We start from the raw sequence: 115,343 nt of genomic DNA, 5'->3' as shown, positions 1-115,343 counted from the left end.
GGCCGGTACTGCAGATCTGGTCGGGCGGGGATTATTTCGGCGAGCATCAGCCTGGAGGGAGTGGGGAGCACACCGGCAACTTCAAGGACGGTGTTGCAACGACGCTCGTGCCGGCCGTCTCCCACAGCAGGATCCCGAACTCGACAAGTTTCTACATCGCACCGTGGTTCACTGATCCAGCCTTGCAGTTCGATCCGGCCAAAGAGTATGTGCTCGGGTGGGGCTTCACCAGTTCAGCGCAACAAATGGCGGCGGGCGCGAACGAGGTGTTTCAGTTCCCAGGCTGGTCTGCCGCAACGAATCCAGCGACAACCGGCGGTGTTGCGGGCGCAGGAAGCACTTACCGCGGGACGCCGATCGACTTTCAGATCGAGTACTCAGATCGAGTACAAGGTGACCTCACGCAAGAAAGCATTCCTGTGGCTCGGTGACTCCATCTCCGAAAGCGCGACAGGTGTTGTCGGTACCTCGTATCCGACCACGTGTCGGCCGTGTTCGATCCAGGACAGCTACCCGGCACGCTGGGCGAGGGCGAACGGTTTTCTGTAGCAGAACATTGCACAGTCGAACCTGTATGCACGTGATTGGGCGGTGACGTCAGCGGATCGTTGGAATCGAACGGATCTTGCTGCCGGAAAGTTCGACGGGGCGTTCATCGCTGCAGGGTCGAACGACTACGCCAATAATCGATCTCTGGCGCAGTACCAGGCGGACGTGGCGACGATCATTTCGAAGATCAGGGACACCATCGGATCTGACAAGCCGATCTACCTCGTCGACATCATTCCGAGAACCGATGCATCCATTCGTGAATCGTTGCGGACCTAGTACAACAACTGGCTCTACACCCTGCCTCACGGAACCGCCGGCATCGTCCGGGCTTCCGACGTCTTTGCCGCTACCCCCGGCGCAAGCACCGTTATTTCGGCGATGACGTGCGACGGCGTGCATCCCAGTTTCGCCGGGATTCTTGCGCTCACCGACAAGACCACCATGTACGTCCCCACTAGCTAGACCTTGCGCGACGAAGTCCCCAACCTTTCGAGGTTGGGGGCTTCGTCGTGCGGATTGCCTGTTACGTCCTCTAGCAGGAACTCCGCAGGAAATTGCCAGGAATAGAGTTGCGTTACTCAAAACTTCAACCGAAAGCCGGAACTGTGAGCACTGTGCATCCCCGTGTCGACGAAATCATTAAGCGTGTCATCGACGAGGAGCGCATTGCACGCCGGAAATCCTGCAACGATGCTGAACTGACCGACGAGACTGCCCAAGCCGAGCTTGTCGCCGCCACGCGCCAGCTCGCCAAAGCCGTGGAGATGCTGTCAGAGATGTAGACCGCACGACAAAGTCTCGGCCTTTCGAGCCAGTGAGACAATCGGGATATGGCTTTCGACCCTGACCCTGACACCCGCCAACCCGGCACAGTGAAACTCGCTGACGGCCGTTAGGCGTACCGCTGGAAAGATGCACCGGACGCCGAACTGACCATCATGAAGCAACCGGAAACACCCGCGGAACCTGCAGGGTAACAAGCGAGTGACGCCCCATCCTCATCGCGAGGGTGGGGCGTCTTTGTCGTTTTCGGGCCAACAAATGTGGGTTCACCTGCAGGTTTCGTTTAATGTCATCTGTTTGGATGACTGCCCAGACTGGTTTTTCCTCGGTAGCGTCTGCCACTTCCATGCCTACAGGTGGCAGAAGACGAAGGGAAAGCTATGCGCGCAAAGGGATTGGCCACGAAGGCTGCGATTGTTGGCGCTGTGGCGGCAGCTAGCGTGATGGTTCTTCCGGGACTGGCTAGCGCCGACGTCATTGAAGGTCCGCGACCAGCGGAAGCGACCGCTACCGCGGTCGAGAATGGCGTGAAAATCAAGGTTACGAAAGGTGAGGTCGAGGATCAGGGGTATTGCACACCAATTGTTCACACCCAAGCTGTTGCGGATGAATTGAACAACGATCCAGTGGGTCCCATTTCGTTCGTGCCTGAGAATTGGCACCGCATTGACCCAACTTGGCCGGTTTGGGACGATGAACATGGGAATAATCGCGTTTATGTCTATCCCGGTGAGTCGTTCGAGACGACTATCAATCTTGCAGACGGCAAATACGTGCTGGGTGTCTACTGCTACATGAACTACCCTCCAGAAGGTATGCGGTCGGACTGGGTAACTCAAATCCCCTTCGTCGTAGGCGAAGAGGGAACTCCTCCCGTGGGAGGATTCGGATCCATCCAATTCCCTGCATTCGGCTCGTAAGCGTCTCGACCACGAAGCCCCCGAACCTCACTGGAGTTCGGGGGCTTTCGCCATGAGGGGTGAACCTCCCGGGCATCGTGTGCGTCCAAGGATGCATGGACGACTACGAGTAGGACCTCGAAACATGCCGACTCCACGGATGGACGCTCGACGAACTCGAAGAAGCCAGAGCGTTTCATAACTCGTGGTGGGCGACGAGGAATGATCCCGAAAACTGGCAGAAGATGGCAGAAGATGTGGCCGCACCGACCGATGCCGTACGTGATTTGCGAGGCCGAGGTGGCGATTCCGCTCCTCGCCCGACCCTCCCTACACAGGCAAAGCGCGGCGCGGGCAGATCAGTGACGCTTCTCGTCGCGCCACTCCTTCGGGGAGCGCGGCAGTTGACGTATGCGAGGCTTGGGGTTGTCCGGGTCCGCCGGTGTGAATCGGCCATAGATTCCAGCGTCTTCACCCTGAAGGTATTGCTTGTGCTGTTCCTGCGCTCGCTGAGCCATGCGTTCATCCTCGGCTCGCTTGGCCGCTAGACGATCCTGGCGAGACCGCCACATTTTTCGAACGATGACAAAGCAAATCCATACTGCGAGCGCAATTCCGCAGATGAGCAGAATTTGTCGCCAGAAATTGATGAGTAGAACGATCGCGACGATCACACCGACGATGATTGCGATCCCTACCGCTGTATCTGAGTTATTGGCAGCACCGGTCGGTCGAGACTCCCGTCCGGCCGTCCCGCTGGGCTTCTTCGTCGACTGCTTGCCGCCGATCACCTTCGTGTCCGAGATACCTGCACCGGGAACCCTCACGGTTCGTCGAACTTTGCCGTCGGCGCCGCGACCAACCCGCACAGGTCCACTGCCGGCGCTGATCCCAAAACCCTTGGTGGATGCAGTCACTCGGACAGGACCGAACTTCTTAGATTTCCGAAAGCTGACCATGTGTCATCTTCCCTGTCTATCGAGCCGCGCAGTCGCGCTCATTCTCACGTACATCTCGACATCCAACCAGAAATACTGGACATAACAGGAATTTCGGTCGGTTTCGGTCCGAAGTATCCGAAGTAGCAGAGGGGACCAGTTGACGGATAACCCGGTTTCGGTGTGACGGTCCATCCCTCGGCGCTTGATCAGCCGCGGAAGTGGCGTAATCCTCGTGTCGTGTTCGTGAATTCGATGAGTGACCTCTTCCATGCCAAGGTGCCGATTGGATTCGTGCGAGATGCCTTTGGCGTGATGCGGGAAACTCCTCAGCACACCTATCAGATTTTGACGAAACGATCACTCCGACTGAGTCGGATGGCAGACAAGATCGAATGGCCCGAGAACCATGCGGAGGTGAGCGATCAAGAGATGGTTCTTCGTGTCACCACGCTCGCGGGTTGCTCCCCGCGATCGCGACCGAGCTTGGGGTCTCGGTTGGCACTGCGGGCCTGCTGTTCTCAGCATTTGCGGTCGGTACGGTCATCGGTGCGACAGTTATGGCGGTCCTCTCTGCGGTGCCAGGCTGGCGCGTTTCCTTTCGCGGCCAAGACTTCGAACGCATTAGCAGTACTCCGGAAACAAGTGCACGCAAGCCTCTGCGCCGAGCACCATTGCAACGCCGTCACGCGAACGTGCCACTACCCAACCGAGCCACGACCTCCCCTCAGCGCCCGCTCGTCGAAGCTTTCGTTGCGCCGGTTGCGAAGTGGTGCATCCCATCCGCGTCGAGCCCTCGATGCGCCCAACCGAGCTCGCTGAAGAAGCGGTAAGCGGGCTCGTTCCCCTGGTCAACGAACGCAACCCACCCCGTCGTCGGCGGGTGCTCGGGCCACGAACGGACGCAGTCGATCGTTGCCCGGCCGAGCCCGTTCCTGCGCCGGCGCGGATCGATCGCGAGATCAGTGATGCCATGCTCGTGTCCGTTTGGGTCCCAAGCGCAGCCGACGAGCGCGACCGGATCGACACCGTCGAGCACCACAAGCTGCACACCCGAGTGGGTGGCGAGGACATACTCGAGCCACTCGTCGTCAAGCGGACCCAGCTCACGGTCTAGCGTCTCATCCTCGTACCAGCGCTGGATCCACGGCCAATCGGCATGGGTCATTAGCCGCGCCGCGAGGGTCTGCTCAGTCATGAGGTCTATTCTCTCGTTCTCGTTCTTTTTCAGGGCTTACTCTCATTCGGCGTTGGCAGCAGCTTGATCACGCGTGTGCCGTATGCAGCACAAGAATGCCGCCAGCCTCACCCGAGATAAGGGAGACGCGCCCTAGTCAAGTTTCGCCGGCGGATAGTCCCCGTAGACGCCTTCGTCGCGGCCGGCTAAGTACTTGCTGATGCTGCAGATTCGTGCGCTCGTCGAGGCCTTTGTAGTAGTCGGTCTTCACCTTGCGCATGTCGGCGCGGTACTTGCGAATGAACTTGAAGCCTTCGTGCGTCATCGGGATAACGAACGCCGCGATTACAACCCACAGCAGGATCCACAGCAATGTCTGCCAGTAGTTCGTAATGAAGACAATCAGCAAGAATGCCACGATGAATCCGACGGGCGTCCGTTATTTCGAGATGTATTCCGCGAAAAGTTCTTTATCTGATCGTGCATCGCAATCGTACGCGTGAGTACGGCGACCGTTATCGGTCGTGCGTTTCATGATTCGCATCGATGCGTCAGTTCGCTCTTCCAAGCTTGAACCCTTGTCGCTAATAATCTTTTGGTCCGCTTGAGTCTCCAGATATCCGGGCGTCAGTTCGGCGAAACCCGCACACTGAGTTGCCCTCGCTTCCTCGGCGGTGGGACCCGCGGGCTCGCTACTGCATCCGCTGATGAGTAGCGCCGCTCCGATAGCCGCGACTGCGGCGAACGGCATTTTCATGCCGGAATAGAACCAGACGGACCGGTCGTAACTGACATTTGATCTGCCTCAGTTGGTCGTAGTCTTCGGCTCCAGTGGCTTCCTGTTCGGCGACCCATGCGGGTGCGACACTCTTGCGCCAGACGCGCCGGCGTCCGAGTTTGAAGCTAGTGTCCCGCGCCGGTAGTAAGTTTCCGATATGGCTCTCGGAAACGGGTTGGTCGCTCGGATCGAGCGGACCGTGGACTTCTACGGTCCCGGCCGTCCGATTCCGGGAGACGAGCTTCACGCGCGATTGCATGCGCTCGACATCGTCCCGGACAAAGACTTCACCGAGTTCGTGGGACGTTGGGGTGGATGCTTCGTGGGCGTGTCAGTGCACGCATGGGACAACGCCGAGCTTATCGGTCGTGAGACATGCATCGAGCTGACCATTGAGGCGCGTGACGCATATGGTGCCCTCATCGACGGGGTGGTGTTCGCTGACGACGGGTCGGGGAATCCGATCTGGATCGCTGCGGACGGAAGCGTGTGCTTGGTCGACCATGACAACGGGAACACAGTTGTCCGACTGGCGGCCAGTTTCCGCACGCTGTTGGAGGAGAACGTCGACGACTGACTCGCGCGACTAACCCTTCCTCGGGGGTCGGATCTTCTCGGCTTACTTGGTCCAGATGAACGGCTTCGGGTTCTCATTCCATCCCTTGACCCCTGCCGTTGTTCGGCAAGATAGTCGACGATGAGTCGGAATTCGGCGCCTAGCTTGCGTCGAGAGACGTACACGCTCACCTGCGAACCGCTCAACACTTACTCAACACTTTGGTCGGGATTGCGCGGGATAACGCAGGATTATTGCATTGGTCGTATCTACGTACATGCTGGCCTAGAAGGTATTGAGTCCTGCGTAAACGGTACGAAAAGTGCCCCCGGCAGGATTCGAACCTGCGACCAAGAGATTAGAAGGCTCTTGCTCTATCCCCTGAGCTACGGAGGCGCGTGGAACATCATACTCGAGGGTTCGGGATGTGACGCGCGCCGCCCAACTCCGACGCGTTGTCGTAGTCGGTTCGCGAAGGTCCTACCCTTGAGGTATGGCTACACCCGACCTCGCGCCGACAGATTCCCCACCGGAGTCCACACAGCACAGCGGTGCACCCGCTTCGTCGACCGCGATATTCGTGGTCAGTGGACTAATCGCAGGGCTCACCGCAGCCATCGTGGTGGGATTCTCCGCGTCGCAGGCACTGACTCTTCTGGGTATCCCGGATCCAGGTCCGATCACCACATACGGCCTCCCCGCGATGCGCGCACTGGGGGAGATCGCCGCGGTCATCGCGATCGGGTCACTGCTGCTGGCCGCGTTCTTCGTACCGCCGCAGAAGTCGGGCGTCCTCGACGTCGATGGCTATCGAGCAGTCCGAACTGCATCGCACGCCGCGATCGTGTGGGCGATCTGTTCGTTCATGATGGTGCCCCTGACGCTCTCCGACACGTCGGGTCAGCCGTTCGCCGAAGCGATCAAACCGGCAAACCTCTGGTCGGGACTCGATCAGGTCGAGATCGCCGGCGCCTGGCGCTGGACGGCGATCATCGCGGTTGTTCTGGCGATCCTGGCCCGACTGACACTGCGCTGGTGGTGGACTCCGCTCCTGCTGCTGGTCGGTCTTCTCGGACTGATGCCGCTCGCTCTCACCGGTCACTCGTCTTCGGGCGGGTCGCATGATATCGCTACCAACAGCCTGATCCTGCACCTCGTGGCGGCTTCGCTCTGGGCCGGCGGCTTGTTCGCGCTACTGGCACACGCGCGGCGCGGCGGCGATTACACCGACGTAGCGGCTCGACGCTTTTCGACGGTCGCATCCATCTGCTTCGTCGTCATGGGATTCAGCGGCGTCATCAATGCGATTGTCCGTCTGCCTCTCGACGACGTGTTCACCACGACCTACGGACGATTGATCGTCGCCAAAACAGTTGCACTGATCATCCTCGGGTTCTTCGGTTGGGCTCAGCGGAGTCGGGCGCTACCGGCGCTGGCGGAGAACCCGAAGAGTCGCTCTGCCCTGATTCGATTTGCCGGCGCCGAAACGATCGTGATGGCGGCGACCATCGGTCTCGCGATCGGCCTCGGTCGTACCCCGCCGCCTCCGCCGCTGTCGATTCCCTCGATTCCCGAGGTCGAACTCGGTTACAACCTTCCGGACCCGCCGTCGTTCATGGCGTTCGTGACGGACTGGCGATTCGACCTCATGTTCGGCACCGCCGCAATTGCTGCGGCGATTCTGTACGGCATCGGCCTGCGCAAGCTGGCCAAGCGTGGAGACTCCTGGCCCGTCGGCCGAACCATCGCCTGGATGAGCGGTTGCGCGGTGCTCCTGATCGCCACGTCGTCCGGTGTCGGCAAGTACGCGCCGGCAGTCTTCAGCGTTCACATGGGCGCACATATGGCGCTGTCGATGTTGGGCCCAGTCCTGCTGGTTCTGGGTGCGCCGATCACTTTGGCTCTGCGGGCGCTCGATCCGGCGGGCAAGGACGGCGTGCCAGGCATTCGCGAGTGGATTCTGACCGCGCTGCACAGCCCGTTCTCACGATTCATCACCCACCCGATCGTGGCGGCAGTTCTCTTCGTCGGCGGTTTCTACGCGCTGTATCTCGGCGGAATCTACGGCGCGACCGTCGACTCGCACAGCGCTCACCTGCTGATGAACCTGCACTTCATCCTCAGCGGCTATCTCTTCTACTGGGTGGCGATCGGAATAGACCCGTCACCACGCCAATTGCAGCCGGTGACCAAGCTGGCGATGGTCTTCGGCTCACTTCCGTTCCACGCGTTTTTCGGCGTGGCATTGATGAGCACCACCGCCGTCATGGGCGGCGCGTACTTCCGCTCGCTCGGACTCGGTTGGAACAACGACCTGATCGGCGATCAGCAGCTGGGCGGCAGCATCGCGTGGGCGACCGGCGAGATCCCACTCATGGTGGTCATGCTCGCGCTGCTGGTTCAGTGGTCGCGCAGTGACGGAAGGACCGCGCGCCGAACGGACCGTGCGGCCGAGCGTGACCACGACGCCGACCTCGCTGCTCACAACGCTATGTTCGCAGAATTGGCCAGGCGGGACCGCGAGGGGTGGAAACCGCGTGAGGCTGCTGACGCGGAGACTGCAAGCGAGGACTCTGCGGGCGAGACACCCAGCGAGAAGAAATCCGACGAATCCTCCACTAGCACTTAGTTCCGACACTGCCCGGGCCGTTTGGCTCGGGCAGTGCTGTTTCTCCACAGCTGTCCCGCCGATGCACAGGTGGAAATCGAAATCCCGAGCCAGGCGTTTGCCGTTCCACAATCGAAACTGCCGACGCAATGATCGGCCCCGCGGCAGTTGGCGGGTTCTGGAGTTCGAAGGGGGATCGGACATGTACGAAACGCATGCAACGGTTGTCGGAACCGTCATCACCAATCCGGTGAAGCGGCAGACAACCAATGGCGAAGAGGTGCTGAGCTTTCGGATGGCGAGCAACACGCGACGCAAAGACGCGGTGACCGGAGAGTGGACGGACGGAGCGACCCTCTATCTCACGGTCAGCTGCTGGCGGCGGTTGGTCACCGGCGTCGGCGCATCCATCATGAAGGGTGATCCGGTCATGGTGGCGGGGGAGTTGCGCACCAACGAGTACACGACCAAAGAGGGTGTGCCTCGTTCCGATCTCGAGCTACGGGCGACTGCGGTAGGCGCGGACCTTGCTCGTTGCATCTCGAAGATCGAGCGTCAGAGCAAGCCGACGTCGGCGGAGAATGTCGAGGACGCAGTCGACACCGTCGCTGCGTGAGAACTCAGATCGAGGGTTTCGGGCAGTCGCGGGGCCGAGAGTCGTGCCCCGCGTCCACTCGCTCGAGAAGTTCGGTGAGAGTTGCTCGCTCCGATTCGTCGAGGTCGTCGAACACATCCGAGGATTCGCGTCGTTGAGCTTTCGCGACGTCGGCAGCCAGCGAAGCGCCGGCGTCGGTGAGCTCGAGTAATACAGCTCGCCGATCGTTCGGATCGGGAGTGCGGCGCACCCATCCGGCCTCTTCGAGGGAATCCACGACGTCGGTCGCCGACCGCGGAACGATGCGCAATCGCTCGGCAAGAAACCCGAGTCGAACCGGCTCGCCCACTCGGGTCAGTACTTGCAGCGCTCGGCTTTGCGACGGCGAGAGACCGAATGGTTCCAGCGCTGCCACTTGGCGTCGGCGGATGAGCCGTGCCACGGACATCACTACGTCGGTGAGTTCGCGCTCTCGGGAATGCATGGCGTCAGTCTAGCGTTGTTGGTGTCAGCCTCATAGTGAGGTAACCTCATCAATATGAAACTAGGGTGAGAAAGCCTCCAGGAGGTAGAACGTGAAACCAGATCACATGCGAAACATCGAACGATCCGCTGTCGAGATCACTCCGGCGGACTCCGTACCGGCAAAGCGCGTACTCGGACTGTTCGCGCCGTATCGAACTCAGATCGCCATCGTCACCGCGGTCATCACACTCAGCGCGATCGTGGCGTTGGGCAGTCCGCTGCTCCTACGCGAAATGCTCGACAAGGCGATCCCGGACAAGAACCTCGGACTCGTCAGCGTTCTGGCCATCGGCATGATCGCCATTGCCGTGATCACGAGCTGTCTCGGCGTGGCGCAGACTTGGATGTCCAACAGCATCGGCCAGAAACTGATGCACCAACTGCGTGTGCGGGTCTACTCGCATCTGCAGAATCAGTCGCTCGGATTCTTCGCTCGAACCCGAACCGGAGAAGTTCAGTCGCGCATTGCCAACGACATCGGCGGTATGCAGTCGGTGGTCACCAACACGGCAACGTCCATCGCGCAGAATGCAACGACCGTGGCAGCCACCATTGTTGCTCTGTTCCTTCTGGATTGGCGGCTTGCCATCTTTTCGCTGGCGATCTTGCCGGTGTTCATCCGTATCGCACGCAAGATCGGTGACGAGCGCCGCAAGATCTCGGGTAAGCGGCAGAAGCTACTCAGTGATCTGTCGGTCCAGGTGGAGGAATCTCTCTCCGTCAGTGGCATTCTCCTCGGCAAGACGACCGGCGCGAAGTCGGCTCTGACGGATCGATTCACCGAGCGTTCAGCGGAAGTCGCGGACGTCGAACTCCGGGCCATGATGGCCGGCAAGTGGCGCATGGCGACCATGTCGATCACTTTCGCGGCCATGCCCGCACTGGTCTACTGGTTTGCCGGTTTCACTCTCGATCACGGCAACACCATCACCGTCGGCACCCTCGTCGCATTCACCACACTGCAGACCCAATTGTTCCGCCCCACCATGATGCTGCTCAACACGGGCGTCGAGGTGCAGAGTTCGATGGCACTGTTCAGTCGCGTGTTCGAGTACCTGGATCTGCCGATCGACATTGCGGATCCGGAAGAGTCGAAGAGCTTCGACCGCACCAAGATGTCCGGCGAACTTCGGTTCGACCACGTCGACTTCTCGTATCCAGGAACCGACAGCAAGACTCTCGACAACATCGACCTCACGGTTCCGGCCGGCGGAACCTTGGCGTTGGTCGGCTCCACAGGTTCGGGCAAGACCACCCTCGGATACTTGGCGGCACGTCTGTACGACCCGACTGCGGGATCGGTGAGAATCGACGACATCGATCTGCGGGACCTCGATCTGGCGACGGTCTCCGATCTGGTGGGCGTGGTGTCGCAGGAGACGTACCTCTTCCATACGACGATTCGTGAGAACCTTCGGTTCGCGAAACCCGATGCCACCGACGCCGAGATCGAGCAAGCAGCGCGCATCGCGCAAATCCACGAGTTCATCTCCGGTCTCGACGACGGGTACGACACCATGGTCGGCGAGCGCGGCTACCGATTCTCCGGTGGTGAGAAACAGCGCATCGCGATCGCGCGCACAGTTCTGCGGAATCCGCCGATCCTGGTCCTCGACGAGGCGACGAGCGCCTTGGACAATCGCACTGAACGTGCGCTGCAGGACGCGCTCGACGAGCTGATGGTCGGACGCACCACTCTTGTTGTAGCGCACCGACTCTCCACGGTTCGAGATGCGGATCTCATCGCGGTCCTCGACCAGGGCGTGGTTGTGGAAAAGGGCACCCACGACGAACTGGTGAAGCAAGGCGGGCGGTACGCGCAGCTGCTTGCGGCTTCGGGTAGCGACGCGGTCGAACTGCCTGCGGAATTGCAGACTGTGTGACAGTGCGTCCATCGCGTTGGCGAGTCACCGAGCACCGACCAGAGGTGGCATGGATGGTTCGTCCAGGCCACCTCCGCGTGGTTGTACGTCGTGCCGACGGGAACGGGAACGACTCCGATCTATCGCGGGTCCTGTCGGCGGTCAGCTGCGTGGCGCGCCGCGATGTATCCGAAAACCATCGCCGGCCCGATGGTCGCGCCTGCCCCGGCGTAGTCGTTGCCCATGACCGCGGACGAGGTGTTGCCCGTCGCGTAGAGACCTGCAATCGGTTCACCGGAACTGTGCATGACCTGTGCATGTTTGTTGTAGACGAGCCCGCCTTTCGTTCCCAGATCGCCGGTTCGTAGTCGAATCGCGTAGTACGGACCTTCGTCGATCATGTCCATCGAGGGGACTGGCAATGTCGGGTCCCCGTAGTAGTTGTCGTACGCACTTTTTCCACGCTCGAAGTCTTCGTCTACACCGTTGTGCGCAAACCTGTTGTATCGATGCACAGTGAGAGCTAATTGTTTCTTCGGAAGTCCGAGGCGGCCGGCCAACTCGTCGAGCGTGTCGCCGGTGTAGAGGAGTTCGTTGTCGAACCAGGATTTCGGGAACTTCTGCCCCGGCATGATCGCTCCGATCTGATAGCGATTTTTGGCCTTCGCGTCGAAGATGAACCACGCTGGGTCGTGACCCCCGGCAATCTGGTTGTGGACGAATGTCACGTAGGGAGCGGATTCATTAGTGAACCGAACTCCGTTCTGGTTCACGATGATCGATCGGGGAACCGACCGTTCGGAGACCAATCCGTGCATGATCCCGTCAGGTCTCTTGAACGAGGGCATCCACCACGCGTCATCCATCAGGTCAACTGAGGCACCGATTTGTTGTCCCGCGCGGATGCCGTCTCCAGTGTTGTCGACTGAACCGAGGCTGTAGTTGGCGCTGGCGTTTTCCGGGAGATATTGCCGACGCATCTCGTCGCTCTGTTCGAAACCGCCGCAGGCGAGCAGTACGCCTTTGGAAGCTCGGATTCTGACAGTGCGGCCGTTGCGCTCGGCCACCACACCCACCACGCAATCATCGTCGTCGGTGATCAGCGATTCCATCGCAGTGTTCAGCCAAAGCGGAACGCCGGCTTGTTTGATCGCCAGGCGCAGACGGCCGACCAGGGCCTGCCCGAGTGTCTCCATGTGCCTTCTGGTCAGAACACTCTTCGCTGCACGCCACCCGGTTGCCAGCGCGGCACGTCGCCCTGCCCAGGTACGCATGACCATGTTCAGTTTCACGAACTCTTTGGATGTGATGTACAGACCGGCGGGAGTCGGAAGTGCGCCGGGGCGCAGACCGGACTCGTCGGTGCCGAGCATTTTCAGGTCGAAAGGAAGCGGTTCGATGGTACGTCCACGTGGGCGACCGCCCGGCTTCTCCGGGTGATAGTCCGAATAGCCCGTACACCATTGGAATCGCATGAGCGGGCTGGTCTTCTCGAGGAACTCGAACACGCGTGGACCTTCGTCGACGAATGCGTCGATGTTGTCCTCGGGAACTCCATCACCAACGACAGCTCGCATGTACGCCCGGACGTCGTCACGGCTGTCCGAGAGCCCTTCGCGGATGAGAGTTGGATTGTTGGGCACCCAGATGTTGCCGCCCGACAGCGCGGTGGTGCCGCCATAAACGTCTGCTTTTTCGATGACGAGGGTGTTCAGACCATTGGCGGCGGCTGCCAACGCCGCGGTCAACCCACCGGCACCGCTGCCGACAACGAGGAAGTCCACTTCGTGATCGAAGGACACTTCCCTTGATTTTGACGCGCGAGGCATTTGCCTCTCCTATTCAATTGGTTGAGGTTTTCTCTTCACGGGCCGCAGCCCGAAGGGGTTGACCGAGGTCAACCATGCGCTCGAGTGGACGAAGGCTGATGATTCAGCAATACAACGGCTTTCGCGGGCCTCGAACACCAATCGCCGTCAGCGGTGCTTGCGCAACTCGTGGCGTGCGACGCTCCTGATATGCACTTCGTCTGGTCCGTCGGCGATACCGAGGATCCGGGCACTCGCCCACATTCTCGCGATCGGGAAGTCGTCGGTGACACCGCCCCCTCCGTGGCACTGGATCGATCGATTCAGGACGTTGCGCGCGACACGAGGACCGATGACTTTGACTGCCGCGATCTCGATCTGAGCGCCCTTGGCTCCGACCTGGTCGATGAGCCATGCTGTCTTCAGCACCAGGAGGCGGGCCTGCTCGATTTCCATTCGCGATTCGGCGATCCAGGTCCGGACAACTCCTTGATCCGAGATCGGCCCGCCAAAAGCGTTACGAGACTGGGCACGTCGAACCATCAAGTCCAATCCGCGCTCCGCCATGCCGATGCAGCGCATGGCGTGGTGAATTCTGCCTGGACCCAGGCGCGCCTGTGCGATGGCGAACCCGTCTCCTTCGGACGCAAGCATATTTGTTGCCGGTACTCGAACGTTATCGAACCGAATTTCACAGTGGCCGTGTTGGTCGTGGTATCCGAATATCGGTAAACTGCGCACGATTTCGACTCCAGCGGTGGCGACGGGCACCAAGATCATCGATTGCTGCTTGTGTGGCTCTGCCTCGGCATTCGTCTTCCCCATGACTACCAGAATTTCGCACCGTGGGTCTGCTGCACCGGTCGTCCACCATTTTCGACCGTTCACGATGTATTCGTCGCCGTCCCGAACAATCGACGTCATGATGTTTCGGGCATCGGAGGACGCAACATCGGGTTCAGTCATGGAGAAGCCCGAACGCATTGTGCCGTCGAGCAGTGGTTGAAGCCATCGCTCCTTCTGCTCGCGGGTTCCCACCAGGTGCAGGATCTCCATGTTTCCGGTATCGGGCGCCGCGCAGTTGAGGGCTTCGGGGGCAATGTAGGGCGAGCGTCCCGTCACCTCGGCGATGTGGGCGTAGTCGAGGTGAGACAGTCCTGAGAGCGCCGGCATGAACAGATTCCACATGCCCTGGCGTCTCGCTTCCAACTTCAGCGACTCGACTACGGGTGGTAAGACGTGACTGCGAGGTCCTGCGGCCTCGAGTTGTTCGGAGTAAACCGACTCAGCTGGGTAGACGTGTTCGTCCATGAATGCTTCTAGACGCGCGATGATTTCGCGCGCAGCGGGGCTCGGAGCTAAGTCCATTGACGGCACCTTTTGTCGTGAATTGTCATTCGGGGTTGGTTGAGAGGATGACTTTGCCCAGCGCTCGTCGACTCATGACTTCCTCGAGTGCGGTAGGAGCATTGATCAGCGGGTGGATGCTGTTCACATGAGGAGACAGAGCGCCACCGTCGTACATGTCGAAGAGCGCTCGCATGTTGTCCGCGTTGCACTCCGGATTACGCTTCGCCCATGCGCCCCAGAGAACTCCATGTAGCGCCCCGCCAACGACGAGGAGGCGATTCATGCCGATCTTCGGAATCTGCCCCGAAGCGTAGCCAACCGTCAAATATCTTCCTGCGGTGGATAATGCGCGCACCGCTGTAGCGGCGTGATCTCCACCGACCGGGTCGTACACCACGTCTACACCGGACGGTGCGACCTGTGCGACTCGTTCGCGAAGGTTGCCCGTTGTGTAGTTGATCAACTCGTCTGCTCCATGTTGCTTACAGACCTCGAGTTTCGCTTCGGAGGACGCCGCCGCCACCACGCGTGCACCCAATGCTTTGCCGATCTCGATTGCGGTGAGCCCGACGCCCCCGGAGGCACCCAGGACGAGCAATGTCTCTCCTGGTTGGATCGCAGCTCGGTCGACGAGTGCGTGGTAAGACGTTCCGTAGGTAACCACGAATCCGGCAGCGTCGGAGAAACTCATGGAATCAGGGATGACAAAGACCTTGTCACTGGTGACCGCCACGAGTTCCGCGTATCCGCCCATGCCGCAGAAGGCCATGACTCGCATCCCCGGGGTGACCCCTTGGACGTCCGAGCCGACACTGTGCACTACACCCGCGACTTCCGACCCTGGAATGAAGGGGAGTGGGGGTTTAGTTTGATACGTTCCGGCGACGATCAACCCGTCGGGAAAATTGACACCCGCCGCCTTGACCGAGACGAGAACTTGGTTCGGTGTCGGCGTGGGATCGTCAATTTCTGTGAACTGCAGTTGATTCGGCAACCCCAGCTGGGTACATACGTGCGCCTTCACGGCCGCTCCGACGGTACGAGGGGCGTCCGCACGAAGGTTGCCCACGCCTTGACCGCCAATCCGCCGGTCTGCCGCGTGCAGGCGAGTTCGACGTCGATCTTGTCACCGTCGTCGTCCGCATAGGTTCGTTCGACAAGCGCTGAGCATGTCAGAGTGTCTTCGGGCCAAACCTGTTCGAGGAACCGAACTCGTATCGCTCGGATGTTCTCTGCACCCAGCCAATCGGTGGCGAAGGTGGCCAGGAGCCCAGCTTGGAACATCCCGACCGAAAACGGACTCGGGTACCCCGCCGCCTCGGCGAAAACCTGGTCGTGATGAATCGGATTCATGTCTCCCGACGCACCCTGGTACCTGACGAAATCGGTGCGGGATACCGGACCGACAACCCACGGGGTCGGGACTGACACTGTGTTGATCAAGATTCCTCCACAGTCGGTCGAGCAGTTTCTACTCCGGTCATAGTTGCCCGAGCAATGAGATTTCCCTGTTCGTCTTCGAAATCCGTTGTCATCACGGCAAAAGTCATCTCGCCGCCCTTCCGTCCCTGCTTCGTGTAGATGTCGACGATCCGCGAAGTGCAGTTCAGGCGAGTACCTGCGCGGGGAGGAGGACCGAAGAACTCGTACTTCTGTTCGGCATGGAGTCCGCGTTTGCCGTCGAGTTCGACCTTTTGCCACGGGTCCGAGCCCTCTGTCTGCCAGAGGAGGGTTGTGGTGAGGAAAGTCGGGGGCACTACCGGGAACTCGTCTTCGACATAGTTCCGATTGCTCGAATACGTGGCAGCGGCGAACTCACGAATCTTGCCACGCTCGACGTCCATACGGAACGGGATGCCCGAGATACCTACTGACTTTTTGTCGACCACAGCTTCTCCTTCAGACCCCATGTGCGGCTATGCATGTTGGCTACTTACCGAGACCACTTCGCCCGTCATGTACGACGAGTAGTCGCTTGCAAGAAAGACCATGACGTTGGCGACCTCCCACGGCTGTGCCGCGCGACCGAAAGCCTCACTCTTGCTGAGCTGTTCGAGCAGTTCGTCGCTGGTCACCTTGGCAAGGTGAGGATGCATCGCGATGCTCGGTGCAACGGCGTTGACCCGGATTCCGTGCGGTGCGACGTCGAGTGCAGAGCATCGTGTGAGCGCCATGACGCCGGCTTTTGCTGCGGCGTAGTGCGACTGCCCTTCCTGCGCACGCCAGCCGATGACCGACGCGTTGTTGACGATCACCCCCGAACCTCGTGGAATCATGACTCTCAACACTGATCGTGTGGTGCGGAAAGTGCTCGTCAGGGTCACATCGAGTACCGAACTCCACTGCTCGTCGGTCATGCTTTGAATGCTCGCCGTCCCGCCGAGGCCTGCGTTGTTGATGAGGACGTCGATGGATCCATGCTCGGCAACCACCCGATCGACCATTGCGTCGATCTGCTGATTGTCGGTGACATCGCAGGGAACAGTGAGTGGACGAGTGCCGAACTCGGACTCGATGCGGTCGGCGGCCGCGATCAATCTGCGCTCATGCCGGTCACTGATTGTCAGCCGGGCACCTTCGGCAGCAAAGCGTTGTGCCGCTGCGAATCCGATTCCAGTTCCCGCTGCTGCCGTCACCAGAACGGATTTGCCTTCAGCAAGGCCGTGTCCCGGGCCAGGGATCGGCGCAGTCGTCTCAGACAATTTCACTCATCGCCTCTGTCAACTCTTCCACCGACCATCGCGAGTCTCTGACGATGGTCTTCCCGTACTGCCACCCGAGAAACTGGCGGACTTCGCCGCCTTTCGCGTAAAACACCTGACCAGTAGCAGGGCAGCTCTCGGTGAGCAGATAGGCCACAACCGGCGAGACGTTGCCTGGATGATACGTATCGAATGCACTCGGATCGTCAGGTGCTGCAACAAGTTCCTTGATGCCGGGGACGTTCTCGGTCATCCGTGTCCTGGCCACAGGGGTAATTGCGTTGACTCGCACACCGTATCGGCCGACTTCCTGCGCGAGGATCGTTGTCAGCGCAGCGATCCCGGCCTTCGCGGCGCCGTAGTTGCTCTGACCGACGGCACCGAGCAGCCCGGAAGTACTCGATACGTTCACAATCGACGCCGCTACGGGTTCGCCCGACTTCGAACGCTCGCGCCAGTAGTTGCCGAATACCGTGCAGGGCGCGAATGTAGCGCGTAGTTGTCCCGAGATCACGTCGTCCCAATCGGCCTCTGGCAAATTCAGAAACATTCGATCACGCAGGATGCCGGCATTGTTGACCAGGCCGTCGACCGAGCCGAATGCCTCGAGGGCCAGGTCCAGGAGTTCGCTCGCGCCGTCGATCGTCGTGACGTCCGCGACACTGGCAACTGCAATTCCTCCGGCCGCGACGATTTCGTCGACGACCGATTTAGCAATGGTGATGTCGTTTCCGTGCCCGTCCGGTCCGGAGCCGGTGTCGTCGACAACTACTTTTGCGCCCTCGGCTGCTAGTAGCAGGGCGTGCTCGCGGCCCAAACCACGTCCGGCGCCGGTTACTACGATTACTCGATCTTTGAGCTGATTCATTTCAGTTCGTTGTTCCTTTCACGTTTTCAGCCGACAAGACTCGGCTGTCCAGTTCGGGTTCGGGTGCGGGTGCGGGTGCGGGTGTGAGTCGAGCAAGAACGGCCTCCGCGTCCTGCATGATGCGTTCGACGAGTTCGGCGCTACTGGGGATGTCGTCGATCAGTCCGACAACCTGCCCGGTCGCCATGACGCCGATGTCCGTGCGGCCGTCGAGGAGTGCGGATCGGTACAGCATCGGTGCGTTGGCGGCCATAACAACTTGCCGCCAGCCGAGTTCGTGGCTTTTCCGCATTTCCAGACCTTCACGAATCAGCCTTGACCAGGGCGTGCCCGAGAGACGTTGGAAAGCAATAGCATTGCGGGCGGCGCGCAACATGCGCGTCGGTCCGTGGCTTGATTCGAGTTGATCGATCGTTCCTGCGCGCAGCACACGCTGAGGAACCCCGTCGATCTCGAGGGTGACGACGGTGTCGTTGACTGACTTGGAGAGGTAGACATCTTTGACTGCCTGAGACACGGGTGAATCGCTGGTGAGCATGAAGCGAGTGCCCATCGCGATTCCGTCTGCACCGTAGGCGAGCGCTGAGACGAGACCTCGGCCGTCGAAATATCCGCCTGCCGCGATCACCGGGATGTCTACGGCGTCGACTACCTGTGGCAGAAGCAAACTTGTGGGGACTGCGCCTGTGTGTCCACCGCCCTCGCCGCCTTGAACGACGACTGCGTCGACTCCCCATGCCGCAACTTTCTCGGCATGCCTGCGGGCTCCGATCGACGGCACGACGACAAGGCCTGCATCTTTGAGTCGGCCGATCTGCGCCTGGTTCGGTGCGAGCGCAAAGGAGGCGATCTTGACCCCCGATTGAATGAGAAGTTTGATTCTGCGATCGATGTCGTCCTGGTTGGCTCGCAAGTTCACGCCGAATGGTTGGTCGGTGCGGTCTTTGACGTAATCGATGGCGCTGCGGAGTTCGTCGTAGGTCAGCATCGCCCCGGCGATGATGCCCAAACCGCCGGCTGTGGTTGTGGCCGCCGTAAGTCGGGCGTCTGAGACGTACCCCATGCCGGTCTGCACGATCGGATACTTCACACCGAAGAGTTCGCAGATGCGAGTGTGAAGTGGCCCGGTACCTGAGTTCAGCACGGTCATGCCGGTACTTCCTTGTCACGTAGGTTCCGTGGATCGATGACGTTGCGAATCAGGTCGAGTTCTTCGCTTGTGGGGGTTCGAGTAGTGGGCACGGCTTTGGGTAGGTGGAGTTCGAACCCGGTTGCGGCTACTACTTCGTCGACGGTTACGCCGGGGTGAGTCGACACCAGACGCAACTGTCCGCTATCCGGCTCGAAGTCCAAAACTGCGAGATTTGTTACAACTCTTCGCAACTCGTGGTAGCGGCTGGCCGACGGTCCGGCCTTGCGCGCATTGTCGTTTCCGACACCGGAGACCATGTCGACCTGCGAAGTGAGAACGCGTGCACTGTGTTTCGGTACCCAGTAACTTGTCGGGTGATGCACGGTATTGCTCGGCGCTCCGCGGACTCCCAAGAGTTGCACTGTCGGCCGCGAATGATCACCTATCGCGGAGATGTTGCAGTTCCCATAGGAATCGAGCTGCGTGGGAATCATCATGATGTGGCGTTTGCCATTCCAGACGAGATTGAAGATCTGGTTGAAGGGCAACCACGATTCGACCTCGCCTGCCGGAGTTCCGTCGACGGCCCAGGTGCCGCGCACGGCTGACGCCTCTCCGTCGGACAAAACGAGATCGGGTTCGAAAGTGTGACGCGCCAATCGCACACCGATTGCAGGTATCACGCCGAATGCGCTCGCGATCACTTCACCGTTGCCTCGGTACGCCTCGGCGCACGCGATCGCGCAGACCTCTGCCCGAGTGGCGGCGCTCATGCCGGCACTCCTTCGAATTCCGCAGCGACGAGTCGCTGATAGTCGGCCTCGGAGCCGGACAGATATCGGTCGACGAAGCGTTGCCAAGCTTCTGGATCTTTTGCTGCAGTGGCATATTCGCGTTGGAAAGCCTCGTCACGGTCGTAGTCGGGTACGCAGGATGTGAAATGCGCACCACCTGGAGCGTGAACGACGCCCGATACAAGCAACCGGGGAATTCGAATCGTCGACGGATGTGCATCCGCGGTCAACTCCGCAGTGGGAACCACTTGTTCGCAAGAGACATAGACCGATTCGGCAGCTAGGCAGAACAAGTCGTCGAAGTACAGGTCCGGCCCGAGGTATTGGGCATTGCCATGTATGTCCGCGCGGTTCATATGTACCAGCGCGGCATCGAGGGGGAGTGCCGGCATCGCAACCAATGATTCGCCCGCATAAGGATCGACGATCGTCTGCAGTTCCGGATTGACCCGGAGAACGTCGGAACCGAGTCCCGCGCGAGTCGGTAGGTAGGGCATGCGGATCCCGGCCGCGTACAGACCCCATTGGAGCATGCCCTCGTCGTATTCGTTGACCTCGATACGACCAGCCTGTCGGGCTGCTCTGAAATGAGGGTCCAGGGGTATCGAGTCCAGCGAGACGAAACCGAACACAACCCTTCGAACCTTTTCGGCTGCGCACAACAACCCCACATCAGCTCCGCCGTACGACACAACGGTTAGATCGGTCAGTTCTGACTTGAGGATCTCTCGGACGAGTGACATCGGCTTCCGGCGCGAACCCCACCCCCCGATTCCGATTGTCATTCCCGATCTCAGTCGACTTACGACATCTGCTTCCGACATTGTCTTGTCCGACACGCGTCCGTCCTCTCCTGGTATTTCACGAGCACTCTAAATCTCGTATCAAACGTTTGCTACGCGGTACGGAGCGACTGTAGCAAACGTTTGATGCGGGGTATAGAGTCAAAATTGCAACCTCGTCAGAGGTGACACGTTGAAGACTCATCAGGAGGACTTGAATGGAATGGTCGGATCGCCACGACTTGATACTCGAACACGCTGCAGAACTGTTCGCCACCAAGGGAATTGCGGGGACGAAGGTTCGCGATATCGCTGATGCGGTGGGAATCCTGTCTGGAAGCCTTTATCATTACTTTCCATCGAAAGACGCAATCGCGAATACGATTGTCACGCGTTACCTTCAGGCGCTCACGAGCGCATACGGATCGATTCTGGAATCCGCCGGTGACCCACGTGGTCGCCTCGGTTCGCTGGTACGAGCTTCGTTCCAGGTAAGTCAGGCGCACCCACACGCTTCCGAGATATATCAGAACAACAGCACTTATCTCCGGAAGCTCGACTCGTATCACGACATCCGTGAGGCCGCCCGTAGCACCAAGGATGCCTGGATCGCGGTTATCGAATCCGGTATGAGCGCAGGCGAGTTTCGATCGGACTTGCCGGCTGAGATTCTCTACGGCCTGATTCGTGACGCTGTGTGGTTGTCGCTCCGATGGTTCAGCCCCACAGAGGAGTTCGGTCTTTCAGAGCTCGCCGATGCCGTTGTTTCGGTATTTCTCGACGGCATCGATGCGCCGCTGAAATCAGCATCTGTCGGAAGTGGTTCCGCGCGAGAGGGTGCGAGGTCGTGAACCCGGCACCGCATGGCGACAACGGTTTGTGTGAGCCCCTGGTGGCGGCGTGGTTCCGTGAGTATCTGCCCGAGGCCACGCAAGGATTGGTCGAATTCGAACGGATCGCCGGTGGACGTTCGAATCTGACTTACTCGGTGAGAGACGAGGTAGGTTCTCGATGGGTGCTACGTCGGCCCCCGCTCGGAATCAGGCATGCATCCGCCCATGATGTAATTCGCGAAGCTGACATTCTCGAGCGACTGCAGAACGTGCCGGTTCCGACACCGATCGTTGTAGGCAAATGCATTGACGAATCTGTGACTGGTGCTCCGTTCTTTGTCATGGACTTCATCGACGGCGCAGTCCTGCGTGATCCGGAGGTAGTACGCGCGAAAATCCCGTATGAAACTCGAGCCGGATTGGCCGCGGAACTGGTTCGCAATCTGGCCGCGCTGCACTCGGTCGACCCTCGTGAGATCGGATGGAATGCTCTGGCCGATCGGACGGACTACATCGATCGTCAGTTAAATCGGTGGTTGCGGAACTGGAAGGGTGATCGTGTGCGAGATAGCCTCGACCTCGAACGCACACATGCCAAGTTGTCTCAAAATGTTCCCGCTCAGCGCGGTAGTAGGGTCGTGCACGGTGACTTTCGTCTTGACAACTGCATTGTCGGCGCCGACGGCGCGATCGCCGGAATACTGGATTGGGAACTGGCCACGGTGGGTGACCCCTTGGCAGACCTGGGTCAACTGTTGGTCTATTGGGCCGAACCCGATGACGATGTTTGTGCATTGGAGAATGCTCCGACTCGAATCGAAGGTTTCCCGTCGCGCGATGAGTTGTTGGACGTCTATATCTCTGCGGCCCAACCAGTTTCGGACTTCAATATCGACTTCTACATTGCGTTCAACTGGTGGAAGATCGCATGCATTGTCGAGGGTGTGTACAGCCGGGCGCTGCGTGGCGCGATGGGCGAAATCGAGCGGTCGGCGGAATCGTTCGGCGCCCAGGCGGACAGGCTTGCGGCACAAGCGTGGCGAATGGCCCAACGGGTTTGACGGATATCTTCCGTCCGACTTTCTGGCCTAGTGGAATTTGCTTCCGGGGCAACGTGTTTCGATCTTCTCTGTTCATATTGTGGCGTTGACGTCCACTGTGATCCTTCTGTGAATGCTCCTGAAGTTTTTCTCGCTACACCCTATGCCAACATGGCACAATGTGTCACACTGGGGTTGCTCGAACACTCGACAGTGACGGACGGCCTGGTGTCGCGGTGCTGTTGCAGCGGGCGGTAACCAGTAAGCCCGGGTAGCGCTTTTCGGCTCCACGTGCCCCATATGCACCATCAATTGTGGGAATAACTCCAAGGAATTCGCATGCAAGCTTTCGCTCTGGCAGACGCTACTACCCCGGTGGGGGTCCTGGATCGACTGGCGTCGATCATGGATGCTTTCGAGGTGTCCGGACAGCTCACCCTCCGTCAAGTTTCGCGAATTACCGGCTTGCCTCGTTCGTCGGCACATCGCATGCTCGAACAACTCGTCGCCAAGAAGTGGTTGCGGCGGGATGGTAGTGATTACACGCTTGGAATCAGGTTGATGGAGCTGGGAAGCCTTGCAATACACCAGGATCGATTGCATTCGGTCGCCTTGCCCTTTCTCCGTGAACTGCATCGAGTGACCGGACTGGTAGTGCAGTTCGGAGTGCTGGACGCATCGGATGTTGTGTACCTCGACAAGATCGGCGGAATGCTGGCCGGTGTAGTTCCTACTCGGGTCGGCGAACGTTCTTTGGCTGAGAGGTCAGCCCTTGGGCGCGTGCTCCTTGCGTTCGGAGGCTTCCCTGTTGGCGCTGAAGCGCCGATGGGTCTGAGACAGGAACTCAGTCGAATCCGTGAATCCGGCGTTGCGTATGGGGCCGGACTGTTGAGTCCCGGCGTCAATTGCGTTGCAGCGCCGGTTGGGTCGCAAGGAAGTATCATTGCTGCCGTTTCCGTTTCCGGACCGCCGGCGATGCTCAAACTTGACTACCGAAGTGCGGTACCTGTCCGCCTTGTAGCGTCATCGATTTGGAGAGTGGTCGGCCAATCTGGGACTCAGTTCGACGTTCAACGCAGCATGCGGGAACTCCGTTCCTTGCCATCGGCAGGGTCGCAGGCGCTTGCATTCATGAACGTCAATGACAGGCATGTCGGGCCTTCGCAGCCAGCTCGAATCTCGACTAACGGTGACGGGGGAGAGACGAGGCTGGCCTGACGGCTCGATGTCCGGCCGGTGGCGGAACTGATCGAAGGTGAATCGGACGTTCCATGACTTCCGAAGTGGACGAAGCGACCCTTCCCGTTCTGCTCCCAGAATGGGTGGCGCACCGTGCCATACTGGCATGATGGATGATTCAGCGTCTACCGCCCCGTCGCTCACTCAACGGCGGAAGGATCAGACAAAGCTGGAGATATCACGTTGTGCCGCAGAGCTGTTTGTCGCTCGCAGCGAGAATCCGGTGACGGCCGACGAGATTGCACGCGCAGCCGGCATCGGACTTCGCACATTCTATCGGTACTTCCGTACTAAGGAAGATGCAGTGAGGCCGATACTCGCCAACGGGATCGAGGATTGGCTCGGGTATATCGCATCCAGTTCGTCGGGTATGCCGGTTGTCCAGGCGCTGGAATCCGCCGCCCGCGTCGCGCTGAATTCACCTGCTGCAACACCCGATGCGATTGCGTTGATTCGCCAACTTCAAAGGATTATTCCTGGCGATCCGGCGCTTCAGAACGTGTGGTTGAGTTTGGTCGACGACACCGAGACTGCATTGGTACTCGTACTGCGTGAATTGATCGGACCCGGCGCAGATCCACTGGAAGTTCGTTTGCTTGCAATTGCAGCGAACACGGCCCAGCGGATGGCCGTTGCCGCGTGGGTTGACGGGGAGTCCCCGGCGTATGGCGACGGCTCGCCTGCGGAAGTTGCGGTGAGGTGTATTCGCATTCTGACCGCGGGACTGGGGCACGTGTCGACCTGAACGCCGCTGACCTTGTCGCGTTCATATTGATCGGCGCTGTAAAGAACTACCGTTCTACTTCCGCATTTTTCTAGAACGTGTTCTACTTTATTGAAGGTTGGCGGGCTATCAATGGAGGCGGAAGATCATGGGTCAGGTTCTGGACAACATCTCACAGTTCGCCGACGAGATCCGCGCCGACGGAGTCGAGGGCGACAAGCTGATGCGCTTGACGGACGGCAGCGCGAAGCGCCTGCGCGACGCTGGGGTCATCCGGATGTTGCAGCCGAAGGAATTCGGAGGCCTCGAGGCACATCCGCGTGAATTCGCCGAGACGGCAATGGCTATCGGCGCGATGGACGGTGCTACGGGTTGGGTCAGCGGCATCGTCGGTGTTCATCCGTGGGAGCTTGCGTTCTTCGACCGCAAGGCTCAGGAAGAGGTGTGGGGAACCGATCCTGATACGTGGATGGCGTCGCCGTATGCGCCGATGGGTGTGGCGAGGCCGGTCGAGGGTGGGTACATCCTCAACGGTCGCTGGTCGTTTTCCTCCGGTACCGATCATTGTGACTGGATCATGATCGGCGCGATGGTCGGTGACGAGTCCGGCAAGCCGTTGATGCCGCCGAAGCACCTGCACGTACTGCTGCCGCGCTCCGATTACGACATCGACCAGGACAGCTGGAATGTCGTGGGGCTGCGCGGAACCGGGTCGAAGGACCTGATCGTCAAGGACGCGTTTCTGCCCACCTACCGCACGATCGACGCCGGAAAGGTGTACGACGGGACGGCGTGGAAGGAAGCGGGCCGTACGGAGACGTTGTACAAGTTCCCGTTCTCCTGCATTTTCCCGTTGGGGATCACTTCGTCGTTGATCGGTATTGCTGAGGGTGCGTTGGCGTGCAACATGGCGGCGCAGCGTGAGCGTGTGACGGTCAGTGGTGTTCCGATCAAGGAAGATCCGTACGTGCTGTTCGCGATCGGTGAGGCGGCGGCCGAGATCGCTGCTTCTCGGGCTGCGATCTTGGAGACGGTGGATCGTTTCTGGGACATGACCGAGAAGGGGCAGGAAGTTTCGTTCGAGCTGCGTGCGATCGGTCGGCGTACGCAGACTGCTGCTGCGTGGCGTGCGGTGCGGGCGGTGGACGAGATCTTTGCTCGTTCCGGTGGTGGCGCGTTGCAGTTGAACACGCCGATGCAGCGGTTCTGGCGTGACGCTCATGCCGGTCTCGCGCACGCGATCCACGTACCCGGTTCCATTTTCCACGCGTCGACGCTCTCGCAGCTCGGTGGCGAACCGCAGGGCATCCACCGGGCAATGATCTGAATCAGCTCGATCGGACCAGCGCGGCCGGGTCACTTCGTGGCACGGCCGCACTGGTCTTGTTGTCAGTTGGTGGCTACGACGTCGGATCGATTCGGATTCGATTCAGTCGGCTTGCGCAATCGTTCAATTGACCTTGGAAGCATGAACGCGACAACGACGCCGAGAGTGGTGGCTGCAGCACCTATCATGAATGCCATCTGGAATCCGGTATCAGTATAGAAGACAACGCCTTTCGTTACTTCGGGGGAGAGTGGCGCAATGTATGCGACATTCATGACGCTGAACGCGACGACGGGAAGCACTGCCGGAAATACGCTCTGAAACACTCCCACGATGCTTGCTGTAGTCGCCTGGAGTTCCGCTGGCACAGCTTCTATCAAGAGATTTGGAATAGACGCATAGGCGAGGCCCATTCCGCACCCGAACAGTGCGGCGAAAAAAACGAGCAGAATTCTGTTGTCGTGTACGAGTGACGTCAGGACAAATCCGAGTGTCATTGCCGACAATCCTGCGATGAGAAGTCCTCGAGGGCGTACCCCTCTGCTGACGAGTAGTCCGACGACAATGCCCCCGATTACCACCATGCCGCCGATAGGCGCCTGAAACACAGCGAAACCCTCTGCGGTAACCCCGAATCCGTAGCCCAGCCCCAAGGTCGCGGGTGTCATGGCCAGCATTGGGAGCAGGATCGAGTACAAGCCGGCAGCGGCATAGGTGAAACCGGCGCCGACGGCGGTGAGAAGTACCGGTCGATTGCCGAGAACATGCAGGTCGATCAGCGGATCCTGGACAAGGCGTGCGGAGATGAGCCACGCTCCCAACAGAATGATTCCACCGGCCAAGTAGCCGACGGTCGAGATATGTGTCCATCCGTTCGAGGGGCCGATGCTCACCGCAATCAAGACACCGGCAATTCCGGCGCCGAGAAGGGCGGCGCCGAGCAGGTCGAGCGTGGAACGCAACCGAACCGACGATTCGGAAGTAGTTGCAGCGATCATGCCGAGCAGAAGGACCAGAACGATCACGAAGAACCAGAAGATGCTTCGGAAGCCGTAATGATCGATCAACCATCCGGTGAGAAATGGCGCAGGTATGGCGATCAATCCCATTCCGCTCGTAGCAATACTCACCGCTAGCGCCACTTTCTTCGGTGGGAATACATCTCGTATGAGTGAGTAACTCAGGAAGAGGCAGGGAATGAGCAGGCCCGATACAGATCGTCCGACGAGCATCACCGTGTAACTGTCGGCGACGGCGCAGATGAATGCACCCACCGCTGCGATCGTCACGCACGCCAAGAGGAGTCTGCGCTTGCCGTACATGTCGGCGAGCTTCCCGACGAGAGGTGCCGTGATGGCTCCGACGAGGAGGAACGCGGTCAGGAGCCAGGCCCCTTGAGTGGTTCGGTAGTGCGCTGCAATCGAAGGAATCGCCATCGAAATCATCAGGTAGCTGATGGTGAGCGTCTCGAGAAGGAGCACCAGAGCCGCAAGGGAGAGGACGAGGCGAGGCGTCCACCGTTGAGAGGTTGGAGGACTGTCAGTGGATGAGTCCGGTGGATCGGTTGGGCACGGCATAGAGGTCATTGGGGCGGTCCTTCCGGAGTGCGCGGACACAGTTCTCGGGGTGCGAGGTCGACTTCGGTCCGGCGAGCAATGAGCTGAGGTGCGGACGACGCGATCCCTGCCGTCCGTGTAAGTCACATCACAGTTCGCCTAGGGTCTTGTTCGCCATGGCGTTTTCCATCTGTTGGGAGAAAGCTTCTGTCTACGTGCCCAATTCGAAAGTTCCAGCGAGATATCGAATCTCTGTCGAAGCGCACCACGGGGCTCGAGCGCACCCGGGAGAGACCCTGATCGGAAAGTGCGTACCTCGGATGGTGCGGATCCCTGGGACAGCGCTCCCATCGCAGAACTCGTGGGTCTCGAGAAGCCTGTCGGTGAATCTGGTCGATGACCTCGGACTGTCCGCAGAACCCGGATCGGAGTGAGCGCCAACGCGCAATGTGGGTTATAGGACAAACACCGATAGGCTGGCGGTCATGGCTGAGTTCATTTACACGATGAAGAAGGTGCGCAAGGCGCACGGTGACAAGGTCATCCTCGATGACGTCACGATGAGCTTTTACCCCGGCGCGAAGATCGGTGTCGTCGGACCGAACGGCGCTGGTAAATCCAGCATCCTCAAGATCATGGCCGGACTGGACCAGCCGGGCAACGGCGAGGCATTCCTGGCTCCGGGCGCGACCGTCGGCATCCTCATGCAGGAGCCGGAGCTCGACGAGACCAAGACGGTTCGCGAGAACGTCGAGGACGGTCTCGGAGAGACGATGGTCCAGCTCAAGCGGTACAACGAGATCGCCGAGCTGATGGCCACGGATTACTCCGACGAGCTCATGGAAGAGATGGGCGAGCTGCAGGAGAAGCTCGATCACGCAGACGCGTGGGAGATCGACTCGCAGCTCGAGCAGGCTATGGACGCCCTGCGCTGCCCCCCGCCGGAAGAGATGGTCACCCACCTCTCCGGTGGTGAGAAGCGACGCGTTGCGCTCTGCAAGCTGCTGCTGAGCAAGCCCGACCTCCTGCTCCTCGATGAGCCCACCAACCACCTCGACGCCGAATCTGTCCTGTGGCTCGAGCAGCACCTCGCTGCTTACCCCGGCGCAATCCTCGCCGTGACCCACGATCGTTACTTCCTCGATCACGTCGCGCAGTGGATCTGTGAAGTCGACCGCGGACGCCTGTACCCGTACGAGGGCAACTACTCCACCTACCTGGAGCAGAAGGCTGCACGCCTCGAAGTTGCCGGCAAGAAGGATCAGAAGCTGCAGAAGCGCCTCAAGGACGAGCTCGCATGGGTTCGTTCCGGCGCCAAGGCCCGCCAGGCCAAGAACAAGGCTCGTCTCGATCGCTACGAGGAAATGGCGAACGAAGCCGAGAAGACCCGCAAACTCGACTTCGACGAGATCCAGATCCCGGCACCGCCGCGCCTGGGTGACGTGGTCGTGGAGGTGTCGAACCTCGACAAGGGCTTCGACGGCCGCGTGCTGATCAAGGATCTTTCGTTCACGTTGCCGCGCAACGGAATTGTCGGCGTCATCGGCCCCAACGGCGTCGGTAAGACGACGCTGTTCAAGACCATCGTCGGTCTCGAGGAGCCTGACGCCGGTGAGGTCAAGATCGGTCAGACGGTCAAGCTGAGCTACGTCGACCAGAACCGTTCCGGAATCGACCCCAAGAAGACGGTCTGGGAGACCGTGTCCGACGGGCTCGATTTCATCGTCGTCGGCCAGACCGAGTTCCCCTCGCGCGCGTACATCAGCTCGTTCGGTTTCAAGGGCCACGATCAGCAGAAGCCGGCCGGCGTCCTCTCAGGTGGTGAGCGCAACCGCCTGAACCTGGCGATGACGCTCAAGCAGGGCGGCAACCTGATCCTGCTCGATGAGCCCACCAACGACCTCGACGTCGAAACCCTCGGCTCGCTGGAGAACGCTCTCGAAGAGTTCCCCGGCTGCGCCGTCGTGATCTCGCACGATCGCTGGTTCCTGGACCGGACCTGTACCCACATCCTCGCGTGGGAAGGTGGCTTCGGCGACAACGAGGCAGCTTGGTACTGGTACGAGGGCAACTTCGAGGGCTACGAGGCGAACAAGGTCGAGCGACTCGGCCCCGACGCCGCACGCCCGCACCGCGTGACTCACCGCAAGCTCACCAGGGACTGATCCGGTGTCCGACGTATACACAGCGCAGATCCAGGTCCGGTGGGGCGATTCCGACCGGTTGGGTCACGTCAACAACACGCGTTACGTCGAGTACATGCAGGAAGCTCGCATCCAGTTCCTGGAAGCGAAACTGGCGCCGCTCGGCGGCCGGCCGGGATACCTCGTGGTTCGAAAGATGACCATCGAGTTCCTCAAGCCGGTCACCGATCGGTCCGGTCCCTTGAACGTGGAGATCTTCACGACTCACGTCGGGACTTCCTCGTTCACGGTTCGGCACGTCATCCGTGACAACGCGGGTGTCGAATGCGCCTTCGGCGACGCGTTGATGGTTGGATTCGACACCGTGTCCGAAAAGTCCAGACCGCTGGCGGACAGCGAACGTGCGGTGCTCGAAGCATCGCTTGTTCAGATGACGACATCGTAGATTTCGTTTCTCAGTTCACCCTAGGTACTGGTTGCCGCGGCTAGTCTCGAGTCAGAGATTGGTCGCGGCGATCAGAACCCACAAGGATGTGAGCCAGGAATGACAGACCGTGTACGGCAGCAGGGCACAGGCCTCGACGAAGCGACGTTGTTGACGCGTCTTCGCGAGGCCTTTTTCACGCACATCGACGAGGGTGACAGCGACGACGTCATCAACGGTCGATCGGATCGAGTCCTGCTCGCGCATCTCGCGCTCGGGAGGCAGCGGACGCCAGGCACGGCCGTATGGCGTGTGTACCGCCCGTCAGGATCCGAGGGTCTCGGCGCTGCTGTCCAGATCGTCACCGACGACATGTCGTTGCTCGTCGAGTCCGTTACCGCGATGCTCAACCGACAAGGCGTGGGAATCAGTCAATTCGCCCATCCGATCCTGACGGTTGAACGCGACAACGCGGGCAATCTGATTTCCTTGGGCGACAGCGGTATCCAAGAATCCTGGATGCACGTCCAGTTGGACTCCGAAGTCGAGGATTCCGATCTCGACGCGATCGAAGCCCACCTCGGCAAAGTGCTCGCGGACGTCCGCCAGGTGGTTGGTGACACCCCGGACATGAAGGCACTGCAACTGCGCGTTGCCGACGAGTTGGAGAGTGCTGCAGAAACTGCCTCCGGGAGGATCACCCCCGAAGAATTCTCCGATACCGCTCGGCTGCTCCGGTGGATGGCGGACGGAAACTACGCCGTACTCGGATACCGGCGATTCGAGGGCACGAAGGACGGCTCACGCACGGTCGCCGGCAGCGGGCTCGGCGTGCTGCGCTCCGACGCGGTCACCGAAGGCCCGATGAGTTTGCCTCCAGTTGCAGATCTCCCGGATCGACCGCTTCTGGTCCTGACGCAGGGATCGTTCCCCGCCACGGTGCACCGCGCTGTCTACCCGTACTTCGTGGGTGTCTCGATCCTCGACGACGAGGGAAACATCGTGGGGGAGCACAGATTCCTGGGTGTGTTCACCGTGGTCGCACTCCACGAGAACGTCCTCGCGATTCCTCTGATCGAGCGACGCGTCCGCGAAGTCATCGCGCGTGCCGGTGTCGACCTGCATTCGTACTCCGGGCAGGCGATGCTCGAGGTCATCCAGTCCTTCCCGCGCACCGAGTTGTTCTCGAGCGATGCCGAGACCTTGTTCGAGACCGTCCACGCCGTGCACAGCATCGGGCTGCGTCGACAGGTGCGACTCTTTGTCCGCGAGGACACGTTCGGACGGTTCGTATCCTGCTTGGTGTATCTGCCTCGCGACCGGTATACGACGCGGGTGCGACTGTCGATGCAAAACCTGTTGTGGCGCGAATTCGGCCCAGGCACAGTTGATTACACCGCCCGGGTTACCGAGAACGATCTTGCGCTGTTGCACGTGACGATCCGGCGCGATCCGGACAGTGAGCCGGTTCACCTGGATGTCTCCGAGGCCAACCGCGAGCGAGTTCAGGCCCTGCTGACCGAAGTCAGTCGTAGCTGGGACGACCGCATCAACGACCTTGTTCGCGACATTCCAGGTGTGGATCCGGAACTGGTGCAACGGTATTCGCGGGTACTTCCCGATGGATACAAGGAGGACTTCGAACCGTCACGCGCGTTGGCCGACATCGCCAGACTCGAGGCGTTGGCGCCAGGCGCGATCGACGTACTGCTCTATCGCGCCGTGGACTCCGCGCCCGGTGCCTGGCGCTTCACGCTCTTCGTCGGCGGCGACGGTATCTCGTTGAGCCAGGTGCTACCGGTGCTGCAGTCACTCGGCGTCGAAGTTCTCGACGAGCGACCGCACGTCGTGCAGCGACTCGACGGCGTTCAGTGCTGGATCTACGATTTCGGGTTGTCGGTACCGGCGGATCTTCGGGCGTCGGTCGAGATCGACCTCGATGCGCAGGTGCCACTCGAGACCAGTACCGCCCCGCTGACCGAGGTCCAGAAGCGATTCACGGCTGCATTCGGTGCAGTCTGGTTCGGCCGGGCAGAAGCTGACCGATTCAACGAGTTGGTGCTGCGGGCCGGAATGTCCTGGCGGCAAGCCGTGGTGCTGCGTGCTTACGCAAAGTATTTGCGCCAGGCCACATTTCCGTACAGTCAGTTCCACATCGAAGGAATCGCGCTAACGCACCCGCAGACCGCGTTTGCATTGGTGCAGTTGTTCGAGGCGATGTTCGACCCCGAGAAACAAGACGACATCCGCGTCGCTGAATTGGACGAGCAGTTGCGTGCGTCCATCGACGAGGTACTCAGCTTGGATGCCGATCGCATTCTGCGTGGAATGTTCTCCTTGGTGAAGGCGACCTTGCGTACCAATTTCTACGTCGTCGACGCCGATGGCCGCTCTCGCGACTACCTGTCGGTCAAGCTCGATCCCTCGCGGATCAGCGAGCTGCCCAAGCCGCGGCCGGCTTTCGAGATCTACGTGTACTCACCCGAGGTCGAAGGCGTCCACCTGCGATTCGGCGCAGTCGCGCGCGGCGGGCTCCGCTGGTCCGACCGGCGCGAGGATTTCCGCACCGAGGTGCTCGGCTTGGTGAAGGCTCAGGCCGTCAAGAACGCGGTGATCGTGCCGGTCGGCGCCAAGGGCGGCTTCGTCGTGAAGAATCCGCCTCTGCCGACGGGTGATCCGGCCGCTGATCGAACGGCGACGCTGGAAACCGGCAAAGCCTGCTACACCACGTTCATCTCCGGATTGCTCGACATCACCGACAACGTGCACGCGGCCACCGGCGAAGTTGTGACGCCGGATCGAGTGGTGCGCAAGGACGATCAGGATCGCTACCTGGTGGTCGCCGCGGACAAGGGCACGGCGACGTTCTCGGATCTCGCGAATTCGGTTGCCGCCAAGTACGACTTCTGGCTCGGCGACGCGTTTGCCTCCGGTGGCTCCGTGGGATACGACCACAAGGGCATGGGAATCACCGCTCGCGGCGCCTGGGAAAGCGTCAAGCGGCACTTCCGCGAACTCGGGGTCGACACGCAGACGCAGGATTTCACGACGGTAGGCGTCGGCGACATGAGCGGAGACGTGTTCGGCAACGGAATGCTCCTCAGTCGGCACATTCGTCTGGTGGGCGCTTTCGACCATCGACACATCTTCCTCGATCCGAACCCGGATGCAGCGAGCTCGTTCGTCGAACGTCAACGACTTTTCGAGTTGCCACGGTCGTCATGGGCCGACTACGACAAGAGCCTGATCAGTGAAGGTGGCGGCGTCTGGGACCGCACGGTCAAGTCGGTTCCGATCGCCGAAAGCGTCAGGATCGCACTGGGTCTGGCCGAGGGGGTCACGAAGCTCTCGCCGCCGGAATTGATGCAGGCGATTCTGTCGGCACCGGTGGATCTGCTGTGGAACGGCGGAATCGGTACATACGTCAAGGCTTCGACCGAGACGAACGCGCAGGTCGGAGACAAGAGCAACGACGCGGTGCGAGTCGACGGTCAAGACCTGCGGGTCAAGGTGATCGGTGAGGGCGGCAACCTCGGCGTGACTGCTCTGGGACGAATCGAGTTCAGCGCCAACGGTGGTCACATCAACACCGACGCCATCGACAACTCGGCCGGGGTCGACTGCTCCGATCACGAAGTGAACATCAAGATCCTTCTCGATTCGCTCGTGCGTTCGCAGTTGCTGCCGACGCAAGAACGGAATCCGTTGCTGGCGTTGATGACCGACGACGTGGCGGCGCTGGTGTTGGCGGACAACATCGCCCAGAATGCGCTGCTCGGAATCTCCCGCGTGACGGCGCCGCAGATGCTCGGTGTTCACCGCCGTCAGTTGACGGATCTGACCAAGGCACGTGGCCTTGACCGCAAGCTCGAGGCGTTGCCGACCGACAAGGAGATCGAGCGTCGACTCGAGGCCGGTGTGGGTCTGACGTCGCCGGAATTGGCGACGCTGACGGCGCACGTGAAGCTTTCACTCAAGGACGATCTGCTCGCAACCGAGTTGCCGGACAACGATTTCTTCGCCCAGCAGATCCCGCAGTACTTCCCGACCGCTGTTCGCGATCGGTTCGAAACGGAGATCAAGGCACACCCGTTGCGGCGGCAGATCGTCGCGACGATGCTCGTGAACGAAGTGATCGACAACGGCGGAATCACGTACGCCTACCGCTTGGCCGAGGAGACCGGAGCGAGCAGTACCGACTCGATCCGTGCCTACGCCGCTGTGCGAGAGGTCTTTGCGCTCGACGAGGTGTGGTCGCGAATCCGCTCGGCCGGCGTCAGTGCAGAGATCGAAAACGAGCTGATCGTGGAGTCCTGCCGCTTGCTCGACCGCGCGTCGCGGTGGTTCCTGGCCAATCGGCCCCAGCCGATCGCGGTCGGCGCCGAAGTTGCGCGCTACTCGGCGGCGTATCGGGCGACGGCGCCGCTGGTTCCGGGGCTGCTCGCCGGCCACCAGCTCGACGATCTGCTCGTGCGCGCTCAATCCGTGATCGATCGCGGGGCTCCGGAAGCGTTGGCGCTGGACGTGTTCCGACTGCTCGACGTCTACTGCCTGCTCGACATCGCGGATATCGCCGACATCGCCGATCACGACATCACCGAAGTCGCGGAGCTGTATTACGCCTTGGATGCGCATCTGGGAATCGACTGGTTGCTGAGCGCCGTTTCGGGACTCGAGCGCGGGGATCGCTGGCACTCGCTTGCTCGGCTTGCGTTGCGAGACGACCTCTACAGTTCGCTTCGGCAGCTGACGATGGAGGTTCTGGCCGGCGGCGAGCCGGGGGAGTCACCGCAGGAGAAGATCGACGAATGGGAATCGACCAACGCCTCGCGGCTGAGCCGAGCGAGGGCAGCTCTCGTCGAGATCTTCGAGTCTGGGACGCTTGACCTCGCGACGCTCTCGGTGGCGGCGCGTCAGGTTCGTAGCATGGTGCGCAGCATGGGCACCCGATCGGAGGTAGGACGTTGAGCGAAGGATTCCACGCCGAAGTTGTGGTTCGGTGGTCCGACATGGATGCCTTCCAGCACATCAACCACGCACGGATGGTGACGTTGCTCGAAGAGGCGCGGATTCCTTGGTTGTTCGAAGACTCGCGCCCGACGGTCACCCTGCGTGACGGGGCTGTGATTGCCGATCTCCATGTGCGGTACCGCGGGCAACTGCGGCACGACGATTCACCGCTCGATGTCTTCATGTGGGTGGAAAAGGTTCGCGCGGTGGACTTCACCATCGCGTACGAGGTTCGCCCCCGCGGCGCCGATCTCAGCGTCCCGCCGTCCATCGTGGCATCGACTCAGATCGCGGCCTTCGATATCGACACTCAACGTCTGCGCCGCCTCAGCGGGCCCGAGCGGGAGTACTTGGAGAGCTGGCAACGTGTATGAACGTGTCCTGACCGTGCCCGAGGAGGCCGAGCGAAAGAACTTGGCCGGCTTCATCGGTCACGCCTTGCGTTTGGACGAGTCCGCGGTCATCCGAATGCGCCGACGCGGCGATGCGCACCTGAGCGTCTGGGCGTCAACGGGTTTCGACGCTCTGGCGACGCGAACCGTGGCGGGCACCATCAACCCTGACGACACGTCGGCTGCCGGCGATCAGTTGCTCTCGGCGGTGGAGCAGGCAACAGGTGAGCTGATCGATCCGGGGTTCGCCATGGATTCGGCATGGCGTGGGGCGTTGCCGCCGATGGACGGCTTCGAGCACCTGGACGACGTACCCGCCCGGGTGCTGATCGAACTGGCGCAGCGGGGCAACGCCTTGGCGCTCGAGCATGGAAGTAGTCACGGGCCGCCGGCGTCGTTGCTCGATCAGGACGTGCTCGAGGTCAGTGGTCCGTCAGGCACGGTCGGGATCTCGATGCGAGTTGTTTTTGCCTTGACCGCAATGGGATTCGTTCCGCACGCCGGATCCGAAGCGATGACTGCGGACATCGATCTCGAACAGATCGACGCGTCGGAACTGGTTCGGGTGCGGGCGAGTCGATCGTGGGTGCGCCTCGATGCACGGTTTGGTTCGATCTACCGTCACCGCGGTGGTTCGATACCGCTGATGGTTGCGCGGTAGGAGTTCAGGCGACGGCCACCACCAGCGCGATGGGGCCGCCGCCTGACGACGTGCGAGAGTGTTCGGTCAGATCAGCCACGCCGCAGCGTTGACGGGCAACTGACCGTCGACGAGTGGTGCGCTGCTCAACAGCAGCTGCCCGCTCGGCAGTGCGATCGGCACCTCCGTGGTGTTGAGAGCACAGATCAGACCGCCGCGTCGACGGAAAGCGAGGCAGCCGGGGGGACTGCCGTACCAATCGATGTCGGTGCCGGAAAACTCCGGCCTGGCGCTACGAAGTTCGAGGGCGGCGCGATACAGCGAGAGCATCGAGTCGACGTCCTCGATCTGAGCCTCCACGGTGAGCGTCGACCACTCGGCCGGCATCGGCAGCCAGGTGCGCGCACCGGTGGTGAATCCGAAAGGCGGCTCGGTTCCTTCCCAGGGAAGGGGCACTCGGCAGCCGTCGCGTCCTCGCTCGGCATGTCCGGATCGTTCCCAGACCGGGTCCTGTAGTGCATCGTCGGGCAGGTCGACGTTCGGCAGGCCGAGTTCGGCTCCGTTGTAGATGAAGCTCGCGCCCGGAAGCGCCAACTCGACGAGGATCATCGCCCGTGCGCGTTGCGTTCCGATCTCGCCCCCGCCGTAGCGCGTGACTTCACGTTCGACGTCGTGATTCGACAGTGTCCACGTGGGCACACCCCCGACCTCGGCGACGGCCGCGAGGGAGTTCTCCACGGCCTCTCGGACGGACTCGGCGGAGAATTCGGTTTCTGCAAGCCGGAAGTTGAATCCGAGATGCAGTTCGTCTGGCCGGATGTATTCGCCGAACTTCTGGTTGTCCTTCACCCAGATCTCGCCGACGGTCATCGCCTCCGGGAACTCGTCCATGACCTTGCGGATGCCGCGGTGGATTTCGTGAACTGCCGGATTGTTGAACCGCGGGTCGTCGTCGGAATTGCGCATGAGCTCGTTGAGCTCCCAGTCGTGGTCCGGCAAACCGTCGGGCTTGGCCATTCCGTGGGCCACGTCGATGCGGAATCCGTCGATTCCGCGTTCGAGCCAGAAGCGCAGAGTCTTGGCGAGGTCGTCGAAGACCTCGGGGTTGTCCCAGTTCAGGTCCGGCTGTTCCTTGGCGAAGATGTGCAGGTACCACTGGCCGGGTGTTCCGTCGGCTTCGGTGACGCGGGTCCATGCCGGGCCGCCGAAGATGCTCGGCCAGTTGTTCGGCGGTTCGTTGCCTTTTTCACCTTTGCCGTCTCGGAAGATGTAGCGGGATCGCTCCGCAGAACCGGGCGCCGACGCCAGGGCTGCCTTGAACCACTCGTGCTGATCACTCGTGTGGTTCGGGACCAGGTCCATGGTGACCTTGATTCCGCGCTCGTGGGCTGACGTGATCAGCGAATCCATCGTCGCCAGATCACCGAACAGGGGATCGATGTCGCGAGGATCCGAGACGTCGTAGCCGTGGTCTGCCATTGGTGACTTCATCACCGGGCTCAACCAGATCGCGTCGATGCCGAGCAGTTCGAGGTAGCCGAGTTTCTCCTCGACTCCGCCGAGGTCGCCGATACCGTCACTGCCCGAATCGGCAAAGGAACGCGGATAGATCTGATAGAAGACCGCCTCGTTCCACCACGGGGCTTCGGGCCGGCTTACAGAGGACGAATCCGCGGGGGTGCTCACAGCAGTTCATAGTGCCAAACGTCTGGCACTCTCACGACTTGGACACGGCAAAAGCGTGACTCTTTACCTAGCCTTGGTGTACTTTGCATTTACGCGGTGACTCCATGTGGCAACTTTGGTGTTACTGCCGGGGGAGAAGTATCGAGAATTCAACCAAGGGGGCTTGGCCTTGACTTTGTCGGCAATCGAAGCGGTCAGTTTGGATCACGTACTGCTCGACGATGATCCGATCAACCGTGACTGGATAATCTTCGGCACACCGGTTGCACGGTCGGCGCAATGGTCGGCGAGTAAAGACGGGACCACGACTACGCACGTCTGGGATTGCACGAAGGGGCGCTTCCGCTGGTACTTCCATGCGGACGAAATCGTGCACATCATCGAAGGGTCGGTCACCGTTCAGGGCGACGGAATCGCGAAACGAACCCTGGGCGTCGGCGATGCCGCACTCTTCCGGGCGGGCAGCTGGTCGGAGTGGGAGGTCGAAGAGTACGTGCGCAAGCACGCAATCTTGAGTTCTCCGCTACATCCCACGGTGTCGTTCGGGGTACGAGCGGCCCGCCGGATCGCGCGTGTGTTCAGGCCGAAGGCGAAGTAAACGGTCAGATGGCGGAGTTCACCATGGACGCAGCAGCCATCTCCATGTAGTCGATCAACTGCTTGCGGTGCACCGGGCTCAGGGTCTTCTCGTCGATGGACGCGATGGCGACGTGCATGCACCGAAGCCACGCATCACGCTCGATCGGGCCGATCACGAAAGGATTGTGGCGCATCCGCAGACGCGGGTGCCCACGCTCCTCCGAGTACGTGTGCGGCCCGCCCCAGTACTGCTCGAGGAACATCCGCATCCGCCGCTCGGCCGGACCGAGATCGGCCTCGGGGTAGAGCGGGCGCACAACCTCGTCCTTCGCGACTTCTTCGTAGAATCGCGCGGTGAGCTTGTGAAACGTCTCGGCTCCGCCGACGGCGTCGTAGAAGGTCTGCTGCACGTCGTGCTGTACGTCATTCATGGCAAGTTCCATTGTGCCTGACGGCCGTAGTGGTCGGTTTCCGGGTCGACGACGGTTGCATCGGGTCGGAATGCGTACCCATTCACCGGAAATTCACCGGCCGTCCTGGCAATTTTGTTCGAAATGGGAGTGCGTAACGCGATCATCCGTGGTCAACTTGGGGGCAGTCTCCCGGAGGTCGTATGAAGAACCGACATGCTGCACGCAATCACCGACAACTCCAGCCCACTAGCGCGCGGAACGACCACGCGTTAGGGGCTGTTCTGGAAGTTGTTCCTGACGGGTTCGCGCACACTGCTGACCCACTCTTTTCCGAAGAGCATTCTCACCTCGAGATGTTCCCTCCCGATCGCGTTGTGCCCGAGTGGGTAAAACGTCGGGTGCTACTGCTCAACGTCACGTACGAACCGCTGACCGCCCTTCCTGCCAGGCGCGCGGTCGTACTGATGGCCTGCGGCAAGGCCGATACCGTCCACGAGGACGAACAGGGCCCGGTAGTCCATTCTGCGGACTGGTCGGTGCAGGTTCCCTCGGTCATTCGATTGCGCACCTACGTGCGCGTTCCGTATCGCGCCCGCATCCCCATGACCCGTGCCGCACTGATGCATCGTGACCACTTCCGATGTGCGTACTGCGGAGCCAAAGCCGAAACCATCGACCACGTCGTTCCTCGCAGCCGAGGTGGCGGGCATTCGTGGGAGAACTGCGTCGCGTGCTGTGCCCCCTGCAATCACCGCAAGGCCGACAAGATGCTCAGCGAACTCGGATGGACTCTCCGTGCGGAATTGGTTCCCCCGTCCGGTCCGCATTGGCGTCTGCTCGCGGCGACCAAGGAATTGCATCCGGCGTGGATGCCGTATCTCGGCGTGGGCGCAGCCTGAGCTATGTGTCGGCGTGGGCGCAGCCTGAGCTATGTGTCGGCGTGGGCGCAGCCTGAGCGGCGTTCTGTCGTCGCCGAAACGAAATTGCCCGAGAATTTGTGGCCCTGACGCTTTCCTTCCTGGCGTTCTGGGCTACGTTATCTGGTGTGAGCATTCTCGAGGTAGTACTGATATACGTTGGGATTCCGGCCTTGATCACCGCGTTCTTCGCGGCTGCGTCCTTCCTCGGGAAGAAGACGCCGGGACCGGTTCCGCCGGCGTTCCATCTCGGTGAGTCGTGGGATCACGCTCCCGTGCTGTGGAGTGCTGTCGACGAAGTCACCGTTCGCGGTGGCCATCACGGCAGTGCACACGCAATCGAAGCCGGTTCGGCTGATCTGATCGGAGGGTCCGCAAGTGGCAAGTGGTGATCATTCGACCGCGCTCGCAGTAGCGCCCGAGGACCTGCCCGTCGGCAGCGTCGTCACGTCCAGCGGACGCGTTTCCGGTGTGCACCGCATCGGCGAGCCGTTCACCGACGATCTTCCGTTCGAGACCATGGATCTGGTCGCGCTCGACGTCGCGATGACCGAAGCGACGCGGGCCACCAAGGTGCGATTCAACGCCTACATCGGTGATCTCGGTTCTGATCCGGCAGCGGGTGCCGACGCACTGTTCCCGACCACGCCCGAAGCCGAGCGTTCCGTGCTGATCGCCGTCTCGCCCAACCAGCGCACCGTCGAGGTACGCAGCGGGCGGGCAATCGCCGATCGGGTCACTGATCGCGTTACCCAACTCGGAGCAACGGCAGCTGTTGCATCCTTCAGTGAAGGCAACCTTATCGACGGACTGATCAGTGCCATCCGCGTTATGGCAGCCGCAATTTCAGCGCCGTAACTGTTTGTCAGACACAGGCCGGTGCCCGCGTCGATTCGTGAGAATCGACGCGGGCACCGGCCTTTCGCATGTCAGCTCGCGTCGAACTTTCGTGCTGCCAGTGAACGAACCACACCAGCCTGGCCTTCGACGACCAGACGACGTAACGCGGGAGGGATGTCGCCTTCGAGGAATCGGTCTGCCGCCGCGACGGATTCTGCGGAGATCGACCACGCCGGGTAGAGCCCGATGACGACGGTCTGTGCCACTTCGCTCGAGCGTCGTTCCCACACCGCCGCGATGTCGGCGAAGTAGCGGGAGACGAAGGGTTCGAGCAATTCGTCCTGGCCTTCGCGAGCGAACCCGCCGATGATCGATCGTGCGGTGATGTTGGGCACCGAGTCGTCGCCGACGACCTTCGCCCAGACCTCTTCCTTGACAGCGGCCTGCGGACGTCCGGCCGCGGCCGCCGCGGCTTGACGAGCGCCCGCAGCGGTCGGGTCACGCTGGGCTTCGGCGTCGATGAACGGAGTCGCGGTTCCTTCGGCGTCGATCTCACCGGCAGCTGCCAGTGCCCCGACGATGCGCCAGCGCAGGTCCGTGTCGACGATCAGGCCGTCGAGCCCAACGGTGGAGGGATCGGCGTCGAGCAATTCGCGCAGTACCTCGGTGTGCCACGGGGAGAGTGCTGCACCGGTGAGTGCGTTGACGAATGCCAGCTGGTGGTCGGACCCGGCCTCTGCCTCACGTGCGAGTTCGAGCAACCGATTGGCGAAGCTCGCCGCGCCTTCGGCCTCGGCCCAGGCCGGATCTGCGTAGGAGCCGATGGCGGTTTGGGCTTGGAGCAAGAGACGTTGCACCACACCGACTTCGGTCTCCGAACTGATACCGCGCTCGACCAGTGCGACGAAGTCGCGTGCCTTCAGTTCGGCCTGACGGGTCATTTCCCACGCCGCCGACCAGACCAGGGTGCGGGGGAGTGAGTCGATGATGTCGCCGACCCGCTCGATCGCCGTCGCCAACGATTCGGGATCGAGTCGCACGGAGCCGTAGGTGAGATCGTCGTCGTTGACCAACACGAGTGCACCGCGGGCGACGCCGACAAGTTCGGGGACATCCGTGCTTTCCACGGCATCGAGGTCGAGTTCGGCGCGATGGCTTCGTACCAACTTGCCGTCGACGTCGTCGTAGATGCCGATGGCGATCCGGTGGATTCGCCGCTCGCCGGCGCCTGGTGCAGCACCGTCCTGCCGGACGGCGAAGCGGGTGAACTTTCCGTCTGCGTCGACATCGAAGTCGGGGCGCAGGATGTTCAAACCGGTGGTCTTGAGCCACTGTCGACCCCAGTCGGAAAGGTCACGGCCCGAGGACTTTTCGAGTGAGCCCAGCAGATCGTCGAATGTTGCGTTTCCGAATGCATGCTCACGGAAGTACTCACGCAGTCCGGCGAGGAACGGCTCGAGTCCGACGTATGCGACCAACTGCTTGAGGACGCTGGCGCCCTTCGCGTAGGTGATGCCGTCGAAGTTGACCTCGACGGCAGCCAGGTCCGGAATGTCCGCGGCAATCGGGTGCGTCGACGGCAACTGATCCTGGCGGTATGCCCACGACTTCTCGACGTTGGCGAACGTCGTCCAGGCGTTCGTGTACTCCGTGGCCTCGGTCTGGCACAGGACCGAAGCGAAGGTCGCGAACGACTCGTTGAGCCACAGGTCGTCCCACCACGCCATCGTGACGAGGTCGCCGAACCACATGTGCGCCATTTCGTGCAGCACCGTTTCGGCACGACGCTCGTAGGAGTAGCGGGTCACCTTGGACCGGAAGACGTAGTCTTCGAGGAACGTCACGGCGCCGGCATTCTCCATCGCACCCGCATTGAATTCGGGGACGAAGAGCTGGTCGTACTTGCCGAAGGCATAGGGAACACCGAAGTTGCGGTGGTAGAAGTCGAATCCCTGCTTGGTCTCGGTGAAAAGCCGCTCTTCGTCCATGAACTCGGCCAGCGAAGCGCGGCAGAAGATTCCGAGCGGGATGTCGCCGTGCTCGTCGGAGTAGTTGTCGGTCCACTGCGCGTAGGGACCGGCGATGAGCGCCACCAGGTACGTGCTCATCTTCGGGGTGGTCCGGAAAACGTGCTTGCCGGGATCGGCGGCAAGGGTCTCGACGACCGCGGAGTTGGAGATGACCTTCCACGACGTGGGAGCGGTGACGCGGACGTCGAACGTGGCCTTCAGGTCGGGCTGATCGAAGCACGCGAACATGCGCTTGGCGTCAGCCGTCTCGAACTGTGAGTAGAGGTAGACGGCGTCATCGGTCGGGTCGACGAATCGGTGCAGCCCCTCGCCGGTGTGGGAGTAGATGCAATCGGCCTCGATGACCAACTCGTTGTCGGCAGCGAGGTCGGGAAGGCTGATGCCCGTCGACTCGTCGTAGTCGGAGACGTCGAGTGCGGTGCCGTTGAGGACCGCCGAATGGACTCGGGCCGCGACGATGTCGATGAAGCTGCTTGCTCCGGCCGTAGCCGTGAACGTGACGGTGGTCCTCGAGGAGAACGTCTCCTCGCCGGGTGCGTCGTTGCCGTCGGTGAGATCGAGTTCGATCAGGTAGTTCTCGACGGTCAGGATTGCTGACCGTTGCGCTGCGGTTTCGCGTGTCAGGTTCGGTGCGACCACAAAGATCTCCTCGTAGATGGTGCGGATCTATTACGTCCATCCCATCACGAAGAGAACGGCTTTACTCAAGCGGACACTTCTGCCAGCGGAATCTCCGGATCGGCCAGCCGCTCCGGATCGACAGGACGCGAAGAGGCGACCAATTCCTTGATGGCGTCACCGGCATCCCAGATGTTCACGTTCATGCCGGCGAGCACCTTGTTCGCGGAATCGAGCCAGAATGCCAGGAACTCGCGCTTGTCGACGTCGCCGCGCGTGACGAGACGGGAGTAGCCGCCGTGCGGTGCGTGACCCACGTATTCCATCCCGAGGTCGTACTGATCGGTGAAGAAGTACGGCATGCGCACGTACTCGGCGGGCCGACCCAACATGGTGTCTGCGGCGGTCTCGGGTTGGTTGAGTGCGTTTGCCCAGTGCTCCACCCGAATTCGTGCATTCAGAATCGGATGCTGTGCGGCCGCGATGTCGCCTACTGCAACGACGTCGGGGTCGCTGCTCTGCAGACCGGCGTCGACGAGAACTCCGTTGTCGACGTCGATACCCGCCTCCGACGCCAACTCGGTGTTCGGCAACGCGCCGACAGCAATCAACACGGCGTCGGCCGGAATCACGGTGCCGTCGCTCAAAGTGACGCCGGCGGCGTGATCGCCGTCGACAGAGATTGCGCTGACGTCCGTGCCAGTGCGCAAGTCGACGCCGTTCTGGCGGTGCAGAGCGGCGAAGACCTCACCCATTTCCGGGCCCAGGGTCGATTCGAGCGGAAGGCCGGCATGCTCGAGCACGGTGACGTCGACGTCGAAACCGCGAGCCGACGCGGCAATTTCGAGACCGATCCAGCCGGCACCGATCACGACGAGCTTCTTGTCGGCGGCCAGGGTGCGCAGTAGCGCAGCGGCTTGATCGACTGTTCGCACGTAGTGAACGCCCTCGGCGTCGGACCCCGGGATGTCGAGGCGCCGCGAACGTGAGCCGGTGGCCAAGGCGAGCTTGTCGTAGCTGATCGTGGAACCGTCCGGAAGTGACACGGTGTGCGCAGCGGGGTCGATGGCCGTTGCCGTCGTTCCCGGACGAAGATCGATGTGATGGTCGCGGAACCACTCGCCGTCGTGGACGGTGAATTCGGGGAGTGTCTTCTTGCCTGCGAAGAACTCTTTCGACAGCGGCGGCCGCTCGTACGGAAGGTGGTCTTCTTCGCTCAATACGGTGATCTCACCGTCGAAATCTCTGTCACGCAGGGCTTCTGCGATCTTTGCGCCCGCGAGCCCGCCGCCGACGATCACGAATCTCCGGTTGGTGCTCATCACTGAACCACTCCTTCGTACTCGTTTCTTTTCGACACTACTGCGATCGGAAGGTGGTTCGGGGGAAAGCGCGGGAAGGATTACGGGTTCATGATTGTTGGCAGAACGGGAGTATGTCCCCGAACTGACAGAACCTGACCGACAAGAACTGATAGGGAGTTTCTTCGTGAGCGCAACCTCGAGTAAGACCACGGACACTGCTGACTTCTGGTTCGACCCGCTCTGCCCGTGGTGCTGGATCACCTCGCGCTGGATTCTCGAGGCCCAGCAGGTACGCGACATCGAGGCCAAGTTCCACGTGATGAGCCTTGCGGTTCTCAACGAGGGCCGCGACCTCCCCGACGAGTACCGCGAGATGATGACCAAGGCCTGGGGCCCGGTCCGCGTCGCTATCGCTGCAGCGCAGCTGAAGGGTGACGAGATCCTGCTGCCGCTGTACACGGCCATGGGTACGAAGATCCACAACGAGGGCAACAAGGACTTCGCCGACGTCATCAAGTCGTCGCTCGCCGAGGTCGGACTGCCGCCCGAACTGGCCGAGGCTGCCGACACCGACAAGTACGACGAGGCACTGCGTGAGAGCCACCACAAGGGCATGGACGCCGTCGGACCCGACGTCGGAACCCCGACGATCCATGTCAACGGCGTGGCGTTCTTCGGTCCCGTGCTGTCACGTATCCCGCGCGGCGAGGATGCAGGCAAGGTGTGGGACGGCGCCGTCGCACTGGCCGGCTACCCGCACTTCTTCGAGCTCAAGCGGACCCGCAACGAGGATCCTCAGTTCGACTGAGCGGTAGTGAGCGCCGGATTTCGGTAGAGCTGACCGGGCCGGAAGAACAGATGCCCTGAGTGCGTGCGGTTGCGAAGCGCGGCCGCACGCCAGGTCAGCACCGGATGCGACGACAAGATGTTGACGAACCACGGGAAGAAACCGGATTCGAGTGTCGCGCGATCGGCGAGTTCGTCGAACCCGACCAGACCCACGAGATACTTTCCGGCGCCGAGGACACCCATGGCGCCCGGTGCGCCCTGTGGGCGCATGTGAAAACCGAAGTTGTCTGCCGTGTACTCCATGGAACGCGACAGCGAAGACCCGATCACCGGAATGTAGTTCGACGCGAACTGTCCCCACTGGCGCCAGTACGACGCATGCCCAGCAGCGATGTGGCCGACCTCGTGACCGATGATGAATGCGAGCGCATCGGGCTCGCGGGCCTGCCCACCGACCTCGAACAGGTCGCTGTAGACGACGACGAAACGCCGAAATCCGTGCCCTGACGCAAATGCGTTGATCCGTCCGTTCCCCAGTACGACGTAGGCATCCGGCGGAGTTTTCATGCCGAACCGTGCCGCGGCCTCGGCAACCAGCAGATACCCTTCCGGAAATTGCGAAGGCGTCATCTTGATTCCGTTGACCTGCTGCGATCCGTACAGCTGACCTCGCGCGAGGAACAGCAGGATCGGAGCCGCGAGCACCACGAGGATCCACGTCGACAGATCACCCGCAGCGATCAGAACGATCGCCACCACATAGGTGACGACTGTCGTCAGAACGGCGAGCACGAGTAGCGGGATTTCCCACGGGTGGCGAACCGCGTCACTGCCTGGTGACACACGAACGGCGGGTGCAGCGGCCTGGCCGTTGACGGGGTACATGGGCACCACGATAGGTGCGCTCGCGCGGCGATGCGTGTTCCTGAAAGTGTGACGTCGACCCGGGTGCGCCCGGCTGGTCGGGCCTGAGAGAATTGTCGCCATGCGCGTATACCTGGGTGCCGACCATGCCGGATTCGAACGTAAGAACGAGATCATCGAACACCTGAAAGCGAACGGCCACGAGGCTATCGACTGTGGTGCTCACGAGTACGACGCCGTGGACGACTACCCGGCATTCTGCATCGAAGCCGCAAAGCGTGTCGTTGCCGACGAGGGCAGCCTGGGAATCGTCCTGGGTGGCAGTGGCAACGGTGAGCAGATCGCCGCGAACAAGGTTCCCGGCGCACGGTGCGCTCTCGCTTGGAGCGTCGAAACGGCGAAGCTGGCCCGCGAGCACAACAACGCTCAGCTGATCGGCATCGGTGGACGTATGCATTCCCTCGAGGAATCGCTCGCCATCGTCGACGCTTTCCTCGCCACCGCATGGTCGGGTGAAGAGCGTCATCAGCGTCGTATCGACATCTTGTCCGAGTACGAGAAGACCGGCGTCGCACCGGCTCTGCCACAAGCCTGATCCGAAAGTTGTTCCGTGCCTGAAGGTCATACCCTGCATCGACTGGCACGGTTGCATGCCCGCAAGTTCGTCGGTTCACCGGTCCGCGTCCTCAGCCCGCAAGGCAGATTCGCCGAGGACGCGCGTCTGGTGGACGGACACGTACTCACGTCCTCGGATGCCTGGGGGAAGCACCTCTGGCACACCTATGACAACGGATTGACAGTTCACGTACACCTCGGGCTGTACGGAAAGTTCACCGACTCCGCCCTGCCGATGGAAGAACCGGTAGGCCAGGTCCGGATGCGAATGGTCGGTGCCGATTTCGGCACCGACCTTCGTGGTCCCACCGCCTGCGAAGTCCTACTGCCGCCTCAGGTCGCCGCGATCGAGGCCAGACTCGGGCCGGACCCACTGCGCCGCGGCGCGGATCCACACCAGGCATGGGTGCGAATCTCCAAGTCCAAGAAGGCGATCGGCGCGCTGCTCATGGATCAAGCGGTCCTGGCGGGTGTCGGCAACGTCTATCGCGCCGAACTTCTCTTTCGTCACGGAATCAGCCCTGAACGACCGGGGAATCTCATCTCTCACGACGAATGGACTGCCATGTGGACAGATCTTGTCGAATTGATGAAGGTTGGTGTCAGGCGCGGGAAGATGCACGTCGTTCGCGCCGAGCACGACAACGGTGATCCGGCGTACGCGAAGGATCGTCCGCGGACTTACGTTTACCGAAGAGCAGGATCGCCGTGCCGCGTGTGCGGCACACCGATCCTGCATTCCGTCATGGAGGCGCGAAACCTGTTCTGGTGCCCGGTGTGCCAGTCGGTTTAGAAGTCGAAGCCGCCGAAGTCTCCGCCGCCGAAATCGCCGCCTCCGAAGTCCCCGTAGTCGCTGCCTCCACCGTCTGCGGTGAAATCGGTGTTGTCGACACTTCCTTGTTCCGCGCCGGAGTCACCGGCGTCCATACCCTGATCTCCCGAGTCGCCCTGATCTCCCGAGTCACCCTGGTCTCCCGAGTCGCCGGCTCCCGTATCGCCACCCTGCGCGAAAGCTTCTGCGCCGTAAGGAACCCCGGCCATGCCGGAGAACATGGTCGAGAACAGCATCATCGAACCCAGACCCCAGGCGCCGGCGACGAGGGCAGGCTTCCACCAGGGTTCGGAGTACCAGCCGGCCGGGACCGGGCGTCCGGCGACTCGGCCACCGGGGTAGTAGTTGGGTGTGTGCGACGACGGATTGGGTGATGCCGCGACCTTGCGGCCCTCGAATTCGACCTCACGGTCTTCGGTGACCGAACCCGCAGCCTTCTGTCCGTCGATGGAAGGAACTTCCGGTCCCGGATCCATGCCCATTGCCACCCGCGCCGCGCGGATGTAGTAAAGCCCTTCCAGCGCAGTCTGTTTCGCGAGACGTGCCTGCACCGGCGTTGCGGCCTGATCGATCTGCGAGCCTGCGGCGTTGTACCGTTCGGCCGCGTCGGCGAGGGCTTGGCGCGACGCGTCGTCACTGCCGGTCAGGTTGTAGACCTGACCGCCGAGGCGTTCGATCGCCTGCCTGGCATCGGCTTTCGCGTCGTCGAGTTGTGTTGCGCTGTGGCCGGAACCGCGTTGCTGGCTTTTCATGACCAGAAATACGACTACGGCCAGAACGACGAGTATGAGAAGAATCGTGGTCACGAGTGGCCTCCCGAGCAGAATCGATCCGGACAACTCCAGGATACGGACCACAGGGGAGTGGCCTGAGTGCACAAAGTCTGAACACAAAAAATCCGCACCGGCCAGGCCGATGCGGATTTTTGTGGAGTTTCCCTCCTCATGGAGGGGATGACGGGAATCGAACCCGCGTGATCAGTTTGGAAGACTGAGGCTCTACCATTGAGCTACATCCCCGTGCATACGACAACTCGGGATCGCCGTGTTCGTCGTCTGCGATACGAAACTGTACCCAATGCCCCACCGGATTTCATAATCGGGGGGTTGGAGAAGTTCGATACCGTCGTTCACCTGGGGAATTGCCGAAATGCCCGGCGAGTCGGGGTGTCTTGCCTTGCGGCCCGGCTTCTGATTCCGGCTGTCATCACGTTTCGTTCAGCCAAGGCTGTATGTGGCGGCGGTCGGATGACATACTGACGGGGTCGGACAGGCGGGCCGTGTACAAACGACGGTCGGGTTCGTGAGAGAGTAGTGAGCGCGATAGGGTTGTGCGCGGTCACCGATGGTGGCTGCCTTTGTGGCCCGTTGTCTTTGTGGCCTCGGATGGCCGTATCGTGTGTTTCATGTGATCGGAAACGGGATGTAGCGCAGCTTGGTAGCGCATCCGCTTTGGGAGCGGAGGGTCGCAGGTTCAAATCCTGTCATCCCGACAAGTACGTACATGGCACTTCACCTCCAGTAAGTCCGGGAGTGAAGTGCCGCGCCAGACAGCAGTACCGAACACCCGCAGTACCGAACACACAGCAGTACCGATTCAACACAAGTTGTGAGCAAGACCAGACGAAGGAGCGAAGTTTCGTGAAGAGCACCGTCGAGCAGCTCAGCCCGACGCGAGTCCGTATCAACGTTGAGGTGCCCTTCGCGGAACTCAAGTCTGATTTCGACAAGGCCTACAAGGCCCTCGCGCAGCAGATTCGTCTCCCCGGCTTCCGTCCCGGCAAGGCTCCGGCTCGCCTCCTCGAAGCACGTGTCGGTCGCGGCGCTGTGCTCGAGCAGGTCGTCAACGACGCTCTGCCGTCGCGTTACTCCGAGGCTGTCACCAGCGCCGGCGTGAAGGCCATCGGCCAGCCCGAGATCGAGGTCACCAAGATCGAAGACGGCGAGCTCCTCGAGTTCACCGCCGAGGTCGACGTGCGCCCCGAGATCGAGCTCCCTGACTTCAGCTCCATCAACGTCGAGGTCGATCCGATCGAGATCACCGACGAAGCCATCGAAGAGCAGTTGCTTTCGCTGCGTCAGCGTTTCGGCACCCTCACCGGCGTCGACCGCGCAGTCGAGGACGGCGACTTCGTCTCCATCGACCTGTCGGCCACCGTCGACGGCGAGAACGTTGCCGAGGCAACCGCTAGCGGACTGTCGCACGAGGTCGGATCGGGCCAGCTCATCGAGGGCCTCGACGAAGCCATCATCGGCCTCAAGGCGGGGGAGTCCAAGGACTTCACGTCGACGCTGGTCGCCGGCGAGTACGCGGGCAAGGAAGCTGTTGTCACCGTGACCGTGCAGACGGTCAAGGAGCGCGAGCTTCCGGCTGAGGACGACGAGTTCGCTCAGCTCGCCAGCGAGTTCGACACCCTGGAAGAACTGAAGGCTGACCTCCGCGAGCGCGTCGCACGCGTCCGCAAGGTCGAGCAGGCCGGTCAGATCCGCGACAAGGTTCTCGAGCAGCTGCTCGAGACGGTCGAGGTTCCGTTGCCGGAAGCCGTCGTCAAGGCTGAGGTCGATGCTGCACTGCACGACGCCGTTCACGGTCTCGATCACGACGAAGAGGCACTGAACAAGCTCCTCGAAGAGCAGGGCAGCAGTCGCGAAGAGTTCGACAAGGATGCCCAGGAAGCCGCTGAGCGCTCCGTCAAGACGCAGCTCTTGCTCGACTCGATCGCCGATGCGGGCAACGTCACCGTCGGTCAGGACGAGCTCACCGAGCGCATCCTGTTCCAGGCGCAGCGTTACGGCATGGCTCCTGAGCAGTTCATCCAGCAGATCCAGCAGGCCAACCAGCTCGGCGCCGTCTTCGCAGACGTCCGTCGTGGCAAGGCTCTCGCGTCCGTCGTCGAGTCGGCCGGTGTCAAGGACACCTCCGGCGCCGTTGTCGACACCGCTGAACTGTTCGGCAGCAGCGAGGACGAAACCGAAGCGGATGCGTCTGATTCCGCCGAGAGCGAAGACAAGTAAAAACGCAGGCGGACGGGTGTTTTCACCACGATCGACTGCACTGAGTTTTCCGCTTTGAGCGAAGTAGGGCGGCACCGGGACTCCGGTGCCGCCCTACTTCGTTACTGTCTGTGTCAGTAGAAGTGTTTCGCATAGACGATCCACCGCACAAGTAGATCCACATAGAAGGCAGGTACCGTGACTTCCAATCACCTGGAGACTTTGCAGAGTCCCGCCATGACTTCAGCGACCGCTGGGTTGAACCTCAGCGACTCGGTGTACGAGCGCTTGCTGCGAGAGCGCATCATTTTCCTCGGTACCCAGGTCGACGACGACATCGCCAACAAGCTGTGCGCGCAGATCCTGCTGCTCTCGGCCGAGGACCCGACGCGAGACATCTCGCTCTACATCAACTCGCCCGGTGGATCTGTCACCGCAGGTATGGCGATCTTCGACACGATGCAGTTCGCCGAGTGCGACATCGCCACCTTCGGTATGGGCCTTGCGGCGTCGATGGGTCAGTTCCTGCTCTCGGCAGGCACCAAGGGCAAGCGTTACGCACTGCCTCACGCCCGCATCATGATGCACCAGCCGTCCGCCGGTATCGGTGGTTCCGCCAGTGACATCGCGATCATGGCCGAGCAGTTCAAGCACACCAAGCGCGAAATGGCCGAGCTGATCGCTCAGCACACCGGCCAGACGGTCGAGCAGATCACCGCGGACTCCGACCGTGACCGTTGGTTCACGGCGAAGGAAGCTCTCGAGTACGGCTTCGTCGACCACGTCGTCTCCCGTGCGAATCAGGCCGGCGGCACCGGCAACTGAGCCGGTTCGTCCATCCTTTCGCTGCCCAATTCATACTTTGGAGAACTGATGACCAATCTTTTCGGAGCTAACTCGCTGGGCGGCCAGGCGCCGTCGGGCCCCCAATCGCGTTACATCCTGCCCCAGTTCACGGAGCAGACCAGCTACGGCGTCAAGACGTCCGACCCGTACAACAAGCTGTTCGAGGAGCGCATCATCTTCCTCGGCTCGCAGGTCGACGACGTCTCCGCCAACGACCTCATGGCACAGTTGCTGGTTCTCGAATCGCAGGATCCGGACCGCGACATCACCATGTACATCAACTCGCCCGGTGGTTCGTTCACCGCGCTGATGGCGATCTACGACACGATGCAGTACGTCCGTGCCGACATCTCCACCGTCTGCCTCGGTCAGGCTGCTTCGGCAGCTGCTGTCCTTCTCGCCGGTGGTACGCCGGGCAAGCGCTTCGCGCTCCCCAACTCGCGCATTCTGATTCACCAGCCGGCCACGGGCGGCATCCAGGGTCAGGTTTCCGATCTGGAGATCCAGGCTGCGGAAATCGAGCGTATGCGTCGACTCATGGAGAGCACGCTGTCGCTGCACACTGGCAAGGATCCGGAGACCATCCGCGTCGACACCGATCGCGACAAGATCCTCACGGCCGAGCAGGCCAAGGAGTACGGCATCATCGACGACGTGCTGGCTTACCGGAAGCTCAGCGCACAGAAGTAGTCGATTTCCGCCTCGTGTCGAGGATCTGTATTCCGATTCCCGACACGAGGCGGACACGTCGAGAAGTGCCTGGTGGAGCGCTCGCCAGGCTGAAATCTCGACTCTTTTCTTTTTTATCCGCAGGCGAAACGCCGAGAACAGGTCGACCCCGTTCGGGATCTGCGGGTACCGTCACTTCACGGGCTGGTTCTCGACCGGCGTTCTGCGATTGTTCGACCAGATTTGTTCGATCGGTTTGTTGATCAGTTTGTCTGATCCGACAACTTCTGATCTGACAACTTCTGATCTGATACCGAGTACTGCGGAGCGTCTCGACCGATCGAGTGGCGGCGAGTGCACGTACATGATGGAAAGTAGGGACCTCACGAGATGGCACGCATCGGCGACGGCGGGGATCTGCTCAAGTGCTCTTTCTGCGGCAAGAGTCAGAAGCAGGTCAAAAAGCTCATTGCAGGACCCGGGGTGTACATCTGCGACGAGTGCATCGACCTCTGCAACGAGATCATCGAAGAGGAATTGGCCGAATCGAGCGAGGTCAAGCTCGACGAGCTTCCCAAGCCTGCGGAGATCCGAGAATTCCTCGAGAACTACGTCATCGGTCAGGATTCCGCCAAGCGGACGCTGGCCGTGGCCGTCTACAACCACTACAAGCGCATTCAGGCCGGAGACAAGGGCCGTGATGCGCGGGGTGAGACGGTTGAGCTCGCAAAATCCAACATCTTGATGCTCGGCCCCACTGGCTGTGGCAAGACGTACCTCGCTCAGACTCTCGCGAAGATGCTCAACGTCCCGTTCGCCATCGCCGATGCGACGGCGTTGACCGAGGCCGGCTACGTCGGTGAGGACGTCGAGAACATTCTGCTCAAGCTGATTCAGGCTGCCGACTACGACGTCAAGCGCGCCGAGACCGGAATCATCTACATCGACGAGGTCGACAAGATCGCTCGCAAGAGCGAGAACCCGTCGATCACGCGTGACGTCTCCGGCGAAGGTGTTCAGCAGGCGTTGCTGAAGATCCTCGAAGGTACGCAGGCGAGCGTCCCGCCGCAGGGTGGTCGCAAGCATCCGCACCAGGAATTCATTCAGATCGACACCACGAACGTGCTGTTCATCGTCGCGGGCGCTTTCGCTGGTCTCGAGCGGATCGTCTCCGATCGTGTCGGCAAGCGCGGTATCGGTTTCGGCGCCGAGGTTCGGTCGAAGGCCGAACTGGATACGGTCGATCGTTTCGCCGAGGTCATGCCGGAGGATTTGATCAAGTTCGGTCTGATTCCCGAGTTCATCGGCCGTTTGCCGATGATCGCGTCGGTGACCAACCTCGACAAGGAATCGCTCGTTCAGATCTTGTCGGAGCCCAAGAACGCTCTCGTCAAGCAGTACCGTCGTCTCTTCGACATGGACGGCGTCGAACTCGAGTTCACCGAAGAAGCGCTCGACGCTATTGCCGATCAGGCGATCTTGCGTGGAACCGGCGCTCGTGGCCTGCGCGCCATCATGGAAGAGGTTCTTCTTCCGGTGATGTACGACATCCCCAGCCGTGACGACGTCGAAAAGGTGGTCGTCACCGCGGAGACCGTCAACGACAACGTACTTCCGACCATCGTTCCGCGTAAGCCGGAGCGTGGCGAGCGTCGCGACAAGACGGCGTAGAAACTTCAAAACGACTGTGGCCCGGTATCTCTCGCGAGATGCCGGGCCACAGTCGTTCGTGCAGGGTGTCTGGGGGTGTTCGGCTAGATCGGGTTGCCGAGTTCCTTGAGGGGAGTGCGGAACGTCTCCTTGGCGGTGAACGCGGAGATCGCGCAGATGACGCAGGCCACCGATGTCAGAATGGCAACGGGCATCCAGTGTGTCTTGTCCCCGCCCATGAGGGCGTTGCCGATGGCGGGCGCAAAGCCTGCGAGGGCGAAGCCGACCTGGGTGCCGATCGCGATGCCGGAGTAGCGGACCTTGGTGTTGAACATTTCGGAGTAGAACGACGGCCAGATGGCATTCGGGGCAGCGTAGAAGACGGACATCAATCCGATTGCGGCCAGGAAGATCAGCGGGACGTTGCCGCTGGCGATTGCGCCGAAGTACACGTAGATGAACACCGCGCTACCGAGGGCGCCACCGATGAACAGCGGCCTGCGACCGATCCGGTCGGAGAGAATCGCCCAGGCGGGCTGGCTGAGCAAGGCCACGGCGTTGGCTGCGATAGCCACCCAGAGCATGGTCGACTTCGGGATCCCCACTTCCTCGGTGGTCGCGAAGGCGAGTCCGAAGACGGAGAAGATGGTCGAGACGACGGCGATGAAAGCGCAGCAGATCACGCGAATCAGATTTGCGCTGTGGGTGCGAAGGAGATCGGCAACAGGCAATTTGGCGACGGCCTTCGACTCCTGCTGCTCGGTGAACTCTTCCGGCTCTTCGAGCTTGAGACGCATGATGTATGCAGCCACGAGAACGATCAGGCTGCCCCAGAACGGGATTCGCCAGCCCCACGTGTAGAGGATGTCGTCGGGGAGTGCGGCGATGGGCAGGAAGACGAGGCTGGCGAGGATGAAGCCGGCCTGGGTGCCGTTGAGGGTCCAGCTGCAGAAGAATGCCCGTCGACCTTCGGGAGCATGTTCGAGAGTCAGTGAGCTGGCGCCACTCTGTTCACCAGCGGCGGAGATGCCCTGAGCGATTCTCATCAGGACCAGCAGTATCGGTGCAAGAGCTCCGATCGAATCCGCGCTGGGAATACATCCGATGAGGAATGTTGCTGCGCCCATCATGATGAGCGTGAGCAGCATGATCTTCTTGCGGCCGACGCGGTCACCGAAATGGCCGAGGACTACAGCGCCGAGGGGACGCGCGACGTACGCGACACCGAAGGTGGCCAGCGAAAGCAGTGCCGCATGTCCGCTGTCCGGGAAGAACACGGTGGGGAAGATGAGTGCAGCGGCGGATGCGTAGATGTAGAAGTCGTAGTACTCGAGCATGCTGCCGAGAAACGACGACGTTGCGGCGCGCTTGACCTTGGTCGTGTCCGGCCTGGCCAAGGATCCCGCCTCGGGGCCGGACGGTGTAACCGTGCTAGCTGACATGCTCATCTCCTGGGTGGAAGCGTCGTGGAGGCTCTACATCCGCCGATGATGTTCGTCGAGGGTGTTCGTATCGAGAACGTCTGTGCGGAGAGCGATACAAGGAATGTAACCGACGCCACAGCGACTACACAAGATTATTAACCAAATAGTTCATAAAAATCTACCGGCGGACTCTTCGCACGTCGAAACCGCAGTTCAGGCGGTCAGGAGCCTGGCTGCGCGGCGGCCGCCACCAACTGCGCCACCTGTTCCTCGGTGATGCCGAGGCCGAAGGTGGCGAGTTTTCCGAGCGGCATCGAGCCTGCGAGTGCCATCATCTCGGGGCTGACCGCCTGTGCGCCGTCGCCCGCTGCGGCAGCCATGGCGGCGCCGAGAACTGCGCTGCCGACGGGATGGGCGAGCCATTCGCCGATGGTCGACATGGCGTCGAGCGTGCCGACGCCGACGTTCCCGGCCAGGGTGATCGTGTCGGTGGTTGCGATGTCCCGAGACGAGAAGCCGACGCGGATCTCGTAGTCGCCAGGTTCGATCGCCCAGTCCTGCGCCGCGACGGACCAATAGGCGAATGCCCTGGTGTCGAGCGTGATGGTCACAGTCGCGGATTCGTCGGGGTCGAGGTGGACCTTGGCAAAGCCCTTCAATTCCTGCGCGGGTCGATCGATGCTTGCCGAGGCGTCGTGGACGTAGACCTGAACGACGGTGCTGCCCGATCGGTCGCCGCTGTTGCGCACGGTGACGGTCACTTCGGCGGAGTTCTCACCGGCCTCGACGGAGATATCGGTGATGTCGAAGGTGGTGTAGCTCAGCCCGAACCCGAACGGGTACGCCACTTCGCGCAGCGCGGAGTCGTAGTAGCGGTATCCCACGTACAGGCCTTCGCCGTAGCGGACGTGCTGCTGTGATCCCGGGAAATGCAGATACGACGGATTGTCTTGGAGGCGAAGCGGAATGGTCTCCGTCAGGCGTCCGGACGGATTCGTGATGCCGAACAGAAGATCGGCAATCGCCGAGCCGCCCGCCTGGCCGAGTAGCCAGCCCTCGAGGATTGCGGCGGCATGATCCTTCCAAGGCTCGATCGAAACCACACCGCCGTTGGCGAGCACGACGACCGTGTTCGGGTTCGCGCCGTGGACCGCTTCCAGCAGGGCGATCTGGTCAGCCGGCAGTTCGATGTCGGTTCGGTCGAATCCTTCGGATTCTGTGGCGGACGGTAGTCCGAGGAACAGCACCGCGACGTCAGCGCGGCGTGCGGCGTCGACTGCCTCGGTGACCATGTCGTCGTCCGGAGTGCCGTCGAAGGTGAAGCCCGGTGCGAAAGTGACGCGGTCGGCGCCTTCGAGGTCGAGGATCGCGTCCAAGGCATTGTCGAGCTTGGTGGGAACCACCTGTGAACTGCCGGCCCCCTGGTACCGCGGGCTGCACGCGAATTCGCCGATCACCGCGACAGTTTGCCCGCCGGGGGTCAGCGGCAGTAGTTCTCCGTCGTTGGCCAGCAAGACAGCGGACTCCGCTGCAGCGGTCCGTGCCAGTTCGTGGTGACGCTCGACGTCGTACGTGTGGCCTTCGGTGCGCGCGGCGGCGGTGCGTTTCACCAGCGTCGCCAGGCGCTCGGCGGCAGTGGTGAGCACGGATTCGTCCAGGTCGCCGCCGCGCACGGCGTCGACGATCTGGGTATCGGTTCCGGTCGGCGGCATTTCCAGGTCGAGGCCCGCGGCGAGTGCCGCCACGCGGTCGTTGACCGCTCCCCAGTCCGAAACGACGAGGCCGTCGAAGCCCCACTGTTCGCGGAGTACCTCGGTGAGTAGCCAATGGTTCTGGCTCGAGTACACACCGTTGATCTTGTTGTACGAGCACATGACCGTCGTCGGGGCCGCGGTCTTTACGGCGTATTCGAAGCCGGCCAGATAGATCTCGCGCAGCGTCCGTTCGTCGACGTCGGCACTGACTCTCATCCGGTCGTGTTCTTGGTTGTTGGCAGCGAAGTGCTTGAGCGAGGTTCCGACGCCGCGAGACTGGATGCCGGTGATCAGCGCTGCCGCGACGCGGCCGGAGAGGAATGGGTCCTCGGAGACGTATTCGAAATTCCTGCCACACAAGGGTGATCGTTTGATGTTGATGCCTGGGCCGAGGAGGACCGAGACCTGTTCGGCTTTGGCTTCGTCGCCCAGAGCCTCACCGACCTGGCGGATGAGGTCGAGGTTCCACGACGAGCCCAACCCGACCGCCGGTGGGAAACATGTCGCTGGAATGCTGTGGCCGAGTCCGAGTGCGTCGCCGCCCTCGGGTTGTTTCCGGACTCCGTGCGGACCGTCGGTCAGGAGTATCGATTCGATTCCGGCAACGGACTGGCTGTGCCAGAAATCCGAGCCGGACGTCAACGACGCCTTCTCCTCGAGTGAAAGCCCGTCTACGTAATTCTCGGTCACGTCATTCCTCCCGGTGGCAGCTGTGAGTTCCACTCACCACCGTAGGGGGATTTTTCGGACTTCGGGGAAGGTCAGGACGGCGCCTTCGAGGTCAGGAACGCAACAACCATGTCGCCGAGCATTGTTCGAAGATGCTCACGATGCGTCGAGTCGGTCAGATCGCGGTCGAAGAGCGCTTTGAAGGTGTACCGATTGGCGATACGAAAGACGCAGTAACTGCTGATCAACATGTGAATATCGAGCGCATCGACGTCGGAGCGGAATGCCCCAGACTGCTGCCCGTCGTGCAGGATCTGCGAGACCAGGTCGGCGGCAGGGGCGCCGAGGCCGCTGAGTAACTCGGATTTCTCGATGTGCTCGCCGCGGAGCATGTTCTCGTTGGCCACGAGCCGAATGAAATTCGGGTGCTGTTCGTGGTGGTCGAAGGTGAGTTCGGCCAAAGCGCGGACTGCTGCCGTGGGGTTCAATCCCTCGAGGTCGAGTTCACGTTCCTGCGCACGAATGACGCTGTACGCATGCTCGAGTACCGACTTGTACAGCCCTTCCTTGTCGGTGAAGTAGTAGTAGATCATGCGCTTGGTGGTATGCGTCTTGGTTGCGATCTCGTCGACCCGGGCGCCGGCGAAGCCTTTGTCGGCAAACTCCTCGGTCGCGACGGCGATGATGTTCACCCTGGTCAGATCGCTGTTTCGGCGTCGTTTCTCCGGCTTCGACACCACAGAGTTCACTGACTGCTCGGAAACCATGTGCTCACTCTATCTGCCAGCAGTTTGTCGACTTTGCTTGTCGAGTTCACGTCGGGGGAGTAACGTCCAGTGAACTAACTCACTAGTTCGTACATTAGTTTCGAGCGTCAACCCCGAGGTGCCCCTGATGACTCCATCTCTACCGGTTCTGGTCCTCAACGGACCCAACTTGAATTTGTTGGGCCAGCGCCAACCGGAGTTCTACGGGAGAGACACCCTGGACGACGTCGTTTCCCGCTGTGAAGCGGCGGCCGAGAAGTTCGGAGTGGTGGTCGAGGCAAAGCAGTCGAACCACGAGGGCCAACTGATCGATTGGGTCCACGAGGCCAGGGGAAATGTCGCGGGCATCGTCATCAATCCCGGTGGGTACTCGCACACCTCCGTTGCGTTGCGCGACGCTCTGGTCACACTCGATGCCCCCGTCGTGGAGGTGCACATCAGCAACATCCACAGTCGCGAAGAATTCCGTCACCACTCGTATGTCTCCGGCATCGCCGACGCCGTCATCTGTGGATTGGGAATCGACGGATACAGCGCCGCAGTCGAATTCGTCTGCATCCGAGAAGGGAAGAACTGATGAGTGATTCGATCCTCTGCGGTCTGATCGGCACCGGAATCGGAGCCTCCTTGACTCCGATCATGCACGAGGAAGAAGGGCGCAGACAGGGCCTGCCGTACGTCTACCGCATCCTCGATCTCGACGTGATGGGAATGGCGCCGTCGGACATCGGTGAACTTCTCACCTATGCACGACGTTTCGGCTTCCGCGGCCTCAACATCACTCACCCGTGCAAGCAGTTGGTGATCGAGCACCTCGACGAGCTCTCGCCGGATGCGAGCAGGCTCGGAGCGGTGAACACGGTCCTCTTCGACTCCGGCAAGGCGATCGGACACAACACTGATTGGTCGGGCTTCGGCCGCAACTTCGACGACGGACTTCCCGGAGCACAGCTCGATCGCGTCGTGCAGCTCGGTGCCGGCGGAGCCGGTGCGGCGGTTGCCTATGCAGCGCTCACCCGCGGTGTCGGGACACTGACGTTGGTCGATTCGAGCCTGCCTCGCGCGGAGGAACTTGCACAAACCTTCGCGCAGCAGTTTCCGGCGCAGGTTGTCGAGGCGCGGCACACGAGCGACCTCGGCGAAGTGCTCGGCAGTGCAAACGGATTGATCCACGCGACTCCGATGGGAATGGCGGCTCATCCTGGAATGGCATTCTCGCCAGATCTGCTCCGTCCAGATCTGTGGGTAGCGGAGATCGTCTACCGCCCGCTCGAGACCGAGCTGCTACGTCAGGCGAGGTTGATCGGAGCCCCGACGCTCAGCGGAGGCGGAATGACTGTCTTTCAGGCCGTCGACGCGTTCCGGATCTTCACGGGCATCGAGCCCGACAGTAAGCGGATGCTCGCGCACATGACGGAACTCGTGCACGGCGAACAGACTGCGGCAGCGCTGTGAGTGCCCCGGTCCGGACGTCGATCGCGACGGTATCGCTCAGTGGGACTCTCGAGGAGAAGCTCGACGCCATCGCTGCTGCCGGCTTCGACGGCTTCGAGGTGTTCGAGCCGGATTTTGTTGCTTCGCCGTGGTCCCCGAAGGAATTGCGAACGCGGGCTGCGGATCTGGGCTTGACCCTCGATCTGTATCAGCCGTTCCGTGACTTCGACACGGTGGACGAGGCCCAATTTGCTCGGAATCTTGTTCGAGTGGAACGCAAATTCGAGCTCATGGATCAACTGGGGTGCGAGACGCTCCTGGTGTGCTCCTCGCCCCTGCCGACCGCAAGTCACGATGACGGTCAGTTGACAGAGCAATTCGGAGCTCTCGCCGAACTGGCGTCCGAGCACGGCAAGAAGGTTGCCTACGAGGCGCTCGCGTGGGGTGCCCACGTCAACACGTACGGCCATGCGTGGCAGATCGTCGAGGGCGTCGACCATCCTTCGCTCGGTACCTGTCTGGACAGCTTTCACATCCTCTCGCGCGGTGACGATCCCGCCGGAATTCGCGAGGTTCCCGGCGAGAAGATCTTCTTCCTCCAGTTGGCGGACGCTCCGTTCTTGGCGATGGACATCCTCCAGTGGAGCCGGCATCACCGAAACTTCCCGGGGCAGGGCAGCTTCGATCTCAGTGCGTTCGCTCAGCATGTCTACGCCACCGGTTACGACGGACCGTGGTCGCTCGAGATCTTCAACGACGTATTCCGCCGCGCGGACACCCAGCGGACGGCAATCGACGCTCATCGGTCGCTCCTCCATCTGGAAGAACAGGTCGCCGCCGCGAACCCTGCCGCCGGTGGACCCACGCTGTTCACCGCCCCGGAGCGCACCCCGCTCGAAGGGATCGTGTCTCTGCGAATCGCTGCGGGTCCGGCTAAACAGGACCAGGTGCACTCGATGCTCTCCCGCGTCGGTTTTCATCTGGTCGGACGGCACCACGATCACGACTTGCAGTTGTGGCGGCACGGACCGCTCACCGTTGCCGTCGACGCGACAGCGGGCACGGTGTGGACGGCGCCCGGGCTGCCCGCGGATCTGCCGGTTCTCACTCAGATCGGCATCAGGGCAACCGAACCCGAAGTGTGGGGAGAGCGCGCTCTGGCTCTCGAAGTACCGGCGACGCGCGTGCAGTTGCCCGGTTCGAGCGACGAGAACTCCGAGGTACCGGACGTCGTACGCTTGAAGGTCACCGATGCGACATCGATCGACCTTCGTGGCCCCGGCAGCGCTGCAGCGTGGGAATCGGCATTCGAGATCTACCCGCTGCCCGCCGAGCGCAATCGTGAACAGGGCGCAGTGTTCACCGGGATCGACCACGTGGCACTGGCAGTTCCGGCCGAGAGTTGGGACGGCATCATGCTGCTCCTGCGGTCCGTGTTCGAGATGCAACCGCACGAGGGGCAGGACGTCACCGATTCGGTCGGACTCATGCGGAGCCAGGCACTCACGCTCGTTCAGGACGGTGACGGACATACCCTGCGGATCTCACTGAACATGGTGGAGGGCAGTCGAAGCGGGCTGCCGACGGTCCGTCGCGGCGGCGTCAGCCACGTCGCTTTCGCGTGTGAGAACATCTTCGGTGCCGCTGCGTCCATGCAGGACTGGGGCTTTGCTCCGCTACCCATTTCCCCGAACTACTACGACGATCTGGACGCACGTTTCGGTCTGAATTCAGAACTGCTCGACCGGATGCGCAGCGCCGGAATCCTTTACGACGCTGACGCCCGCGGTGAGTTCTTCCACCTGTTCACCCCGACGGTCGGGGGAGACCTGTTCTTCGAGATCGTGCAGCGAGTGGGTGGATACGAGGGCTACGGGGAGGTCAACTCCGCTGTGCGACTGTCGGCTCAGTTGCGCGCGAATCAGACGTGACCTCGACTCGGTGCGGGTGCGAGTAGATGTTCATCGAATCGCCGCGGATGAAACCGGCGAGGGTCAACCCCGATTCCTGTGCCAGCTCCACGGCCAATGACGACGGCGCGGAGACTGCGCCCAGAATCGGAATGCCCGCCATGACGGCCTTCTGGACGAGTTCGAACGACGCCCGCCCACTGACGATCAGGATCGTGTCGTAGAGCGGCACTCGGCCGTCGGTGATTGCCCAACCGATCACCTTGTCGACTGCGTTGTGCCGGCCGACGTCCTCGCGCAGCGCCAGGAGTTCGCCGGTGGCGGTGAACAATCCGGCTGCGTGCAGGCCTCCGGTGCGCTCGAAGATCCGTTGGCTCTCCCGAAGCGTGACCGGCATGGCCGACAGGACGGTGGAGGTGACGGAAGTCGTGTCACCGACCAGGGGATGCCGCGTGGTGGTTCGGACGGCATCGAGTGACGTCTTGCCGCACACGCCGCACGCGGAACTGACGACGGTGTTGCGATCGGTGGTGTGATCGGGCAATGGCACTCCGGGAGCGAGCGCGATGTCGAGGACGTTGTAGGTGTTCGCGCCGGTTTCGTCGACGCCGTCGCAGTACCGGACGACGCTCACGTCGTCGCGGGTACCGATGACGCCTTCGCTGAGAAGGAATCCGTGGACGAGGTCGACGTCGTTGCCTGGTGTTCGCATCGTCACGGCCAGCACCTGACCGCCAACCCTCATTTCGAGTGGTTCTTCGACGGCCAGCGTGTCGGGGCGCGTAACGACCCGATCACCCGAGATTCGAACGACCGGTGTTCGTGCGGTGACCCGTCCCATCTCAGGCGCCTGATGCTTCGAGTCGAACAGTGACGGCCTTCGAGACCGGCGTGTTCGACTTGGCTGCAACGTGTTCGAGGGGAACGAGCGGATTTGTCTCGGGGTAGTACGCCGCCGCATTGCCGCGGGGGGTGTCGTAGGAGACGATGCGGAATTCCGTGACCCGACGCTCTTCGAGTGTTCCGTCTGGTGTTGTCCACTCGGACACGATGTCGACGAGATCGCCGTCGCGGAAGCCGAGTGCAGTGATGTCTTCGGCATTGACGAGGATGACCTTGCGTCCGCCCTTGATGCCGCGGTATCTGTCGTCGAGGCCGTAGATCGTGGTGTTGTACTGGTCGTGGCTGCGCATGGTCTGCAGTATCAGGCGCCCGCTCGGGGTGGGTATCCAGTGCAGTTCGTTCACGCCGAAGTTGGCTTTGCCGGTGTGCGTGCGGAACTCACGCGAGTCACGCGGTGGGTGTGGGAGCTGGAATCCATCCGGCTGGCGAACCCGGGTGTTGTAGTTTTCGCATCCGGGCACCACTCGTGAGATGGAGTCGCGAATCAGGTCGTAGTTGCCCTCGAAGGCCGACCAGCGGACGGAGTGATCGCTGCCGAGTAGTTCGCGGGCGAGTTGGCAGATGATGGCGACTTCGCTACGTAGGTAGGGGCTGACCGGCGTGAGGCGTCCGCGCGACAGGTGCACCATGGACATCGAATCTTCCACGGAGACAAGCTGCTTTCCGCCGGCCTGGACGTCGAGGTCCGTGCGTCCGAGGGTGGGGAGGATGATTGCGGTTTGCCCGTGAACGACGTGGCTTCGGTTCAGTTTGGTGGAAACCTGAACGGTGAGTTCGCATTGGCGCAGCGCGGTTTCGGTGGCTGCGGTGTCCGGGCTGGCCTGGATGAAGTTGCCGCCCATCGCCATGAAGAAGCTTGCCTTGCCGGCATTCATCGCGCGGATCGCGTCCACGGTGTCCCACCCGTGCTTGCGGGGGCTCGAGATCGAGAACTCGGTGTCGAGCGCGGCCAGGAACTCTTCCGGCATCTTCTCCCAGATGCCCATCGTGCGGTCACCCTGGACATTGGAGTGTCCTCGCACCGGACAGACCCCGGCACCGGGTTTGCCCATCATTCCACGCATGAGCAGCAGGTTGACCGCTTCTTCGATGGTGGCGACTCCGTGTGTGTGCTGAGTGATGCCCATGGCCCAGCAGGTGACGGTTCGCTCGGATCGGGCAAGCGCGCCAGCCGTTTCCTCGAGCTGCGCCATCGACAGGCCCGTCGCCTCGAGTACCGTGTCGAGATCGACCGCGCGGATGTGCTTCTCGTATTCGTCCCAACCGGCGCAATAGCGGTCGACGAATGCGCGATCGACCACGGTGCCGGGAGCGCGATCTTCCTGCTCGAGCAGCAGCTTCCCCAAGCCTTGGAACAGCGCCATGTCGCCGCCCAGCCGGATCTGCAGGAACTCGTCCGCGATGTCGACTCCGTGCCCGATCACGCCGGAGACTTTCTGCGGATCCTTGAACCGCCGCAATCCCGCCTCGGGGAGGGGATTGATGGCAATGATCTTGGCGCCGTTGCCCTTTGCCTTCTCGAGTGTCGAGAGCATTCGAGGGTGGTTGGTGCCGGGATTCTGTCCGGCGATGAGGATGAGATCGGCGTTCTCGAGGTCGGGAACCGTCACCGAGCCTTTGCCGATGCCGATGGATTCGGTCAGTGCGCTTCCGGACGACTCGTGACACATGTTGGAACAGTCGGGCATGTTGTTGGTGCCGTAGCTTCGAATCATCAACTGGTAGAGAAACGCTGCTTCGTTGGATGTGCGGCCGGAGGTGTAGAACACTGCTTCGTCCGGCGACGCGAGGCCGTTCAGATGTTCGGCGATCAGTGCGTACGCGCCGTCCCAGTCGATCGGCTGGTAATGGGTTGCTCCCGGGGTCAGGACCATCGGGTGCGTCAGTCGGCCTTGTTGGCCGAGCCAGTAATCGGTCTTGCCTTCGAGGTCGGCGATCGAGTGCTCCGCGAAGAATTCAGGCGTGACCGTGCGAAGCGTTGCTTCCTCGGCAACGGCCTTCGCTCCGTTCTCGCAGAACTCGGCGGGCTTGCGATGTCCGGGAGTCTCCGGCCACGCACACCCCGGGCAGTCGAAGCCGTGACGCTGGTTGAGCCTGGTGAGCGTTCGGGCGGTCCGCAGGGCTCCCATCTGCTCGATTCCTCGTTGCAGCGACACCAGAACGGCCGGCACTCCGGCGGCGTAGTCCTTGGGGTGCGTGACTTCGAGATCCGATTCGTCGATGTCTTTCGAGGGGCCCTGGCGCGTCATGTCTCCATACTGGCCCGAACGGCGCGGTACTGCCATCGAATGGGCCGGTCGAACTCACCGGAATGCGACATTCATCGGCTAGCCTTACCTACCGAACGAGCGGACTTAAGGGGTAAGAGCATGGATCGAACGGACGCAGGTCGGCTGACCCGGCGCGGATTTCTGATCGGCACGTCGGGAGCGTTGCTGGCATTCGCCGCAGCCTGTTCCAGTTCGAACGACGAGGACACGCCCCCCAGCGGCGACTCTGCGGGATCGATCACCCACAAATTTGGGGCTACCGAGCTGCCCGAGGATCCGCAGCGGATCGTCAGTGTCGGATACAACGATCAAGATGCGATCCTCGCCCTCGGTGGGACTTTGGTCGGAACCTTCGACTGGTACGGCGATTACCCCTACGGTGTGTGGCCATGGGCGCAGCCGTTGTTGAACGGGGCGACTCCCGAGATCATCGGAACCGCGGGCACCACCATTCAGATGGAGAAGGTCGCTGCCACGACACCCGACCTGATTGTCGGCACCTACTCCGGGCTCACTCAGGCGCAGTACGACAAACTCAGTGCCATAGCGCCGACGGTGGCGCAGCCGAAGGAGTTCGCGGATTACGGAATCCCCTGGCAGAACCAGACGACCATCATCGGCGAAGCGCTGGGGCAGCAAGGAAAGGCCACCGAGCTGATCGCCGGCGTCGACAAGAAGTTCGCCGACGTGAAGACGGCCAATCCGGCGTTTGCCGGCAAGACCGTTCTGGTCGGCGCGTTGAAGGGGCCGGGGCAATTCGGGGTCTACGGACCGGAAGACCCCAAGGTGAGGTTCTTCACTGAACTCGGATTCGTGAATCCGCCTGTCACCGATCAGATCACGGGTAACTTCGCCGAGATCAGCACCGAGCAACTCTCGCTTGCGGACGTCGACGTACTCGTCTGGTACGCCGGTGGTGGCTACGGCGACAAGCTTCGGGCGGAATTGGACAAGACCCCGATCTACCAGGAACTCGACGTCGTGAAGGACGGCCGCGCGATCATTCTGGAAGACGCTGCTGCCGAAGCCATGACGTGGAGCACCGTACTGAGCTTGCCGTATGCGCTCGAACAGATTCCGCCGCGGATTGCGGGCTTGCTCGTCTGATCGGTTCAAGGACAGCGCTGTTCAAAGTCCAGGGATTCGGGCAGTCGGCGGTACTCTCGCCTCATGGGTGTACACGTGCGGCCGGCTGTCCGATCCGATATTCCGGCGCTGTCGGCGGTGTTGGCCGAGGCGTTCGAAGATGATCCTTTGATGGCCTGGATGTTGCCGGACGAGGACTCCAGGGCTGAGCGCCTGACGAAACTGTTTGCCGCAGAAGCTCGTTACCACCACTTCGCCGGTGGCGGTGTCGAGGTAGCCACCGATGACAACGGCGTGATCGGCGGGGCAACTCTGTGGGATCCGCCGGGGCGGTGGAAGCAGTCGTGGATTTCCGGGCTCGTGAGCCTGCCCGCAATGGTGCGTGTCTTCGGCAGGGGGCTACGACACGCGGCCGAGGTCAGCTCCGTTCTCGAAGGAGCACATCCGAATTCGCCGCACTGGTATCTCGCGACGGTCGGGACCGGCAGCGCGGCGCGCGGTGGGGGATACGGCAAAGCCCTACTGAACTCCCGGTTGGAGCGTTGCGATCGTGAACACGTCGACGCTTACCTCGAGAGCAGCAAGGAATCGAACATCCCGTACTACAACCGCTTCGGTTTCGAAGTGACCCGTGACATCGTCATGCCAGGCGGCGGGCCGACGATCTACGCAATGATGCGTCAACCGCGGGGCGCGTGATACCAACTAGTGGTGACCCAGATTCCCGAGCTCCACGCAGGCACACCGTTCGACGAACTCGACGACTACATCGCCTTGGCCAGGTTGTCCGGCCTGGTGTTGTCACCCGACGGCTCGCTGCTGATCTGCGCGCGCGCCGTTCTCGACGACAAGAGCGCCGAATACGTGTCCTCGTTGTGGGAGATCGACCCGGAAGGTCGGCGTCCGGCGCGTCGGTTGACCTGGGGCTCGACCAGCGAGTCGGGTGCTGCCTTCGCGTTCGACGGCGACGTGCTCTTCACCGCCACGCGAGCCGTGCCGGGCGAGAGCGATCCGCAACCCGCACTCTGGCGCTTGCCCGCGGCGGGCGGAGAAGCTCAGCTGTTGATCTCACGTCCCGGTGGTGTCTCGTCGGTATCAGCGGCCAAGGCGGCGCCGACGTTCGTGGCCCAGACTTCGGTCATGGCTTCGGCGATCAGCCTCGACCAGGACGATCAGGTGCGATCGGCGCGCAAGGACAAGAAGGTCACGGCGATGCTGCACACTGGTTATCCGGTGCGGCACTGGGACCACGACCTGGGCCCCGATCATCCGCATCTGGTTGTCGCCGAGACGGATTCGAAGGAATCCGTCGAGTTGCGGGACATCACTCCAACTGCAGGCGCGGCGCTGCGAGAGACGTCGACCACGATTTCCGACGACGGTCTCTTCGTCGTGACAACGTGGACTGTCGGCGATGCGAGTGCCGCCCGCCGATCGACGTTGGTTCGGATCGACACGGTGACCGGCGACCGAACCACCCTTGTCGACGAGGCCGACGCGGACGTCTACAACCCGGTGCTCTCGCCGGACGGAACCAAGCTCGCGTTCATCCGGGAGACTCTCACCACGCCGGAGTCCGCACCGCGAATGACTCTGCAGCTCTACGACTTGGGATCCGGTGCCGTGACCGGCGTGGCCGACGGCTGGGATCGCTGGCCTACCTCACTTGCCTGGCTACCCGACGGATCCGGGCTGGTGGTCACCGCTGACGACGGCGGCCGAGGGCCGATCTTCACCATCGACCTGTGGGGTCAGCCGGTGCGCCTGACAGCCGACGACGCGGCGTACACCGATGTTCGAGTGGCGCCGGACGGCGAGTCGATCTACGCGTTGCGAGCCTCGTACGAAGCGCCGCCGCACGTGGTGCGGGTGGATCTGGGATCCGGTGAGATCACTGCACTTCGTGGACCCGACGCATTGCCGGAGCTGCCGGGAACACTGACCGAGATCACCGCTCGCGCCGAGGACGGTTCGACAATCCGGAGTTGGTTGGCACTGCCGACCGGCGCCGCACCGCACGCACCGGTGCCGTTGCTCCTCTGGGTCCACGGCGGCCCACTCGGTTCGTGGAACACCTGGTCCTGGCGGTGGAACCCGTGGCTGCTCGTCGCCAAGGGCTATGCCGTACTGCTGCCCGATCCCGCACTCTCGACCGGATACGGGCAGGATTTCGTCCAGCGCGGGTGGGGTCAGTGGGGCAAGGCGCCCTTCACCGACCTGATGGCGATCACCGATGCTGCCGTCGCGCAGCCCGAGATCGACCCCAAGCGAACCGGCGCGATGGGTGGTTCGTTCGGCGGTTACATGGCCAACTGGATCGCCGGCCATACCAACCGTTTCGACGCGATCGTCACCCACGCAAGCCTCTGGGCACTCGATCAATTCGGCCCGACGACGGACGCGGCCTGGTACTGGCAACGCGAGATGTCGCCGGAGATGGCCGTCGAGAACTCGCCACACCTGTACGTCGCGGACATCACGACTCCGATGCTGGTCATCCATGGCGACAAGGACTACCGGGTTCCGATCGGTGAGGGCTTGCGACTCTGGTACGAACTGCTCGCCGAGTCAGGTCTGCCCGCCGACGACGACGGGAAAACGGACCATCGCTTCCTGTACTTCCCCGACGAGAATCACTGGGTGCTCAAGCCACAGCACACCAAGATCTGGTACGAGGTGGTCACCGCGTTCCTCTCCGAGCACGTTCTCGGCGAAGATGTCGCGCTGCCGGAGATTCTGGGCTGAACGCGCGCATGCCTCGTTCGGCTGAAGCAGCCGAACGAGGCACGATCGTCTTCGCGCGGATCCGGACCGGACTCAGGCGCCGGGGCAACGAACGGTGTACGACCACTCGGTGTGGTCAGGGCCCGTGACGCGAACCAGCACGGACGATGCACCGCCGGCGGGCACGTTGACGACCGCCGAACCGGTTCCCTCGTTGATGTCGTCGCCGATGTATCCGGTGCTGTGGATCAACCGACCTTCGTAGTACACCTCGATCAGGTCCGGGATGTCCTCGGTTTCGTAGCCGAGTACGAACGACGTCGGTCCGCCGCGGCCGAGCTCGTGCTTGGTGCTGGTGATTCCTGCGCCGCCGGAGACCGTCGAGGCGTCACACCGCTGCGTGGGTGCAAACGATCCGCCGCCGCCGCTGCCGCTGGCCAGGCCACTGAGAATGTCGCTGACGTTGCCACTGGCCAGGCCGTTGACGATGTCCGTCGCGCTGGTCGAACCGGCGTTCAGGCCGCCGAGGACGTCGTTGAGGTTCCCAGTGGCAATCCCGCCGACGATGTCGCCCACGCTGCCGCTGGCGATGCCGTTTGCGATGTCGTTCCCGATATCGCCGACGCTTCCGTTGATCGTGGCGCTGCCACTGTCGATGCTTCCTTGCACACTTTCTTCGATGCCGGGGGCAGCGGACGCAGTCGCCGGAAGCACGAGGGCAACCGCCGCTCCGATCGTCGCGGCCGCCGCCAAGGTTCGAACGCCGGGACGGCGAGAACTCCAGTTGTTCAACATATTTGCTCCACAGGTAGTTGGTCGGTCGTCCTTCAGAGCGATCCTGTCAGCGGAGCGGATCGGTGAATATCGTTTGTTCGGCTGACCCCGGACTGCGGGGCAGTCGTTCGTGTGCGCCGTGGCGGCCGACGGGCGAATTCGTTCACGACGGGGGAGTCATTAGGATCAAGTGGTGACCAGTGCAGCTCCAGAGAACCCCCAGACCCCCGCCGACGCCCTACCCAAGAGCTGGGACCCCAGCGCTGTAGAGGCCGATCTGTATCAAGGCTGGGTAGACGCCGGGTACTTCCAGGCCGACGCGACCAGCGACAAGCCCGGCTACTCCATCGTGCTGCCGCCCCCGAACGTCACGGGCAGCTTGCACATGGGCCATGCCCTGGATCACACCCTCATGGACGTGCTCAGCCGTCGCAAGCGGATGCAGGGCTACGAGGTGCTGTGGCTACCTGGCATGGATCACGCCGGTATCGCCACGCAGTCCGTCGTCGAGAAGCAACTCGCTGCCGACGGCAAGACAAAGGAAGATTTCGGCCGCGAGCTCTTCATCGACAAGGTCTGGGACTGGAAGCGCGAATCCGGTGGAACCATCGGGGGCCAGATGCGGCGCATCGGTGACGGTGTCGACTGGAGTCGCGATCGTTTCACGATGGACGAGGGCCTCTCGCGCGCCGTTCAGACCGTCTTCAAGCGCATGTTCGACGAGGGTCTGATCTACCGCGCCGAGCGTCTCGTGAACTGGTCGCCGGTGCTGCAGACCGCGATCTCCGACATCGAGGTGAAGTTCGAGGACGTCGAGGGTGAGCTGGTTTCCCTGCGCTACGGCTCGCTCGACGACAACGAGCCGCACGTCATCGTCGCGACCACTCGCGTCGAGACGATGCTCGGTGATACCGCAGTGGCGGTCCATCCCGAAGACGAGCGCTACAAGCACCTCATCGGAACCACTCTCGATCATCCGTTCACCGGGCGTCAGATTCCGATCATCGCGGACGACTACGTCGACCCCGAGTTCGGAACCGGCGCAGTGAAGATCACGCCGGCTCACGACCCCAACGACTTCGAGATGGGCCTGCGGCACAACCTGCCGATGCCCACCATCATGGACAAGACCGGCAAGATCGCCGACACGGGAACCGAATTCGACGGTATGGACCGCTTCGAGGCTCGCGTCAAGGTTCGCGAAGCTCTCGCCGAGCAGGGCCGCGTCGTCGCCGAGAAGCGCCCGTACCTGCACAGCGTCGGGCACTCCGAGCGCAGTGGCGAGGCCATCGAGCCTCGTCTCTCGTTGCAGTGGTGGGTCAAGGTCGAGACGCTCGCCAAGGCTGCGGGTGACGCGGTTCGCAACGGGGACACCGTCATTCACCCGGCGAGCCAGGAACCGCGATGGTTCGACTGGGTCGACAACATGCACGACTGGTGCATTTCCCGCCAACTCTGGTGGGGCCACCGCATTCCGGTCTGGTACGGCCCCGAGGGTGAAGTTGCGTGCTTCGGTCCCGACGAAACAGCGCCGGAAGGCTGGGTCCAGGATCCTGACGTCCTCGACACCTGGTTCTCCTCGGGACTGTGGCCCTTCTCGACGATGGGCTGGCCGGACAACACGCCCGAGCTCGAAAAGTTCTATCCCACCAGCGTTCTCGTCACCGGCTACGACATCCTGTTCTTCTGGGTCGCCCGTATGATGATGTTCGGCACCTACGTGTCCGAGGACGAGTCGATCACCGCCGGTCCGGGTAAGTCCGGTGCGCAGATGCCGTTCAAGGACGTGTTCCTGCACGGACTGGTCCGCGATCAGTACGGCAAGAAGATGTCGAAGTCTCGCGGCAACGGTATCGACCCACTCGACTGGGTCGATCGTTTCGGCGCCGACGCCCTGCGATTCACACTCGCGCGCGGCGCCAACCCGGGCAGTGACCTGTCCGTCGGTGAGGATTCGGCGCAGTCCTCGCGCAACTTCGCGACCAAGTTGTTCAATGCGACCAAGTTCGCACTGATGAACGGCGCTGCTCCCGCGCCGCTACCCGCTCGAAGCGAACTGACCGACGCCGATCGTTGGATCCTCGACCGTCTCGACACGGTCCAGGCCGAGGCGGACGCCGCATTCGATCGCTACGAGTTCAGCAAGGCGTGCGAAGGCTTGTTCCACTTCGCGTGGGACGAGGTCTGTGACTGGTACCTCGAACTCGCCAAGGTGCAGTTCGCCGCCGACGAGGCTGTCGCCGCGAACACCCGCGCCGTGCTCGGCAACGTTCTCGATGCACTGCTCCGCCTCCTGCACCCGGTCATTCCGTTCGTGACCGAAACCCTGTGGAAGGTGCTCACCGGCGGCGAATCCGTCGTCGTCGCCGACTGGCCGACGTTGTCCGGTGTGGCAGTCGACACCCAGGCCGCCACCAGGATCGAAGACACCCAGAAGCTGATCACCGAGGTGCGACGTTTCCGAAACGATCAGGGGCTCAAGCCTTCCCAGAAGGTTCCGGCTCGTGCGTCCGGGCTCTCGGAGGCAGGCATGGACGGCCAGTTCGCCTACGTGGCGGCGCTTGCCAAGCTCACCGAACCCGAAGAGGGATTCACCGCGTCGATCTCCGTCGAGGTGCGTCTGAGCCAGGGCACCGTCACGGTCGACATCGACACCTCGGGCACCATCGACCTCGGCGCGGAGAAGAAGCGGCTCGAAAAGGACCTCGCGGCAGCGCAGAAGGAGCTCGTCACCGCTGACAACAAGCTGGCGAACGAGGCCTTCCTGGCGAAGGCGCCCGACGCCGTCGTCGACAAGATCAAGACACGTCGCCAGATCGCCGTCGAAGAGATCGAGCGCATCACAGGACGTCTGAAGGAGTTGGCCGACAAGTGAGTTCGTACGAGCCGTCCCAATTCGACGCTCAGAGTTCGGTTCCGACCCCGGTCGACATCGCCGAACTGGCGCTGGTGGAAGCAGAACTCGACAAGCGTTGGCCTGAGACCAAGATCGAGCCGTCACTGACTCGTATCGAGGCGCTCATGGATGTCCTGGGCTCACCGCAGCACAACTATCCGTCGGTGCACGTCACGGGAACCAACGGCAAGACGTCGGTGACGCGCATGATCGACTCCTTGATGAGCGCTCTGCATCGTCGTACCGGCCGAACCACCAGCCCTCATCTGCAGATCGCGACCGAGCGGATCAGCATCGACGGTCATCCGATCTCCCCGCGGCTCTACGTGGACACGTTCCGCGAGATCGAACCGTACGTGCAGATGATCGACGCACAGTCGCAGGAAGCCGGGGGACCGGCGATGAGCAAGTTCGAAGTGCTCACTGCGATGGCCTATGCGGCATTCGCGGAGGCTCCGGTGGACGTCGCCGTGGTCGAGGTCGGCCTCGGCGGACGCTGGGACGCCACGAACGTGATCGACGGACAGGTCGCGGTGATCACGCCGATCAGCCTCGATCACGCCGAGTACCTGGGCACCGACCTGGCCGGAATCGCGGAGGAGAAGGCCGGGATCATCAAGAAGGGCCGCGAGGTCCTGGTTCCGGTGGACACCGTCGCGATCATCGCCGAGCAGACTCCAGAAGTGATGGAGGTATTGCTGCGGCGAGCAGTCGAGGTCGAGGCCGCGGTCGCGCGTGAAGGCTCGGAGTTCAAGGTGCTTGCTCGCCAGATCGCGGTAGGCGGACAGCAGCTCGAACTTCAAGGCCTGAGTGGTGTGTACACCGACATCTTCCTCCCCCTTCACGGTGAGCATCAGGCGCGCAACGCCGCGCTCGCGCTCGCTGCCGTCGAAGCGTTCTTCGGCGCCGGTCCGGATCGACAACTGGATCAGGACGCTATCCGCAACGGGTTCGCCTCGATCGTCAATCCCGGTCGCCTCGAACGTGTTCGGAGTGCGCCGACGGTCTTTCTCGACGCCGCCCACAATCCCGACGGTGCGCGTGCTCTCGCCGCCGCACTGGCCGCGGAGTTCGACTTCCGCAAGCTCGTGGGAGTTGTCAGCGTGATGGCGGACAAGGACGTCGACGCCATCTTGACCGCATTCGAATCCGTCTTCGACGAGATCGTCGTCACCCACAACGGGTCACCCCGGGCGATGGATGTCGAGGAGCTGGCGAACATTGCCGTCGCGAAGTTCGGCGACGAGCGCGTCGTCGTGGCGCCGGTGCTTGCCGACGCGTTGGAAGTCGCGATCGAAATCGCCGAGCAGGTCGCCGAACCCGGCGAAGCCGTATCAGGGGCAGGTGTGGTGGTGACGGGATCCGTCGTGACCGCAGGCGCCGCCCGCACGCTGTTCGGAAAGGACCCCGCGTGAGTACCCCGTCAGATGCCAATCCCGAGTCCGGAGGCCACGAGCCCGGAGACCCCGAGTCCGGAGACACTGCCGGCGAGTTCGGGCCTCCGACCAAGGACCCCTGGAAAAGTTTCCGCGGAGTGATGGCCGGAACCCTGATCCTCGAGGCGATCGTCGTGCTGCTGGCTTTGCCGGTTGTCGCGGTCGTCGGCGGTGGCCTCACCGCGGCCTCCGCGGGATTCATCATCGGGTTGGCGGTACTGATGATTCTGGGAGCCGGCGTCCAGGGCAAGCCGTGGGCGATGGGGTTCAACGTCGCACTGCAGGTGATTCTTCTATTCGGTTTCTTCGTCCACCCGTCGATTGCCGGTGTGGCGATCACCTTCGGGATCGTCTGGGGATACCTCGTCTACCTGCAGAGAGACATCAAGCGCCGGATGGACAAGGGCCTGCTTCCCGGCCAGCGGGACTGACCATTTAGGCTGTCCGCTGTGACTGAGCGCACCCTCGTACTGATCAAGCCCGACGCCGTTGCCCGTGGATACGTAGGAGAAATCCTCAGCCGTATCGAGCGCAAAGGCCTGACAATTGCAGCACTCGAACTCCGTGTAGCTTCCGAAGAGGTGGCTGGTAGCCACTACGCAGAACACGCCGAGCGCCCGTTCTACCCGAGCTTGTTGGAGTTCATCACCTCCGGTCCGCTGGTGGCCGCAGTGCTCGAAGGCCCCCGCGCCATCGCTGCTTTCCGTCAGTTGGCCGGCGGAACCGACCCGGTCGACAAAGCTCTTCCGGGCACCATCCGTGGCGACTTCGGACTCGAAGCGCAGCAGAACCTCGTTCACGGCAGTGACTCCGTGGAGTCGGCAGAGCGCGAAATCGCTCTGTGGTTCCCCGCGCTGTCGTCCATCTGAATCTTCGATCGGGGCCTCTGGCCCACATGAACGGGCCTTCGGCCCACATCTCCACAGCGAATTCTCGGCACGTATCCCACATCGGTGCGCCCTTTGCAGTTGCAGGCGCGTTGGTGTGGGATACTGCTTTCAGTTGAACCGCAATTTGTTTTACGCACGTTCAACCGGATGACACCTAGGTTCGATGCCCTTTCATCGCTGCTCCAGGTCAACAGGAAATCCCTGGACCTCTGCACGCTGGATGATCAGGCGCTCGCGCACAGGACAACGGCCATCCAGCCAGGCACTTCATGTGCTCGCAGTGAATAACGGGCATTGCGGACCATGCGGAGCGAGACCTTACAATCTCGCACTCACTTCTGAGTGCGAGTACACACAGCACGCTCCCGCGTGGCCGCGTGACAACTCGACTTCTGGGTTGGACGCGCCCGGGGGCTGAGGAGACTTACGTGGCCGATCAATCCCCAACCGAATCAGATTCCAGCACCACCCCGGAATTTCCCGACAAGATGCGCGTACACGCGCTGGCGAAGCTGCTCGGTGTCACCAGCAAGCAGGTCCTTGCCGAAGCCGCAGCGCTCGGTACCGAATTGCGCAGTGCGCAGTCGAGTCTCCAACGTGACGTTGCCCAGCGGATTCACGCCTCGCTGACTTCCGCGGCCGAGGCCATCGAGCCGGTCGTCGCCGAGCTCGATAGCCTCATAGACCCGGTTGTCGAGGCCCCGGTTGCCGAGGCCCCTGTTGCGGAAGAGCCTGCTGCAGAGGCTCCGGCCGAGAAGCCTGTCAGGGCTCGTCGCACCCGCAAAAAGGTCGTTGTCGAAGAACCGGCCGCCGAAGAACCTGCCGCCGACGAAACAGTGGATCCGGCTGTCGCCGAGATCAGCGCTGGACTCGACGCCGCTGCTGCGCTGCAGAGCAAGGAAGCCGAGCAGTCCGATCTGTTCACTTCCTTCGAGGCGCCGCAGACCCATCAGCCCGAGGTGGCTCCCGCCGCGCCGCAGGTCCCGCTGTTCCTGCAGCCGGATCTCGAAGCCGCCGAGGTAGCTCCGCGTCGCCGTCGCGCACGCCGCGAGCCCGCTGCACCGGCGGTCGTCGAAGAGAAGCAGACAACTGCGGAAGCCGAAACCGTCGTTCCCGAGGCAGCACCGGTTGCAGTTCCTGCCGTCGAAGAGCCGGCTGTGACCGCACCGCAAACCGAGGGCGAGAGCGCCGAGTCCGAGGACGAGGACGACGATCAGCCGCGTCGCCGTCGTCGTGGACGCCGTGGACGTGGACGTGGTCGCGGTGAACAGGGTGGCGAGCAGGGCTCGGACGAAGAGTCGGATACCGCTACCGAATCGGAGCAGGAATCTGCCCCTGCGGCAGTCGAGAAGCAAACCGACGACGCTGCCGGCGAAGAATCCGGTGATAAGTCCGAGTCCACCGCTGATGCGGATTCCGAGAATGCCGACGATTCCGATCTCGATGCCGACGGATCGAGCCGCCGTCGCCGCCGTCGTCGTCGTCGCAAGACCGGCACCGACGGCGCCACCGACGCGACTGCGACGTCCGAGGACGATCCGCCGAACACCGTCGTTCACGAGCGCGAACCTCGCAACAAGACCCGCGTCAAGGACGAGGTCCAGGGCATCAGTGGTTCGACACGTCTGGAAGCCAAGCGTCAGCGTCGCCGCGACGGTCGTGACGCCGGCCGTCGTCGCCCGCCGATTCTGACCGAGTCGGAGTTCCTCGCGCGTCGTGAGGCCGTCGATCGCGTCATGGTTGTGCGTGATCGAGCAGACAGCGGTCAGCCGCATGCGACTACACAGGTAGCAGTCCTCGAAGACGGAGTGTTGGTCGAGCACTTCGTCACCAACTCGGCGTCCGCGTCGATGGTCGGCAACGTGTACCTCGGACGTGTCCAGAACGTGCTCCCCAGCATGGAAGCGGCGTTCATCGATATCGGACGTGGCCGCAACGGCGTTCTCTACGCCGGTGAGGTCAACTGGGAGGCTGCCGGTCTCGGTGGCAACTCGCGCAAGATCGAGCAGGCCCTCAAGCCGGGCGATCAGGTGCTCGTTCAGGTCAGCAAGGATCCGGTCGGCCACAAAGGTGCTCGACTGACCACACAGATTTCGCTTGCCGGTCGTTTCCTCGTCTACGTGCCCGGTGGTACGTCCACGGGTATCAGCCGCAAGCTTCCGGACACCGAGCGCAAGCGTCTCAAGGAAATCTTGCGCGACATCGTTCCCGCCGACGCCGGCGTGATCATTCGCACGGCGTCCGAGGGCGTCAGCGAAGAAGAGTTGGCGCGCGACGTGACTCGTCTGCAGGCTCAGTGGGCCGGCATCGAGGAGCAGGCCGCGGCTGCGGACACCGGTAAGTCCGGCAACCCGCAGGCGCTGTACGAAGAGCCTGACATGCTGGTCAAGGTCATTCGCGATCTGTTCAACGAGGACTTCTCCAAGCTGGTCATCGAGGGCGAGAAGGCGCATACGACGGTCGAGAACTACATCAACTCCGTTGCGCCCGACCTGCTTCCGCGACTCGAGAAGTACACGCCGAACAACGGTATCGACGTCTTCGCTGCTCGCCGTATCGACGAGCAGTTGGCCAAGGCGCTCGATCGCAAGGTGTGGCTGCCGTCCGGCGGCACCTTGGTGATCGATCGCACCGAGGCCATGACCGTCGTCGACGTCAACACCGGAAAGTTCACCGGAGCCGGCGGAAACCTCGAAGAGACCGTTACCCGCAACAACCTCGAAGCAGCCGAGGAGATCGTTCGCCAGATGCGCCTGCGGGACATCGGCGGAATGATCGTCGTCGACTTCATCGACATGGTCCTCGAATCGAACCGGGACCTGGTCCTGCGTCGGCTCACCGAATGCCTGGGTCGCGATCGCACGCGCCATCAGGTGTCGGAGGTCACGTCACTCGGACTCGTGCAGATGACGCGCAAGAAGTTGGGCACCGGATTGGTCGAGGCCTTCTCGACCACCTGTGAGCACTGCCACGGCCGCGGGATCATCGTCCACTCCGAGCCGGTCGAGGTGAAGTCCTCGGATGACGGCGGATCGCGTTCGGGCTCGCAGCGAAGCGAATCCGGCACCTCGCGCAAGAACAAGCGTGGCCGCGGAGACAAGTCGCCTTCGACCGAGTCCAACGGACAGGAAGCTCCGGCGCCGGAGGTTCCGGCTGTCGACGCGACCGTCAAGCGGGCTCATCCGGTGGCATTGGCGATGGCCTCGCACCACCACGACGACGACGAGACCGTCGCGGCCGACTCGATCGAGTCTGATTCCACCGGTACGTCTTCGGGGGATGATGCATCCAAAAGTGCCGATCGGCAACAGGATCGGCCGATCGATACTCCTGCTGCTACTGAGCGCCATGACGTTCCTGTTGTGGACTCTGCTGCGGAAGAAGTATCCGCAGTGGACAACGAGTCGGCGGCCGCTTCGACCGAAGCATCTCCGCGCGGTCGTCGGCGTAGTCGCCGGGCGTCGCGGGCAGCGTCGGCACCGGTTGCCGAGGCAGCTCCCGAGGTGGGTACGGTCTTCGTGATTCCGAGTCCGGAACCCGTGGCAGAAGCGGTCGTGGAAAACGTTCCGGCTCCGGCCACCGAAGTTCCGGCTGAGGAAGAAGTTGTCGTCGTCAAGCGACCCCGTCGCAGGCGTGCAGCAGCACGCCCCGCAGGTCCTCCGGTAGACGGAGAGTAAGAACTACTGGCTTTCGGTCGGTTGGATGACTTCGCGATGAGCGAGGACATCCAACCGTTATCCGAAGTTTCAGCTGGTAGAAGCAGTACAGAGTAGTAAGCACCACCCCTCGGCGGGGCGGTTTGACCCTGACGGTTGCTTTCCCGTAACCTTGGAGGGTCGCCACCCGGCGGTAGAGATTCCGTGTGCCTAGAGTGCGCGTGAATGTCCCGGTACGTCAGTGCCGAGCCGAGGTGACATAAACCAGACCAGTCGCGATGCATTTGAAGCCTCAGGCAGCAGCGCGAGCAAGTTCGAAGAAGCAAGGGGTAGCCCTCCGATGGCAACGTACGCGATCGTCAAGACCGGCGGAAAGCAGTACAAGGTCGCTGTTGGTGACCTCGTCAAGGTCGAGAAGATCGAGGGTGAGCCCGGCACTGCTGTCTCGCTTGCTCCCGTTCTCGTGGTCGACGGATCTGACCTGACCACCGACGCGGCCAAGCTGGCCAAGGTCGCAGTCACCAGTGAGATCGTCGAGCACACCAAGGGCCCGAAGATCCGCATCCACAAGTTCAAGAACAAGACCGGTTACCACAAGCGTCAGGGCCACAGGCAGCCGATCACGGTGCTCAAGGTCACGGGCATCAAGTAACCAGTTCTTTCTAGCTAATTTCACCCGAGGAGGGTCAATAGCATGGCACATAAGAAGGGTGCATCCAGCTCCCGTAACGGTCGCGATTCAAACGCCCAGCGCCTCGGCGTGAAGCGCTTCGGCGGCCAGTCGGTCAGCGCAGGCGAAATCCTGGTTCGCCAGCGCGGCACGCACTTCCACCCCGGCGTCAACGTCGGCCGTGGCGGCGACGACACCCTGTTCGCTCTCGCTGCCGGTGCAGTCGAGTTCGGCCAGAAGCGTGGACGCAAGACCGTGAACATCGTTCCGGCCGTCGTTGCGGCTGAGGTCTAGTCTTTCTCGCTAGTTGTGCGTCACCGGTTCTACTTTCGGTAAGAGAGTGACGCGTTCCAAGCTCCCGATAGGGGCGGACCAGGGTTGAAATAACCCGGTCCGCCCCTATCGTTTGTTTAAGCAGTGCCAGTTTTACCCCGAGCAACCCTGCTCACCAGAAGTTCAGCTCATCGCGTGAGACCCGCAATTGACTGAGGAAGGATCCGGCAGTCATGTCCCGATTCATTGACCGTGTTGTGCTGCACGTCAGCGCTGGAAAAGGCGGCAATGGTTGCGCCTCCGTACACCGCGAGAAGTTCAAACCGCTCGGCGGTCCGGACGGTGCCAACGGAGGTCGCGGCGGCGACGTCATCCTCGTGGTCGACGAGAACATCCACACCCTCCTCGACTTTCACTTCCATCCCAACGCGAAGGCGACCAACGGCAAGCAGGGCGCCGGCAGTAACCGCGAGGGTGCAAACGGTGAAGACCTCATCCTCAAGGTCCCGGATGGAACTGTGGTTCTCGATACCGACGGCAACGTCCTTGCCGACCTCGTCGGTGTCGGCTCGCGCTACGACGCCGCTCAGGGCGGCCGCGGCGGACTCGGCAACGCAGCACTCGCCTCGAAGGCTCGCAAGGCCCCAGGTTTCGCACTCCTCGGTGAAGACGGTGTCGAGCGTGACCTGGTGCTCGAACTCAAGTCGGTAGCCGACGTCGGTCTGCTCGGATTTCCCTCTGCCGGTAAGTCTTCGCTGGTGTCCGTTCTCTCGGCGGCCAAGCCGAAGATCGCCGACTACCCCTTCACCACTCTGGTCCCCAACCTCGGCGTCGTCTCGAGCGGTGACACCACCTTCACTGTCGCCGACGTGCCCGGGCTGATCCCCGGTGCCAGCGAAGGCCGCGGTTTGGGCCTGGACTTCCTGCGCCACATCGAACGCTGCGCCGTATTGGCGCACGTGATCGACTGCGCCACCCTCGATCCGGGGCGTGACCCGATATCCGACATCGACGCCCTGGAAGCAGAGCTGGCCGCGTACACGCCCGCGCTCTCCGGCGACTCGGGACTCGGTGACCTCGACAAGCGCCCGCGCGTCGTCATCCTGAACAAGACCGACGTTCCGGAGGCAGCCGAGCTGGCCGAAATGGTCACACCCGAGATCGAAGCTCGCGGATGGCCGGTCTTCACCATCTCGGCGGTGAGCCGAGAAGGTCTGCGACCGTTGACATTCGCGCTGGCGAAGATGGTCCGCGACTACCGCGAAGCTCATCCGAAGCCCGAGCCGAAGCGCCAGGTCATTCGCCCGGTCAAGGTCAAGGATTCCAGCTTCACCATCGAGAAGGATCCCGATATCCCTGGTGGGTTCGTCGTCCGAGGCACCCGCCCGGAGCGGTGGATTCGTCAGACCGCCTTCGACAACGACGAAGCCGTTGGTTACCTCGCCGACCGTCTTGCACGCTTGGGTGTCGAGGACGCATTGGTCAAGAAGGGCGCTCAGCCAGGGGCCTCCGTCACCATCGGTGACGTCAGCTTCGAGTGGGAGCCGATGACGCCCGCCGGTATCGATCTGACCCGTACGGGCCGTGGAACCGACCCGCGTCTCGATCAGGTGGAGCGTATCGGCGCCGACGAGCGCAAGCATGCTCGTCGCGTCCGCCGCGGGCTGCTCGACGAAGACGCCTGACTCACGCGATTTCAGGACGAAAACCGAAGAGAGGGAACGGGACTGTGCTCGGGTCCACCAGGGAGTCGATAGCGTCGGCTCACAGTATCGTCGTGAAGATCGGGTCGTCTGCGCTCACCAGTCTGGTGGCGGGACTCGACACTCACCGACTTGATCTGTTGGCCGATGCCATCGAGGCCCGCATGCGCGCGGGCTCCGATGTAGTCGTCGTCTCGTCCGGTGCCGTCGGCGCTGGACTGGCGCCGCTGGGACTGACCAAGCGACCGCGGGATCTCGCGACCAAGCAGGCTGCGGCCAGCGTCGGTCAGTTGGCGCTGGCTCACGCCTGGGGTACGTCGTTCGCCCGTTACGGGCGTACCGTCGGGCAGGTTCTACTCACGGCGGACGACATCGCTCGACGGACGCAGCACCGCAACGCCCAACGGACACTCGATCGGCTACGGGCATTGCACGCGGTGGCGATCGTGAACGAGAACGACACCGTTGCCACCACCGAACTTCGATTCGGTGACAACGATCGGTTGGCTGCTCTGGTTGCTCATCTCGTCGGCGCCGACGCGTTGATCCTGTTGTCGGATGTGGACGGCCTGTACGACGGGGATCCCCGAAAGGGCGATGCCACACTGATTCCCGAGGTCAACAGTCCCGAGGATCTCGACGGTGTGGTTGCCGGTTCGGGTGGCGCTCTCGGTACCGGAGGCATGGCGTCAAAGCTCTCAGCAGCACGCCTGGCCGCTGATTCCGGAGTGCCGGTGCTGCTCGCGGCAGCATCGGACGCTGCGCAGGCACTCAGTGGTGCCGATGTCGGAACGGCATTTGCGCCCCGGCCGACGCGATTGTCGGCTCGCCGATTCTGGGTACGTCACGCCGCTGACACATTGGGTGACCTTCACCTCGACGAAGGCGCCGTTCGCGCGGTGGTGTCCAAGCGTCGAAGCCTGCTGTCCGCGGGCATCGTCGGTGTGTCCGGCGATTTTCACGCCGGCGATGTCGTGTCGCTGATGGGACCGGGGGAGAAGCCCGTCGCTCGTGGTGTCGTTGCGTTCGACGCTGCGGAGATCGAGGAGATCCTGGGGCGCTCCACCGCCGATCTACCGGCCGACATGCAGCGTCCCGTGGTTCACGCGGACGACTTGGTGGCGCTGTAGCTGTCGTACTCGACCAGGGCGGAAAGTGCTTCAGCACAACCGACTTCGAGCTTGAGGTCGGCGTATTCGTCACCTCGGGTCGTTCCGCGATTGACGATGGCGATCGGCTTCCCGGTCTTGGCGGCATGCCGCACGAAACGCAGACCGGACATCACCGTCAACGACGACCCGGCTACCAGCAGTGCATCGGCTTGGTCGACGAGGCTGTACGCCCGGGCCACACGTTCCTTGGGGACGGATTCACCGAAGTAGACGATGTCCGGCTTGAGTAGCCCACCGCACACGGCGCAATCCACGACGCGAAAGTGTGTGGTGGATTCGATCACGGCATCTGCATCGGGCGCGATCTCGACTCCCGTTGCAGCAGCCACAGTTTCGGCAAATCCGGGGTTGGCTTCCTCCAGTCTCTCGGCGAGAGTGGTGCGGGAGATCAGCCGCTGGCAGCTCAGGCATCGAACCTGCGCGTAGGTGCCGTGGAGGTCGATGACGTTTCGCGCGCCGGCCTTGGTGTGCAGCAGGTCGACGTTCTGGGTGATCACACCGACGGCTCGCCCTGTTCGCTCGAGTGCCGCGACGGCCCGGTGGCCCTGGTTGGGCCGCGAGCTGTCCATGTATCGCCAGCCGATGTGGTTACGCGCCCAGTAGTGACGTCGAAACGCCGGATCCCCGATGAACTGCTGGAACGTCATCGGATTGCGCGGGGGTGAATCGGGGCCACGGTAGTCCGGGATTCCGGAGTCGGTGGAGATGCCTGCACCCGTCAGAACTGCCAGGCGACGGCCGGTCAGGAGCTCGGGAAGGGCGTCGAGGCGGCTGTTGTCGGTAGGCACCGTTCCAGGATAGGCGCGTGTGCGAGACGGCGGCGCGGAGGAAGTCCGAAATGTTCAATAGAACGCGTGTACGACTGTCGATACTCGTAGACATGAACACAGTGAACCCAATTCCCGCTGGTTACCACACGATCACTCCCTACCTTGCGGTGCCGGACGGCCATGCCGCACTCGACTACTACAAACGAGCACTCGGGGCTGAGATCGTCGATGCGATGAATGCACCTGACGGCACTCTCATGCATGCCGAGATTCGGATCGGTGATTCGATGCTGCAGCTTTCGCAGGAGATGCCGGACTTCGGTCTCAGGTCGCCGCAGGACGGCTGGGTGCATTCGTCCATCGTCGTTTACACCGAGGACACGGATGAGTTCGTCGATCGGGCCGTCGCCGAGGGAGCCACGCTGGTCACGGCGGTCGCCGATACGTTCTCGGGTGACCGGCACGGAGTGTTTCTCGACCCATTCGGCCATCGGTGGGCCGTATGCACGAAGGTCGAGGACGTACCTGCGGAGGAGGTGGCTCGCCGGGCGCGGGCGCTCTTCTTCCCGGATACGGATTCGCCACAGTAACTTTCGGCAGCTTTCGCCGGATCATTCAGGCTGCGGCGGCGTGCTCAGTATCCGGCGACCGGGTCGACGAGGGCAGCCAGTGCCTCGCCCTTCGCGAAGCGGGTCACGTTCTTGGAGACGTGATCCGCAAACGCGGCGGGGCGAACTCCCGGCGGATTGGAATCGTGGGGTGTGATGATCGCATTCGTCAGATCCCACAGCGGGTGACCGTCCGGGAGGGGTTCGGGTTCGGTGACGTCGAGACCGGCGCCGCCGATCTGCTCCGACTCGATTGCCTCGACCAGCGCGTCGGTATCGACCAGTGATCCGCGCGCGACATTGATCACCCAGGAATGGGGTTGCATCGCCGCCAACTGCGCGCGGCCAACGAGGTGACGGGTGGCCGGGGTGGCGGGCGCAGCGATCACGAAGTGATCTGCGCGAGAATAGATTTCATCCATCCTGGATGCGGGGTACGTCGAGATGGCCCCGGGAACCGGGCTACCGGAACGATTGACTGCGATGCTGTCCGCCCCCTGCGCGGCCAGCATCGGAATCAGCGCGCGGCCGATACCGCCTGCGCCGATGATCGCAACCGTCGAGCCACGAAGGGTGCCGATCTTGGGAAAGAACTCGAACTGACGCCACGTTCGAGCTTCGATGTGTGCGGGCAGGTGACGAACTCCGGCCAACAGCAGCATGAGCGCGTGCTCGGCCACCGAGGCCGAAAACGCGCCGGCCGCCGAGGTCCACGTGATTTCGGTGTCCTTCGGAATCACACCGGAGTCGAACCAATCCTCGATTCCCGCCGACGGCAGCTGCACCCACCTGACCGACGCCGGTAACTCCGACGGAAAAGTTTCGGGTGAGCCCGCCCAGATCAGGGCGTCGGCAGTGTCGATCGGACTGATCAGACCTCCGCCCCGAAGCACCGCGCTGTCGAGCAGTGCATCGGGGACGGGGCCGATCGCTACGCGTGGAGAGGTGTCAGTCGCCATGACTAGACGCTACGCGGGGACCTCCACCAGTGGGTAGACACCGTTCTCGTCGTGTACCTCACGCCCGGTGACCGGCGGATTGAAAACGCAGAGCATGCGCATCTGCGTATCGGGCTCGACGCGGTGACGCTCGTGACCGTTGAGCAGGTACATCGACCCCGGTGCGAGATCGTATTCCTTGTTGTTGTCCAGGTCGATCAGCTTGCCGGTGCCCTCGACGAGCCAGACCGCTTCGACGTGGTTGGCGTAGTGGAACTCGTTGACCGAACCTGCCTTGATGGTGGTTTCGTGGAACGAGAACCCGACGCGGTCGCCGCCGAGGACGATGCGCTTGCTGCGCCAGTTGCCGTCCTCGCTCGTGATGTCGCGGTCGGTGTCGGTGATCTCGGTGGTGGTGCGAACGATCATGGGAGAGTCCTTCCTCTAGCTGCAGACCTTGAGTGTCGCCTCGGCCAGGATGGAGAGGCCGTGCTCGAGCTCGTCATCGGTAATCGTCAGTGCCGGAAGCAGTTTCACAACCTGGTCGGAGGGTCCGGAGGTCTCCGCGAGCAATCCCTCGTCGAATGCCAGCTGGCAGACCTTGCCGGCGCGCTCGGGCTGATCGAAAACGAGGCCCTGAACCAGGCCGCGTCCACGGTGCGAGACCTCGCCGGGGAACTGATCGGAGAGATTGGCGAAGCATTCGCTGATGCGTGCGCCCTTCTTCAACGTCGTCTTCGTCAGTGCGTCGTCGGACCAGTAGTGGTCGAGTGCAACCTTGGAGGTGACGAACGCCGGGTTGTTGCCACGGAAGGTGCCGTTGTGTTCGCCCGGTCCCCAGACGTCGAGTTCACGCTTGAACAGCGTGAGCGCCATCGGCATTCCGTAACCGCTGATCGACTTGGACAGCGTGACGATGTCGGGAACGATTCCGGCCTCTTCGAAGGAGAAGAACGGGCCGGTGCGGCCGCAGCCCATCTGGACGTCGTCGACGATCAGCAGGATGCCACGATCCGAGCACAGTGTTGCCAGCGCCCGAAGCCATTCGGGGCGAGCGACATTGACGCCGCCTTCACCCTGAACGGTCTCGACGATCACTGCCGCGGGACGGTTGATGCCGCTACCGGAATCATCGAGAACGCGGGAGAACCACTGGAAGTCCTCGGTGACGCCGTCGAAGTAGTTGTCGAAGGGCATCGGTGTCGTGTGCACGAGCGGAACACCGGCGCCCGCGCGCTTCATCGAGTTGCCGGTCACGGAGAGTGCACCAAGTGTCATTCCGTGAAATGCGTTGGTGAAGTTGATGACTGCCGAACGTCCGGTCACCTTGCGGGCCAGCTTCAGTGCAGCCTCGACGGTGTTCGATCCGGTCGGGCCGGGGAACTGGACCTTGTAGTCCAGGCCGCGCGGCTCGAGGATGTTGCGCTGAAAGGTCTCGAGGAACTCGCGCTTGGCGACTGTCGACATGTCGAGGCCGTGCGTGATGCCGTCGCTCATGATGTAGTCGACCAGCGCCGATTTGAGCACCGGGTTGTTGTGGCCGTAGTTGAGGGCGCCGGCACCGGCGAAGAAATCGAGGTATTCGCGTCCGTTTTCGTCACGAATCCAGGATCCGGATGCGCTGGTGAACACCGCAGGCCAGTCACGGCAGTAGCTGCGGACCTCGGACTCGAGGGTTTCGAAAATGCTTGCTTCGTTGATATTCATATCTTCTTTGTTCCTCCGGGGCATGCTGTATGCCGAGCGCGAAGTGCGCTAGGCGCCGATCGTGTAAAGATCTTCGGCTTCGTGTCCATCGGGAAAATCTTTGGGCGAGAACAAGTTCTGCCTGGTTATCGGTACTTCGCGTCGACGTGCGAGCGCGGTGAAGAGTGCGATCGAAGCCTCGTTGTCGGGGCTGATCGTCGTCTCCAGATGTGTAACACCCAGTGGGGCAGTGCGATCCATCAAGTCGGACAGCATGCGGGCAGCAATTGCCTTGCCGCGCTGGTCCTCGTCGACCGCGACTTGCCACACGAACAGGGTTTCCTGCGCGCTGGGACGGGTATAACCGGAAACGAATCCGACTACGCGGCCGTCTACCTCTGCGACGATGGACGTCGCGCTGAAATCCCTGCACCACAACAGGTATGCATAACTCGAATTGAGGTCGAGCACCTTCGAATCACGTGCGATCTCCCAGAGCCGGACTCCGTCATCGATCTGTGGGCTTCTGAACAACACCGCGTCCGGCGCGGTGGTCGGGATAGCTCTCGTATCAACAGGCTTCATCGGTCATCTGAACGTAACAATCATTGCTGTCGAAGTCATGCAGATGTCCGTTTCGGGCCGTGCGGAACCCGTTGCGCCCCAGGTGAGGACATGAATGTGATCGTGCTCACATTATGTAACTTTTGGTGTTGTCCGAGCGACTATTTCGGGCCAAAACTCGCTATTTGGGGCTCGCGAGCGCCAATGGGAGGACCGAATGCGCCCCCGCCTGCCGAAGTGCGCGTGCGGCCATCGTGAAAGTCCAACCGGTGTCGGCGATTGCGTCGACAAGAAGTATCGGTCCCTGATGGATACTCATGTCCGGGACTTCCCAAACATCGACCAGTCCGGACACGCGATAGGCGGAGTTCGCTGCCGACACCGGAGGGCGGTCGGGTCGCAAGCGAAGGGTGCCCAGGTCGGTCAATCGCCCGACCTCGGCCAGCTTGGCAGCCAGGCTCGACACCAGCAACGGATGCGTCGTGGATTCGAGGGCCATGACACCGGTGGGGCGCTCGGCCCAATTCCAGGCGGCCAGAACGCTGATACACGCGCTGACCACCGCATCGGGTACCTCGGCGTCGGGTCCGTCGAAAAGCGCGCGGAGACGTTGGCCCCAGCCCAGGTCCGACATCCGTCCGAGAATGCGCCCGGTTTCCGGTCCCTCGGTGATCTTCCCGGACAGCTTGACGCCCAGCTTGCTCAGGCCGGTCGGCCACATCTTGCGCGGCTCCAGGTCGAATCCGGGGCGCTGCAAGCGCGCCCGAGTCTCGTCGAGGGCGGTGGTGTCGACAGTGGTGTCGTAGCGATTGCCGGTGCAGTTGTCACAGCGTCCACACTGTGAGTTCTCCGATGTCAGACCAGGATCGTCGAGTTGTTCACGCAGGAAGGTCATTCGGCACGTGGTGATGCTCTGGTACTCGACCATTGCAGCTTGCTCGGCCTGGCGAGCGTCGTCGAGTCGACCGTAACGCTCGGCGTCGTACACCCAAGGTTCTCCGGTGCTGATCCAACCGCCCTTGACTCGTTTGACCGCGCCGTCGACGTCGAGAACTTTGAGGACCATTTCGAGACGGGTGCGATTGAGCTCCACCAGCGGTTCGAGTGCCGGTGTCGACGTGGCCTTTTCGGTGTCGAGGTGCTCGATGACGCTGCGGACCAGATGCTCGCGGGGGAAGGCGACCGAGGCGAAGTAGCTCCAGATCTGCTTGTCCTCGGTGCCCGGCAGCAGGATCACGTCTGCCCTGTCGGTGGAACGTCCGGCGCGGCCCACCTGCTGGTAATACGAGATAGGTGACGACGGTGCGCCGAGGTGGACGACGAACCCGAGATCAGGCTTGTCGAAGCCCATCCCGAGGGCCGAGGTGGCCACCAGAGCCTTGACGCGATTGCCCAACAGGTCCTGCTCGAGGGATTCACGTTCGGTGGGATCGGTCTGGCCCGTGTAGGCGGCGACGGTATGACCGCGCTCGGAGAGCAGGCTTGCGAGGTCGCGAGCGGCCGAAACCGTCAGCGTGTAGATGATGCCCGATCCCGGCAGCGTCTCGAGTATGTCGGCGAGCCAGGCAGCGCGCGCCGTCGCCTCGGGAATGTGAACCACGGAAAGGTGAAGTGACTCGCGCTCGAGCCCGCCACGAAGTACGAGAGTTTCCTCGCCGCCGACGCCGAGTTGGGCGGACACGTCCTCGACGACGCGGTTGTTGGCCGTAGCCGTGGTCGCGAGGACAGGAATGCCCTCGCCGAGTTCGGCGATCAAAGTCCTGATACGCCGATAGTCGGGACGGAAGTCGTGTCCCCAGTCGGAAACGCAGTGAGCCTCGTCGACCACTACCAAGCCGGCATCAGCTGCCAGGGACGGGAGAACCTGATCGCGGAAGTCGGGGTTGTTCAGGCGCTCGGGGCTGACCAGCAGTACGTCGAGATCGTTGGCTGCAACGCGGGCGTGGATGTCGTCCCACTCTGTGACATTGCCCGAGTTGATGGTCGCGGCTCGCACCCCGGCACGCTCGGCAGAACTGACCTGGTTTCGCATCAGGGCCAACAACGGAGAGACGATGACAGTGGGGCCATGACCTGCTGCCCGGAGCAGCTTCGCCGAGATGAAGTAGACCGCAGACTTGCCCCAGCCGGTCCGCTGGACGACGAGGGCACGCTTGCGTTGCACCACCAGCGCCTCGATGGCCGTCCACTGGTCCTCGCGTAGGCGGGCATCCGGCCCCGCGAGTTCACGGAGCAGTCGCTCGGCTTCGTCGCGCATGGCTGGGGCAGTGGCGGTGGTCATGGACCCCATGGTGCACGACCCTGCCGACACGTGCGGGCTTCAGGCCTTGGCAACAGGTTCCTGCAGCTCGGTGACCCAGCCGTCGACGTCCTCCGGGCACGCCAGCGTGACCTCCCGGCTGGGGCCGGCATTGCGGTATCCCGCTGCGTCGATCCACTGAGCCAAGGCTTGATAGGCGGGCAGGCAGTTGTCCATCGACCCCTTGTGCAGCAGCGAGGCCACCTGAGCTTCGGCCTGCAATTCGACGACCGCGAACTCGTAGTCGCCCTCGGGATCCGCATCGACCGGTAGCGCGGCATGCACGACGACGTTCTCGTCGTCACCGGCATCCTCGTAGTACGCGAGCGCAGGTCCGATCGCGGCGATACCGGCACGATCCAAACCGGTGCACAGGCGCTCGTACAGCCCGCGAACCACCGGACCGATCGACGACGGATCCATCGTCTTGGCGGTACCGGTCAACTCCGCGACCCGCAGCGCCGGAACGGACTTGATCACAACCTCGTATGCGGACATCTGTCCCTCACTTTCGATGATGCGTAGGCGCGCCTGTACATGCGCCAGTCGCGCGGTGTCTTCCTGGATTCGGGTCTCGAGTTCTGCTCGGCGAAGCGTGAGCATCCCGCGGATTTCGTCGACAGTGACCGCCGACTCCACCACCTGCTGGACCTGGGCCAGGGTCAGGCCCAACTCCTTGAGAGCGACGATGCGGTTGAGCAGCGCCAACTGGCCCGCGGTGTACGAGCGGTACCCGGTGGATGCGTCGACCCTCGCGGGCGTGAGCAGGCCGATGGCGTCGTAGTGGCGGAGCATGCGCACGGACACGCGACCTGCTCTCGCGAAGTCTCCGATGCTCAACATGGTTACTTGCCCCGTTTCTCCCTCACGAACCCGACACCTACAGGTTTAGAACCTCACACGGTGTCAGAGTCAAGCTGTCGGTTCAGGACTTTTTCGATCTCAGCGCGAGTGGGCGACGACACCGACGCGCCGCGAACCGTCGTCGCCAGACTTCCCGCCGTGGCAGCGAACTGCAGGGCGCGGTCCTGGTCCTGCACCCACTCCACGGCGAAGGCCCCGGTGAAGGCATCGCCGGCGCCGGTGGTGTCGACGGGTGTCACGGCCGGGGAGTCGGCGTGAACGGTCTCGTCGCCGGTCTTCAGATCCGCGCCGCCCGCTCCGAGCGTCGTGACGAGGTGCGCGACGCGACCGGTGACCGCGGCCAGCTGCTCCGACTCAGTCTGGTTCACGATCAAGATGTCGACTGCATCGATCAGTAGAGCCGGAAGTTTTTGCACGGGAGACGGATTGAGGATGACCGTCGTCCCGTTGGCGTGCGCGTGCTCGGCTGCCGCTGTAACTGTCTCGACCGGGATCTCGAGTTGGCACAGGAGGATGTCGGCGCGGGAGATCGCGTCGAGGTCTGCTTCGGTCAACGAAGAGATCGAGGAATTGGCGCCCGGGACGACGATGATGTTGTTCTCCGCGTCTTCGCTCACGGTGATGGCCGCGACGCCACTCGGGCCGTCGACACTACGCAGCAGTGCGGTGTCGACCCCGGCGTCTTGCAGGGTCTCGCGCAACTGGGTGCCGAAACCGTCGTCGCCGACCGCGCCGATGAACGACACGTCCCCACCGGCCTTCGCGGCGGCGATGGCCTGGTTACTGCCCTTACCTCCGGCCGCGGTGGCAAAGGCAGTGCCGAGCAGCGTTTCTCCCGGAGCGGGGAATCTGGCCACCGACGTGGTCAGATCCATGTTGATACTGCCGACGACGACGATTCGAGGCGTGCTCATACCTCGAGGTTATCGGCCTTCATTCTCTTGCGGCGAACCTTGCGGATGATCCGGCGTGCTTCCTCGTCGGTGGCCACGGCGGGCGGAGAGCCGTCCAGTGGCTTCCGTGCGGTCTCGGGGATCATCAGGACTGCGATACCGCCGATCACCGCGGCGATCATCATGTACATCGGTGCGACCAGATTGCTGCCCGTTGCACTTTCGAGAGCTGTCAGCACCAGGGGAGTGGTTCCACCGAAGATCGACACCGCGAGGTTGTATCCGATTGCCAAGCCGCCGTACCTGATTCCGGTCGGAAAGAGTGCGGGAAGCACGGACGGGAACACCCCGACGAACAGCAGGAGCAAGCCGCCGAGAATGGCGAGTCCCAGGAAGACCGTCACGTAGTTGCCGATGCCGATCAACAGGTAGGCAGGCAGGGACAGGACGAAGAATCCGATGAAACCGCTGAGCAGCAAGGGTTTACGCCCGACGCGGTCCGAGAACTTTCCGACGTAGCTGATTCCCATCATCATCACGATCATGACGATGATCATCAGAACGAGTCCGTGGGATTCGTCGTAACCCAACGTGTTGGTCAGATACGTCGGCATATAGCTGAGCAGGCCGTAGTGAGCGATGTTGTATGTGGCCACCAGAACGATGCACAGAACAAGCGGACGCCAGTTGTCGACGAGAGTTTCGCGTAGTTTCTTGCCGGTGGATTCGTCTGCGAGGGAACGCTCTTCGGCCTGCTCCATCATCTGGAATGCGGGAGTTTCCTCCAAACGTAGACGGAGGTACAGGCCGATGAGACCCAGCGGTCCGGCAATGAGGAAGGGGATGCGCCAGCCCCACTGGAGGAGGTCCTCGGCGCTGACGACGGTCTGGATGATCGTCACGATGCCCGCTGCCGCCACATATCCTGCCAGAGTCCCGAATTCGAGGAAGCTGGCGAAGAAACCGCGCCGCTTGTCCGGCGCGTATTCGGCAACGAACGTACTGGCCCCGCCGTATTCGCCGCCCGTGGAAAAGCCCTGCAACAGGCGTAGGAGTACCAGCAGGATCGGGGCGGCGATACCGATGGATTCGTAGCTCGGGATGAGGCCGATGGCGAAGGTACTGCCGGCCATCAGAATGATGGTGGTGGCCAGGACCTTCTTGCGTCCGATGCGGTCACCGAGTGGACCGAAGAACAATCCGCCGAGAGGGCGGACGATGAAGGCAGCCGCAAAAATTGCAAACGTCGAGAGGAGTTGAGCGCTGCCGCTCGCGTCCGGGAAGAACACTTTTCCGATAGTGGTAGCTAGATATGCGTAAACGCCGAAATCGAACCACTCCATGGCATTTCCGAGCATCGTTGCCTTGACAGCGCGCTTGACGGACGCATTGTCGGTGACGCAGACATCGGGTGATTCGGCCACTTCGAGAGCGCTGATCGAGTTCTCTGGTGTAGTCATGACATGCGCTCCCCAGCGCAATCATCGAACCGAGCGGGGCACGTACCTGATGCACGCATCTTTTCGTTGCCCACTCGCCGATGAGCCGGTCGGGAAATCGAGCGTCCGCGTGCCCTGTGGCTCGTTGCGACCCCCGTCGCACGGCTCTGGCCCGCGGCAGTGTCCGGAGCCCACAGGGCTCCGGACTACCGGCAAGTAAGACGCTTACGCTATCAAAGTTGGGCGCGGGAGCCGATTTTCGGGCTAGAAGGCGCGGGCGTACTGCGTCGGGATATGTGGTCCGACCTCGGCGTTCAGTTCCCGTGCCGCCCGGCGCGCCCAGTACGGATCACGCAACAGTTCGCGGCCGAGGAGCACCGCCACTGCGCTTCCGTCCTCGACGATCTTCTCGGCCTGTTCGGGTTCGGTGATGAGGCCGACGGCGGCGGCCGGTAACAGGCTCTCGTTCTGCAGGCGACGGGCGAACGGAACCTGGTATCCCGGTTCCACCGGAATCTGTGCCGCCGGTGAATTGCCGCCGGTGGAGACGTCGACGAGATCGACCCCGTAATCGGAGAGGATGTTGGCCAGGGCAACAGTCTGATCCGCGGTCCAGCTGTCGACCTCGAGCCCACGCTCTTCCGTCAGCCAATCGGTCGCCGAGACCCGGACGAAGAGCGGCAACTCGGCCGGCCACACCTCGCGGACTGCTGTCAGGATTTCGAGGAGCAATCGAATGCGGTTCTCGAAGCTGCCTCCGTAGCGGTCCGTTCGCTTGTTGCTCTCGGGGGAGAGGAACTGATGGATCAGGTATCCGTGGGCCGCGTGAATTTCCACGACCTTGAATTCGGCCTTCAATGCGCGGGTAGCCGCCGCTGCGAAGTCCGCGACGACCTTCTCGATGCCCTCCGTGGTGAGCTCTACCGGATCGGCAAGGTGACCGAACGGAACCGCGCTCGGGGCAACCGTCTGCCACGAGAGTCGGTCGTCGGCGGGCAGGCTCTTGCCGCCGCGCCACGGAACCTGCGTCGACGCTTTGCGTCCGGCGTGGGCCAGCTGAATTCCGGGCACTGCGCCGAAGTACGCGAGTTGCGCGTTGATCTCGGCGAAGGCTTGCGCCTGCGTGTCGTTCCAGATCCCCAGATCAGCTGCCGATATGCGGCCTTCGGGACTGACGGCCGTCGCCTCGGTGAGAATCAGGCCGGTGCCGCCGATTGCACGGCTCACCAGATGCGTGCGATGCCACTCGTTGGGCACTCCGACCTGGTCGCCGATGACGTCGGCCGAGTACTGGCACATCGGTGCCATCCAGACGCGGTTCGGGATGGTGACACCACGCAGGGTCAAAGGCTCGAACAACACACTCACGGATGGCTCCTGACTCGAAGAAGAAGGTCGGTGGGTGCAACAGCGCCGCGCATCGGAATTGTTCCCCAGCGGTCCGCCGAAATGTTCGCAGGCGGTCCGCCGGAATGGTCCCGGGTGGTCACAGCCTCGTTCCGCCGAGCAAGCCGCGGAGGTGGGTGGTTAATGTGTATTCATGACCGCTGTGACTTCCAACGCAGAAACCGTCGACTCGAACGCGTCCGACACCAAGTCCGTCGTGCACGACGCCGCACGCCGAGCCCGTAAGGCTTCGCGCGTCCTGGCTCTGCTGACCACGGCGCAGAAGGATGCTGCTCTCCACGCCGCAGCCGACGCAGTTCTCGCGGCAAGTGATCGGATTCTCGCGGCCAACGCTCTCGATATCGACACCGCGAAGGCGGGTGGCACCGAGGAATCGCTGCTCGACCGTCTTCGTCTGACCGCTGACCGCATCGAGGGCATCGCGTCAGGTCTGCGCCAGGTTGCCGGACTACCTGATCCGATCGGCGAAGTTCTTCGCGGCTCCACTCTGCCGAACGGTTTGGAACTACGGCAGCAGCGCGTTCCGCTCGGTGTCGTCGGCATGGTGTACGAGGCTCGTCCCAACGTGACCGTCGATGCCTTCGGGCTCACCCTCAAATCGGGAAATGCTGCGCTGCTTCGTGGTTCGTCCTCGGCGGTCAAGTCCAACGAAGCGTTGGTAGCGGCCCTGCGTGCGTCGCTGGTTGCTCAGGGACTGCCCGAGGACTCCGTTCAACTTCTGCCAAGTGCGGATCGCTCCACGGTCACTCATTTGATTCAGGCCCGTGGCCTCGTCGACGTCGTCATCCCACGAGGCGGCGCCGGCCTGATCAGCGCCGTAGTTCGCGATGCCACCGTTCCCACAATCGAGACCGGTGTCGGTAACTGCCACGTCTACGTTCACTCGGCCGCCGATCTGCTCATGGCCGAGAAGATTCTTCTCAACTCCAAGACCCGTCGGCCCAGCGTGTGCAACACCGCGGAGACTGTGTTGGTCGACGCCGCCATCGCCGAGACGGCCGTGCCGAAGTTGCTTCAAGCGCTTCAGATGCACGACGTCGTCGTGCACGGCGATCTGCCTGGACTCGTCCCGGCCACCGAGGACGACTGGTCGAAGGAGTACCTCACGCTCGACGTCGCGCTCAAGGTCGTCGAGAACCTGGACGCTGCAGTCGAGCACATCGACCAGTACGGGACCGGCCACACCGAAGCCATCGTGACTTCCGATCTCTCGGCTGCCCGTGAGTTCACCGCTCGCGTCGACGCCGCGGCAGTGATGGTCAATGCGTCGACTGCCTTCACCGACGGTGAGCAGTTCGGATTCGGCGCCGAGATCGGCATCTCCACCCAGAAACTGCACGCGCGTGGCCCCATGGGGCTACCGGAACTGACGTCCACCAAGTGGATCGTCTGGGGCGACGGGCACACCCGACCCGCCTGAAAAGTTCACCAGACTTGCCCCACCCTTTTTAGGAGTTAACCGTGGACCGAGCTCTTCCCGATACAACACCGTTCTTCTCGAGCGTCGACGACGTGATCGAGCGTTTGGCCGAGACGGGTTACCTGTCCGACAAGGGCACTGCAACGGCAGTGTTCCTGGCCGACCGACTGGGCAAGCCCCTGCTCATCGAGGGCCCGGCCGGTGTCGGTAAGACGGAACTCGCCCGCGCAGTCGCCCAGACCACGGGCGCAGAACTGGTGCGTCTGCAGTGCTACGAGGGCGTCGACGAGGCTCGTGCACTCTACGAGTGGAACCACGCGAAGCAGATTCTTCGGATTCAGTCGGGCGGGGCGGGCGGAGCGAGGGGTGATGTCGCGGTCGACCACAGCTGGGACTCGACGAAGGCGGATGTCTTCTCGGAGGAGTTCCTGCTCGCACGTCCACTGCTCAAGGCCATTCGCCGCGAGGACCCGACGGTGCTGTTGATCGACGAGACGGACAAGGCAGACGTCGAGATCGAAGGTCTGCTCCTCGAAGTGCTCAGCGACTTCGCGGTCACGATTCCCGAGCTCGGAACGATCACCGCCACCCGCAAGCCGTTCACGGTGCTGACGTCCAACGCCACGCGCGAACTCTCGGAGGCTCTTAAGCGTCGTTGCCTCTTCCTGCATCTCGATTTCCCGGACGCCGACCTCGAGCGTCGCATCCTCGCAAGCCGGGTGCCGGAGCTTCCTGAAGCGATTGCCGAGCAGCTGGTCAACACCATTCGTGTTCTTCGCGGAATGCAGCTCAAGAAGGTTCCGTCGGTGTCCGAAACCATCGACTGGGGACGCACCCTTCTCGCTCTGGGCATGGACACGCTCGACGACGACGCCGTACGCGCCACGCTCGGTGTCATCCTCAAGCACCAGTCCGATCAGGTGCGCGCCGCCGCTGAACTTCGGCTGAACTGAGGTCTGTCATGGCTCCCGCAGGATCGACGTCGCCGCTCTCACCCGGCGGCCTGGCAGCGCCGCACGGGATTCCCGGTCACCTCGTCGATTTTGTCGAGGCTCTGCGACGACGCGGAATCATGGTCGGCCCGTCCGAGACCGTCGACGCCGGTCAGGTCATGTCGGTTCTCGACCTGCTCGATCGTGAAGCGCTTCGTGAAGGGCTGGCATGCTCGCTCCTGCGTCGACCTACCCACCGGGCGACGTTCGACGCCGTCTTCGACCTGTGGTTCCCCAAGGCGATCGGTGACCGTGCGGTCGGCGACGTCGACGTCACACTGCCGCGCAAGCCAGACGGCTCGATCGACCTACAGGCATTGCGTGAGCTGATCGCCGAACTGCTGACAGACGGCAGCGACGAGGCGATGGAGATGACCGAACTCCTGACCGCCGCGATGGTCGAGGAACTCGGGCAGTACCAGTCGAGTAACGGCCCGTCGTTCTCCGCCTATCAGGCGCTGCGCGACGTCGCCCCGGAGACGTTGCTCAACAAGATCCTGCAAGGTCTACTCGGCAACCAGGAAGGCGCGGGGTCCGAGGGCAAGGACAATTCCGACTATCAGTCCGAGGTCGCCAAGCGCACGGCAGCGCAGCGCATCGCGGACTTCCGCAAGATGGTCGAGAAGGAAACGCGTCGACGCACCGCCGAGAATTTGGGTAAGGAACGCGTCGCCACGTACGGCGTTCCGAAACTCGCCGAGGAAGTCGACTTCCTGCGGGCCTCCGACGCCGAACTCACCACACTGAAGAAGAACGTCGCACCACTCGCTCGTCTGTTGGCCAGCCGTCTCGCGGTGCGTCGTAGCCGCTCCCGCTCGGGTTCGATCGACCTGCGTCGCACGTTGCGCAAGTCCATGTCGACGGGCGGAGTGCCGATCGATCTGGTGCAGCGCAAGCCGAAGCGAGCGCGGCCGGAACTTGTGGTGATGTGTGACGTGTCGGGTTCGGTGGCGGGGTTCAGCCATTTCACCCTGCTCCTCGTCAACGCGTTGCGCGAGCAGTTCTCACGAGTGAGGGTGTTCGCGTTCATCGACACGACCGACGAGGTCACGCGGTTCTTCGACTCGAACGCAGACCTCGGGTCCGCGATGTCACGGATGGTGCGTGAAGCCGAACTGATCACCTACGACGGCCACTCCGACTACGGGCACGCCTTCGGGGTCTTCCAGGAGAAGTTCGCGCAGTCGATCACCAGTCGCACGTCGCTGCTGGTACTCGGCGACGGTCGCAACAACTACCGCGATCCCAACCTCCAGTCGCTGTCGCAGATGGTTGCGGTTGCCAAGCACGCACACTGGCTCAACCCTGAGCCGAAGGGGCAATGGGGAACGGGTGACTCCGCGGCGAAGGTGTACAACGAGGTCATCAGCATGCACGAGTGCCGCTCGGCCCAGCAGCTTGCCGACGTCGTGTCCCGTCTGCTGCCGGTCTGACCCGTAAGCTCGACACTCGTGCAGAAGGGACTATCGGTGGAACGTGCTCGACGCCTCGGAGTGATGGGTGGCACCTTCGACCCCATTCACCATGGCCACCTCGTTGCGGCCAGTGAGGTCGCCGACCGGTTCGGACTCGACGAAGTGATCTTCGTCCCCACCGGGCGGCCCTGGCAGAAGCAGGGGAGGGGCGTCAGTCCTGCCGAGGACCGGTACCTCATGACGGTCATCGCCACCGCCTCCAACCCGCGGTTTTCCGTCTCTCGGGTCGACGTCGACCGTGAAAAAGTGACGTACACCGTGGACACACTGCGAGACCTCCGGGCCTACCATCCCGACGCCGAACTCTTCTTCATCACCGGTGCCGATGCGCTGGCCAGCATCCTTTCCTGGCAAGATTGGGAAGAGTTGTTCGCATTGGCGAAGTTCGTCGGGGTATCGCGACCGGGTTTCGATCTCAATGCAGAGCATCTGGCCGGTCACCTCGACACCATGCCCGCCGACGCGGTCACGTTGATAGAGATTCCGGCACTTGCCATTTCGTCGACCGAATGTCGGCGTCGGGCAAGTGAAGACCGCCCCGTCTGGTACCTGGTGCCGGACGGAGTGGTGCAGTACATCTCGAAGCGGAACCTGTATCGACCTGTCGACGCGGAGCGCCGCGACGGAGCTACAACGATGTCGGAGCCCGCACCGGGGAAGTCGGAAGCCGTCCCGGGCGCCGAATCGAGCTAGCCGAGAACAACAAGTACTTTCTGAAGACGAAACTGGAGAACATCGAGTGAGTGCAAACACCGAAGCCATCGACATGGCACGCATCGCGGCCTTGGCAGCCGACGAGAAGCTGGCCACCGAAGTGGTGGTGCTCGATGTGTCCGAACAGTTGGTCATCACGGACTGCTTCGTGATCGCATCTGCGACCAACGAGCGTCAGGTCAACTCGATTGTCGAGAACATTGAAGACCGCCTCCGCGAAGCGGGACACAAGCCGGTCCGCCGTGAAGGCACCCGCGAGGGCCGCTGGGCACTGCTCGACTACGCCGACATCGTCGTCCACGTCCAGCATGACGAGGAGCGCAACTTCTACGCTCTCGATCGTCTGTGGAAGGACTGCCCGACGGTCGAGGTCGAAGGCCTCGGACAGAACCGTCCCGGCCCCGCCGATGCCAACACGGTGTTCGAGACCGACACGGTTTCCGAGCCGGACGCGCAGGATCCCTCGCTGTGACTTCGTCGGCGCCCAGTGCGGCGTCGAACCCTGTCCGCCGGCTCATCCTGCTGCGTCACGGACAGACCGAATACAACGCCGACTCTCGGATGCAGGGGCAACTCGACACCGACCTGTCGGAGTTGGGACGCACGCAGGCCAAGAGTGCAGGTCCGGTGATCGCCGATCGCAGACCGTTGACGATCGTGTCCTCGGATCTGCGGCGCGCGTATTTCACGGCAGTCGCTGTCGGTGACGCCGCCGGACTTCCGGTCCTCACCGACACGCGTCTGCGTGAGACACACCTGGGTGAATGGCAAGGCCTGACTCATCATGAGGTCGACGAGCGCACTCCCGGTGTGCGATCTGCCTGGCGAGCGGATGCCACGTTGGCGCCGCCCGGCGGCGAAAGCCGAATCGACGTCGCGAATCGCAGCCTCCCCGTAGTTCACGAATTGCTCGACACGCACCCGGACTGGGCCGAGCGGCCCGTAGTTCTGGTGGCGCACGGAGGCTTGATCGCGGCACTGACAGCGGCATTGCTCGACTTACCCGTCGATCGCTGGGCCGTCCTCGGCGGATTGGGAAACACCAGTTGGGTGCAACTCAGCGGACACGGTGACGTCAAGTCGATCGAGTGGCGACTCGACGTATGGAATGCTTCTGCGAGTGTCGCAAATGACGTCCTCTGAAAGTGCCGACGGGCAGCGCCCCGTCCTCCTCGTGCTCGCGGATTCGCTGTCGTATTTCGGCCCCAAAGGCGGCCTCGCGGCAGATCATCCACGCATCTGGCCCAACATCGTGGCCGACGAACTCGGCTGGGACGTCGAGTTGGTCGCCCGTATCGGCTGGACGTGCCGCGACGCGTGGTGGGCACTGACTCAGGATCCTCGTGTGTGGGCGGCGGTGCCGCGGGCCGGCGCCGTCGTGTTCGCGGTCGGCGGTATGGACTCGCTACCGTCCCCATTGCCTACCGCGCTCCGCGAGACCATCCGCTACGTTCGTCCTCCGGCGCTTCGACGCGTGGTGCGCGAGGGTTATCAGTGGCTGCAGCCGCGGCTTGCACCTCTGGGCCGCCCGGTCGCACTTCCGCCCAAGCTGAGCGTCGAGTATTTGGAAAGCTCGCGAAATGCGTTGGAGTACATGCGGCCGGAACTGCCGATGATCGCGACCCTGCCGTCGGTGCACCGCAGCGATGCCTACGCGAGCGTGCACGCCGGACGACCTGCCGCGGTGTCCGCGATCACCGAGTGGGCAACGGAGAAAGACGTTCCCGTAGTCGATCTCGCGGATGCAGTGCGTGACAACGTCTTTTCCGAGAACGGCAACCCCGACGGTATTCACTGGGGTTGGGACGGTCATGTCGGTGTAGCCCGCGCGATGATCGCTGCGATTCGCGGGGTGGAGTCGAAGAAAGTGGTTTCGCCGCAACTGGTATCACCGCCGAGCGAAGTCGGGTAGCAGAATGCCGGTCGTCGTCGTCACGGATTCCTCCGCCTGCATCCCGCAGGAGTCGGCCGACGCATGTGGGATTCAGGTGGTTCCGCTCCATGTGCTCCGTGACGGCTGCGACTTGCGTGAGGGTGTCGACGCAATGCCGAGCGACCTGTCAGGAGTGACAACGGCCGGAGCGTCGCCCGCCGAGTTGTCCGAAGCGTATGCACGCGCCCTGGACATGAGCGACGGTGACGGCGTTCTCGCCGTGCACATTTCACGGCAACTCTCGGGAACGTGGGAAGCCGGACGAGTCGCAGCCCAGGAGTTCGGTGGAGCCGTCCGGATCGTCGATTCGCAGTCGGCCGGAATGGGTTTGGGCTATCCCGCTCTCGAAGCTGCGCGCTTGGCCGAGAAGGGTGCGTCACTCGAAGAGGCGTACGGCCGGGCGGTCGACGTCGCGAGTCGTGGGCGCTGCTACATCGTCGTCGACAAACTTGATCAATTGCGTCGGGGCGGACGAATCGGAACCGCAGCCGCGTTGTTGGGTACTGCGTTGGCGATGAAGCCGATCCTGCATCTGGTGGACGGCAAGCTCGTGCTCGGTGAAAAAACACGTACGACCACCAAAGCGCTTGCACGCTTGGTGGATTCGGCAGTCGAGCGCGCCGGTCTCGGCCGCGTGGCGATAGCCGTGCATCACATGCGAGCGCGAGAGCGTGCCGATGCGATAGCGGAACAGTTGGCCGAGCGCATCCCCGATGTGGCGGAATCCGTGGTCACCGACTTCAGCGCGGTTATCGGAGCGCACGTCGGTGTCGGCGCGATCGGTGTTGTGGTGTGCCCGCTGCCGGAGATCGACACGAGCGCCTGATCGTTTCTCCACAATCCGCGAGTTCTCCACAGACTGAAATTGTTCGCCTTCGGCGGCATGGTCTCTCGTTAGCGTCCTGTCATGAGGATCAGCGAGGAGCGCGAGCGGGCGCGTGATCGCCTCGCGGCGATGGACGGGAACTACCGGCAGCGACAGGCCGTGGACGACTTCGAGGATTCAGCGTCTTTCGAGAGGTCCCCGCAGCCATTCGAGAGGTCCCCCGAGTGGCTTCAGGACTTCGACGAAGACGAATACGAGGCTCAACCCGACTCGTCACGGTTCGATCGGCTGCCCGAGCGCTGGCGCGGTACGCGTTGGCGCCCGAGCCGATCGGCGACCTGGGTGTTGGCGATCGTTGCAGCCCTGGCCACGGCAATCGGCTTGTTCACCGTGTGGTGGGATTCTCCGAGTTTGCAGGCGGTCCCACCGTTGCCCTCGCCCCAGACTGTCACGGAGCAGAATGTCACGGCGCAGAATGTCACTGCCGACGATGGTGAATCAGCCAGTCCCGTACCGACCGGCGTCGTAGCGGAGCAGCCGCCTGAGGCTTTGGTGGTCAGTGTCGTCGGACTCGTGCGCACGCCTGGGCTTGTCAACCTACATTCGGGCTCGCGCATCGCCGACGCGCTCGCTGCGGCAGGTGGAGTGCTCGAGGGCGCCGAGACGGTGGGCCTGAATCTGGCACAGAAGCTTGCCGATGGTGATCAGATCGTGGTGGGGGCCGCCGATCAGTCCGGTGGTGTTTCAGCGAGTTCGAGTACCACTGCGGGAGGGACCGGCCCCGCCGCTGCGGGGGAATCCGGCGGGGCTGGTCTGGTGAACCTCAACACCGCTACCGAGGCCGAACTGGACGACCTTCCCGGGGTAGGGCCGGTAACGGCTGCGGCGATCATCTCCTGGCGAACTTCCAACGGAAAATTCACGGACATAGAACAATTGGGGAAGTCGACGGGATCGGCCCGGCAAGGTTGGCCAAACTGCGAGTGCTGGTGTCGGTGTGAACGAACCGGAAGCCTCGCCGGTCCTCGACGCTCGACTGCTACCGTCAGCCGTCGCAGTGTGGGGGAGCAGTGCGGTGGGGATCCTGTTCGGCGCGGTCGCCGCGTGGGTACTGGCGGTGGCATGCGCTATTCCAGCGGCAATCCTCACTTACGTGGTTGTGCGCCGGACATCTGCGGGGTGGGCACGAATCATGTTGGTTGCATTGCTGTTCGGTGCCGGATGCAGTGTCGTCATCGGGTGGCGGGCGACCGAGGTCGAGGGGCACCCACTGACCCGGGCTGCCCTCGAAGGAGCGTGGGTGAGTGTCGAAGTGGAACCCTCGGAGGATCCGCACGCTGTCTCTGGCGCGGCGGGTCAAGGTCAGGTTTTCTTCAGGGCAACCGTCAATTCGGTGACTGCCCAGAATCACAGGTACTCCGGAGGCGGCTTGGTCACCATCCGGGCACCCAGTTCGTCGTGGCTCGAAGTTGTTCCAGGGCAGAGCCTCACGGTTCGCGGCCGGGCGAGTCAGCCATGGCGTAGCGATTCCACGCTCGCCGTGATCACGTCCGAAGGGCCTCCCGTCGCGGTGGGAGAAGTGCCCTGGTATCAGCGATGGGCGAGTGTGGTGCGCATTCGTTTCGCGGCTGCGTGCTCGGCTGCACTCCCGCCGGATCAGGCGGGTCTGCTGCCTGGCCTCGTCGTCGGAGACACATCGGCGTTGTCGCCGGTGGTGAAGGACAACTTCACCGTTGCCGGGCTTTCCCATCTCACCGCGGTGTCCGGCGCCAATATCAGCATTCTGCTCGGGGCGGTTCTGCTGCTGGTCAGAGCCGCGGCGCTCAGTCCGCGCGTCGGCGCTGCTTTGGCGCTGGTAGCCCTCGTTGCGTTTGTTGTCGTCGCGAGGCCGTCGCCGAGTGTTCTGCGCGCCTCGGTGATGGGCCTGATCGGCCTGCTCAGTCTGGTGACCGGTCGACGCAAACAGGCACTGCCCGCGCTTGCCGCAGCCATCATCGTTCTGGTTGTCGTGATGCCCGAACTTGCCGTCGACTGGGGGTTTGCGCTGTCGACCACGGCCACGGGCGCGTTGGTGATCATTGCTCCGGTGTGGGTGGATGTGCTTCGTCGACGAGGTTGGCCCCGTTGGTTTTCGGAGATGACAGCCGTTTCGAGTGCTGCGTTTGTCGTGTCTGCGCCACTGGTGGGCGCCATGGCGGGAACCTTCAGTGTGGTCACGATTGCCGCGAACATGGCCGTGGCGCCTGTGATCGGAATCATCACGGTGTTCGGTGCGGTGATTGCCTTGTGTGCGCTGATCTGTCCACCGATCGCGGTGTTCATCACGCCGCTGGTCCGGCCGCCGATGGGGTGGCTGCTGTACGTGTCCGAGCGGGCGGCGGCGCTTCCCGGAGCGTCGGTGGTGGTGCCGTCAGGGCTCTTCGGTGCTCTGATCGTCGTAGGCGTCTTACTGGCCGCGGCCCTGACGCTGTGGAATCGGATCTCGAGATGGGTGGTCGGCGTCCTCGTTCTGGGAGTTGTTCTAGCCCTCGTCTTTCAGCACGTGTTCGGCGGTGGTCGTATTGCTCCGGGGTGGGTACTGGTGATGTGCGACGTCGGTCAAGGGGACGGTCTTGTGCTCTCGACTGGAGACGGCAGGGTGATCGTCATCGATGTCGGTCCGGATCCCACGTCGATGGATCGTTGCTTGAACATGTTGGACGTCAACGACATCGCGTTGCTGATGATCAGTCATTTTCATGCCGATCACATCGGTGGATTGGAAGCAGTCCTGGGTGGGCGTTCGGTCGCTGCGGTCGGAGTCGGGTCGATGTTGTTGCCGGAGTCAGGTTTTCGGACGGTAAAGGATGCCGCCGAGTCGCACGGCGTTCCGGTTGTCTCGTTGCGGGCAGGTATGAAGTTGACGTTGGGATCGGTGAACGTGGAGGTTCTCGGACCGTTGCTTCCGGCTCCCCGCGATACGGGGGACGGCGCGGACGCCGCCAACGATCAGTCGCTGGTGGTGATGGCGCACACGGGCGCGGGTCGCATTCTGTTGACGGGCGACGCCGAAGTTGCGGGGGAGGAGGCCATCCTCCGATCGGGAACGGACGTGAAGGCCGATGTGTTGAAGCTGCCCCATCACGGTTCTCGGACCACGTCGTCGGCTTTTCTGGAAGCGGTGCGTCCGAGGTTGACGATGATCAGCGTCGGCGACGGCAACAGTTTCGGGCACCCGAATGGGGAGGTTCTCGACGAACTGGATTCGTTGGGCGGGGCGGTGGTTCGGACCGACGCCGACGGCACCGTCGCTGTGTACGGCGGGGGCGGCGGGTCTGTGTCGATCGTGTCGGTTCCTCGTGGGACCATCTTCGGGTGAGTAATCCGTCTGGAGTCGATCCGCTGCATCTTGTTCTCGGGGACGACGAATTCCTGATCGACCGCACGGTATCGCAGCTCATCAGAGCCGTCCGCGGTGACCGCGGCCAGGGTATTTCGGATCTCCCGGTAACCAAGATGCGTGCCGGAGACACCAATGCTCCCGAGTTGGCCGAGTTGCTCAGCCCCTCTCTTTTTGCCGAAGACCGTGTGATCGTCCTGGAATCGGCCGCAGAAGCAGGCAAAGATGCCGTAGCTCTTGTTCTCGAGGCGGCGCGTGAGCCGGCAGAAGGCGTCGTTCTGATCGTCGTGCACTCGGGCGGCGGTCGCGCAAAGGCGTTGGCGCCGGCCCTCGAGAAGCTCGGCGCGACGGTTCACAACTGCGGAAAACTGAACAAGAGTCAGCTTGTCGACTTCGTCCGGGGTGAGTTTCGGACCGCCGACGTGAGGGTTGCTCCCGATGCGATCGCCGCGATGATCGAAAGCGTCGGCTCCAACCTTCGCGAACTTGCGTCGGCCTGCTCGCAATTGGCGGCAGATACCGGCGGCAAGATCGACGTGGATGCAGTCCACAAGTACTACTCGGGCAAGGCCGAGGTTTCCGGATTCGATGTGGCCGACAAAGTTATCGTCGGCGATACCCGGGGTGCGCTCGAGGCTCTGCGATGGGCTGACCAGATCGGAACTGCGCACGTTCTGCTCGCTGACGCCCTCGCCGATGCAGTCCACACCATCGCGAAGGTCGGCCCGTTTGCACGGGGCGGTGACCCGTTCCGGTTGGCGTCGGATCTCGGGATGCCGCCGTGGAAGGTCAAGAAGGCGATCAAGGAAGTCGGCGGTTGGGATCCCACGTCGATCGGCGCTGCGATGCAGATCGTCGCCGCTCTCAATGCCGACGTGAAGGGCGCCGCAGTCGACTCGTCCTTCGCTCTGGAGATGGCAGTGCGGAAAGTGTGCGCGTTGCGGAAGAACTGAGGACAACATGGCCGATCGCGCGGCCGGCCAGAAGTAGTCCGACGACAGTGGCGGCCGTGGCCTCGGCCACCCGGTAGTCGAGGCGTTTCACGCAGGCTTGCTCCAACTGGGTGTGCGGAATGGCCTGAGGCCGTGTCGTTGGTTCACCAGTCCTGAGGTCGGTCACTCGTAGGGAGTCGTTCGGCGCCGGATTCATCACACTGCCGCAGACAATTGTTTCTTGGCCGATGCTGTCTACCGGCACCTTCACGGTGGTGAGAAGCGCTCGTCCAGTGGCGAGAAACGCCAGAATCGCAACGAGTGAACACATCACGCCGAAGAAGATCCAGAATTCGCCCCGTTGCCTGCGCCTCCACCATCCGTAGCTTGCTGCGACTCCGACGACTGCAACCGTCAATGATTCCCACCAACGAGGGATTCCCAGGGCTGCCAATACGCCGAAAGCGACGACCGCCCAGAAGACAGTCGTGAACAACCAGCTACGAGGGCGTTTCCCGTTGACCGCCATCATCAGATGGTCGCAGCCCGATCCACATATTCCGTGCAAGACATGGATGGCGGGTTTTTGCTCTGATCCGATTGAGTACGCAAAATAGCCGCCTGGTCTTTCGACCTGGCGGCTATCGAGACGAACCAGTATGACGGCGAACCGTCACAGTGGAAACGTCAGAGCTTGTTGGCAGCCTGCGAGAGTGCAGACTTCTTGTTGGCAGCCTGGTTGGCGTGAATGACGCCCTTGCTGGCTGCCTTGTCGAGCTTGCGGCTGGTGGAGACGAGGAGCTCGTTGGCCTTGTCCTTGTCACCGGCTGCCGCAGCCTCGCGGAATGAACGGATCGCGGTACGCAGCGAGGACTTCACCGACTGGTTACGGAGTCGGGCCGCCTCGTTGGTACGGATTCGCTTCACCTGGGACTTGATGTTGGCCACGCGTAAAATCCTTGTCGTCTTTAGCTGGTTACGGTCGAGAAAGCTGTGGGCGCACTGATGCACCGACTGGCAAGATTACCAGCCGAGGGCCCAAGAACCCAAACCGTCGCACGTTGCGTCTGTCGAGAAGAGTACACCGAGCGCCCGATTTCTCGCCGCGCTGCCGAATAGCCCCACTTGTAGCAGCATGTTGCCCTATGACGCCGCCGCCTTCGAAAAGTTCGAGTAAAACAGGTTCGACCACCACCCGAGCGCGTCCTGCCGCAGTGTTCGACGGATATTCAGACATCGGTCGCTACGAGTTGGCTTTCGACGAGATGTTCGAGCCCGACGGCTCGGTGCGTGCCCCGTACAAGGGTGTGTACAAAGCCCTGGCGCCGACGAGCAGCGCCGACCTTGCCGCGCGTGCCGACGCACTCGGACGCGCATTCATCGACCAGGGCGTGACGTTCTCGCTGTCCGGGCAGGAGCGACCGTTTCCGTTGGATCTGGTGCCGCGCGTCATCGCCGCGCAGGAGTGGTCGCGGCTGGAAAAGGGCATCAAGCAGCGGGTGAAGGCGCTCGAGCTGTTCCTTGCGGACATTTACGGCGAGCAACGAATCCTGCGCGATCACGTATTGCCGCGCCGCCTGGTGACCTCGTGCGAGCACTTCCACCGTGAAGCAGCCGGCATCGTGCCGCCCAACGGTGTGCGAATCCATGTCGCGGGTATCGACCTGGTCCGAGACGAGGCGGGAGAGTTCCGAGTTCTCGAGGACAATCTGCGATCTCCGTCCGGTGTCTCCTATGTGATGGAAAACCGTCGCACCATGACTCGGGTGTTCCCGGATCTGTTCATGTCCCACAAGGTGCGGGCGGTCGGTGATTACGCAACACACCTACTGAGGGCGCTGCGTGCGGGTGCTGCACTCAACGAAGCGGACCCGACAGTGGTTGTTCTCACACCGGGTATCGCCAATTCCGCCTATTTCGAGCATTCATTGCTCGCTCGTCAGATGGGTGTGGAACTCGTCGAAGGTCGCGACCTGTTCTGCCGCGACAACATGGTGTACATGCGCACGACGGAAGGCGAGCGTCAGGTCGACGTCATCTATCGCCGCATCGACGACGAGTATCTCGACCCGATGCACTTCCGTCCGGATTCGATTCTCGGCGTCGCAGGCCTACTGAATGCTGCGCGAGCGGGCAACGTGGTGATCTCGAGTGCCGTCGGCAACGGAGTCGGTGACGACAAACTCGTCTATACCTATGTTCCGCAGATCATCGACTACTACCTCGGTGAGAAGCCGCTCTTGCAGAACGTCGACACGTTCCGCTGTTGGTTGGACGAGGAGTGCGAGCAAGTCCTCGACCGCGTCGCCGAACTCGTCATCAAGCCGGTGGAAGGGTCCGGCGGCTACGGAATCGTCTTCGGACCGGACGCGAGCCCCAAGGAACTGGCCGCGATCACCCGCAAGATCAAGGCAGACCCGCGCGGGTGGATCGCGCAGCCTCTCGTGCAGTTGTCCACGGTGCCGACCAAGATCGACGACGTTCTCTCGCCGCGCCACGTGGACTTGCGACCCTTTGCCGTCAACGACGGTGAGGACGTGTGGGTGTTGCCCGGCGGCCTGACCCGGGTGGCACTTCCGGAAGGCTCGCTGGTGGTCAACTCGAGCCAGGGCGGCGGAAGCAAGGACACATGGGTGCTCGCCAGCCGCAGCTCGGACGAGGACCCAGAGCTGTCCGGTGAGGAACTGGTGTCCGAGCCCCCGGAATCCGCGGAGCCGGTGCAGGGACCCGAACTGAGCACCTCTCAACAGCAGCAGCAACAACAGTGAACACCTCAGAAGTGCCCAGCTACCAAGAACTATCAGCGAACGGAGCGTGGTGACCGATGCTTGCTCGCAACGCAGAGTCCCTCTACTGGATCGGCCGCTACGTCGAGCGCGCCGACGACACCGCTCGGATCCTCGACGTCGCCGTCCACCAACTGCTCGACGACGCAACCGTCGACCCGGACCGCACGTCGCGTCTGCTCCTGCGTGTCCTCGGCATCGAAGCGCCGGAGGAGAAGCTCGACGTACGCTCGCTCACCGACCTGGTTGCGTTCAGCCGCAATCAGGTTGGATCGATCGTGGACTCGCTGGCAAGTGCCCGTGAGAATGCTCGCGGAGCACGTGAGGTCACGTCGAGTGAGATGTGGGAGTGCCTGAACACCACGTACAACGGACTGGCGGAGCGTGAACGCGCGTCACGCAGGCTGGGGCCACACGAGTTCTTCCGTTATGTGGAGGAACGCGCAGCGATGTTCGCGGGGCTGGCGGATTCCACGCTCAGCCGCGACGACGGTTACCGGTTCCTTCTGCTGGGCAGGTCGATCGAACGTGTCGACATGATTGTGCGGATGCTCCTGGCGCGCGCCGGTGACCGCCCGTCGTCGCCGGCGTGGGTCAGTGTTCTTCGCTCGGCGGGCGCACATGACACGTATCTGCGTACGTATCGCGGAGCGCTCGACGCCAACCGCGTCGTCGAGTTCATCTTGTTGGACAGACTCTTTCCGCGCTCGGTGTTCCATTCGATCAGGCAGGCCGAGAAGTGCCTGCAGGAACTCGACCCGCAGCCGGGCAGTCGCGTCGGAATCCGGGCGGAGGCGCCGCGGCTTCTCGGCCGCGCACGCAGCGAACTGGAGTTTCTGCCGCAGGGCGTGTTGCTCGAAGATCTGCAAGGACGGTTGCTCGGTTGGCAGGAGACCTGCCGCGAACTGGGTGAGGCGATTGCATTGCAGTACTTCCACGCTGCGCCGTGGGTCGCATGGACGGATGCCGGCGCCGCGTATGCGGAGTCGACGGTGGAGGGAGAGCTGTGAGCTGGCGAATGAGGGTCGTGCACACCACGGGATATGCGTACGACGCCCCGGTGACGTCGTCGTACAACGAAGCGCGATTGACACCCCGCGGCGACACCAGGCAGACGGTGATCCTCACGCGCGTCGAAACCCAGCCGGCAACGCGTTCCTATCGGTACACCGATTACTGGGGCACCGCGGTGACCGCCTTCGACTTGCACGCCCCGCACACGGAGCTGGAAGTGACCGGACTGTCGGTGGTGGAGACGGAACCGTTTGTTCAACCCGAGGAAACCGTCGACTGGGATGAATTGTCGGGAAACGCGATTAAAGATCGATTCAACGAGCAACTGAGTTTCACGAGATATGTTCCGCGTGATCGTAAGCTGGCGACAATTGCCAAGGAATTGCGCAAAGATAAATCACCTGAAGATGCAGTAGTGGCTGCGTCGCAATGGGTTTACGGTGAAATGTCATATGTTCCGGGTACGACCGGAGTGCATACGTCGGCGGTCGAGGCCTGGTCGGCCAGGAAAGGCGTCTGCCAGGATTATGCACATCTGACCTTGGTGTTGCTTCGAACGATGGGCATTCCCTGTCGGTACGTTTCCGGCTATCTCCACCCCAAACGTGATGCGGCAGTCGGGGACACGGTGGTCGGGGAATCGCACGCGTGGATCGAAGCGTGGACCGGCGCGTGGTGGGGATATGACCCGACCAATGCGATAGCTGTGAATGAACAGCATGTCTCGGTCGGAATAGGAAGGGACTATTCGGATGTGCCGCCTTTGAAGGGAATCTTTTCCGGTGGACGCTCCACAGATCTCGAAGTTGTTGTGGAGATCACCAGGCTTGCGTAAAGTCCGGCAAATCTAGGCGCGTGAGCATTACTACCGTTCGATGAGAAGAAGGTGGGAATATGTCTCCAACTGCACAGGAATTGACTGAGATCGAACCGATCTCGGATGTGAAGAAGTATGCGGCCGAAGCGGTGGGGACATTTGTGCTCGTGTTCTCCGCGGTCGGAACTGCCGTCTTCGCAGGTGCGAAAGTCGGCAATCTCGGAGTTGCCTTCGCATTCGGCTTGACCCTGCTGTTCCTCGTATATGCGATCGGACCGATTTCCGGTTGCCACGTCAACCCAGCCGTGACTCTCGGCCAATTCGTGATCGGGCGCATCTCGGCCGTCAATGCAGCGATTTACGTTGTCGCGCAAGTGATCGGCGGCTTGGTCGCCGGCGTCGTGATCTACACGGTGGCCAACAGTCTCCCGGCGTACAACCGGGCCGCAGACGGCCTCGGCGCAAACGGTTGGGGCGCACACAGTCCGTCGGCCGAGAAGAATCTTCTCGGACAGGTGGTTTCCGACGGTTACGGCATCGGTGCCGCGATGATCATCGAGATTCTCCTGACCGCTCTGCTCGTGTTCGTGGTTCTCGCGTCGACCGACCAGATCTCCGACGTGCCGCTCGCCGGGGTGTCCATCGGCTTCACCCTGGCCGTCATTCACCTGATCTCGATCCCGATCGACAACACCTCCGTCAACCCCGCTCGAAGCCTCGCTGTCGCGCCGTTCCAGGACGGTGCACTCGGTCAGGTGTGGTTGTTCATCGTGTTCCCGCTGATCGGCGGTGCGCTCGGTGCACTCATCTATCGAGCACTCTTCGGACGGTTCAACCGTCTGGACAGCTGATCGATACTGTTTCCATCGTTCGGGTCGGCTTCAGCTCCAGCTGAAGTCGGCCCGAAGTTTTGCCGCGACCGCGTCGAACTTCTTGTGATCCATGACGGCGCCCTCGCGCCGAATCCCGCTCTCGGGAACGTCGAGCACCCGGTCGAGCCGGACCCAGCTGGGCCTTCCCTCGCCGTCCCACGGGCCCGAACCGATTGCGAGCCAATCACGCTCGCCTTCGCGTTTGCTCTGCGAGGACAGCATCAAACCGAGCAGCGTGTTGCCGTCGCGGCCGACAACCAGCACCGGGCGGTCTTTGCCCTGGGTCGGATCCTCCTCGTAGGCAACCCAGGTCCAGACGATCTCGCCCGGATCGGCCTTGCCGTCGAGGTCGGGGGAGTACTCGACCTTGCGGGCGCGATGTGCGGTCGGAGACGTTCGCGCGGCGATCGGGCGGCCGGTCGGACCCGGCTTCGAGGCAGACGACTGAGACGTGGACGACTGCAGCTGGCGCAGCAACGCAGGGCCCTTCTCCACCGCGAGGGCGCCGAGGGTTCTGCCGATCTGCTTCCACATGCTTGCCATAGCGTTCGAGCATAATCACCCACCCGTGGGAACCCCTGGTACGGCGGCGCCGAGACTTGGATATCCTGAGGGTTGACAGTGGCCCGGATCCGGGCCGGTGCCGGTCCGACTAAGGGGTCTCCCATCAGCAGCTTCGCCGACAAGACGTTCACGGATCCTGCGCAGATCCGGAACTTCTGCATCATCGCGCACATCGACCACGGTAAGTCGACGCTGGCAGATCGCATGCTTCAGCTCACCGGCGTGGTCGAAGAGCGGGCGATGCGTGCGCAGTACCTGGACCGCATGGACATCGAGCGTGAACGCGGCATCACCATCAAGGCCCAGAATGTTCGTCTGCCCTGGACCGTCGACGGCGAAGAGTTCGTCCTCCACCTCATCGACACACCCGGCCACGTCGACTTCACGTACGAGGTCTCCCGCGCGCTCGAAGCATGTGAGGGTGCAATTCTGCTGGTCGACGCAGCTCAGGGCATCGAAGCTCAGACGCTGGCCAATCTGTACCTGGCGATGGAGAAGGATCTCAAGATCATTCCCGTCCTCAACAAGATCGACCTCCCGGCCGCGGATCCCGACCGCTATGCCGAAGAGATTGCGCACATCACCGGCTGCGAGCCAGGCGATGTCCTGCGCGTCTCGGGTAAGACAGGCATGGGCGTCAAGGAACTGCTCGACGAGGTGATCAAGCAGGTACCTGCACCCGTCGGCGATGCAGACGGCCCCGCCCGCGCGATGATCTTCGACTCCGTTTACGACGCGTACCGCGGCGTGGTCACCTACGTGCGTGTGGTCGACGGTCGGATCCGTCCCCGCGAGAAGATCACGATGATGTCCACGGGCACCACACACGAACTGCTCGAGGTCGGCATCATCTCGCCCGAGCCGAAGGCCAGTATCGGTCTGGGCGTCGGCGAGGTGGGCTACCTCATCACGGGTGTGAAGGACGTCCGCCAGTCGCGCGTCGGTGACACCGTCACCACAACCCGCAACGGCGCGACCGAACCGCTGGTCGGCTATCGCGATCCGAAGCCGATGGTCTATTCCGGTCTCTACCCGATGGACGGCTCGGACTACCCGGTGCTGCGCGACGCTCTCGACAAGCTCCGTCTCAACGACGCCGCCCTGGCGTACGAACCGGAGACGTCGGTTGCCCTCGGATTCGGCTTCCGCTGCGGCTTCCTCGGCCTGCTGCACATGGAGATCACCCGCGACCGTCTCGAACGTGAGTTCGGCCTCGAACTGATTTCCACTGCGCCCAACGTCGTCTACCGCGTCGTGATGGAGGACGGGGCCGAGGTCATCGTCACCAACCCGTCGTACTGGCCGGAAGGCAAGGTTCGCGAGGTCTACGAGCCGGTCGCCAAGTGCACCGTCATCGCCCCGAGCGAGTACGTCGGCGCCATCATGGAGCTGTGCCAGTCCCGACGCGGTGAGCTCGGCGGCATGGACTACCTCTCCGAGACTCGCGTCGAACTGCGCTACGAACTGCCCATGGGCGAGATCATGTTCGACTTCTTCGACGCCCTCAAGTCCCGCACCAAGGGATACGCCAGCCTCGATTACGAGGAGGCCGGTGAGCAGCAGGCCGACCTGGTGAAGGTCGACATCCTTCTGCAGGGTGAGGCCGTCGACGCGTTCTCGTCAATCGTGCACCGCTCCAACGCCGGGGCTTACGGCGGACGCATGACGTCGAAGCTTCGTGAGCTGATTCCTCGCCAGCAGTTCGAGGTTCCGATTCAGGCCGCGATCGGCGCGAAGATCATCTCGCGCGAGAACATTCGCGCAATCCGCAAGGACGTTCTTGCCAAGTGCTACGGCGGCGACATCAGCCGTAAGCGCAAGCTGCTCGAGAAGCAGAAGGAAGGCAAGAAGCGCATGAAGACCATCGGTCGCGTCGAGGTGCCGCAGGAAGCATTCGTGGCGGCCCTGACGTCGGAATCGGTCGGCGAGAAGCCCAAGAAGTAGGAGCGCATGGTCACCACCTGGTTGTCCCGAGAGTTCGGAGTCGAAATCCCGGTTCTCGGGGCGCCCATGGGTGGTCGCGCGGGCGGCGCGCTCGCCGGAGCTGTATCGGCGGCCGGTGGGTTGGGTCTGCTTGGCGCGGCCCGGTACAACACACCGGAGTGGATCGAGGCCGAAGCCGAAGTGGCCCGCTCGATCGGCGGAAAATTCGGCGTCGGCCTGATGACGTGGTCGCTGCCCGAGAACGAGTTGATGCTCGACGCTGCGATTGCCGTCGAGCCGACCATGATCACCTTGTCGTTCGGTGATCCCGCCGCGTATGTCGGACGAATCCACGATGCGGGCATTCCCGTTGTGTCACAGATCAATACGCTCGAGGACCTTCGTATTGTCGAGGCCGCAGGTGTCGACGCTGTGATCGCGCAAGGCGGTGAGGCAGGCGGCCACACGGGCCGAATCGGAACCTTGCCGCTGCTGCAGGAGATCCTCGAAGCGACGTCACTTCCGGTGCTGGCAGCCGGCGGAATCGGAACCGGACGCGGTTTGGCCGCCGTCCTGGCAGCCGGTGGCGAAGGCGTGATGATCGGAACGGCGCTGCTCGCCAGCCCGGAGACGGTCGGGCCGGACTATGCCCGCGACCGCGTCGTCGAAGCCGGAAGTGCGGACACGATTTACACCTCGGTATTCGACCGAGCGCGCAGTCAACCGTGGCCGCAGCGGTGGGGTGGCCGCGCGGTGGCCAACGAGTTCACTGCCGCGTGGCACGGAGTCGACGCCGACGAGGAAACGCTGGCACAGGCGTACGACCCGTCGGATCCGCACAGCGGAGTCGTCTATGCCGGAGAAGCTGTCGGACTCGTGCACGGAACCCATCCGGCCGGCGATGTGGTTCGACGCATCGGCGCGGATGCGGAGCGTCTGCTCTCTCGTTTCGCCTGAAAGCAAGGTCGGACACGGCCGGGTCCCATATGAGAAGGTAAGCCTCTACTAACTAGTGGAGGAGTATTTTCGTGCGTGCGATGAAGTTCTCGGCGGTGGCTCTCTTGGGAGCACTGGTCGTAGGTATCAGTGGATGTTCGTCCTCGGACGCCGACGAGATCGCGGACGGTCGGGTCACCACGATCGATCACAAGTTCGGCGCCACCACGATCACCGGGACGCCGACGCGTATCGTCGCGGCCGACACCCAGTGGCTCGACGCTCTGCTCGAACTCGGAATCCAGCCGGTGGGGTACCTGGCTGCCGGCCCGATGGGCGACGAGCGTGGTCTGTTCCCGTGGGAGAGTGGCGTGGGCGCGTCGGCGAAGGAACTTGATCGCTCGGCGATCCAGCAGTTCGGTGTCCCGCTCAAAGCTGAAGAAATTGCAGCCTTGGATCCCGATCTGATTCTCGGCGGGTTCTCCGTCGCCGATCAAGACGATTTCGACCAGTTGAGCAAGATCGCCCCGACAATTGCCGGTCTGTCCGACGTCCAGGTCGATCCGTGGCAGGACCAGGTCGAGATTCTCGGTCGAGTTCTCGACAAGGAGTCGCGCGCCGACGAGATCGTCGAGGCGACAAGCGGGCAGATCGATGCGCTCGCACAGCGGCTGCCAGGCCTGAAGGGCAAGACGGCGCTTCTGTCGCAGTACGTCTTCCCGACGTCGCAGTTGGTGATCGTCGCCGATCCCAAGGACGGCGCATCGGGATTGTTCACTAGCCTGGGAATGTCGTTGCCGCCCAAGCTCGTCGAAGAGGCGGGCGTTACCGGTGGCCGGCTGATGCTCAGCCCCGAACGGGTCGACGCTCTGAGCGCCGACGTCGTGGTGTTGCTGCCGAACGGCGGAACGCTGGAAGACATGATGAAGCTGCCGGGGTTCGCCGACCTACCCGCAGTCAAGAGTGGCGGTCTGGCGATCGTCGACTATCCGACTGTCGCCGGGTTGAACACTCCGTCGTCGCTGTCGCTGAAGTACTCGCTCGAATCGATCACGCCGCAGCTCGAAGCGGTGGCCGGCTAGCACTGCTGTGGGGGGGGTTTGAATGCGGGCGGGGGTTTCAGGCGGGACGCCCGGGGGGGGTGGGGGGGGGGGGGGGGGGGGGGTCGCGAGCGGGTGGGGCGCGCCCGCCGGGCGGG

At 62.4% G+C, this 115,343-nt stretch carries 101 protein-coding genes, 3 tRNA genes and 3 pseudogenes; 65 read left to right on the top strand and 42 right to left on the bottom strand.

Annotated features, from left to right (window positions below; all coding sequences use genetic code 11):
* Positions 1-591 precede the first annotated feature (591 nt).
* Positions 592-828, top strand: coding sequence for an SGNH/GDSL hydrolase family protein (locus R4P70_RS11355; RefSeq protein WP_317830829.1), 237 nt, complete (start codon positions 592-594; stop codon positions 826-828).
* A gap of 26 nt (positions 829-854) precedes the next feature.
* Here R4P70_RS11355 and R4P70_RS11350 read toward each other — a convergent pair whose 3' ends face one another.
* Positions 855-980, bottom strand: a complete 126-nt coding sequence (locus R4P70_RS11350) for a hypothetical protein (protein WP_317559832.1) — start codon at positions 978-980, stop codon at positions 855-857.
* A 186-nt stretch (positions 981-1,166) separates the two neighbouring features.
* Between R4P70_RS11350 and R4P70_RS11345 the strand changes: the two genes are divergently transcribed.
* Both R4P70_RS11345 and R4P70_RS11340 read left to right on the top strand, forming a co-directional pair.
* Complete coding sequence (locus tag R4P70_RS11345; protein WP_317559833.1) at positions 1,167-1,334, top strand: hypothetical protein; 168 nt, start codon at positions 1,167-1,169, stop codon at positions 1,332-1,334.
* A gap of 357 nt (positions 1,335-1,691) precedes the next feature.
* Complete coding sequence (locus tag R4P70_RS11340) at positions 1,692-2,255, top strand: hypothetical protein (protein ID WP_317830828.1); 564 nt, start codon at positions 1,692-1,694, stop codon at positions 2,253-2,255.
* A gap of 338 nt (positions 2,256-2,593) precedes the next feature.
* Here R4P70_RS11340 and R4P70_RS11335 read toward each other — a convergent pair whose 3' ends face one another.
* Complete coding sequence (locus R4P70_RS11335) at positions 2,594-3,193, bottom strand: DUF4236 domain-containing protein (RefSeq protein ID WP_317830827.1); 600 nt, start codon at positions 3,191-3,193, stop codon at positions 2,594-2,596.
* A gap of 150 nt (positions 3,194-3,343) precedes the next feature.
* Here R4P70_RS11335 and R4P70_RS11330 point away from each other — a divergent pair.
* Positions 3,344-3,580 (top strand): annotated as a pseudogene (locus tag R4P70_RS11330) (DUF5131 family protein); the annotation flags it as partial.
* Positions 3,568-3,747 (top strand): annotated as a pseudogene (locus R4P70_RS32700) (hypothetical protein); the annotation flags it as partial. The pseudogenes R4P70_RS11330 and R4P70_RS32700, both read left to right, overlap by 13 nt.
* Before the next feature lie 152 nt (positions 3,748-3,899).
* On the opposite strand, the gene R4P70_RS11325 reads toward R4P70_RS32700, so the two are convergent.
* Positions 3,900-4,370, bottom strand: a complete 471-nt coding sequence (locus tag R4P70_RS11325) for a GNAT family N-acetyltransferase (protein WP_317830826.1) — start codon at positions 4,368-4,370, stop codon at positions 3,900-3,902.
* 136 nt (positions 4,371-4,506) lie between these two features.
* Positions 4,507-4,767: a hypothetical protein gene (locus tag R4P70_RS11320; protein ID WP_182262263.1), complete on the bottom strand. Its 261-nt coding sequence runs from the start codon at positions 4,765-4,767 to the stop codon at positions 4,507-4,509.
* A 517-nt stretch (positions 4,768-5,284) separates the two neighbouring features.
* Between R4P70_RS11320 and R4P70_RS11315 the strand changes: the two genes are divergently transcribed.
* Entirely contained in the window at positions 5,285-5,704 is a 420-nt protein-coding gene (locus tag R4P70_RS11315; RefSeq protein ID WP_182262262.1) for an SMI1/KNR4 family protein, read from the top strand.
* Positions 5,705-6,006: 302 nt separating this feature from the next.
* Here the strand turns inward: R4P70_RS11315 and R4P70_RS11310 are convergent.
* A tRNA-Arg gene (locus tag R4P70_RS11310) sits at positions 6,007-6,079 on the bottom strand.
* A gap of 97 nt (positions 6,080-6,176) precedes the next feature.
* Between R4P70_RS11310 and R4P70_RS11305 the strand changes: the two genes are divergently transcribed.
* A complete protein-coding gene (locus R4P70_RS11305; protein WP_020970010.1) occupies positions 6,177-8,312 on the top strand; it encodes a cytochrome c oxidase assembly protein in 2,136 nt (711 codons plus the stop codon).
* Between the two features lie 181 nt (positions 8,313-8,493).
* Entirely contained in the window at positions 8,494-8,907 is a 414-nt protein-coding gene (ssb, locus tag R4P70_RS11300) for a single-stranded DNA-binding protein (RefSeq protein WP_007733347.1), read from the top strand.
* A 4-nt stretch (positions 8,908-8,911) separates the two neighbouring features.
* Here ssb and R4P70_RS11295 read toward each other — a convergent pair whose 3' ends face one another.
* The gene (locus R4P70_RS11295) at positions 8,912-9,370 is read right to left on the bottom strand and encodes a MarR family winged helix-turn-helix transcriptional regulator (protein WP_153210821.1); all 459 of its coding nucleotides are present in this window, start codon (positions 9,368-9,370) and stop codon (positions 8,912-8,914) included.
* A 106-nt stretch (positions 9,371-9,476) separates the two neighbouring features.
* Here R4P70_RS11295 and R4P70_RS11290 point away from each other — a divergent pair, with 106 nt between their 5' ends.
* Complete coding sequence (locus R4P70_RS11290; RefSeq protein ID WP_317830951.1) at positions 9,477-11,294, top strand: ABC transporter ATP-binding protein; 1,818 nt, start codon at positions 9,477-9,479, stop codon at positions 11,292-11,294.
* A gap of 119 nt (positions 11,295-11,413) precedes the next feature.
* On the opposite strand, the gene R4P70_RS11285 is transcribed toward R4P70_RS11290, so the two are convergent.
* The 10 genes from R4P70_RS11285 to R4P70_RS11240 all read right to left on the bottom strand — a co-directional run bounded on the left by R4P70_RS11285 (position 11,414) and on the right by R4P70_RS11240 (position 20,766).
* On the bottom strand, positions 11,414-13,102 hold the full coding sequence (locus R4P70_RS11285; RefSeq protein ID WP_218748112.1) for an FAD-dependent oxidoreductase: 1,689 nt from the start codon (positions 13,100-13,102) through the stop codon (positions 11,414-11,416).
* 147 nt (positions 13,103-13,249) lie between these two features.
* A complete protein-coding gene (locus R4P70_RS11280; RefSeq protein WP_030537580.1) occupies positions 13,250-14,449 on the bottom strand; it encodes an acyl-CoA dehydrogenase family protein in 1,200 nt (399 codons plus the stop codon).
* 25 nt (positions 14,450-14,474) lie between these two features.
* Positions 14,475-15,455: an NADPH:quinone oxidoreductase family protein gene (locus tag R4P70_RS11275; RefSeq protein WP_039973333.1), complete on the bottom strand. Its 981-nt coding sequence runs from the start codon at positions 15,453-15,455 to the stop codon at positions 14,475-14,477.
* A complete protein-coding gene (locus R4P70_RS11270; protein WP_317830825.1) occupies positions 15,452-15,874 on the bottom strand; it encodes a MaoC/PaaZ C-terminal domain-containing protein in 423 nt (140 codons plus the stop codon). The genes R4P70_RS11275 and R4P70_RS11270 overlap by 4 nt, the downstream gene beginning before the upstream one ends.
* Positions 15,871-16,320, bottom strand: coding sequence for a MaoC family dehydratase N-terminal domain-containing protein (locus R4P70_RS11265; protein WP_317830824.1), 450 nt, complete (start codon positions 16,318-16,320; stop codon positions 15,871-15,873). The genes R4P70_RS11270 and R4P70_RS11265 overlap by 4 nt, the downstream gene beginning before the upstream one ends.
* Positions 16,321-16,347: 27 nt before the next feature.
* Positions 16,348-17,133 carry an SDR family oxidoreductase gene (locus tag R4P70_RS11260; RefSeq protein WP_411742467.1) on the bottom strand — a complete coding sequence of 262 codons (786 nt, stop codon included), beginning with the start codon at positions 17,131-17,133 and terminating at the stop codon, positions 16,348-16,350.
* Positions 17,126-18,001 carry an SDR family NAD(P)-dependent oxidoreductase gene (locus R4P70_RS11255; protein WP_317830822.1) on the bottom strand — a complete coding sequence of 292 codons (876 nt, stop codon included), beginning with the start codon at positions 17,999-18,001 and terminating at the stop codon, positions 17,126-17,128. The genes R4P70_RS11260 and R4P70_RS11255 overlap by 8 nt, the downstream gene beginning before the upstream one ends.
* A 1-nt stretch (position 18,002) precedes the next feature.
* Positions 18,003-19,151, bottom strand: a complete 1,149-nt coding sequence (locus tag R4P70_RS11250; RefSeq protein ID WP_317830821.1) for an NAD(P)H-dependent flavin oxidoreductase — start codon at positions 19,149-19,151, stop codon at positions 18,003-18,005.
* Positions 19,148-19,906 carry a CoA-transferase gene (locus tag R4P70_RS11245; RefSeq protein WP_317830820.1) on the bottom strand — a complete coding sequence of 253 codons (759 nt, stop codon included), beginning with the start codon at positions 19,904-19,906 and terminating at the stop codon, positions 19,148-19,150. The genes R4P70_RS11250 and R4P70_RS11245 overlap by 4 nt, the downstream gene beginning before the upstream one ends.
* Positions 19,903-20,766 carry a CoA transferase subunit A gene (locus tag R4P70_RS11240; RefSeq protein ID WP_394855724.1) on the bottom strand — a complete coding sequence of 288 codons (864 nt, stop codon included), beginning with the start codon at positions 20,764-20,766 and terminating at the stop codon, positions 19,903-19,905. Before R4P70_RS11240 ends, R4P70_RS11245 begins: the two co-directional genes overlap by 4 nt.
* Before the next feature lie 161 nt (positions 20,767-20,927).
* Between R4P70_RS11240 and R4P70_RS11235 the strand changes: the two genes are divergently transcribed.
* The 5 genes from R4P70_RS11235 to R4P70_RS11215 all read left to right on the top strand — a co-directional run bounded on the left by R4P70_RS11235 (position 20,928) and on the right by R4P70_RS11215 (position 25,872).
* Complete coding sequence (locus R4P70_RS11235) at positions 20,928-21,560, top strand: TetR/AcrR family transcriptional regulator (RefSeq protein ID WP_317559845.1); 633 nt, start codon at positions 20,928-20,930, stop codon at positions 21,558-21,560.
* Positions 21,557-22,603, top strand: a complete 1,047-nt coding sequence (locus R4P70_RS11230) for a phosphotransferase family protein (protein ID WP_317830819.1) — start codon at positions 21,557-21,559, stop codon at positions 22,601-22,603. The genes R4P70_RS11235 and R4P70_RS11230 overlap by 4 nt, the downstream gene beginning before the upstream one ends.
* Before the next feature lie 318 nt (positions 22,604-22,921).
* Positions 22,922-23,800 (top strand): IclR family transcriptional regulator, encoded by an 879-nt coding sequence (locus R4P70_RS11225; RefSeq protein WP_317830818.1) that lies wholly within the window; start codon positions 22,922-22,924, stop codon positions 23,798-23,800.
* Positions 23,801-23,927: 127 nt separating this feature from the next.
* Positions 23,928-24,566, top strand: a complete 639-nt coding sequence (locus R4P70_RS11220) for a TetR family transcriptional regulator (RefSeq protein ID WP_317830817.1) — start codon at positions 23,928-23,930, stop codon at positions 24,564-24,566.
* 127 nt (positions 24,567-24,693) lie between these two features.
* Complete coding sequence (locus R4P70_RS11215) at positions 24,694-25,872, top strand: acyl-CoA dehydrogenase family protein (protein ID WP_047270836.1); 1,179 nt, start codon at positions 24,694-24,696, stop codon at positions 25,870-25,872.
* Between the two features lie 62 nt (positions 25,873-25,934).
* Here R4P70_RS11215 and R4P70_RS11210 read toward each other — a convergent pair whose 3' ends face one another.
* Positions 25,935-27,449 carry an MFS transporter gene (locus tag R4P70_RS11210; RefSeq protein ID WP_317830950.1) on the bottom strand — a complete coding sequence of 505 codons (1,515 nt, stop codon included), beginning with the start codon at positions 27,447-27,449 and terminating at the stop codon, positions 25,935-25,937.
* 464 nt (positions 27,450-27,913) lie between these two features.
* Here R4P70_RS11210 and ettA point away from each other — a divergent pair, with 464 nt between their 5' ends.
* The 5 genes from ettA (at position 27,914) to R4P70_RS11185 (ending at position 36,059) form a co-directional block, all read left to right on the top strand.
* Complete coding sequence (ettA, locus tag R4P70_RS11205) at positions 27,914-29,593, top strand: energy-dependent translational throttle protein EttA (protein ID WP_007730925.1); 1,680 nt, start codon at positions 27,914-27,916, stop codon at positions 29,591-29,593.
* A 4-nt stretch (positions 29,594-29,597) separates the two neighbouring features.
* A complete protein-coding gene (locus R4P70_RS11200; RefSeq protein ID WP_019749099.1) occupies positions 29,598-30,017 on the top strand; it encodes an acyl-CoA thioesterase in 420 nt (139 codons plus the stop codon).
* Between the two features lie 99 nt (positions 30,018-30,116).
* Entirely contained in the window at positions 30,117-34,964 is a 4,848-nt protein-coding gene (locus tag R4P70_RS11195) for an NAD-glutamate dehydrogenase (RefSeq protein ID WP_317830816.1), read from the top strand.
* The gene (locus R4P70_RS11190) at positions 34,961-35,380 is read left to right on the top strand and encodes a thioesterase family protein (protein ID WP_317830815.1); all 420 of its coding nucleotides are present in this window, start codon (positions 34,961-34,963) and stop codon (positions 35,378-35,380) included. Before R4P70_RS11195 ends, R4P70_RS11190 begins: the two co-directional genes overlap by 4 nt.
* Positions 35,373-36,059, top strand: a complete 687-nt coding sequence (locus tag R4P70_RS11185) for a hypothetical protein (protein WP_317830814.1) — start codon at positions 35,373-35,375, stop codon at positions 36,057-36,059. The genes R4P70_RS11190 and R4P70_RS11185 overlap by 8 nt, the downstream gene beginning before the upstream one ends.
* Positions 36,060-36,125: 66 nt before the next feature.
* Here the strand turns inward: R4P70_RS11185 and R4P70_RS11180 are convergent, their stop codons facing one another.
* On the bottom strand, positions 36,126-37,724 hold the full coding sequence (locus R4P70_RS11180; protein WP_317830813.1) for a glycoside hydrolase family 13 protein: 1,599 nt from the start codon (positions 37,722-37,724) through the stop codon (positions 36,126-36,128).
* Positions 37,725-37,830: 106 nt separating this feature from the next.
* Between R4P70_RS11180 and R4P70_RS11175 the strand changes: the two genes are divergently transcribed.
* Positions 37,831-38,322, top strand: coding sequence for a cupin domain-containing protein (locus R4P70_RS11175; protein ID WP_019749095.1), 492 nt, complete (start codon positions 37,831-37,833; stop codon positions 38,320-38,322).
* A 4-nt stretch (positions 38,323-38,326) separates the two neighbouring features.
* Here R4P70_RS11175 and R4P70_RS11170 read toward each other — a convergent pair whose 3' ends face one another.
* Positions 38,327-38,734 carry a globin gene (locus tag R4P70_RS11170; RefSeq protein ID WP_003944464.1) on the bottom strand — a complete coding sequence of 136 codons (408 nt, stop codon included), beginning with the start codon at positions 38,732-38,734 and terminating at the stop codon, positions 38,327-38,329.
* Between the two features lie 182 nt (positions 38,735-38,916).
* Between R4P70_RS11170 and R4P70_RS11165 the strand changes: the two genes are divergently transcribed.
* The 3 genes from R4P70_RS11165 to R4P70_RS11155 all read left to right on the top strand — a co-directional run bounded on the left by R4P70_RS11165 (position 38,917) and on the right by R4P70_RS11155 (position 40,491).
* The gene (locus tag R4P70_RS11165; RefSeq protein ID WP_020908239.1) at positions 38,917-39,615 is read left to right on the top strand and encodes an HNH endonuclease; all 699 of its coding nucleotides are present in this window, start codon (positions 38,917-38,919) and stop codon (positions 39,613-39,615) included.
* Between the two features lie 146 nt (positions 39,616-39,761).
* Positions 39,762-40,025 carry a hypothetical protein gene (locus R4P70_RS11160; protein WP_007730943.1) on the top strand — a complete coding sequence of 88 codons (264 nt, stop codon included), beginning with the start codon at positions 39,762-39,764 and terminating at the stop codon, positions 40,023-40,025.
* Positions 40,012-40,491, top strand: coding sequence for a DUF5130 domain-containing protein (locus R4P70_RS11155; RefSeq protein WP_019749092.1), 480 nt, complete (start codon positions 40,012-40,014; stop codon positions 40,489-40,491). Before R4P70_RS11160 ends, R4P70_RS11155 begins: the two co-directional genes overlap by 14 nt.
* Before the next feature lie 71 nt (positions 40,492-40,562).
* Here R4P70_RS11155 and pepN read toward each other — a convergent pair whose 3' ends face one another.
* Together pepN and R4P70_RS11145 are read right to left on the bottom strand one after the other, a co-directional pair.
* Positions 40,563-43,142, bottom strand: a complete 2,580-nt coding sequence (pepN, locus tag R4P70_RS11150) for an aminopeptidase N (RefSeq protein ID WP_317830812.1) — start codon at positions 43,140-43,142, stop codon at positions 40,563-40,565.
* A 65-nt stretch (positions 43,143-43,207) separates the two neighbouring features.
* The gene (locus tag R4P70_RS11145; RefSeq protein ID WP_317830811.1) at positions 43,208-44,443 is read right to left on the bottom strand and encodes an NAD(P)/FAD-dependent oxidoreductase; all 1,236 of its coding nucleotides are present in this window, start codon (positions 44,441-44,443) and stop codon (positions 43,208-43,210) included.
* A 166-nt stretch (positions 44,444-44,609) separates the two neighbouring features.
* Here R4P70_RS11145 and R4P70_RS11140 point away from each other — a divergent pair, with 166 nt between their 5' ends.
* A complete protein-coding gene (locus R4P70_RS11140; protein ID WP_003944541.1) occupies positions 44,610-45,233 on the top strand; it encodes a DsbA family protein in 624 nt (207 codons plus the stop codon).
* On the opposite strand, the gene R4P70_RS11135 is transcribed toward R4P70_RS11140, so the two are convergent.
* Complete coding sequence (locus R4P70_RS11135; RefSeq protein ID WP_019749089.1) at positions 45,221-46,099, bottom strand: M48 family metallopeptidase; 879 nt, start codon at positions 46,097-46,099, stop codon at positions 45,221-45,223. The two genes, R4P70_RS11140 and R4P70_RS11135, sit on opposite strands and share 13 nt — an antisense overlap.
* A 100-nt stretch (positions 46,100-46,199) precedes the next feature.
* Between R4P70_RS11135 and R4P70_RS11130 the strand changes: the two genes are divergently transcribed.
* Together R4P70_RS11130 and R4P70_RS11125 are read left to right on the top strand one after the other, a co-directional pair.
* Positions 46,200-46,673 (top strand): ribose-5-phosphate isomerase, encoded by a 474-nt coding sequence (locus R4P70_RS11130; RefSeq protein ID WP_003944571.1) that lies wholly within the window; start codon positions 46,200-46,202, stop codon positions 46,671-46,673.
* A 15-nt stretch (positions 46,674-46,688) separates the two neighbouring features.
* Complete coding sequence (locus R4P70_RS11125; RefSeq protein WP_151530988.1) at positions 46,689-47,486, top strand: Fpg/Nei family DNA glycosylase; 798 nt, start codon at positions 46,689-46,691, stop codon at positions 47,484-47,486.
* On the opposite strand, the gene R4P70_RS11120 is transcribed toward R4P70_RS11125, so the two are convergent.
* Both R4P70_RS11120 and R4P70_RS11115 read right to left on the bottom strand, forming a co-directional pair.
* Positions 47,483-48,277: a hypothetical protein gene (locus tag R4P70_RS11120; RefSeq protein WP_044480384.1), complete on the bottom strand. Its 795-nt coding sequence runs from the start codon at positions 48,275-48,277 to the stop codon at positions 47,483-47,485. The two genes, R4P70_RS11125 and R4P70_RS11120, sit on opposite strands and share 4 nt — an antisense overlap.
* Before the next feature lie 193 nt (positions 48,278-48,470).
* A tRNA-Gly gene (locus R4P70_RS11115) sits at positions 48,471-48,544 on the bottom strand.
* Positions 48,545-48,943: 399 nt separating this feature from the next.
* On the opposite strand from R4P70_RS11115, the gene R4P70_RS11110 reads away from it, so the two are divergent.
* From R4P70_RS11110 to clpX, 5 genes are all read left to right on the top strand, one after another.
* Positions 48,944-49,017 (top strand) — tRNA-Pro (locus R4P70_RS11110).
* A 148-nt stretch (positions 49,018-49,165) separates the two neighbouring features.
* Complete coding sequence (tig, locus tag R4P70_RS11105; RefSeq protein ID WP_019749086.1) at positions 49,166-50,539, top strand: trigger factor; 1,374 nt, start codon at positions 49,166-49,168, stop codon at positions 50,537-50,539.
* 216 nt (positions 50,540-50,755) lie between these two features.
* The gene (locus R4P70_RS11100; RefSeq protein ID WP_007730960.1) at positions 50,756-51,343 is read left to right on the top strand and encodes an ATP-dependent Clp protease proteolytic subunit; all 588 of its coding nucleotides are present in this window, start codon (positions 50,756-50,758) and stop codon (positions 51,341-51,343) included.
* Positions 51,344-51,391: 48 nt separating this feature from the next.
* On the top strand, positions 51,392-52,054 hold the full coding sequence (locus R4P70_RS11095) for an ATP-dependent Clp protease proteolytic subunit (RefSeq protein WP_003944539.1): 663 nt from the start codon (positions 51,392-51,394) through the stop codon (positions 52,052-52,054).
* A 369-nt stretch (positions 52,055-52,423) separates the two neighbouring features.
* A complete protein-coding gene (gene clpX, locus R4P70_RS11090; RefSeq protein WP_003944582.1) occupies positions 52,424-53,704 on the top strand; it encodes an ATP-dependent Clp protease ATP-binding subunit ClpX in 1,281 nt (426 codons plus the stop codon).
* 83 nt (positions 53,705-53,787) lie between these two features.
* Here clpX and R4P70_RS11085 read toward each other — a convergent pair whose 3' ends face one another.
* The 3 genes from R4P70_RS11085 to R4P70_RS11075 form a co-directional block, all read right to left on the bottom strand.
* Complete coding sequence (locus tag R4P70_RS11085; RefSeq protein ID WP_317830810.1) at positions 53,788-55,125, bottom strand: MFS transporter; 1,338 nt, start codon at positions 55,123-55,125, stop codon at positions 53,788-53,790.
* Between the two features lie 203 nt (positions 55,126-55,328).
* Positions 55,329-57,551, bottom strand: a complete 2,223-nt coding sequence (locus tag R4P70_RS11080) for a glycoside hydrolase family 3 C-terminal domain-containing protein (RefSeq protein WP_317830809.1) — start codon at positions 57,549-57,551, stop codon at positions 55,329-55,331.
* 71 nt (positions 57,552-57,622) lie between these two features.
* Positions 57,623-58,297: a TetR family transcriptional regulator gene (locus R4P70_RS11075; RefSeq protein ID WP_019749082.1), complete on the bottom strand. Its 675-nt coding sequence runs from the start codon at positions 58,295-58,297 to the stop codon at positions 57,623-57,625.
* 127 nt (positions 58,298-58,424) lie between these two features.
* Here R4P70_RS11075 and aroQ point away from each other — a divergent pair, with 127 nt between their 5' ends.
* Genes aroQ through R4P70_RS11060 form a run of 3 tightly spaced genes read left to right on the top strand, consistent with a single transcriptional unit; the run spans position 58,425 to position 61,662 of the window.
* The gene (gene aroQ, locus R4P70_RS11070; RefSeq protein WP_029538345.1) at positions 58,425-58,874 is read left to right on the top strand and encodes a type II 3-dehydroquinate dehydratase; all 450 of its coding nucleotides are present in this window, start codon (positions 58,425-58,427) and stop codon (positions 58,872-58,874) included.
* Complete coding sequence (locus R4P70_RS11065; RefSeq protein WP_019749080.1) at positions 58,874-59,752, top strand: shikimate dehydrogenase; 879 nt, start codon at positions 58,874-58,876, stop codon at positions 59,750-59,752. The genes aroQ and R4P70_RS11065 overlap by 1 nt, the downstream gene beginning before the upstream one ends.
* Complete coding sequence (locus R4P70_RS11060; protein ID WP_317830808.1) at positions 59,749-61,662, top strand: sugar phosphate isomerase/epimerase and 4-hydroxyphenylpyruvate domain-containing protein; 1,914 nt, start codon at positions 59,749-59,751, stop codon at positions 61,660-61,662. The genes R4P70_RS11065 and R4P70_RS11060 overlap by 4 nt, the downstream gene beginning before the upstream one ends.
* Here R4P70_RS11060 and fdhD read toward each other — a convergent pair.
* Both fdhD and R4P70_RS11050 read right to left on the bottom strand, forming a co-directional pair.
* The gene (gene fdhD, locus R4P70_RS11055; RefSeq protein ID WP_020908229.1) at positions 61,613-62,482 is read right to left on the bottom strand and encodes a formate dehydrogenase accessory sulfurtransferase FdhD; all 870 of its coding nucleotides are present in this window, start codon (positions 62,480-62,482) and stop codon (positions 61,613-61,615) included. The two genes, R4P70_RS11060 and fdhD, sit on opposite strands and share 50 nt — an antisense overlap.
* A 1-nt stretch (position 62,483) precedes the next feature.
* Positions 62,484-64,793, bottom strand: coding sequence for an FdhF/YdeP family oxidoreductase (locus R4P70_RS11050; RefSeq protein ID WP_317830807.1), 2,310 nt, complete (start codon positions 64,791-64,793; stop codon positions 62,484-62,486).
* 120 nt (positions 64,794-64,913) lie between these two features.
* Here R4P70_RS11050 and R4P70_RS11045 point away from each other — a divergent pair, with 120 nt between their 5' ends.
* The 3 genes from R4P70_RS11045 to R4P70_RS11035 all read left to right on the top strand — a co-directional run bounded on the left by R4P70_RS11045 (position 64,914) and on the right by R4P70_RS11035 (position 68,645).
* On the top strand, positions 64,914-65,921 hold the full coding sequence (locus tag R4P70_RS11045) for an iron-siderophore ABC transporter substrate-binding protein (protein ID WP_019749076.1): 1,008 nt from the start codon (positions 64,914-64,916) through the stop codon (positions 65,919-65,921).
* 63 nt (positions 65,922-65,984) lie between these two features.
* Complete coding sequence (locus R4P70_RS11040) at positions 65,985-66,599, top strand: GNAT family N-acetyltransferase (RefSeq protein ID WP_003944518.1); 615 nt, start codon at positions 65,985-65,987, stop codon at positions 66,597-66,599.
* A 12-nt stretch (positions 66,600-66,611) separates the two neighbouring features.
* Positions 66,612-68,645, top strand: a complete 2,034-nt coding sequence (locus R4P70_RS11035; RefSeq protein ID WP_317830806.1) for a S9 family peptidase — start codon at positions 66,612-66,614, stop codon at positions 68,643-68,645.
* Between the two features lie 72 nt (positions 68,646-68,717).
* On the opposite strand, the gene R4P70_RS11030 is transcribed toward R4P70_RS11035, so the two are convergent.
* On the bottom strand, positions 68,718-69,419 hold the full coding sequence (locus R4P70_RS11030) for a hypothetical protein (protein WP_317830805.1): 702 nt from the start codon (positions 69,417-69,419) through the stop codon (positions 68,718-68,720).
* Positions 69,420-69,591: 172 nt separating this feature from the next.
* On the opposite strand from R4P70_RS11030, the gene R4P70_RS11025 reads away from it, so the two are divergent.
* From R4P70_RS11025 to proB, 9 genes are all read left to right on the top strand, one after another.
* Positions 69,592-72,273 (top strand): valine--tRNA ligase, encoded by a 2,682-nt coding sequence (locus tag R4P70_RS11025; RefSeq protein ID WP_024487630.1) that lies wholly within the window; start codon positions 69,592-69,594, stop codon positions 72,271-72,273.
* Positions 72,270-73,709 carry a bifunctional tetrahydrofolate synthase/dihydrofolate synthase gene (gene folC, locus R4P70_RS11020; RefSeq protein ID WP_317830804.1) on the top strand — a complete coding sequence of 480 codons (1,440 nt, stop codon included), beginning with the start codon at positions 72,270-72,272 and terminating at the stop codon, positions 73,707-73,709. The genes R4P70_RS11025 and folC overlap by 4 nt, the downstream gene beginning before the upstream one ends.
* Positions 73,706-74,161: a DUF4233 domain-containing protein gene (locus R4P70_RS11015; RefSeq protein ID WP_019749071.1), complete on the top strand. Its 456-nt coding sequence runs from the start codon at positions 73,706-73,708 to the stop codon at positions 74,159-74,161. Before folC ends, R4P70_RS11015 begins: the two co-directional genes overlap by 4 nt.
* An 18-nt stretch (positions 74,162-74,179) precedes the next feature.
* Positions 74,180-74,599, top strand: coding sequence for a nucleoside-diphosphate kinase (gene ndk / locus R4P70_RS11010; RefSeq protein ID WP_019749070.1), 420 nt, complete (start codon positions 74,180-74,182; stop codon positions 74,597-74,599).
* A gap of 449 nt (positions 74,600-75,048) precedes the next feature.
* Complete coding sequence (locus tag R4P70_RS11005) at positions 75,049-78,297, top strand: translation initiation factor IF-2 N-terminal domain-containing protein (RefSeq protein WP_317830803.1); 3,249 nt, start codon at positions 75,049-75,051, stop codon at positions 78,295-78,297.
* 319 nt (positions 78,298-78,616) lie between these two features.
* On the top strand, positions 78,617-78,928 hold the full coding sequence (gene rplU / locus R4P70_RS11000; protein ID WP_003944533.1) for a 50S ribosomal protein L21: 312 nt from the start codon (positions 78,617-78,619) through the stop codon (positions 78,926-78,928).
* Between the two features lie 42 nt (positions 78,929-78,970).
* Entirely contained in the window at positions 78,971-79,240 is a 270-nt protein-coding gene (gene rpmA, locus R4P70_RS10995; protein ID WP_003944532.1) for a 50S ribosomal protein L27, read from the top strand.
* A gap of 212 nt (positions 79,241-79,452) precedes the next feature.
* Positions 79,453-80,904: a GTPase ObgE gene (gene obgE / locus R4P70_RS10990; protein ID WP_019749068.1), complete on the top strand. Its 1,452-nt coding sequence runs from the start codon at positions 79,453-79,455 to the stop codon at positions 80,902-80,904.
* 44 nt (positions 80,905-80,948) lie between these two features.
* Positions 80,949-82,052 (top strand): glutamate 5-kinase, encoded by a 1,104-nt coding sequence (proB, locus tag R4P70_RS10985; RefSeq protein WP_317830802.1) that lies wholly within the window; start codon positions 80,949-80,951, stop codon positions 82,050-82,052.
* Here the strand turns inward: proB and R4P70_RS10980 are convergent.
* Positions 82,025-82,882, bottom strand: a complete 858-nt coding sequence (locus tag R4P70_RS10980) for an NAD-dependent protein deacetylase (RefSeq protein WP_317830801.1) — start codon at positions 82,880-82,882, stop codon at positions 82,025-82,027. The two genes, proB and R4P70_RS10980, sit on opposite strands and share 28 nt — an antisense overlap.
* 50 nt (positions 82,883-82,932) lie before the next feature.
* On the opposite strand from R4P70_RS10980, the gene R4P70_RS10975 reads away from it, so the two are divergent.
* Positions 82,933-83,454, top strand: coding sequence for a VOC family protein (locus R4P70_RS10975; protein ID WP_019749065.1), 522 nt, complete (start codon positions 82,933-82,935; stop codon positions 83,452-83,454).
* 44 nt (positions 83,455-83,498) lie between these two features.
* Here the strand turns inward: R4P70_RS10975 and R4P70_RS10970 are convergent, their stop codons facing one another.
* The 9 genes from R4P70_RS10970 to R4P70_RS10930 form a co-directional block, all read right to left on the bottom strand.
* Positions 83,499-84,431, bottom strand: coding sequence for a D-isomer specific 2-hydroxyacid dehydrogenase family protein (locus R4P70_RS10970; protein WP_113683738.1), 933 nt, complete (start codon positions 84,429-84,431; stop codon positions 83,499-83,501).
* Between the two features lie 9 nt (positions 84,432-84,440).
* On the bottom strand, positions 84,441-84,839 hold the full coding sequence (locus R4P70_RS10965; RefSeq protein ID WP_003944463.1) for an ectoine synthase: 399 nt from the start codon (positions 84,837-84,839) through the stop codon (positions 84,441-84,443).
* A 15-nt stretch (positions 84,840-84,854) separates the two neighbouring features.
* Complete coding sequence (gene ectB, locus R4P70_RS10960) at positions 84,855-86,117, bottom strand: diaminobutyrate--2-oxoglutarate transaminase (RefSeq protein ID WP_020969986.1); 1,263 nt, start codon at positions 86,115-86,117, stop codon at positions 84,855-84,857.
* A gap of 48 nt (positions 86,118-86,165) precedes the next feature.
* Entirely contained in the window at positions 86,166-86,681 is a 516-nt protein-coding gene (gene ectA / locus R4P70_RS10955) for a diaminobutyrate acetyltransferase (RefSeq protein WP_019749063.1), read from the bottom strand.
* A gap of 160 nt (positions 86,682-86,841) precedes the next feature.
* A complete protein-coding gene (locus R4P70_RS10950) occupies positions 86,842-88,941 on the bottom strand; it encodes a RecQ family ATP-dependent DNA helicase (protein WP_113683736.1) in 2,100 nt (699 codons plus the stop codon).
* 39 nt (positions 88,942-88,980) lie between these two features.
* On the bottom strand, positions 88,981-89,802 hold the full coding sequence (locus R4P70_RS10945) for a MerR family transcriptional regulator (protein WP_113683735.1): 822 nt from the start codon (positions 89,800-89,802) through the stop codon (positions 88,981-88,983).
* Between the two features lie 53 nt (positions 89,803-89,855).
* Positions 89,856-90,737 carry a ribokinase gene (locus R4P70_RS10940; RefSeq protein ID WP_113683734.1) on the bottom strand — a complete coding sequence of 294 codons (882 nt, stop codon included), beginning with the start codon at positions 90,735-90,737 and terminating at the stop codon, positions 89,856-89,858.
* Positions 90,734-92,176, bottom strand: coding sequence for an MFS transporter (locus R4P70_RS10935; protein ID WP_019749059.1), 1,443 nt, complete (start codon positions 92,174-92,176; stop codon positions 90,734-90,736). Before R4P70_RS10935 ends, R4P70_RS10940 begins: the two co-directional genes overlap by 4 nt.
* Before the next feature lie 243 nt (positions 92,177-92,419).
* Positions 92,420-93,523, bottom strand: coding sequence for an NADH:flavin oxidoreductase/NADH oxidase (locus tag R4P70_RS10930; RefSeq protein ID WP_113683732.1), 1,104 nt, complete (start codon positions 93,521-93,523; stop codon positions 92,420-92,422).
* Between the two features lie 172 nt (positions 93,524-93,695).
* Here R4P70_RS10930 and R4P70_RS10925 point away from each other — a divergent pair, with 172 nt between their 5' ends.
* From R4P70_RS10925 to holA, 11 genes and pseudogenes are all read left to right on the top strand, one after another.
* Positions 93,696-94,982, top strand: coding sequence for a glutamate-5-semialdehyde dehydrogenase (locus R4P70_RS10925; protein WP_019749057.1), 1,287 nt, complete (start codon positions 93,696-93,698; stop codon positions 94,980-94,982).
* Between the two features lie 41 nt (positions 94,983-95,023).
* The gene (locus tag R4P70_RS10920; RefSeq protein ID WP_113683731.1) at positions 95,024-95,935 is read left to right on the top strand and encodes an AAA family ATPase; all 912 of its coding nucleotides are present in this window, start codon (positions 95,024-95,026) and stop codon (positions 95,933-95,935) included.
* A gap of 8 nt (positions 95,936-95,943) precedes the next feature.
* Positions 95,944-97,407, top strand: coding sequence for a vWA domain-containing protein (locus R4P70_RS10915; protein WP_020908216.1), 1,464 nt, complete (start codon positions 95,944-95,946; stop codon positions 97,405-97,407).
* Positions 97,408-97,425: 18 nt separating this feature from the next.
* Positions 97,426-98,142 (top strand): nicotinate-nucleotide adenylyltransferase, encoded by a 717-nt coding sequence (gene nadD, locus R4P70_RS10910; protein WP_080657183.1) that lies wholly within the window; start codon positions 97,426-97,428, stop codon positions 98,140-98,142.
* 46 nt (positions 98,143-98,188) lie between these two features.
* A complete protein-coding gene (gene rsfS, locus R4P70_RS10905; protein ID WP_003944502.1) occupies positions 98,189-98,635 on the top strand; it encodes a ribosome silencing factor in 447 nt (148 codons plus the stop codon).
* Entirely contained in the window at positions 98,632-99,306 is a 675-nt protein-coding gene (locus tag R4P70_RS10900) for a histidine phosphatase family protein (protein WP_097387227.1), read from the top strand. Before rsfS ends, R4P70_RS10900 begins: the two co-directional genes overlap by 4 nt.
* Entirely contained in the window at positions 99,293-100,075 is a 783-nt protein-coding gene (gene octT / locus R4P70_RS10895; protein WP_019749052.1) for a diglucosylglycerate octanoyltransferase, read from the top strand. The genes R4P70_RS10900 and octT overlap by 14 nt, the downstream gene beginning before the upstream one ends.
* A gap of 4 nt (positions 100,076-100,079) precedes the next feature.
* Positions 100,080-100,922, top strand: a complete 843-nt coding sequence (locus R4P70_RS10890) for a DegV family protein (protein WP_020908214.1) — start codon at positions 100,080-100,082, stop codon at positions 100,920-100,922.
* 81 nt (positions 100,923-101,003) lie between these two features.
* Positions 101,004-101,923: pseudogene (locus R4P70_RS10885) on the top strand (helix-hairpin-helix domain-containing protein).
* Positions 101,920-104,280, top strand: a complete 2,361-nt coding sequence (locus tag R4P70_RS10880) for a ComEC/Rec2 family competence protein (protein ID WP_317830800.1) — start codon at positions 101,920-101,922, stop codon at positions 104,278-104,280. Before R4P70_RS10885 ends, R4P70_RS10880 begins: the two are co-directional and overlap by 4 nt.
* The gene (gene holA / locus R4P70_RS10875; protein ID WP_003944476.1) at positions 104,277-105,254 is read left to right on the top strand and encodes a DNA polymerase III subunit delta; all 978 of its coding nucleotides are present in this window, start codon (positions 104,277-104,279) and stop codon (positions 105,252-105,254) included. The genes R4P70_RS10880 and holA overlap by 4 nt, the downstream gene beginning before the upstream one ends.
* A 666-nt stretch (positions 105,255-105,920) precedes the next feature.
* On the opposite strand, the gene rpsT is transcribed toward holA, so the two are convergent.
* Positions 105,921-106,181, bottom strand: a complete 261-nt coding sequence (rpsT, locus tag R4P70_RS10870) for a 30S ribosomal protein S20 (RefSeq protein ID WP_003944567.1) — start codon at positions 106,179-106,181, stop codon at positions 105,921-105,923.
* Positions 106,182-106,378: 197 nt separating this feature from the next.
* Here rpsT and R4P70_RS10865 point away from each other — a divergent pair, with 197 nt between their 5' ends.
* Genes R4P70_RS10865 through R4P70_RS10850 form a run of 4 tightly spaced genes read left to right on the top strand, consistent with a single transcriptional unit; the run spans position 106,379 to position 110,701 of the window.
* Positions 106,379-108,001, top strand: a complete 1,623-nt coding sequence (locus tag R4P70_RS10865) for a circularly permuted type 2 ATP-grasp protein (protein ID WP_019749047.1) — start codon at positions 106,379-106,381, stop codon at positions 107,999-108,001.
* 56 nt (positions 108,002-108,057) lie between these two features.
* Positions 108,058-109,029, top strand: a complete 972-nt coding sequence (locus R4P70_RS10860; protein WP_019749046.1) for an alpha-E domain-containing protein — start codon at positions 108,058-108,060, stop codon at positions 109,027-109,029.
* Positions 109,030-109,037: 8 nt separating this feature from the next.
* Complete coding sequence (locus R4P70_RS10855) at positions 109,038-109,868, top strand: transglutaminase domain-containing protein (protein ID WP_007731033.1); 831 nt, start codon at positions 109,038-109,040, stop codon at positions 109,866-109,868.
* A 59-nt stretch (positions 109,869-109,927) separates the two neighbouring features.
* Entirely contained in the window at positions 109,928-110,701 is a 774-nt protein-coding gene (locus R4P70_RS10850) for an aquaporin (RefSeq protein ID WP_019749045.1), read from the top strand.
* A gap of 30 nt (positions 110,702-110,731) precedes the next feature.
* Here the strand turns inward: R4P70_RS10850 and R4P70_RS10845 are convergent, their stop codons facing one another.
* The gene (locus R4P70_RS10845; protein WP_161120668.1) at positions 110,732-111,265 is read right to left on the bottom strand and encodes a type II toxin-antitoxin system PemK/MazF family toxin; all 534 of its coding nucleotides are present in this window, start codon (positions 111,263-111,265) and stop codon (positions 110,732-110,734) included.
* Between the two features lie 72 nt (positions 111,266-111,337).
* On the opposite strand from R4P70_RS10845, the gene lepA reads away from it, so the two are divergent.
* From lepA to R4P70_RS10830, 3 genes are all read left to right on the top strand, one after another.
* Positions 111,338-113,230, top strand: a complete 1,893-nt coding sequence (gene lepA, locus R4P70_RS10840) for a translation elongation factor 4 (protein WP_003944564.1) — start codon at positions 111,338-111,340, stop codon at positions 113,228-113,230.
* A 6-nt stretch (positions 113,231-113,236) separates the two neighbouring features.
* Entirely contained in the window at positions 113,237-114,166 is a 930-nt protein-coding gene (locus tag R4P70_RS10835; RefSeq protein WP_020908208.1) for an NAD(P)H-dependent flavin oxidoreductase, read from the top strand.
* An 80-nt stretch (positions 114,167-114,246) separates the two neighbouring features.
* Entirely contained in the window at positions 114,247-115,227 is a 981-nt protein-coding gene (locus R4P70_RS10830; RefSeq protein WP_153210839.1) for an ABC transporter substrate-binding protein, read from the top strand.
* Positions 115,228-115,343 lie beyond the last annotated feature (116 nt).

The sequence above is a fragment of the Rhodococcus sp. IEGM 1241 genome (assembly GCF_033142365.1).
In the GTDB taxonomy this organism is placed as follows: Bacteria; Actinomycetota; Actinomycetes; order Mycobacteriales; family Mycobacteriaceae; genus Rhodococcus_F; species Rhodococcus_F erythropolis.
Note: the sequence above shows the minus strand (reverse complement) of the source record. Positions and strands in the feature narration are given on the sequence as shown.

Coding starts and splice junctions, on each gene's coding strand:
- R4P70_RS11335 (WP_317830827.1), bottom strand. CDS start 3,193: ATGGTCAGCTTTCGGAAATCTAAGAAGTTCGGTCCTGTCCGAGTGACT.
- R4P70_RS11325 (WP_317830826.1), bottom strand. CDS start 4,370: ATGACTGAGCAGACCCTCGCGGCGCGGCTAATGACCCATGCCGATTGG.
- R4P70_RS11315 (WP_182262262.1), top strand. CDS start 5,285: ATGGCTCTCGGAAACGGGTTGGTCGCTCGGATCGAGCGGACCGTGGAC.
- R4P70_RS11305 (WP_020970010.1), top strand. CDS start 6,177: ATGGCTACACCCGACCTCGCGCCGACAGATTCCCCACCGGAGTCCACA.
- ssb (WP_007733347.1), top strand. CDS start 8,494: ATGTACGAAACGCATGCAACGGTTGTCGGAACCGTCATCACCAATCCG.
- R4P70_RS11295 (WP_153210821.1), bottom strand. CDS start 9,370: ATGCATTCCCGAGAGCGCGAACTCACCGACGTAGTGATGTCCGTGGCA.
- R4P70_RS11290 (WP_317830951.1), top strand. CDS start 9,477: ATGCGAAACATCGAACGATCCGCTGTCGAGATCACTCCGGCGGACTCC.
- R4P70_RS11285 (WP_218748112.1), bottom strand. CDS start 13,102: ATGCCTCGCGCGTCAAAATCAAGGGAAGTGTCCTTCGATCACGAAGTG.
- R4P70_RS11280 (WP_030537580.1), bottom strand. CDS start 14,449: ATGGACTTAGCTCCGAGCCCCGCTGCGCGCGAAATCATCGCGCGTCTA.
- R4P70_RS11255 (WP_317830822.1), bottom strand. CDS start 18,001: ATGAATCAGCTCAAAGATCGAGTAATCGTAGTAACCGGCGCCGGACGT.
- R4P70_RS11250 (WP_317830821.1), bottom strand. CDS start 19,151: ATGACCGTGCTGAACTCAGGTACCGGGCCACTTCACACTCGCATCTGC.
- R4P70_RS11245 (WP_317830820.1), bottom strand. CDS start 19,906: ATGAGCGCCGCCACTCGGGCAGAGGTCTGCGCGATCGCGTGCGCCGAG.
- R4P70_RS11235 (WP_317559845.1), top strand. CDS start 20,928: ATGGAATGGTCGGATCGCCACGACTTGATACTCGAACACGCTGCAGAA.
- R4P70_RS11225 (WP_317830818.1), top strand. CDS start 22,922: ATGCAAGCTTTCGCTCTGGCAGACGCTACTACCCCGGTGGGGGTCCTG.
- R4P70_RS11220 (WP_317830817.1), top strand. CDS start 23,928: ATGATGGATGATTCAGCGTCTACCGCCCCGTCGCTCACTCAACGGCGG.
- R4P70_RS11215 (WP_047270836.1), top strand. CDS start 24,694: ATGGGTCAGGTTCTGGACAACATCTCACAGTTCGCCGACGAGATCCGC.
- R4P70_RS11210 (WP_317830950.1), bottom strand. CDS start 27,449: ATGCCGTGCCCAACCGATCCACCGGACTCATCCACTGACAGTCCTCCA.
- ettA (WP_007730925.1), top strand. CDS start 27,914: ATGGCTGAGTTCATTTACACGATGAAGAAGGTGCGCAAGGCGCACGGT.
- R4P70_RS11195 (WP_317830816.1), top strand. CDS start 30,117: ATGACAGACCGTGTACGGCAGCAGGGCACAGGCCTCGACGAAGCGACG.
- R4P70_RS11170 (WP_003944464.1), bottom strand. CDS start 38,734: ATGAATGACGTACAGCACGACGTGCAGCAGACCTTCTACGACGCCGTC.
- R4P70_RS11165 (WP_020908239.1), top strand. CDS start 38,917: ATGAAGAACCGACATGCTGCACGCAATCACCGACAACTCCAGCCCACT.
- R4P70_RS11145 (WP_317830811.1), bottom strand. CDS start 44,443: ATGAGCACCAACCGGAGATTCGTGATCGTCGGCGGCGGGCTCGCGGGC.
- R4P70_RS11135 (WP_019749089.1), bottom strand. CDS start 46,099: ATGTACCCCGTCAACGGCCAGGCCGCTGCACCCGCCGTTCGTGTGTCA.
- R4P70_RS11130 (WP_003944571.1), top strand. CDS start 46,200: ATGCGCGTATACCTGGGTGCCGACCATGCCGGATTCGAACGTAAGAAC.
- R4P70_RS11120 (WP_044480384.1), bottom strand. CDS start 48,277: ATGAAAAGCCAGCAACGCGGTTCCGGCCACAGCGCAACACAACTCGAC.
- R4P70_RS11100 (WP_007730960.1), top strand. CDS start 50,756: ATGACTTCAGCGACCGCTGGGTTGAACCTCAGCGACTCGGTGTACGAG.
- R4P70_RS11095 (WP_003944539.1), top strand. CDS start 51,392: ATGACCAATCTTTTCGGAGCTAACTCGCTGGGCGGCCAGGCGCCGTCG.
- clpX (WP_003944582.1), top strand. CDS start 52,424: ATGGCACGCATCGGCGACGGCGGGGATCTGCTCAAGTGCTCTTTCTGC.
- R4P70_RS11085 (WP_317830810.1), bottom strand. CDS start 55,125: ATGTCAGCTAGCACGGTTACACCGTCCGGCCCCGAGGCGGGATCCTTG.
- R4P70_RS11075 (WP_019749082.1), bottom strand. CDS start 58,297: ATGGTTTCCGAGCAGTCAGTGAACTCTGTGGTGTCGAAGCCGGAGAAA.
- aroQ (WP_029538345.1), top strand. CDS start 58,425: ATGACTCCATCTCTACCGGTTCTGGTCCTCAACGGACCCAACTTGAAT.
- R4P70_RS11065 (WP_019749080.1), top strand. CDS start 58,874: ATGAGTGATTCGATCCTCTGCGGTCTGATCGGCACCGGAATCGGAGCC.
- fdhD (WP_020908229.1), bottom strand. CDS start 62,482: ATGGGACGGGTCACCGCACGAACACCGGTCGTTCGAATCTCGGGTGAT.
- R4P70_RS11050 (WP_317830807.1), bottom strand. CDS start 64,793: ATGACGCGCCAGGGCCCCTCGAAAGACATCGACGAATCGGATCTCGAA.
- R4P70_RS11045 (WP_019749076.1), top strand. CDS start 64,914: ATGGATCGAACGGACGCAGGTCGGCTGACCCGGCGCGGATTTCTGATC.
- R4P70_RS11040 (WP_003944518.1), top strand. CDS start 65,985: ATGGGTGTACACGTGCGGCCGGCTGTCCGATCCGATATTCCGGCGCTG.
- R4P70_RS11030 (WP_317830805.1), bottom strand. CDS start 69,419: ATGTTGAACAACTGGAGTTCTCGCCGTCCCGGCGTTCGAACCTTGGCG.
- rplU (WP_003944533.1), top strand. CDS start 78,617: ATGGCAACGTACGCGATCGTCAAGACCGGCGGAAAGCAGTACAAGGTC.
- rpmA (WP_003944532.1), top strand. CDS start 78,971: ATGGCACATAAGAAGGGTGCATCCAGCTCCCGTAACGGTCGCGATTCA.
- obgE (WP_019749068.1), top strand. CDS start 79,453: ATGTCCCGATTCATTGACCGTGTTGTGCTGCACGTCAGCGCTGGAAAA.
- R4P70_RS10975 (WP_019749065.1), top strand. CDS start 82,933: ATGTTCAATAGAACGCGTGTACGACTGTCGATACTCGTAGACATGAAC.
- R4P70_RS10970 (WP_113683738.1), bottom strand. CDS start 84,431: ATGGCGACTGACACCTCTCCACGCGTAGCGATCGGCCCCGTCCCCGAT.
- R4P70_RS10965 (WP_003944463.1), bottom strand. CDS start 84,839: ATGATCGTTCGCACCACCACCGAGATCACCGACACCGACCGCGACATC.
- ectB (WP_020969986.1), bottom strand. CDS start 86,117: ATGAATATCAACGAAGCAAGCATTTTCGAAACCCTCGAGTCCGAGGTC.
- ectA (WP_019749063.1), bottom strand. CDS start 86,681: ATGAAGCCTGTTGATACGAGAGCTATCCCGACCACCGCGCCGGACGCG.
- R4P70_RS10950 (WP_113683736.1), bottom strand. CDS start 88,941: ATGACCACCGCCACTGCCCCAGCCATGCGCGACGAAGCCGAGCGACTG.
- R4P70_RS10945 (WP_113683735.1), bottom strand. CDS start 89,802: ATGTTGAGCATCGGAGACTTCGCGAGAGCAGGTCGCGTGTCCGTGCGC.
- R4P70_RS10940 (WP_113683734.1), bottom strand. CDS start 90,737: ATGAGCACGCCTCGAATCGTCGTCGTCGGCAGTATCAACATGGATCTG.
- R4P70_RS10935 (WP_019749059.1), bottom strand. CDS start 92,176: ATGACTACACCAGAGAACTCGATCAGCGCTCTCGAAGTGGCCGAATCA.
- R4P70_RS10925 (WP_019749057.1), top strand. CDS start 93,696: ATGACCGCTGTGACTTCCAACGCAGAAACCGTCGACTCGAACGCGTCC.
- R4P70_RS10915 (WP_020908216.1), top strand. CDS start 95,944: ATGGCTCCCGCAGGATCGACGTCGCCGCTCTCACCCGGCGGCCTGGCA.
- octT (WP_019749052.1), top strand. CDS start 99,293: ATGACGTCCTCTGAAAGTGCCGACGGGCAGCGCCCCGTCCTCCTCGTG.
- R4P70_RS10890 (WP_020908214.1), top strand. CDS start 100,080: ATGCCGGTCGTCGTCGTCACGGATTCCTCCGCCTGCATCCCGCAGGAG.
- R4P70_RS10865 (WP_019749047.1), top strand. CDS start 106,379: ATGACGCCGCCGCCTTCGAAAAGTTCGAGTAAAACAGGTTCGACCACC.
- R4P70_RS10860 (WP_019749046.1), top strand. CDS start 108,058: ATGCTTGCTCGCAACGCAGAGTCCCTCTACTGGATCGGCCGCTACGTC.
- R4P70_RS10855 (WP_007731033.1), top strand. CDS start 109,038: ATGAGGGTCGTGCACACCACGGGATATGCGTACGACGCCCCGGTGACG.
- R4P70_RS10850 (WP_019749045.1), top strand. CDS start 109,928: ATGTCTCCAACTGCACAGGAATTGACTGAGATCGAACCGATCTCGGAT.
- R4P70_RS10845 (WP_161120668.1), bottom strand. CDS start 111,265: ATGGCAAGCATGTGGAAGCAGATCGGCAGAACCCTCGGCGCCCTCGCG.
- R4P70_RS10835 (WP_020908208.1), top strand. CDS start 113,237: ATGGTCACCACCTGGTTGTCCCGAGAGTTCGGAGTCGAAATCCCGGTT.
- R4P70_RS10830 (WP_153210839.1), top strand. CDS start 114,247: ATGAAGTTCTCGGCGGTGGCTCTCTTGGGAGCACTGGTCGTAGGTATC.